103 protein-coding genes and 1 pseudogene (2 of these 104 cut by a window edge) are annotated in these 115,343 nt (G+C 59.9%); 46 read left to right on the top strand and 58 right to left on the bottom strand.

The annotated features are described in order from the left end of the window. Positions 1 to 153 carry the start of an FAD binding domain-containing protein gene (locus tag ACZ25R_RS01880; RefSeq protein ID WP_472459847.1) on the bottom strand. It extends 831 nt beyond the left edge of the window, so only the first 153 of its 984 coding nucleotides appear in the window; its start codon is at positions 151 to 153; its stop codon lies beyond the left edge, outside the window. Further along, complete coding sequence (locus ACZ25R_RS01885) at positions 150 to 626, bottom strand: (2Fe-2S)-binding protein (protein ID WP_346305374.1); 477 nt, start codon at positions 624 to 626, stop codon at positions 150 to 152. Before ACZ25R_RS01885 ends, ACZ25R_RS01880 begins: the two co-directional genes overlap by 4 nt. 212 nt (positions 627 to 838) lie before the next feature. On the opposite strand from ACZ25R_RS01885, the gene ACZ25R_RS01890 reads away from it, so the two are divergent. From ACZ25R_RS01890 to ACZ25R_RS01910, 5 genes are all read left to right on the top strand, one after another. Further along, positions 839 to 1,471, top strand: a complete 633-nt coding sequence (locus ACZ25R_RS01890; protein WP_472460136.1) for a TetR/AcrR family transcriptional regulator — start codon at positions 839 to 841, stop codon at positions 1,469 to 1,471. A gap of 261 nt (positions 1,472 to 1,732) precedes the next feature. Beyond that, a complete protein-coding gene (locus ACZ25R_RS01895; protein ID WP_472459848.1) occupies positions 1,733 to 3,139 on the top strand; it encodes an efflux transporter outer membrane subunit in 1,407 nt (468 codons plus the stop codon). Positions 3,140 to 3,143: 4 nt separating this feature from the next. Further along, positions 3,144 to 4,277, top strand: coding sequence for an ABC transporter permease (locus tag ACZ25R_RS01900; protein WP_472459849.1), 1,134 nt, complete (start codon positions 3,144 to 3,146; stop codon positions 4,275 to 4,277). A 5-nt stretch (positions 4,278 to 4,282) separates the two neighbouring features. Continuing rightward, positions 4,283 to 5,014 carry an ABC transporter ATP-binding protein gene (locus ACZ25R_RS01905; protein WP_472459850.1) on the top strand — a complete coding sequence of 244 codons (732 nt, stop codon included), beginning with the start codon at positions 4,283 to 4,285 and terminating at the stop codon, positions 5,012 to 5,014. Then, on the top strand, positions 5,001 to 5,921 hold the full coding sequence (locus ACZ25R_RS01910; RefSeq protein ID WP_288194353.1) for an HlyD family secretion protein: 921 nt from the start codon (positions 5,001 to 5,003) through the stop codon (positions 5,919 to 5,921). Before ACZ25R_RS01905 ends, ACZ25R_RS01910 begins: the two co-directional genes overlap by 14 nt. 50 nt (positions 5,922 to 5,971) lie before the next feature. Here the strand turns inward: ACZ25R_RS01910 and ACZ25R_RS01915 are convergent, their stop codons facing one another. Beyond that, the gene (locus ACZ25R_RS01915) at positions 5,972 to 6,835 is read right to left on the bottom strand and encodes an AraC family transcriptional regulator (RefSeq protein ID WP_403182507.1); all 864 of its coding nucleotides are present in this window, start codon (positions 6,833 to 6,835) and stop codon (positions 5,972 to 5,974) included. A 245-nt stretch (positions 6,836 to 7,080) separates the two neighbouring features. On the opposite strand from ACZ25R_RS01915, the gene melA (ACZ25R_RS01920) reads away from it, so the two are divergent. From melA (ACZ25R_RS01920) to pepT, 7 genes are all read left to right on the top strand, one after another. Next, positions 7,081 to 8,553: an alpha-galactosidase gene (melA, locus tag ACZ25R_RS01920; protein WP_472459851.1), complete on the top strand. Its 1,473-nt coding sequence runs from the start codon at positions 7,081 to 7,083 to the stop codon at positions 8,551 to 8,553. Between the two features lie 77 nt (positions 8,554 to 8,630). Continuing rightward, positions 8,631 to 10,706, top strand: a complete 2,076-nt coding sequence (locus ACZ25R_RS01925) for an ABC transporter substrate-binding protein (RefSeq protein WP_472459852.1) — start codon at positions 8,631 to 8,633, stop codon at positions 10,704 to 10,706. A gap of 126 nt (positions 10,707 to 10,832) precedes the next feature. Beyond that, a complete protein-coding gene (locus tag ACZ25R_RS01930; protein ID WP_472459853.1) occupies positions 10,833 to 11,843 on the top strand; it encodes an ABC transporter permease in 1,011 nt (336 codons plus the stop codon). Next, entirely contained in the window at positions 11,843 to 12,970 is a 1,128-nt protein-coding gene (locus ACZ25R_RS01935; RefSeq protein ID WP_472459854.1) for an ABC transporter permease, read from the top strand. Before ACZ25R_RS01930 ends, ACZ25R_RS01935 begins: the two co-directional genes overlap by 1 nt. Positions 12,971 to 13,005: 35 nt before the next feature. After that, positions 13,006 to 14,652 (top strand): ABC transporter ATP-binding protein, encoded by a 1,647-nt coding sequence (locus ACZ25R_RS01940; protein WP_472459855.1) that lies wholly within the window; start codon positions 13,006 to 13,008, stop codon positions 14,650 to 14,652. Between the two features lie 17 nt (positions 14,653 to 14,669). Continuing rightward, a complete protein-coding gene (melA, locus tag ACZ25R_RS01945; RefSeq protein WP_472459856.1) occupies positions 14,670 to 16,043 on the top strand; it encodes an alpha-galactosidase in 1,374 nt (457 codons plus the stop codon). A 177-nt stretch (positions 16,044 to 16,220) separates the two neighbouring features. Beyond that, positions 16,221 to 17,453 carry a peptidase T gene (gene pepT, locus ACZ25R_RS01950; protein WP_472459857.1) on the top strand — a complete coding sequence of 411 codons (1,233 nt, stop codon included), beginning with the start codon at positions 16,221 to 16,223 and terminating at the stop codon, positions 17,451 to 17,453. A 12-nt stretch (positions 17,454 to 17,465) separates the two neighbouring features. Here the strand turns inward: pepT and ACZ25R_RS01955 are convergent, their stop codons facing one another. From ACZ25R_RS01955 to ACZ25R_RS01970, 4 genes are all read right to left on the bottom strand, one after another. After that, positions 17,466 to 18,143: a Pr6Pr family membrane protein gene (locus ACZ25R_RS01955; protein ID WP_472459858.1), complete on the bottom strand. Its 678-nt coding sequence runs from the start codon at positions 18,141 to 18,143 to the stop codon at positions 17,466 to 17,468. A 99-nt stretch (positions 18,144 to 18,242) separates the two neighbouring features. Beyond that, complete coding sequence (locus ACZ25R_RS01960; RefSeq protein WP_472459859.1) at positions 18,243 to 19,862, bottom strand: ABC transporter substrate-binding protein; 1,620 nt, start codon at positions 19,860 to 19,862, stop codon at positions 18,243 to 18,245. Positions 19,863 to 19,939: 77 nt separating this feature from the next. Further along, positions 19,940 to 20,731, bottom strand: a complete 792-nt coding sequence (locus ACZ25R_RS01965; protein ID WP_472459860.1) for a creatininase family protein — start codon at positions 20,729 to 20,731, stop codon at positions 19,940 to 19,942. Between the two features lie 54 nt (positions 20,732 to 20,785). Beyond that, positions 20,786 to 21,610 (bottom strand): M55 family metallopeptidase, encoded by an 825-nt coding sequence (locus tag ACZ25R_RS01970; RefSeq protein ID WP_472459861.1) that lies wholly within the window; start codon positions 21,608 to 21,610, stop codon positions 20,786 to 20,788. A 109-nt stretch (positions 21,611 to 21,719) separates the two neighbouring features. On the opposite strand from ACZ25R_RS01970, the gene ACZ25R_RS01975 reads away from it, so the two are divergent. Continuing rightward, a complete protein-coding gene (locus ACZ25R_RS01975) occupies positions 21,720 to 23,186 on the top strand; it encodes a M81 family metallopeptidase (RefSeq protein ID WP_472459862.1) in 1,467 nt (488 codons plus the stop codon). 47 nt (positions 23,187 to 23,233) lie between these two features. Here ACZ25R_RS01975 and ACZ25R_RS01980 read toward each other — a convergent pair whose 3' ends face one another. The 6 genes from ACZ25R_RS01980 to ACZ25R_RS02005 all read right to left on the bottom strand — a co-directional run bounded on the left by ACZ25R_RS01980 (position 23,234) and on the right by ACZ25R_RS02005 (position 29,645). Further along, on the bottom strand, positions 23,234 to 24,229 hold the full coding sequence (locus ACZ25R_RS01980; RefSeq protein WP_472459863.1) for an oligopeptide/dipeptide ABC transporter ATP-binding protein: 996 nt from the start codon (positions 24,227 to 24,229) through the stop codon (positions 23,234 to 23,236). Continuing rightward, the gene (locus ACZ25R_RS01985) at positions 24,226 to 25,245 is read right to left on the bottom strand and encodes an ABC transporter ATP-binding protein (protein ID WP_472459864.1); all 1,020 of its coding nucleotides are present in this window, start codon (positions 25,243 to 25,245) and stop codon (positions 24,226 to 24,228) included. The genes ACZ25R_RS01980 and ACZ25R_RS01985 overlap by 4 nt, the downstream gene beginning before the upstream one ends. Continuing rightward, positions 25,245 to 26,138 carry a D,D-dipeptide ABC transporter permease gene (gene ddpC, locus ACZ25R_RS01990; RefSeq protein ID WP_472459865.1) on the bottom strand — a complete coding sequence of 298 codons (894 nt, stop codon included), beginning with the start codon at positions 26,136 to 26,138 and terminating at the stop codon, positions 25,245 to 25,247. Before ddpC ends, ACZ25R_RS01985 begins: the two co-directional genes overlap by 1 nt. Further along, complete coding sequence (locus tag ACZ25R_RS01995; protein WP_223615839.1) at positions 26,138 to 27,154, bottom strand: ABC transporter permease; 1,017 nt, start codon at positions 27,152 to 27,154, stop codon at positions 26,138 to 26,140. The genes ddpC and ACZ25R_RS01995 overlap by 1 nt, the downstream gene beginning before the upstream one ends. 178 nt (positions 27,155 to 27,332) lie before the next feature. Further along, positions 27,333 to 28,874, bottom strand: coding sequence for an ABC transporter substrate-binding protein (locus ACZ25R_RS02000; protein ID WP_426137270.1), 1,542 nt, complete (start codon positions 28,872 to 28,874; stop codon positions 27,333 to 27,335). Positions 28,875 to 28,970: 96 nt separating this feature from the next. Beyond that, a complete protein-coding gene (locus tag ACZ25R_RS02005) occupies positions 28,971 to 29,645 on the bottom strand; it encodes a helix-turn-helix domain-containing protein (protein ID WP_472459866.1) in 675 nt (224 codons plus the stop codon). 128 nt (positions 29,646 to 29,773) lie between these two features. Here ACZ25R_RS02005 and ACZ25R_RS02010 point away from each other — a divergent pair, with 128 nt between their 5' ends. Then, entirely contained in the window at positions 29,774 to 30,919 is a 1,146-nt protein-coding gene (locus ACZ25R_RS02010; protein WP_472459867.1) for an NAD(P)/FAD-dependent oxidoreductase, read from the top strand. Positions 30,920 to 30,947: 28 nt separating this feature from the next. Further along, positions 30,948 to 32,210, top strand: coding sequence for an amino acid deaminase (locus ACZ25R_RS02015; protein WP_472459868.1), 1,263 nt, complete (start codon positions 30,948 to 30,950; stop codon positions 32,208 to 32,210). Between the two features lie 20 nt (positions 32,211 to 32,230). On the opposite strand, the gene ACZ25R_RS02020 is transcribed toward ACZ25R_RS02015, so the two are convergent. Then, positions 32,231 to 33,592, bottom strand: coding sequence for a sensor histidine kinase (locus tag ACZ25R_RS02020; protein ID WP_472459869.1), 1,362 nt, complete (start codon positions 33,590 to 33,592; stop codon positions 32,231 to 32,233). Beyond that, positions 33,589 to 34,263, bottom strand: a complete 675-nt coding sequence (locus ACZ25R_RS02025; RefSeq protein ID WP_223615845.1) for a response regulator transcription factor — start codon at positions 34,261 to 34,263, stop codon at positions 33,589 to 33,591. The genes ACZ25R_RS02020 and ACZ25R_RS02025 overlap by 4 nt, the downstream gene beginning before the upstream one ends. Positions 34,264 to 34,530: 267 nt before the next feature. On the opposite strand from ACZ25R_RS02025, the gene ACZ25R_RS02030 reads away from it, so the two are divergent. Together ACZ25R_RS02030 and ACZ25R_RS02035 are read left to right on the top strand one after the other, a co-directional pair. Further along, positions 34,531 to 35,130 (top strand): class I SAM-dependent methyltransferase, encoded by a 600-nt coding sequence (locus tag ACZ25R_RS02030; RefSeq protein ID WP_463012844.1) that lies wholly within the window; start codon positions 34,531 to 34,533, stop codon positions 35,128 to 35,130. Further along, complete coding sequence (locus tag ACZ25R_RS02035; RefSeq protein ID WP_472459870.1) at positions 35,123 to 35,761, top strand: DedA family protein; 639 nt, start codon at positions 35,123 to 35,125, stop codon at positions 35,759 to 35,761. The genes ACZ25R_RS02030 and ACZ25R_RS02035 overlap by 8 nt, the downstream gene beginning before the upstream one ends. A 47-nt stretch (positions 35,762 to 35,808) precedes the next feature. On the opposite strand, the gene ACZ25R_RS02040 is transcribed toward ACZ25R_RS02035, so the two are convergent. Next, positions 35,809 to 36,597 (bottom strand): COG4705 family protein, encoded by a 789-nt coding sequence (locus tag ACZ25R_RS02040; RefSeq protein WP_288194375.1) that lies wholly within the window; start codon positions 36,595 to 36,597, stop codon positions 35,809 to 35,811. Between the two features lie 33 nt (positions 36,598 to 36,630). Beyond that, positions 36,631 to 36,891, bottom strand: coding sequence for a hypothetical protein (locus ACZ25R_RS02045; protein ID WP_223615849.1), 261 nt, complete (start codon positions 36,889 to 36,891; stop codon positions 36,631 to 36,633). Positions 36,892 to 37,348: 457 nt separating this feature from the next. On the opposite strand from ACZ25R_RS02045, the gene ACZ25R_RS02050 reads away from it, so the two are divergent. From ACZ25R_RS02050 to ACZ25R_RS02065, 4 genes are read left to right on the top strand one after another with little or no spacing between them, the layout of a single operon-like run. Continuing rightward, positions 37,349 to 38,026, top strand: a complete 678-nt coding sequence (locus tag ACZ25R_RS02050) for a winged helix-turn-helix domain-containing protein (protein WP_223615850.1) — start codon at positions 37,349 to 37,351, stop codon at positions 38,024 to 38,026. Then, on the top strand, positions 38,013 to 39,461 hold the full coding sequence (locus ACZ25R_RS02055) for a HAMP domain-containing sensor histidine kinase (RefSeq protein ID WP_472459871.1): 1,449 nt from the start codon (positions 38,013 to 38,015) through the stop codon (positions 39,459 to 39,461). Before ACZ25R_RS02050 ends, ACZ25R_RS02055 begins: the two co-directional genes overlap by 14 nt. Beyond that, positions 39,458 to 40,057, top strand: coding sequence for a tyrosine-protein phosphatase (locus ACZ25R_RS02060; protein WP_472459872.1), 600 nt, complete (start codon positions 39,458 to 39,460; stop codon positions 40,055 to 40,057). The genes ACZ25R_RS02055 and ACZ25R_RS02060 overlap by 4 nt, the downstream gene beginning before the upstream one ends. Before the next feature lie 24 nt (positions 40,058 to 40,081). Next, a complete protein-coding gene (locus ACZ25R_RS02065) occupies positions 40,082 to 40,867 on the top strand; it encodes an undecaprenyl-diphosphate phosphatase (protein ID WP_464664602.1) in 786 nt (261 codons plus the stop codon). Here ACZ25R_RS02065 and ACZ25R_RS02070 read toward each other — a convergent pair. Further along, the gene (locus tag ACZ25R_RS02070) at positions 40,853 to 41,761 is read right to left on the bottom strand and encodes a MurR/RpiR family transcriptional regulator (RefSeq protein WP_472459873.1); all 909 of its coding nucleotides are present in this window, start codon (positions 41,759 to 41,761) and stop codon (positions 40,853 to 40,855) included. The genes ACZ25R_RS02065 and ACZ25R_RS02070 overlap by 15 nt on opposite strands. A 79-nt stretch (positions 41,762 to 41,840) precedes the next feature. On the opposite strand from ACZ25R_RS02070, the gene ACZ25R_RS02075 reads away from it, so the two are divergent. Both ACZ25R_RS02075 and ACZ25R_RS02080 read left to right on the top strand, forming a co-directional pair. Then, the gene (locus ACZ25R_RS02075; protein WP_464664600.1) at positions 41,841 to 42,596 is read left to right on the top strand and encodes a COG4280 domain-containing protein; all 756 of its coding nucleotides are present in this window, start codon (positions 41,841 to 41,843) and stop codon (positions 42,594 to 42,596) included. After that, on the top strand, positions 42,593 to 42,814 hold the full coding sequence (locus ACZ25R_RS02080; protein ID WP_346305888.1) for a hypothetical protein: 222 nt from the start codon (positions 42,593 to 42,595) through the stop codon (positions 42,812 to 42,814). Before ACZ25R_RS02075 ends, ACZ25R_RS02080 begins: the two co-directional genes overlap by 4 nt. Positions 42,815 to 42,861: 47 nt before the next feature. Here ACZ25R_RS02080 and ACZ25R_RS02085 read toward each other — a convergent pair whose 3' ends face one another. From ACZ25R_RS02085 to ACZ25R_RS02095, 3 genes are all read right to left on the bottom strand, one after another. Continuing rightward, positions 42,862 to 43,701: a bifunctional allantoicase/(S)-ureidoglycine aminohydrolase gene (locus ACZ25R_RS02085; protein WP_464664599.1), complete on the bottom strand. Its 840-nt coding sequence runs from the start codon at positions 43,699 to 43,701 to the stop codon at positions 42,862 to 42,864. A gap of 237 nt (positions 43,702 to 43,938) precedes the next feature. Beyond that, positions 43,939 to 44,745, bottom strand: a complete 807-nt coding sequence (locus tag ACZ25R_RS02090; RefSeq protein WP_472459874.1) for an inositol monophosphatase family protein — start codon at positions 44,743 to 44,745, stop codon at positions 43,939 to 43,941. Between the two features lie 8 nt (positions 44,746 to 44,753). Then, on the bottom strand, positions 44,754 to 45,581 hold the full coding sequence (locus tag ACZ25R_RS02095; RefSeq protein WP_472459875.1) for an IclR family transcriptional regulator: 828 nt from the start codon (positions 45,579 to 45,581) through the stop codon (positions 44,754 to 44,756). A gap of 129 nt (positions 45,582 to 45,710) precedes the next feature. Here ACZ25R_RS02095 and ACZ25R_RS02100 point away from each other — a divergent pair, with 129 nt between their 5' ends. The 5 genes from ACZ25R_RS02100 (at position 45,711) to ACZ25R_RS02120 (ending at position 51,181) form a co-directional block, all read left to right on the top strand. Further along, the gene (locus tag ACZ25R_RS02100) at positions 45,711 to 46,463 is read left to right on the top strand and encodes an MBL fold metallo-hydrolase (protein WP_472459876.1); all 753 of its coding nucleotides are present in this window, start codon (positions 45,711 to 45,713) and stop codon (positions 46,461 to 46,463) included. A gap of 11 nt (positions 46,464 to 46,474) precedes the next feature. Then, the gene (locus ACZ25R_RS02105) at positions 46,475 to 47,308 is read left to right on the top strand and encodes an ABC transporter permease (RefSeq protein WP_472459877.1); all 834 of its coding nucleotides are present in this window, start codon (positions 46,475 to 46,477) and stop codon (positions 47,306 to 47,308) included. Next, complete coding sequence (locus tag ACZ25R_RS02110) at positions 47,305 to 48,117, top strand: ABC transporter permease (protein WP_472459878.1); 813 nt, start codon at positions 47,305 to 47,307, stop codon at positions 48,115 to 48,117. The genes ACZ25R_RS02105 and ACZ25R_RS02110 overlap by 4 nt, the downstream gene beginning before the upstream one ends. 71 nt (positions 48,118 to 48,188) lie before the next feature. Then, a complete protein-coding gene (locus ACZ25R_RS02115; protein ID WP_472459879.1) occupies positions 48,189 to 49,226 on the top strand; it encodes an ABC transporter substrate-binding protein in 1,038 nt (345 codons plus the stop codon). 476 nt (positions 49,227 to 49,702) lie between these two features. Beyond that, positions 49,703 to 51,181 carry an MDR family MFS transporter gene (locus ACZ25R_RS02120; RefSeq protein WP_472459880.1) on the top strand — a complete coding sequence of 493 codons (1,479 nt, stop codon included), beginning with the start codon at positions 49,703 to 49,705 and terminating at the stop codon, positions 51,179 to 51,181. Between the two features lie 5 nt (positions 51,182 to 51,186). Here ACZ25R_RS02120 and ptsP read toward each other — a convergent pair whose 3' ends face one another. The 15 genes and pseudogenes from ptsP to ACZ25R_RS02195 form a co-directional block, all read right to left on the bottom strand. After that, a complete protein-coding gene (gene ptsP / locus ACZ25R_RS02125; protein ID WP_472459881.1) occupies positions 51,187 to 53,661 on the bottom strand; it encodes a phosphoenolpyruvate--protein phosphotransferase in 2,475 nt (824 codons plus the stop codon). Beyond that, a complete protein-coding gene (dhaL, locus tag ACZ25R_RS02130) occupies positions 53,658 to 54,287 on the bottom strand; it encodes a dihydroxyacetone kinase subunit DhaL (protein WP_472459882.1) in 630 nt (209 codons plus the stop codon). Before dhaL ends, ptsP begins: the two co-directional genes overlap by 4 nt. Positions 54,288 to 54,398: 111 nt before the next feature. Beyond that, the gene (gene dhaK / locus ACZ25R_RS02135; protein WP_223615867.1) at positions 54,399 to 55,400 is read right to left on the bottom strand and encodes a dihydroxyacetone kinase subunit DhaK; all 1,002 of its coding nucleotides are present in this window, start codon (positions 55,398 to 55,400) and stop codon (positions 54,399 to 54,401) included. Between the two features lie 15 nt (positions 55,401 to 55,415). Then, entirely contained in the window at positions 55,416 to 56,141 is a 726-nt protein-coding gene (locus ACZ25R_RS02140) for an MIP/aquaporin family protein (protein WP_223615868.1), read from the bottom strand. 79 nt (positions 56,142 to 56,220) lie between these two features. Beyond that, positions 56,221 to 57,720 (bottom strand): glycerol kinase GlpK, encoded by a 1,500-nt coding sequence (glpK, locus tag ACZ25R_RS02145; protein ID WP_346305877.1) that lies wholly within the window; start codon positions 57,718 to 57,720, stop codon positions 56,221 to 56,223. A gap of 542 nt (positions 57,721 to 58,262) precedes the next feature. After that, on the bottom strand, positions 58,263 to 59,780 hold the full coding sequence (glpD, locus tag ACZ25R_RS02150) for a glycerol-3-phosphate dehydrogenase (RefSeq protein WP_472459883.1): 1,518 nt from the start codon (positions 59,778 to 59,780) through the stop codon (positions 58,263 to 58,265). Positions 59,781 to 59,926: 146 nt separating this feature from the next. Beyond that, positions 59,927 to 61,543: a GMC family oxidoreductase gene (locus ACZ25R_RS02155; protein WP_472459884.1), complete on the bottom strand. Its 1,617-nt coding sequence runs from the start codon at positions 61,541 to 61,543 to the stop codon at positions 59,927 to 59,929. Next, complete coding sequence (locus tag ACZ25R_RS02160; RefSeq protein WP_472459885.1) at positions 61,540 to 63,069, bottom strand: FGGY-family carbohydrate kinase; 1,530 nt, start codon at positions 63,067 to 63,069, stop codon at positions 61,540 to 61,542. Before ACZ25R_RS02160 ends, ACZ25R_RS02155 begins: the two co-directional genes overlap by 4 nt. Positions 63,070 to 63,102: 33 nt before the next feature. After that, positions 63,103 to 63,945, bottom strand: a complete 843-nt coding sequence (locus ACZ25R_RS02165) for a class I fructose-bisphosphate aldolase (RefSeq protein ID WP_223614916.1) — start codon at positions 63,943 to 63,945, stop codon at positions 63,103 to 63,105. Next, a pseudogene (locus ACZ25R_RS02170) lies at positions 63,918 to 65,662 on the bottom strand (glycerol-3-phosphate dehydrogenase/oxidase). Before ACZ25R_RS02170 ends, ACZ25R_RS02165 begins: the two are co-directional and overlap by 28 nt. An 11-nt stretch (positions 65,663 to 65,673) precedes the next feature. Next, positions 65,674 to 66,666: an aldo/keto reductase gene (locus ACZ25R_RS02175; protein ID WP_472459886.1), complete on the bottom strand. Its 993-nt coding sequence runs from the start codon at positions 66,664 to 66,666 to the stop codon at positions 65,674 to 65,676. Beyond that, a complete protein-coding gene (locus ACZ25R_RS02180; RefSeq protein WP_472459887.1) occupies positions 66,663 to 67,667 on the bottom strand; it encodes a sugar-binding transcriptional regulator in 1,005 nt (334 codons plus the stop codon). Before ACZ25R_RS02180 ends, ACZ25R_RS02175 begins: the two co-directional genes overlap by 4 nt. A gap of 2 nt (positions 67,668 to 67,669) precedes the next feature. Continuing rightward, entirely contained in the window at positions 67,670 to 68,659 is a 990-nt protein-coding gene (locus ACZ25R_RS02185) for an ABC transporter permease (RefSeq protein WP_472459888.1), read from the bottom strand. A gap of 22 nt (positions 68,660 to 68,681) precedes the next feature. Continuing rightward, complete coding sequence (locus ACZ25R_RS02190; protein WP_472459889.1) at positions 68,682 to 70,217, bottom strand: sugar ABC transporter ATP-binding protein; 1,536 nt, start codon at positions 70,215 to 70,217, stop codon at positions 68,682 to 68,684. Positions 70,218 to 70,286: 69 nt separating this feature from the next. Then, complete coding sequence (locus ACZ25R_RS02195) at positions 70,287 to 71,315, bottom strand: substrate-binding domain-containing protein (protein ID WP_223614911.1); 1,029 nt, start codon at positions 71,313 to 71,315, stop codon at positions 70,287 to 70,289. 456 nt (positions 71,316 to 71,771) lie between these two features. Between ACZ25R_RS02195 and ACZ25R_RS02200 the strand changes: the two genes are divergently transcribed. Both ACZ25R_RS02200 and cfa read left to right on the top strand, forming a co-directional pair. Beyond that, the gene (locus ACZ25R_RS02200; protein ID WP_288192259.1) at positions 71,772 to 72,857 is read left to right on the top strand and encodes a GGDEF domain-containing protein; all 1,086 of its coding nucleotides are present in this window, start codon (positions 71,772 to 71,774) and stop codon (positions 72,855 to 72,857) included. Between the two features lie 96 nt (positions 72,858 to 72,953). Further along, positions 72,954 to 74,144, top strand: a complete 1,191-nt coding sequence (gene cfa, locus ACZ25R_RS02205; protein ID WP_472459890.1) for a cyclopropane fatty acyl phospholipid synthase — start codon at positions 72,954 to 72,956, stop codon at positions 74,142 to 74,144. A gap of 53 nt (positions 74,145 to 74,197) precedes the next feature. On the opposite strand, the gene ACZ25R_RS02210 is transcribed toward cfa, so the two are convergent. The 5 genes from ACZ25R_RS02210 to ACZ25R_RS02230 all read right to left on the bottom strand — a co-directional run bounded on the left by ACZ25R_RS02210 (position 74,198) and on the right by ACZ25R_RS02230 (position 80,016). Then, positions 74,198 to 74,704: a Csu type fimbrial protein gene (locus ACZ25R_RS02210; protein ID WP_472459891.1), complete on the bottom strand. Its 507-nt coding sequence runs from the start codon at positions 74,702 to 74,704 to the stop codon at positions 74,198 to 74,200. A 344-nt stretch (positions 74,705 to 75,048) separates the two neighbouring features. Beyond that, on the bottom strand, positions 75,049 to 77,826 hold the full coding sequence (locus tag ACZ25R_RS02215; RefSeq protein WP_472459892.1) for an autotransporter family protein: 2,778 nt from the start codon (positions 77,824 to 77,826) through the stop codon (positions 75,049 to 75,051). Between the two features lie 316 nt (positions 77,827 to 78,142). Then, a complete protein-coding gene (gene dmeF / locus ACZ25R_RS02220; protein WP_472459893.1) occupies positions 78,143 to 79,081 on the bottom strand; it encodes a CDF family Co(II)/Ni(II) efflux transporter DmeF in 939 nt (312 codons plus the stop codon). Next, positions 79,078 to 79,356, bottom strand: a complete 279-nt coding sequence (locus ACZ25R_RS02225; RefSeq protein ID WP_472459894.1) for a metal/formaldehyde-sensitive transcriptional repressor — start codon at positions 79,354 to 79,356, stop codon at positions 79,078 to 79,080. Before ACZ25R_RS02225 ends, dmeF begins: the two co-directional genes overlap by 4 nt. A gap of 93 nt (positions 79,357 to 79,449) precedes the next feature. Further along, positions 79,450 to 80,016 (bottom strand): DUF4337 family protein, encoded by a 567-nt coding sequence (locus ACZ25R_RS02230; RefSeq protein WP_472459895.1) that lies wholly within the window; start codon positions 80,014 to 80,016, stop codon positions 79,450 to 79,452. A 258-nt stretch (positions 80,017 to 80,274) separates the two neighbouring features. Here ACZ25R_RS02230 and ACZ25R_RS02235 point away from each other — a divergent pair, with 258 nt between their 5' ends. Next, positions 80,275 to 80,988: a transglutaminase-like cysteine peptidase gene (locus ACZ25R_RS02235; protein WP_472459896.1), complete on the top strand. Its 714-nt coding sequence runs from the start codon at positions 80,275 to 80,277 to the stop codon at positions 80,986 to 80,988. An 11-nt stretch (positions 80,989 to 80,999) separates the two neighbouring features. Here the strand turns inward: ACZ25R_RS02235 and ACZ25R_RS02240 are convergent, their stop codons facing one another. Beyond that, positions 81,000 to 81,986, bottom strand: coding sequence for a DUF1402 family protein (locus ACZ25R_RS02240; protein ID WP_472459897.1), 987 nt, complete (start codon positions 81,984 to 81,986; stop codon positions 81,000 to 81,002). A 236-nt stretch (positions 81,987 to 82,222) separates the two neighbouring features. On the opposite strand from ACZ25R_RS02240, the gene ACZ25R_RS02245 reads away from it, so the two are divergent. Continuing rightward, on the top strand, positions 82,223 to 82,891 hold the full coding sequence (locus tag ACZ25R_RS02245; RefSeq protein ID WP_105733521.1) for a response regulator: 669 nt from the start codon (positions 82,223 to 82,225) through the stop codon (positions 82,889 to 82,891). Further along, positions 82,881 to 84,323, top strand: coding sequence for a sensor histidine kinase (locus ACZ25R_RS02250; RefSeq protein ID WP_223614901.1), 1,443 nt, complete (start codon positions 82,881 to 82,883; stop codon positions 84,321 to 84,323). The genes ACZ25R_RS02245 and ACZ25R_RS02250 overlap by 11 nt, the downstream gene beginning before the upstream one ends. 16 nt (positions 84,324 to 84,339) lie before the next feature. On the opposite strand, the gene ACZ25R_RS02255 is transcribed toward ACZ25R_RS02250, so the two are convergent. From ACZ25R_RS02255 to ACZ25R_RS02270, 4 genes are all read right to left on the bottom strand, one after another. Then, a complete protein-coding gene (locus ACZ25R_RS02255) occupies positions 84,340 to 85,218 on the bottom strand; it encodes an ABC transporter permease (RefSeq protein ID WP_346305088.1) in 879 nt (292 codons plus the stop codon). 17 nt (positions 85,219 to 85,235) lie between these two features. Next, a complete protein-coding gene (locus ACZ25R_RS02260) occupies positions 85,236 to 86,054 on the bottom strand; it encodes an ABC transporter ATP-binding protein (RefSeq protein WP_223614899.1) in 819 nt (272 codons plus the stop codon). A 103-nt stretch (positions 86,055 to 86,157) separates the two neighbouring features. After that, complete coding sequence (locus ACZ25R_RS02265; protein WP_223614898.1) at positions 86,158 to 87,174, bottom strand: ABC transporter substrate-binding protein; 1,017 nt, start codon at positions 87,172 to 87,174, stop codon at positions 86,158 to 86,160. Between the two features lie 163 nt (positions 87,175 to 87,337). After that, the gene (locus ACZ25R_RS02270; protein WP_472459898.1) at positions 87,338 to 89,428 is read right to left on the bottom strand and encodes a putative bifunctional diguanylate cyclase/phosphodiesterase; all 2,091 of its coding nucleotides are present in this window, start codon (positions 89,426 to 89,428) and stop codon (positions 87,338 to 87,340) included. 275 nt (positions 89,429 to 89,703) lie between these two features. Here ACZ25R_RS02270 and ACZ25R_RS02275 point away from each other — a divergent pair, with 275 nt between their 5' ends. From ACZ25R_RS02275 to ACZ25R_RS02290, 4 genes are all read left to right on the top strand, one after another. After that, positions 89,704 to 90,462: a transporter substrate-binding domain-containing protein gene (locus ACZ25R_RS02275; protein WP_223614896.1), complete on the top strand. Its 759-nt coding sequence runs from the start codon at positions 89,704 to 89,706 to the stop codon at positions 90,460 to 90,462. A 46-nt stretch (positions 90,463 to 90,508) separates the two neighbouring features. Then, positions 90,509 to 91,834, top strand: a complete 1,326-nt coding sequence (locus tag ACZ25R_RS02280; protein ID WP_472459899.1) for a GGDEF domain-containing protein — start codon at positions 90,509 to 90,511, stop codon at positions 91,832 to 91,834. Between the two features lie 329 nt (positions 91,835 to 92,163). Further along, a complete protein-coding gene (locus ACZ25R_RS02285) occupies positions 92,164 to 92,835 on the top strand; it encodes a hypothetical protein (RefSeq protein ID WP_472459900.1) in 672 nt (223 codons plus the stop codon). Positions 92,836 to 92,876: 41 nt separating this feature from the next. Continuing rightward, positions 92,877 to 93,197: a DUF982 domain-containing protein gene (locus tag ACZ25R_RS02290; protein ID WP_472459901.1), complete on the top strand. Its 321-nt coding sequence runs from the start codon at positions 92,877 to 92,879 to the stop codon at positions 93,195 to 93,197. A gap of 112 nt (positions 93,198 to 93,309) precedes the next feature. Here ACZ25R_RS02290 and ACZ25R_RS02295 read toward each other — a convergent pair whose 3' ends face one another. After that, positions 93,310 to 94,203: a LysR family transcriptional regulator gene (locus ACZ25R_RS02295; protein ID WP_472459902.1), complete on the bottom strand. Its 894-nt coding sequence runs from the start codon at positions 94,201 to 94,203 to the stop codon at positions 93,310 to 93,312. Positions 94,204 to 94,306: 103 nt separating this feature from the next. Between ACZ25R_RS02295 and ACZ25R_RS02300 the strand changes: the two genes are divergently transcribed. The 3 genes from ACZ25R_RS02300 (at position 94,307) to ACZ25R_RS02310 (ending at position 97,639) form a co-directional block, all read left to right on the top strand. Then, a complete protein-coding gene (locus ACZ25R_RS02300) occupies positions 94,307 to 95,542 on the top strand; it encodes an MFS transporter (RefSeq protein ID WP_472459904.1) in 1,236 nt (411 codons plus the stop codon). A 116-nt stretch (positions 95,543 to 95,658) separates the two neighbouring features. Then, on the top strand, positions 95,659 to 96,729 hold the full coding sequence (locus ACZ25R_RS02305) for a DmpA family aminopeptidase (RefSeq protein ID WP_472459905.1): 1,071 nt from the start codon (positions 95,659 to 95,661) through the stop codon (positions 96,727 to 96,729). A 40-nt stretch (positions 96,730 to 96,769) separates the two neighbouring features. Next, positions 96,770 to 97,639 carry a D-amino-acid transaminase gene (locus tag ACZ25R_RS02310; protein WP_464664570.1) on the top strand — a complete coding sequence of 290 codons (870 nt, stop codon included), beginning with the start codon at positions 96,770 to 96,772 and terminating at the stop codon, positions 97,637 to 97,639. A gap of 53 nt (positions 97,640 to 97,692) precedes the next feature. Here ACZ25R_RS02310 and ACZ25R_RS02315 read toward each other — a convergent pair whose 3' ends face one another. The 8 genes from ACZ25R_RS02315 to ACZ25R_RS02350 form a co-directional block, all read right to left on the bottom strand. Next, positions 97,693 to 98,601, bottom strand: coding sequence for a LysR family transcriptional regulator (locus ACZ25R_RS02315; RefSeq protein WP_464664569.1), 909 nt, complete (start codon positions 98,599 to 98,601; stop codon positions 97,693 to 97,695). Between the two features lie 90 nt (positions 98,602 to 98,691). Beyond that, the gene (locus ACZ25R_RS02320) at positions 98,692 to 100,206 is read right to left on the bottom strand and encodes a serine hydrolase domain-containing protein (RefSeq protein WP_472459906.1); all 1,515 of its coding nucleotides are present in this window, start codon (positions 100,204 to 100,206) and stop codon (positions 98,692 to 98,694) included. 11 nt (positions 100,207 to 100,217) lie between these two features. Further along, the gene (locus ACZ25R_RS02325; RefSeq protein ID WP_464664567.1) at positions 100,218 to 100,958 is read right to left on the bottom strand and encodes an ABC transporter ATP-binding protein; all 741 of its coding nucleotides are present in this window, start codon (positions 100,956 to 100,958) and stop codon (positions 100,218 to 100,220) included. Continuing rightward, positions 100,955 to 101,785 carry an ABC transporter ATP-binding protein gene (locus ACZ25R_RS02330; RefSeq protein WP_223614889.1) on the bottom strand — a complete coding sequence of 277 codons (831 nt, stop codon included), beginning with the start codon at positions 101,783 to 101,785 and terminating at the stop codon, positions 100,955 to 100,957. The genes ACZ25R_RS02325 and ACZ25R_RS02330 overlap by 4 nt, the downstream gene beginning before the upstream one ends. 8 nt (positions 101,786 to 101,793) lie before the next feature. Then, positions 101,794 to 102,696 carry an ABC transporter permease gene (locus ACZ25R_RS02335; protein ID WP_223614888.1) on the bottom strand — a complete coding sequence of 301 codons (903 nt, stop codon included), beginning with the start codon at positions 102,694 to 102,696 and terminating at the stop codon, positions 101,794 to 101,796. After that, the gene (locus ACZ25R_RS02340) at positions 102,693 to 103,706 is read right to left on the bottom strand and encodes an ABC transporter permease (protein ID WP_346308497.1); all 1,014 of its coding nucleotides are present in this window, start codon (positions 103,704 to 103,706) and stop codon (positions 102,693 to 102,695) included. Before ACZ25R_RS02340 ends, ACZ25R_RS02335 begins: the two co-directional genes overlap by 4 nt. Then, a complete protein-coding gene (locus ACZ25R_RS02345) occupies positions 103,703 to 105,301 on the bottom strand; it encodes an ABC transporter substrate-binding protein (protein ID WP_472460137.1) in 1,599 nt (532 codons plus the stop codon). The genes ACZ25R_RS02340 and ACZ25R_RS02345 overlap by 4 nt, the downstream gene beginning before the upstream one ends. 94 nt (positions 105,302 to 105,395) lie before the next feature. Then, positions 105,396 to 105,638: a hypothetical protein gene (locus ACZ25R_RS02350; RefSeq protein ID WP_472459907.1), complete on the bottom strand. Its 243-nt coding sequence runs from the start codon at positions 105,636 to 105,638 to the stop codon at positions 105,396 to 105,398. On the opposite strand from ACZ25R_RS02350, the gene ACZ25R_RS02355 reads away from it, so the two are divergent. Continuing rightward, positions 105,637 to 106,677 carry a dipeptidase gene (locus ACZ25R_RS02355; protein WP_472459908.1) on the top strand — a complete coding sequence of 347 codons (1,041 nt, stop codon included), beginning with the start codon at positions 105,637 to 105,639 and terminating at the stop codon, positions 106,675 to 106,677. The two genes, ACZ25R_RS02350 and ACZ25R_RS02355, sit on opposite strands and share 2 nt — an antisense overlap. 33 nt (positions 106,678 to 106,710) lie before the next feature. Here the strand turns inward: ACZ25R_RS02355 and ACZ25R_RS02360 are convergent, their stop codons facing one another. Both ACZ25R_RS02360 and ACZ25R_RS02365 read right to left on the bottom strand, forming a co-directional pair. Continuing rightward, complete coding sequence (locus ACZ25R_RS02360) at positions 106,711 to 107,100, bottom strand: nuclear transport factor 2 family protein (protein ID WP_472459909.1); 390 nt, start codon at positions 107,098 to 107,100, stop codon at positions 106,711 to 106,713. A 166-nt stretch (positions 107,101 to 107,266) separates the two neighbouring features. Then, a complete protein-coding gene (locus tag ACZ25R_RS02365; RefSeq protein WP_472459910.1) occupies positions 107,267 to 108,649 on the bottom strand; it encodes an FAD-containing oxidoreductase in 1,383 nt (460 codons plus the stop codon). A 191-nt stretch (positions 108,650 to 108,840) separates the two neighbouring features. Here ACZ25R_RS02365 and ACZ25R_RS02370 point away from each other — a divergent pair, with 191 nt between their 5' ends. The 4 genes from ACZ25R_RS02370 (at position 108,841) to ACZ25R_RS02385 (ending at position 113,627) form a co-directional block, all read left to right on the top strand. Further along, positions 108,841 to 109,929, top strand: a complete 1,089-nt coding sequence (locus ACZ25R_RS02370; RefSeq protein ID WP_472459911.1) for an FUSC family protein — start codon at positions 108,841 to 108,843, stop codon at positions 109,927 to 109,929. 226 nt (positions 109,930 to 110,155) lie between these two features. Beyond that, on the top strand, positions 110,156 to 111,055 hold the full coding sequence (locus ACZ25R_RS02375; RefSeq protein WP_403182400.1) for a substrate-binding domain-containing protein: 900 nt from the start codon (positions 110,156 to 110,158) through the stop codon (positions 111,053 to 111,055). Between the two features lie 92 nt (positions 111,056 to 111,147). Next, positions 111,148 to 112,662, top strand: coding sequence for a sugar ABC transporter ATP-binding protein (locus ACZ25R_RS02380; protein ID WP_472459912.1), 1,515 nt, complete (start codon positions 111,148 to 111,150; stop codon positions 112,660 to 112,662). Beyond that, positions 112,659 to 113,627: an ABC transporter permease gene (locus ACZ25R_RS02385; RefSeq protein ID WP_223614879.1), complete on the top strand. Its 969-nt coding sequence runs from the start codon at positions 112,659 to 112,661 to the stop codon at positions 113,625 to 113,627. The genes ACZ25R_RS02380 and ACZ25R_RS02385 overlap by 4 nt, the downstream gene beginning before the upstream one ends. Here ACZ25R_RS02385 and ACZ25R_RS02390 read toward each other — a convergent pair. Then, entirely contained in the window at positions 113,624 to 114,403 is a 780-nt protein-coding gene (locus ACZ25R_RS02390) for a helix-turn-helix domain-containing protein (protein WP_472459913.1), read from the bottom strand. The two genes, ACZ25R_RS02385 and ACZ25R_RS02390, sit on opposite strands and share 4 nt — an antisense overlap. Positions 114,404 to 114,624: 221 nt before the next feature. Between ACZ25R_RS02390 and ACZ25R_RS02395 the strand changes: the two genes are divergently transcribed. Further along, positions 114,625 to 115,343 carry the start of a marine proteobacterial sortase target protein gene (locus tag ACZ25R_RS02395; protein ID WP_472460138.1) on the top strand. 1,504 nt of this gene lie beyond the right edge of the window, so only the first 719 of its 2,223 coding nucleotides appear in the window; it begins with the start codon at positions 114,625 to 114,627; the stop codon falls past the right edge of the window.

Consider the following 115,343-nt stretch of genomic DNA (forward strand, 5'->3'; position numbering starts at 1 on the left):
CGTGATATCGATGACGGTTTCCGGTTCGGCAACCCCGCATTTGGCAAGATCAAGCAATGTGGTGCCGCCGGCCAGGATCATGCTCCCGGCAAGCGCGGCGGCCGTGCGCGCCTCGTCCGCCGAACCTGCACGCAGATAGGTGAAATTCTTCATGATGCGGCCTCCGCAGCTTCACGGACAGCAGCCACGATATGGGAATAGGCCCCGCACCGGCAGAGGTTGCCCGACATATATTCACGAATCTCGTTGTCTGATCCCGCATGTCCTTCGCGAATGCAGGCAACCGCCGACATGATCTGTCCCGGCGTGCAATAACCGCACTGAAAGGCATCATGCTCGAGAAAGGCTGCCTGGACAGGATGCAATTCGCCATCTTCTGCCGCGATGCCTTCAATTGTGGTGATCGCGCGGCCCTCGGCCTGGGCGGCAAGTGTCAGGCAGGCGAGCACGCGTTTGCCATCGATATGAACGGTGCAGGCGCCGCACTGTCCCTGATCGCAGCCCTTCTTGGTTCCGGTCAGACCAATATGCTCGCGCAGGGCGTCCAGCAGCGTCACACGCGGCTCGACGGCAAGCGTCTGCTCCCTGCCATTGATGTTCAGCTTCAAGTCGATTGTTCCGGTCATTCTATTGCTCCTGCTGTAGCGGATGCAGATTCAGTCGGCGGCCCGGGATGCGGACACCTGCCGCCTGCCAGAAAGTTCAAAACCAGCCTATGCGTATAAGAGACATGACACCGGCACCGATTCTGCGATAAGAAGGCAAACGGACTCCACTTAAACGGAGGGGCCTCCGCTTATCTTAAGACCTTGTTGCTCGTGGTCAAGCCCCCATGAGCATGGAGCAGATTTTGGTTGCCAAGCCGCCAGAAAATTCCGAGCCAACCCCGTCGGCAGCCAAGGGCATGCGCGCCGATGCGCGACGCAACCGGGAAAAGCTGCTTGAAGTCGCGGCAGCGGTTTTCTCGGAACGTGGCATTGAAGGCTCCCTCGAAGACATCGCGCGGCGCGCCGGTGTTGGCATCGGTACACTCTACCGTCATTTCCCGACGCGCGAACATCTCGTCGAAGTGGTTTACCGCCGCGAAGTCGAGAGTCTCTGTGCGGCAGCGGGCGAATTGTCCCTGAGCCATGCGCCGGATGTGGCTCTCGAGGAGTGGATGCAGCGGTTTGTCGGCTATATCGCCGCGAAAAGAGGCATGGCAAACAGCCTGCGCATGCTGGTCAACACGAACTCCGAACTTTTTGCCGAGAGTTCCGGCATGGTCTCCGTCGCCCTGCGCAATCTCGTGGAAGCGGCCGCACATCAGAATCTCATCCGGCGGGACATCGACAGCACCGACCTGCTGCATGCCCTCTTCACCATCTATTCTATTCCCGATGCTCCCGACTGGCATGAGCGTTCCCGCCGTTTGGTGAAACTGCTGATGGATGGCCTGCGGTGGGGTGCCGGGGCGAAACACGCCCCCTGAAACGGCAGTTTTTCAAGCCTTAATCCGCGCCTCGACAACCGCTCCATCATGTTCCCGCAATCCTCGCATGCAACGATGCGCGGACAATTGGATGTGAGAAGCAATGCCTGCAGTTACAACACCGAGCGCGATTGGGAAAAACGTTCGTTCCCGCGGCTTCCACGACCATGGCTGTGCCCGAAATACCGGGTGCCCGGTCCAAGGTCGCGTGCGTGAGATTTGACATTGCCCCTTGCCCCATTGCTCTGTCGCCATGCGTGCGTGAAGACGATCTGCGTCCTTGCCGGTGCGGCGATGCTGACCGCTTGCCAGAATGATGCATCAGGCTTGGCTCTTTCGGCGCCAAGCCTGCCGGCGCGCTATGCGACCGCCGCGAAGATGCCTGCTGGCCGACAGCGCGACCTGCGCGACTGGTGGCAGACGTTCAGCGATCCGGTTCTGAGCGGGCTCGTCGTGCGTTCGCTTGGACAGAACCTCACCATCGTCCAGGCGAAACAGCAGCTTGTCGCCGCACGAACGATGGCGCGGACATCAAGAACGCTTTTCATGCCCACCGCCGATGTCTCGGGTACAGCCAATGCCGGAACGGGTTCGACCAAATCGCAGGAATTGCTGCGCCGTCCGGTTCAGCTCAACCTTGAAGTGGGCTGGGAGCTTGGCCTGTTTGGCTTGAACGAGAACACACAGCGGGCAGCCAAGGCATCCGCCGACATGGTCGCCGAGGACGTCGAAGCGGCACGCATCGCTGTTGCCGCCGAAATTGCCAGCGCTTACGTGCGCCTGCGCGCGCTGCAGGAGCGCGAGGCGATCGCCCGCGCCTCCGTTGCCCTGATCGAGCGCGACGGCAAGCTTGCCGCGGTCAAATACCGTTCCGGCCTCGCCGCCGCATCGGACGCCGAGGAATCCCGGATAAGCCTTGGCGATGCGAAGGCGGAGCAGGCCCGGTTCCAGATGCAGATCGACATCACCCTGCAGCAGATTGCCACCCTTCTCGGGACCACGCAGATCGACACCTCCCTGCAGCACACAAAACCTCAACCCGTCGCACGGCTCGACCCCGTCACAGGCCGTCCGGCGGACCTCCTGCGCGCCCGTCCGGATGTCCGGCGGGCCGAACTTGCAACCGTGCGTGCCGCCGCCGATATCGGCATCGCCCAGGCCGACCTCTACCCAAAACTCCGCCTGAGCGGCATTGTCGGTGTTGGCGGTCCGTCCAACGGTTCGCCGTTCGGCATCATGGGCGGACCGTCGGTTCAAATTCCGGTTTTCGATCAGGGACGGCGGCGCGACGTCGTTGCGGCACGGCAGGCTCAGTTCGACGAAGCTGTTGCGGCCTACCGGCAGAGTGTTCTCGTTGCCTATGAGGAAGCATCATCCGCGCTGCGGGCATGGTCGGCCGTTCATGCCACGACCCGGCAACTGAACGCGAATCTGGCGTCCGCGCAAAAAATGCGCTCCGCAACCACGGTCCTCGAACGCGAAGGCCTGAGCGACGGATCCAAGTCGATTGGCTCGGCGATGCGCGTCCTGGCGCAGCGCAAGCAACTGGCCGAGGCGCAGGAAGCCGAAGCGCTTGCCCTGATCACATTCTACAAGGCCATCGGCGGCGCTTCGCCCCTGACGACCAGCACGCAAGACGCCGCCCCCACCCGGCAACGGAAGGGGTAACCGGATGTCCGTTTCGATAGCACGCAAGACATTGGTCCATGAATGGCGGCGGTTTCTTCCGGCGATTGTCGCGGTGGGTTTTTCCGGCGTTCTCATGATCGTCCAGGGCGCCCTGCTTTTCGGCATCATCGGGTCCAATGCGCTTTACGTCACACAGTCCAGCGCGCAATACTGGGTGGGTTTTCCCGGCACGCAAAGCGTGGATCTCGGGCGGCCGATCAGCGCCGGCATCGCAACCAGCCTGTACATGGAACCGAACATTTCCCATGTGGAACGCTTCCTGCTCGGCTCCGGCGACTGGCGCGGCGCACGCGGCGGCGGCACCAGCATCAATATTGTCGGCATTGACGCGCGCCCTCGCAGCATCGGCCTCTCCACGGTTGTTCCGCCGGCGATGCGCAACCTGCTGCAGCAACCCGGAACAGCGCTGGTGGATGCCACCGACAGGCACAAGCTGGCCGTCGATGTCGGCGATACCGCCGAGGTCAATGGCCGCCGCATTCACATTGTCGGTTTGATCGAGGGCCTGCGAGGGCTGGGCGGCGTGAACGTCGTCACGTCGATAGAAACTGCCCGGACTCTGGACAATGCGCTTGGGGCAACGGACGACGTGACCTATTTCCTTTACACCGTGACAAAGTTCGGCCCAGCGGAAGCCATTCGCGAGCGTTTGAACAATCCAGCGGGAATCCCGCGCTTTCACGTGTGGTCCGCCCCGGAACTGGCGGGAATGTCGATACGGTACTGGCTTCTCGAATCCGGTGCCGGTATCGCCTTCATCTTCGCAACCATCATCGCTATGCTCGTCGGCGCTCTCGTCACCAGCCAGACACTGATGGCCGCCGTGGCCGGATCCATTCCGCAATATGCAACGTTGCGGGCCCTTGGCGTATCATTCAAGGGACTGCGGGCCATCGTCATCGAACAGGCCGCCTGGGTCGGGGTTCTCGGCTTGCTTGTCGGCGCCGTCTTCAGCACCGCCGCCGCTCTTATAGCCCGCATCTACAGCGTGCCCTTTGAACTGCGGACCAGCATCGTTCTGGCAGCATCCACCGTTGTGCTCACCGTGGCGTTCGCTGCCGGCCTTTTCGCCCTGCGGCGTCTGCAGTACGCCGATCCAGCAACATTGCTCCGGTGACCGCCATGCAGCCAACGATTTCCGCGACCGGCATCAGCAAGGCATTTGTCGTCAAGCAAATCCGCACGATTGCATTGCAGGACGTATCCATCGATATCTTCCAGGGCGAACTGACCCTGATCATCGGGCCGTCCGGATGCGGCAAGAGCACGTTGCTGGCGACGTTGAGCGGTCTGACCATTCCCGATTCAGGCGCGATCAGAACGCTTGGAACCGATCTTGTGGCGGCAAGCGATGCCGAGCGCGATTCCTTTCGCCTGCATCATTGCGGTTTCGTCTTCCAGGGCTTCAACCTGTTCCCGGCCCTGACCGCTGTCGAACAGGTGCAGGTGCCGTTGGACTATCTCGGCGTTGCCGCTGAAGAGACGGCGGAGCGGGCGGAACGGGCGCTGGAACAGGTTGGTCTCGCTGCCCGGCGCCACCTGCACCCCGCCGAACTGTCCGGCGGCGAAAAGCAGCGGGTGGCCATCGCCCGCGCCATTGTGAAAAACCCCGCCATCCTCTTTGCCGATGAGCCGACCAGCGCGCTCGACAGCGTCAACGGCCAGATCGTCATCGAAATTCTTCACACGATTGCAAGACGAACCCGGGCCACGGTTCTGTGCGTGTCGCATGACCCGCGTCTTATTGCCCATGCGGACCGTGTCCTGCAGATGGAAGATGGCCGCATTCTTCGTGACTGGCGTCCCGCCGCCGGTGCAAAAGCGTCAGGAAATACCAGTCATGACTATGTTTAGCCGCACCTCTCTGCAGTATGCGATCGTTCTGGCAGCGCTGGGCGGTGCCGGTCTCGCGCTCTGGGCCATGTCGAGTGCGACGGAGGCCAATCAGGCGGAAATTGCCCAGGCCAGGCCAGGCATTATTGCGGCGGCGCGCGGTGTCGTGGATGTCGAGGGCGGCCTGCTGCGGCTCTCCACCCAGCGCGACGGGGTGATTCAGGATGTGCCGGTGAAGGAAGGACAGCGGGTCAAAGCCGGCGATATCCTGGCCGCGCTCGACAATCGCCGCGAACTGATCGCTGTTCGCACCGCCGAAGCTGAAGCGCGCCAGACCAAGGGCCAGCTGGACGCATTGCAGACAAAGCTGGGTGCCCAGACCCGTCAGGCCGCACGGCTTCGCCGGGCAGCAGCAGGAAACGCCGTTTCGGCCCAGGCGCTCGATGAAGCCGAGGCGCAGTTGTCGGCAACCAAAGCCGAAGTGGTCATCGCCGAAGCCGCCCTGGCGGCTGCGGAAAGCCGTGCGGACAACAGCCGTCTCGAAGTCGAGATGCGGCTTGTCCGCGCCCCCATCGCAGCACGCATCATCCGCCAGTCCGCCCGCGTTGGCGAAGTCGTATCGACGCAGGCCGTTACCCAACTTTTCACGCTTCTGCCGGAGGCGCCGCGCATCGTCCGTGCCGAAATTCAGGAGCAGTTTGTCAAACTGGTCAAACCGGGCATGGATGTCGACATCATCGCGGAAAACGATGACACCGTCTCCATCCAGGGACGCGTCATCAGCATCCAGCATGTGCTCGAACAGCCCAAATCGCGGGATGCGCCCGGTGATCGCGTCGACATCCGCACGGCTGAGTGCATCATCAGTATTCAGCCCAAGTCACCATTCCTCATCGGGCAGCGCGTGATTGTCCGTTTCAAAACCTGACCGGATGATCGCAGCAGGGGGCGGCTTCGGTTCGCCGCCCGTCTGTCCCATCAGCTTTCACCCGATCCCGATGCGCGTGTTGAAAGACTGGCATACATGCCCGTGGTGCGGAATTCCGTTGGACTGGCGCCGTAGATGCGGCGGAACACCTTTGAAAAGTAATTGGCATCGTCGAAACCGGTCATGATCGCCACTTCCTTGACCGGAAGGAATGCGGCGTTGGTCAGAAGCTTTGTCGCCCGCTGCATCCGCTTCTGCAGCACGAACTCCGCAGGGGGCAGCCCCTCGCACTCGGCAAAGACCCGGGAGAAATGCGCCCGGCTCAACCCGGATACCCGTGCCAGTTCGTCAACGGGGAGCGGTTTGTCCAGATTGGCGCTGATGTGATCGATGACGGGCTGCATGACGGTCTTCTCGTGCTGATCGACGGGGTGTGAGCCGAACACGCCGTCATAGAGCGCCATGGCGGCCTCGTAGGCGATGGCCGAGGCACGGCCGGCGGTCTCCGCATCCGCGATCAGGCGCAGGCTGCAATCGGCCAGATGCTCTATCGTCTCGCCCGGCAAGCGCAAAACCGGCCCCTGGGCGGCGAGCACCGAGCGGTGAATGCGCAGCGCTTCCTCGCCATTCATGGAAATCCAGAAATACTCCCAGTGATCGCCTTTCTCGAGCCAGTAGCGATGGTTATGCGGCACGAGGACCAGCAGAGTTTCACCCTCGCGCACCTTGTAGTTGCGATTCTCGTAGCGGAGCATGCCCGTTCCGCTGATCGTGTGCTGCAGGACGGTGAAGGGGGTCTGGCCGCGTTTTCGGCCGTCCCAATCATAGATTTCATCGCGCCGCACCTCATAACCTGTGCTGGTGGGCATGGTGTGCAGCGTATGGCGGCCCCGCGGCAGGGAAACCGTCTTCATGGTGTGCCCGGTATCGATCAGTTTCTGCAGCACAAAATTACCCTCAAAAGCATAATCCCTCTCTATTCGCTCCCACGAATATACGCATAATGCCAATCAAGAACAGCGGATGAACTGCGGGTAAGGAATAGAACAAGGGGAAAGACAGGAAAATCCTGGTCTTTGCAAAGCCCGGTGTTTTTCCACCGGAGCTACCCTGCCCTGTTGCTTCCACCCGCATTGATGATGGGCAAGGTGAGGTCAGCATGAGCAGTTTCAAAATTGCCATTATCGGCGCGGGCAGCGTGGGTTTCACAAAGAAACTGTTTACGGACATTCTGTGCGTACCGGAATTCAGGGACATCGAATTTGCCCTGACCGACATCAGCGAACACAACCTTGGAATGATCAGGTCCATTCTCGACCGCATTGTCGAGGCCAACCATCTGCCAACCCGGGTAACCGCCACGACCGACCGGCGCAAGGCCATCGAAGGTGCCCGCTACATCATCAGCTGCGTGCGGGTCGGCGGGCTCGAAGCCTATGCCGACGACATCCGCATTCCCCTGAAATATGGCATCGATCAATGCGTCGGCGATACGATCTGCGCCGGCGGCATCCTCTACGGACAGCGCAACATCCCCGTCATTCTCGACTTCTGCAAGGACATCCGCGAGGTTGCAGAACCCGGCGCAAAATTCCTCAACTACGCCAATCCGATGGCGATGAACACATGGGCGGCCATTGAATATGGCAAGGTCGACACGGTCGGCCTGTGCCACGGGGTTCAGCATGGGGCGGAGCAGATCGCGGAAGTTCTGGGTGCCCGGTCCAAGGGCGAGCTCGACTATATCTGCTCGGGCATCAATCATCAGACCTGGTTTGTCGATATCCGCCTGCGCGGACGCAGGATCGGCAAGGAGGAACTCATTGCCGCATTCGAGGCGCATCCCGTCTTTTCCCAGCAGGAAAAGCTGCGCATCGATGTGCTGAAGCGCTTCGGCGTCTATTCCACCGAAAGCAACGGCCATCTCTCGGAATATCTGCCGTGGTACCGCAAGCGTCCCGATGAAATCGCCAGATGGATCGACATGTCCAACTGGATCCATGGCGAGACCGGCGGCTATCTCCGGCATTCGACCGAAACCAGAAACTGGTTCGAGACCGAATTTCCGCAATTTCTCGAAGCGGCCGCCAAGCCGATCGATCCGGCACGCCGTTCCAACGAACATGCGAGCCATATTCTGGAAGCGCTAGAAACCGGACGGGTCTACCGCGGCCATTTCAACACCCGCAACACCGGGATCATCACCAACCTTCCCGCCGATGCAATCATTGAATCGCCCGGCTTCGTCGACCGGTTCGGCATCAACATGATCTCCGGCATCACATTGCCGGAAGCCTGTGCCGCAACCTGCGTGGCATCGATCAATGTGCAGCGCATGGCCGTCCACGCCGCCATCAGCGGCGACATCGATCTTCTGAAGCTTGCCGTCCTGCACGATCCGCTGGTTGGCGCCGTGTGCACGCCGGAAGAAGTCTGGCAGATGGTCGATGAGATGATCGTCGCGCAAGCACCCTGGCTGCCGCAATATGCCCATGCGATTGATGCGGCAAAGGAACGCCTGCGCCACAAGACCGTGGCAACGCGTGAATGGAAAGGGTCTGCCAGCCGTTCCGTGCGCTCGATCGAAGAATTGCGGGCAGAGAAAGCATTGATGACGCAGGCCGTGAATTAGCTTTCCAGCGGCTTTTCCCGGCTTGGAGGAGACGGGAATGGCCATACCGGCTGGATCACAATCGAGAGGGAGAGACGATGAGCCATCTGCGCTATTGGAGTACACTCGCCTTGGGTGTTTCGATGCTGGCCGTTCCGGCGGCGGCATCGGAGCCGACAGTTCCGCCTGAACCGCCATCCTTCAAAGCGCAAGCCAAAATCACCTATGTCCCGCGCGATGCGATCCTCGAATTCAAGACCCTGCCCGCCTATCATGAACCGGATTGGATGACCGAGAAATTCGTCAAGACCGGCAAGCTTCCGCCGGTTCAGGACCGGCTGCCCAAGCAGCCGCTTGTCTACCGGACGGCCAATATGCCCGATGGCATCGGTGTCTACGGCGATACCTTGCGGCACGTCATCGGCGGCCGGCCGGAGGGCTGGAACTACAGCGGCGGCCAGTCGCAGGGTTATGGAGGCATCGACATCGGCCTGTCCGAATGCCTGACACGAACGGCACCACTGTTCCAGGTCGAAGCGAGCGACGTCGAACCGCTGCCCAACCTCGCCAAGGGGTGGGACTGGTCACCGGATGGCCACACGCTGACCATGCATCTGATCGAAGGCGCAAAATGGTCCGATGGTGCGCCATTCGATGCCGATGACGTCATGTTCTATTGGGAAGACAATGTCCTCGATCCCAATGTTTCACCGCTGAATGGCGCAACACAGGAAACCTTCGGCGTTGGCACAACGCTGAAGAAAGTTGATGCCTACACGGTCCAGTGGACTTTCAAGGATGCGTTCCCGCGCCAGTATCTCTATGCCATGGCCTATGGCACGTTCTGCCCTGGCCCGGCGCATATCCTGAAGACGAAACATCCCAAATATGCCGGGACAACCTACGATCAGTACAAGAATGCTTTCCCGCCCGAATATATGAACATGCCGGTCATGGGTGCCTGGGTACCGGTCGAATACCGCCCCGACGACATCATCGTGATGCGCCGCAACCCCTACTACTGGAAAGTCGACGAAGCCGGCAACCAGCTGCCCTATGTCAACGAGATGCACTACAAGCTTTCGACATGGGCCGACCGCGACGTGCAGACCGTGGCAGGGGCCGCCGACTTCTCCAATCTCGAACAGCCGGAAAACTTCGTGGAGTCGCTGAAACGCGCCGCGCAGGACAATGCACCCGCCCGGCTTGCCTTCGGGCCCCGCCTGATCGGCTATAATCTCGACATGAACTTTTCCGCCAATGGCTGGGGCGCACCCGATGCACGCGGTCAGGCCGTGCGCGAACTCAATCGCAACGAGCATTTCCGCAAAGCCGTGACCATGGCTATCGATCGCAAGAAGCTCGGCGAAGCGCTTGTCAAAGGACCGTTCACGGCGATCTATCCCGGCGGGCTGTCGTCGGCAACGAGCTTCTACGACCGGCAGTCCACGGTCTATTACCCCTTCGATCTGGAGGGGGCGAAGGCTGAACTGGCCAAGGCCGGCCTGAAGGACACCGACGGCAATGGTATCGTCAATTTCCCGCCGGACAAGGCTGGCGGGAAGGACGTCGAGATCACCCTTCTCGTGAACAATGCCTACAGCACCGACAAGAACCTTGCCGAGGGTGTCATCGCGCAGCTGGAAAAACTCGGACTGCGTGTCATTCTCAACGCCCTTGACGGCAACCAGCGGGACGCAGCCAACTACGGCGGGCGCTTTGACTGGATGATCCTGCGCAACAGGTCGGAACTCGCCTCCGTCGTGCAGAACACGGAACAGTTGGCGCCTGTCGGGCCACGCACAAGCTGGTACCACCGTGCCCCGGAAAACGGTGCGGTCGACCTGATGCCCTACGAGGAAGAGCTGGTGAAAATCGTCAACGCATTCATCGCGAGCCAGGACAATGCCGAGCGGGCAGAACTGATGAAACGCTATCAGAAGGTTTACACCGCCAACGTCAACACGGTCGGGCTGACTGAATTTGCCGGTGCACTGGTCATCAACAAGCGTTTCTCCAACATCCCGTCCGGGGCGCCGATTTTCATGTTCAACTGGGCTGAAGACGCCGTCATCCGCGAGCGCATCTTCGTCAAGGCGGACAAGCAGGGCGACTATGAACTGTTCCCGCAGCAATTGCCGGGAAAACCCGGCGGACCCGGACCGATGAACTGAGCCTCCCAGGGCCTCTGATCCGGCCGGTCGCACCGCGTTGCGACCGGCTGGATGGACTGAAAAATCCAACGGCATGAATGTGTTCACGCCAGTTTTGAAACCAACACAAGAAAAGCGAACCGGCCCATGCTACGATTCCTGCTTGTGCGTATCGCATCCGCCATTCCGGTGCTGTTTGTGCTGAGCGTGGTGACCTTTGCCATCATTCAGGCACCGCCCGGCGATTACTCCGACTACATTCGCTCACAGCTGATGAACCAGGGCGGCGCATCCTTCGAGGCAGCCGATGCACAGGCGCAGGCGTACCGGGTTGCCAATGGCCTCGACAAGCCACTTCCCGTGCAATACGTCAACTGGATCGTCGGCATGGTGACCCGCGGGGATTTCGGTCACAGCATGTTCTACAACAAGCCGGTTGCCGATGTGGTTGGCGAGCGGTTGCCGCGCACGCTTCTCCTCGCCCTCACCTGCCATATCCTCGCGTCGATCATCGGGATCAGCTTCGGGATACTGGCCGCTACGCGGCAATATTCATGGGTGGACAGCCTGCTCTCCGGCATATCGTTCCTGGGCATGACCGTGCCGCGCTTCCTGATGGCGCTGATCATTGTCTACATCATGGTGTTTCACTTCAACGTCTCGGAGATCGGCAGCTTTTATTCCCCGCGCTATGGCGGCGCGCAGTGGTCGTGGGGCAAGTTCGTCGATCTGGTCCAGCATGTCTGGCCGGTCGTTGCCATCGCCACCTTTGGCGGGCTTGCCTACAATATGCGCGTGATGCGCGGCAATCTGCTCGACACGCTCAATGCCCAGTATGTCGAGACGGCACGGGCCAAGGGTTTGAGCGAGGGCGCTGTCATCATGCGCCATGCGGTGCCGAATGCGCTGCATCCCCTCATCATGTATCAGGGCGTCGTCCTGCCCTACATGCTGACCGGCGAGATAGAAACCGCCATCATCTTCGCGCTGCCGACGGTCGGGCCCGCCATCGTCGGGTCCATGTGGATCGGAGACGTCTATGTCACGGCGACCTTCATGCTGGTGCTATCGGCAACATTGATTGTCGGCAACATCATTGCAGACGTTCTGCTGGCGCTGATGGACCCGCGCGTTCGCCAGTATGGGGAGGCGCGGTGATGCAAATCCAGATAAGACCACCCGTCGCCGCCGTGGAAATCCGCAAAACCAACCGCGGCAATGAAAGCTATTCGGCTCTCGTGTGGCGGCGCCTCAAACGCTCCTGGACCGGCATGACCGGACTTGTCCTCGTCTGCCTGCTGCTTGTTATGGCCGCCTTCGCCGGTTTCTTTGCCCCTGTCGATCCTTCCCAGACGGAGATCGGCTTCGCACCGCCGGAAGCCGTGCGCTTCTTCGACAAGGACGGGCATTTCAATCTGCGCCCGCGCACCTATCCGGTCGCCGAGACCGAGGAACTCGATCCGGTGACATTCCAGCCGGTGGTCGGGCTGGACTATGGCAATCCCCGCCTGCTGGGGTTCTTCGTCAAGGGCTTTGAATACAAGCTGCTTGGCATCATTCCGGCGGACCGGCATTTCTTCGGCACCCTTGACGGCAAGCCCGTGCATTTCCTTGGAACCGACAAGTTCGGCCGTGATGTTCTCTCCAGAGCCATTTACGGCTCCCGCGTCTCGCTGATGATTGCGTTGATTGTCGTCTCCATCGTGACGGTTGTCGGCACGACCGTCGGGCTGGTCTCCGGCTATTTCGGCGGACGGTTCGATGCCTGGACACAGCGTTTCGTTGAACTGGTCCTGGCATTTCCGCAGCTTCCACTGTATCTCGCCCTCAGTTCGCTCATACCCGTCACGGCTCCGACGAGCATTTTTCTCGGTTTCGTCATCATCATCATGTCGGCGCTTGGCTGGGCGCAGATGTCGCGCGAAGTGCGCGGCAAGACACTGGCACTTGCGCGCATCGAATATGTGCGTGCGGCGTTGGCGGTGGGCGCTTCGGACCGGCGCATCATTTTCCAGCACATTTTTCCCAATGTCATGAGCCACGTGATCGTTGCCGTCACCATCGCGATCCCGCACATTGTCCTTCTGGAATCCTTTCTGGGCTTCCTGGGGTTTGCGGTGAAGCCTCCCCTGATTTCCTGGGGGCTGATGCTGCAGGACACCGCCACCTATTCCGTCATCGGGTCCTACCCGTGGATTCTCACCCCCGTCGCCTTCGTGCTTGTCACCGTCTTTGCCTTCAATGCCCTGGGCGATGGTTTGCGCGATGCTGTCGATCCCTATTGAGGCTGGAAACCATGCACACGCAGGAACCAAGCACCATGGCACCCGAACAGCGGCTGGACAGTTCAGCCCATCGGGACAATCCGATCATCGATGTCCGCAATGTCGCCGTCCGCTTCACGGTGGAAGAGGGAGTCGTGGAGGCCGTCAAGGATATCTCCTTCCAACTCTATCGCGGCGAGACGATTGCCATTGTCGGCGAATCCGGATCGGGGAAATCGGTGACCGCCCGCACCATCATGGGGCTCCTGACAAAGCGCGCCGTGGTGTCCCGGGAATCGAAGATTGCCTATGACGGCAAGGATATCCTCAAGTTCTCAAGCCGGGCCCGGCGCGCGCTGCGCGGCAATCGCATGTCCATGATCTTTCAGGAGCCCATGAGCTCGCTCAACCCGATCTATACGATCGGCAGCCAGATCGTCGAAGCCATCCGCGTGCACCAGCGCATCAGCCGGCGCGACGCCCGGCAACGCGCGCTGGACCTGTTGATACAGGTGCAAATTCCCGATCCGGAATCCCGGCTCAACCAATATCCGCACCAGCTCTCCGGCGGTCAGCGCCAGCGCGTGATGATTGCCATGGCGCTCGCCAACAATCCCGACGTGTTGATCGCCGACGAGCCGACCACCGCACTCGACGTGACGGTGCAGGCTCAGATCCTCAACCTCATCCGCGATCTGCAGAAGCGGCGCGGAATGGCGGTCATTCTCATCACCCATGACCTTACCGTCGTCCGGCAGTTTTCCGATTATGTCTATGTCATGCAGCATGGCGAGGTGAAGGAGCACAACACGACCGCAGCGCTCTTTGCCGCCCCCCGCCACCCCTATACATGCCATCTCCTCGGGTCCGAACCCAGAGGACAGGCCAATCCGATGCCGGCGGACTGCGAAGCCATTCTGGAGGGCAAGTCGGTGCGGGTGACCTACATGCTGAAACGCGGCGGCTTCTTCAAGCCGCAATTGCACGAGCTTGTGGCTGTCGACAGTCTCAGCCTGAAACTCCACAGACACGAGACGCTCGGTATCGTCGGTGAATCCGGCTCCGGCAAGACCACCTTCGGACAGGCGCTCGTCCGGCTGGTGCATACGGACAGCGGCGAGATTTACTTCGACCGGCAGCCGATCCACGACAAGTCGCGGGCTGAAATGCGGCCGCTGCGCTCGCGCATGCAGATCGTGTTCCAGGACCCGTTTTCCTCGCTCAACCCGCGCATGTCGATCGGGCAGATCATCGAGGAAGGACTGGTCATCAACGGGATCGGCGTCAACCGGGCCGACCGTCTCGACCGTGTCCAGCAAGCCCTGACGAGTGCCGGGATGCCGCACAATATCCTGTCCCGCTTCCCGCACGAGTTCTCCGGCGGCCAGCGCCAGCGCATCGCCATTGCACGCGCCATTGCGCTCGAACCGGAATTCATCCTTCTCGACGAACCGACGTCGGCACTCGACCTGTCTGTCCAGGCGCAGATCATCGATCTCTTGCGCAAGCTGCAGGATGAGCGCGGCCTCAGTTACCTCTTCATTTCCCACGACCTGAAAGTGGTTCGTGCGCTTTGCCATCGTGTCATGGTCATGCAGCACGGCAAGGTCGTCGAGGAAGGTCCCGTCAACGACGTTCTCTTTCATCCCAAGACCGCCTACACTGAACGGCTTGTCAAAGCCGCCTTCGAGGTAGCCGCATAATCCTCCCGGAGATTGCCATGTCAAAACAGCCCAAAGTCACCTTTATCGGAGCCGGATCGACCGTCTTCATGAAAAACATCATCGGCGATATTCTGCAGCGCCCGGCCCTGTCGGGCGCAAAAATCGCGCTGATGGACATCAATCCGCAGCGCCTCGCCGAGAGCGCCATCGTCGCCGGCAAGCTGGCAAAAACACTCGATGCCAAGGCCGTCATCGAAACGCATACGGACCGCCGGCGTGCACTCGAGAAGGCGGACTTCGTCGTGGTTGCGTTCCAGATCGGTGGATACGAGCCATGCACCGTCACGGATTTCGAGGTTCCGAAGAAATACGGCCTGCGCCAGACCATTGCCGACACCCTTGGCGTCGGCGGCATCATGCGTGGCCTGCGGACCGTGCCGCATCTCTGGGCAATCTGCGAGGACATGCTGGCGGTCTGCCCGCAGGCCATCCTGCTGCAGTATGTGAATCCCATGGCCATCAACACCTGGGCGATCGCTGAAAAATATCCGGCGATCCGTCAGGTGGGTCTCTGCCATTCCGTGCAGGGAACGGCGGGCGAACTGGCGCGCGACCTCGACATTCCAATCGGAGAAATCCGCTATCGCGCTGCGGGCATCAACCATATGGCCTTCTACCTGCAGTTCGAACACCAGCAGCCCGATGGCAGTTACCGCGACCTCTATCCGGATCTTGTCCGGGGCTATCGCGAAGGACGGTTGCCCAAGCCCAGCCACTGGAATCCGCGCTGCCCGAACAAGGTCCGCTACGAGATGCTGACGCGGCTCGGCTATTTCGTCACCGAAAGCTCCGAGCATTTTGCCGAGTACACGCCCTATTTCATCAAGGAAGGCCGCGAGGATCTGATCGAAAAGTTCGGCATTCCGCTGGATGAATACCCCAAGCGCTGCATCGAGCAGATCGAGCGCTGGAAGGGACAGGCGGAAACCTATGCCAAGGCCGATAGGATCGAAGTGAGCGAAAGCCGCGAATATGCCTCGTCCATCATGAATTCCGTATGGACCGGCGAACCATCGGTCATCTACGGCAACGTGCGCAACAATGGTTGCATCACGTCCCTGCCCGCCAATTGTGCGGCGGAAGTGCCATGCCTTGTCGATGCGTCCGGCATTCAGCCAACCCATGTCGGCGCGCTGCCGCCGCAACTCACTGCCCTCATCCGCACCAATATCAATGTACAGGAACTGACCGTGCAGGCGCTGATGACCGAAAACCGGGATCACATCTACCATGCGGCGATGATGGATCCGCACACCGCTGCTGAGCTGGATCTCGATCAGATATGGTCGCTCGTCGATGATCTTCTTGCCGCGCATGGCGATTGGCTTCCCGCCTGGGCGCGCGGGTCCCGGAAAGTGCAGGCCGCTTAGGCAGAGCGATGTATCGTATCAATTGCAGGGCAGTCACCCTGCAATTGAACACCGGCAGCATGCTTGCGATGGACGCGAACGGGAAAAAGCGGGGAGCAAGGCAAAAATCTGTTCACGATGCTGGCGGCAGAGGCTACAGCAGTGCATCACTGGCATGCAAAGGTTGGAGCTGAGCCCATGACCGATACCGTTACCGATCGCTTTCTTCGCTACGTCGTCATCGACACCCAATCGGATCCCAAATCGTCCGCACAACCGTCCACCGAGAAGCAGAAGAATCTGGGCCACGTGCTGGTTGGGGAATTGCTCGCCATCGGCCTGTCCGATGCGCATATGGACGAGCACGGCTATGTCCATGCAACCATCCCGTCCAATGTCGACAAGCCGGTGCCGGTCATCTGTTTCTGCTCGCACATGGATACGGCGCCCGATTTTACCGGCACAAACGTCAAGCCGCGCATCCTGCATAATTATGGCGGCGGCGACATACAACTTCCAGGCGATCCGCAGCAGGTCATCCGGGTCAGTGACCATCCCGTCCTGCTTGACCAGATCGGCAATGACATCATCACGACAGACGGAACCACCCTTCTCGGTGCCGATGACAAGGCCGGGCTGGCGGAAATCATCACGGCGGCACAGTTTCTCGTCGACAACCCGGATATCCGCCACGGCACCATCAAGCTGCTGCTCACCGTGGACGAGGAAATCGGGCGCGGCGTCGACAAGGTGGACGTGGCCAAGCTCGGCGCACAGTTCGCCTATACCGTCGACGGCGAAACCGCAGGCTATATCGAGGACGAGAGTTTCTCGGCCGACGGGGTCGACATCACCATTTCAGGCGTCGCAATTCATCCGGGCTTCGCCAAGGACAAGATGGAAAACGCCATCAAGATCGCCGGCGCCATCATCGACCGGTTGCCCCGGGACATTGCGCCCGAGACAACGGAAGGCAAAGACGGTTTCATTCATCCGACAGGCGTCACCGGTTCGATGGAGAAGGCAGCGGTCAGCTTCATCATCCGTGATTTTACCGATGACGGCCTTGCCACCAAGGAAGCCATGCTCGAAGCGCTGGTGAAGGAAGTCATGGCCGGTTATCCCGGTTCGTCCTACACGTTCACCGTCAGGCAGCAGTACCGCAACATGAAATCCGTCCTCGACCGCCACCCGGAAATCGTCGACAACGCGGTTGAAGCGGTCCGCCGGGCCGGCATGGTGCCGGTGCGCGGCAGCATCCGTGGCGGCACCGACGGTTCGCGGCTGTCCTTCATGGGCTTGCCGTGCGCCAATATTTTTGCCGGCGGCCACGCCTTCCACTCACCACTCGAATGGGTCAGCCGCCAGGACATGGAAAGAGCCGTCAAGACGCTGGTCGAGCTTGCAAAGATCTGGGAAGAACGGGCCTAGCGCAAATTTGCTCTAGAGTGCCCGCGCGTTGCGGGCACCATATCTGCAGGCCAGGCGATCGATAGTGACGACCAGCGTTCCCAGCCCCAGAAAACCGGCAGTCATCCAGGCCATGTTCACCGCCGTTTCGTCGAGACCGATCTCCGGGACATCGATGAAGGGATAGGGATAGAACCCGGAGAAATAGGCGTGGATCAGGGTGTAGACCGCATAAACCGCCGGAAAAAGCAGCCACCACAAGGCATGGCGCCACAAGAGCGCGCCGCGCCTGACCCAGAACAGCCAGTCAATGAAGTAAAGTACCGGCACGGCGTAATGGAGAATCTGGTCGCCGCGCGCCTGCCATCCCGTTGGCCGCCACGCGGTCTGCAGGACCAGGGCATAAATGACGCTGGTCATGACCACGTATGACAACAGCGCCGACCTGACCGGAGGACATTGCGCCCATTGCCCCGGCCGGGACCGTGGTACCGCCAGGGAAAACACCAGGCCGAGAAAAACAAGCGTATTGGTCTGGATGGTGAAATAACTGAAAAAGTTGGCCGTCAACCGGAGCCGGCTGACATGGGCGGCGGGTATGATGGCAAAATACGCGATGCCAATACCCGCCAGCACGACCATTGCGAGCATGGAGCGGTAGATTCGAACGGCCGTGATATCCGATGTTTGAACGATTTGTGGTGATTTCACCGCCCCAGTTTCCTCCGATGGCCGGAGAATGCTCTAGCCATATCCGTCCGGAAACTGAAGCGGTTTTTGCCTAAATCGTCACTGCGCCGGAGCTTTCAGCTATTCCGCCAGATCGACACCGTCGAAACGATGCGAACCCAGCGGATCCAGCACATATCCGGACACTTTTTTCGACATCGGCATGACGACAGTCGAATGATCGAGGGCTGCGATCGGCGCCTCCTTCTTGATGATGAGCTGCGCTTCCTCATAAAGCTTGGTGCGTTCGGCCTGATCCGAAACCTGGCGTGCCTTTTGCAGAAGCGTATCGAGCGGCTGGAAACACCAGTTCGAGTAGTTGCTGGAACCCACACCGGCACAGCCGAAGAAGAAGCTCAAAAGGTTATCCGGATCGCCATTGTCGCTGGTCCCGCCGAGAATGACGGCTCCGTCCCGGTTCTTGTCGCGCGCCTTCTTGAGGTATTCACCCCATTCATAGGAAACGATCTCAACCGACACGCCAACCCTGGCGAAATCGGCCTGGATCAATTCGGCGGCCCGGCGGGCATTGGGCATATAGGGGCGGCTGACCGGCATTGCCCAGACCTTCATCGCCAGATTGCTGACACCGGCAGCCTGAAGCATCGATTTTGCCTTTTCCGGATCGTAGGGATCGTCCTTGACGGCATCGTTGTAGCCCCAGACTGCCGGCGGCAAGGGGTTCTTCGCGACCTGTCCCATGCCCTGAAACACGGCGTCCACGATGGCCTGCTTGTTGATCGCCATGTTCAACGCCTTGCGCACCTCCGGTTTGTCGAAGGGCGGAACAAGCGTGTTGTAGGCGAGGTAGGCGACATTCAGGCCCGGTTGTTCCAGCACCTTCAATTCGCTGTCGGCTTTCAGCACGGCGACATCGGCGGGCGACGGATAGGAGGCAACCTGGCACTCGCCAGCCCGCAGCTTCTGCATCCGCGTCGTCTGGTCGAGGGTAATGGAGAAAATCAGGTCATCGATCTTCTGCCTGCCGTCCCAGTAATCCGGATTGGCGGTGAAACGGACCACGGAATCCTGCTGGTAATTGACGAACTGATACGGCCCGGTCCCCACCGGCAGTTCGTTGAGCTGCGTCATCTTTCCATCCGCCTGCAGATGATCGGCATATTCCTTGGAAAGGATCGATGCAAAGTCCATGGCAAGGTTGGCAAGCACCGAAGCGCTCGGGGCCGCCAGAACGATCTTGACGGTCTTGTCGTCGACCTTGCTGATTTCCTTGACAAGGTCGGGAAGGCCCATCGCCGTTGTCATTTCCCAGGTAACGCCCGTGATGTAGCTGTGCCAGGGACTGGTCTTGTCGAGCTGGCGCTGCAGCGAGAAAATAACATCGTCAGCGTTGAGATCGCGGCTGGGCGTAAAATATTCTGTCGTATGGAATTTCACGTTGTTTCGAAGTTTGAACGTATAGGTGAGCTTGTCATCGGAAATCGTCCAGCTCTCGGCAAGACCGGGAATGACCGTCGTTGTTCCGTTCTGAAACTCCACAAGACGATTGTACACCGGCTTCGAGGAAGCATCCCATGTGCTGTTGGCGGAATAAAGCGCCGGGTCAAACCCTTCTGGCGAAGCCTCTGAACAGTAAACCAGTGTCTTGGCGCTGGCCGGTGATGGCAGGACCGGGAAAAGCGCGAGGGATAAAGCGGTGCAGGCAAGAGCTGCGGATTGCCGGGCAATACCGAAATTCATCAGATGTTCTCCTCTTTTGTTTTTATCGGCGGGGCCAGGACAACGCCCCGCCAGTCTTCCTTGCAAACCAAACCGGATTACGAAGCGGCCCAGACCGCCTGCGGCTTGGACCAGAGTTGTTCCGACCGGATCAGCGACACAAGCTCGTCCGCCTGAATCTGGAGGAAGCGCTCGCCCTTTTCTGCCGATGCCGATCGCGGGTCTCCCATGGTGCCGGTGACCGGGGCTCGTTCCGGGAAGGCATAGAAGCGGGAAATCCCGGATGGAACCGATATGGCGCCGTCATGCTTTTCCGCAGCTTCGGAGAACTTCTCCGTCTTCACCATATCCCCGGCGATGGCCAGCATCAGCGAGGATTCGCCTTCACACGCATGGGTCGGGCCGGCATCCACCTCGAACACCGCGGCCAGCTTTTCCGGCGCGAGCATCCACGGTGTCGTGGCGACGATGGGCATGGCGTATTCCACCGCCAGCTCACGCACCGAAACCGCCAGCGGATCGATGTTGCCGCCATGGCCGTTGACGATGAGCAGCCTCTGGAAGCCGAGAACCTTGAGCGAGCGGACGATGCTCGTCAGCACGGCGCGATAGGCCGCATAGTCGAGGCTGATCGTGCCGCCGAAGGGAAAGTGATGTTCGCTCATGCCAAGCCAGAGGCCGGGCAGAACCGTCACCGGCATCTCGTCTGCAATCTGCCTGGCCGCCTGCAGCGATACGGCAACGGCACTGGCGGTATCGGTGATAACCGGAAGATGGGGACCGTGCTGTTCAAGCGAGCCAACCGGCAGGATCACCAGCGCATTTGGACGCCCTGCCCGCTCCTTCAGTTCCGGGGCCGTCAAGCGGGCCCATTCTACTTCCCTTGTCATAGTTCCAATACTCCCGAAAATGCTCTGTCATCGCGGGTGACAGGCTCTGCGTGGCTAGAAGGTCAACTGCGAATTGAAGCCGAGAACGAACATGATGAACTTCGACACATCAACCATATCGTCTCCCTGATAGCGGATCGTATAGCCGTCGGTTCGCTCGACGAACTTCAGATAGGACAGGAATTCGGCGGGAAGCCGGTTGCGGAAGGTAATCTCCAGAACGGGTTTCTCAATCACCAGCGGCTGCGTCGAACCAATCCGCGACAGGGCCGTCTTCACGCCCGCCCGCAGTTTTTCATGGGCTGCATTGGGGGTGAGCGAGCGCGCCGAACGGGTGCCATAGGCCCACTTCACGGGAACGGTCACGATGTCCCCAAGATGTTCGCTGATCTCCTGCATCGCCACATCGTCTCCGGACGCCAGGATGACCGGAACGCCGAAATCGCCGGCGGTCGCGGCATTGATACCGGCCTCGGGGACAACCTTGCCGTTGATACGGATTTCGTGAAATGCCGTTCCGCCGATGGTATGGGAGAGCACCCCGCCCATATGGCTGGCCCCTGCATGGTAGCCGATCAGCATGGCTCCGGCGAATGTTCCGGCCTCGATCCCCTGCATCATCATCAGCGGCCGCGGCCAGCTGCGGACGATCTGAACATAATCGGGCAAGCGCTCGATCTTGATGCTCTGGCCATTGCCGTGCGAGTCGCTCAGCACGATTTCCTCGACGCCGTTTTCGTGCGCCTCCTCGCAGGCGGCGACAACCGTGTCCGTCATCCAATCGCGGGCACGTTCATACTCGAATCCCTCGGGCGTCAGATGATCGCGGCTGACCACACCAACGATCCCCTCAATATCGGCAGAAATGTAAAGGCGCATGTTTTCCTCCCAGCTCCAGACCATATGGCTTAATACGAGATTGACTTTCCGACAAGAAACATAATTTATCTATAGGAAAATTAATTTTCAAAAGTTTCGGAGGATCACCGTGAAGCTGTTCATTGCAGGCCTGGATACGGAGACAAATACCTTTTCTCCCATACCAACGGGCTACGAGGCATTCCGTGAAAATCTCATTGCCCATGGCGATGCCACGTCCAGGCCATTGAACTGCTGCTCGTCGCAGATGCATGTCTGGTCGAATGCGGCAGCCGCACGCGGCTGGAGCGTCGTCGAAAGCCTCTGCGCGGTGGCAGAGCCGGGCGGCACCACCACCCGGACGACCTATGAAGCGTTTCGTGCGGAAATTCTGGCCGACCTTCGAGCGGCGATGCCCGTTGATGGCGTACTGCTGGCGCTGCACGGCGCCTGCGTTGCCGAGGGTTATGACGATGTCGAAGGTGATCTTCTGTCCCATGTCCGCATGATCGTGGGCCCGGATATACCGGTGGGTGCAGAATTGGACCTGCACTGCCATCTGACAAAGACCATGACCGACAATGCCACCATGCTGGTCGCCTACAAGGAATATCCGCATACGGACATAGAAGAGCGCGCGGAACATCTTTTCCAGCTGCTGGTCAAGGTGCTCGAGGACGGCTGCCGTCCGGTGATGGCCGATTTCGACTGCCGCATGATCGGCATGTTCCGCGTGCATCAGCAGCCGCTGCGCGGGCTGGTTGACCGGATGAAAGCGCTCGAGGGACAGGACGGCATCTTGTCTGTCTCCTTCTGCCACGGTTTCCCGTGGGGCGATGTTGCGGATGTCGGCGCAAAGATGCTGGTGGTGGCGGATCGCGACGTCGGCAAGGCGCAGGCGCTGGCAACGGCGTTTGGCCAGGAAATATTCGCGCTGCGAAAAGAGCTCAAACCGGAACACAGCAGCATTGACGAAGCGCTCGACCAGGCACTGGAGGTGCCGCACGGCACGGTTGTGCTTGCCGACGTATCGGACAATGCGGGCGGCGGCGCGCCCGGAGATTCGACATTCGTGCTCAGGCGCGTCATCGAACGGGGCATCAAGGACGTTGCCAGCTGCCTCTATTGGGATCCCATCGCCGTCCGGCTTTGCCACGAAGCCGGGGAAGGCGCGGTGCTTCCCCTGCGGATCGGCGGCAAGATCGGCGAGGCATCGGGCCAGCCGCTTGACCTGACGGTGACCGTACGGCGTCTTGCCTCCGGCATCACCCAGCGTTTCGGCATTGTGCCGCTGTCCATCGGCGATGCCGCCTGGGTCAGTTGCGATGGGGTCGACATCATCCTCAACAGCCTGCGCACCCAGACGTTTCATCCGGAATGCATGACAGCGCTCGGGCTTGATCCCTCCACCCGGAAGATCGTCATCGTCAAATCAAGCAATCATTTCCGTGCCGGATTTGAGCCGATCGCCAGCAAAATTCTTTACATCGCCGCACCGGGCGCATTGCAGCCGCACTTTGAAGACCTGCCCTATACAAAACTGAAGAACAGCTATTGGCCAAGGGTGGAAAACCCCTTTGCCACCGCCTTGGCGTAGAGCGCCTGGACACGCCGCAGATCAAAGCGAACTGCGGCGTTTCCAATCTATGCCGGAATGTGCAGGTGGCAGCGCGCCTGATGAGGGGACGCCTTTTCCATACCGGCCTTGCGCACAGTCAAAAGCGCTTGCGGCAATTCGCATCCCGGCACGGCGGACCGGCACCGTTCGCGATAGTAGCACCCGGCGGGCAGACGGCGGTTGTTCGGAAGCTCCCCGGTAAGGCTGGCATCCACGTCAAGAAGAGAGTTTTTCAAACTGGGAACGCTGGCGAGCAAGGTCCGGGTATAGGGGTGCGCGGGATCGTCAAACACCGCTTCCGCCGTCCCCGTTTCGACGATCTGACCAAGATACATCACAGCAACCCGGTCGCAGAAGTGACGGACCAGCGACACGTCATGCGAGATGAACAGATAGGAAAGCCCAAGCTCGCGCTGCAGCTTCAAGAGCAGATTGATGATCTGCGCCTGCACCGACACGTCCAGTGCCGATGTCGGCTCGTCGAGGATCAGAAGCTCGGGGTCCGTGCTCAGAGCCCGGGCAATGGCGATGCGCTGGCGCTGCCCCCCGGAAAACTCGTGCGGCAGACGGTCAAGCTGGTCGCTTCTCAACCCGACGGAGATGGCGAGTTCTTCCGCCCGCGCCCGCAAGGCAGCCGCCGGCATGCCTCCCCTGATATGCAGCGGTTCCGTGATCAGGCGCCAGACCGGCAACCGCGGATCAAGCGACGATTGCGGGTCCTGAAAGACGATCTGCATCTTCTGCCGGAGATCGCGCTTGAGCGTGCCGTTTGCACCGGCAAAATCATGCCCGTCCACCAGTACTCTGCCGCTCGTCAGCCCCACCAGGCCGATCACCGCCTGAACGAGCGTGCTCTTGCCGCAGCCCGATTCCCCGACGATGCCAAGGCTTTCGCCCGGCAGCACGCAGAGATCGACATTGTTGACGGCATGGACCTGCGAGGTCACCCGCCCGTACCAGTTTGTTGCTCCGGGAAACCGGACGGTGAGATTTTCAACGCTGAGGAGAGGTGCTGCTTTCACGACGGAACCTCGCTCGACGGCAGGGATGGATGGCCGGCCCGTTGCCAGCAGGAGACGGCCTGCCCACCCGGCAAGGCGGTTTCATGCGGTTTCTCCATACATCTCGTATCGGCCTCCGGGCATCGCGGCCGGTAAAAACATCCGGGCGGCGGATCGAGGAGATTGGGTACCGTGCCGGGAATGGACTCCAGCGGCTCCTTTGGCCGGACACGTTCGGGCAGGCAGCGCAGAAGCGCCCGGGTATAGGGATGCTGTGGCCGGTCGAGGACCGCGCGGGTCGGCCCTGACTCCACGATGCGCCCGGCATACATGATGTAAAGCCGGTCGCAGATTTGCGATACCACGGCGATATTGTGGGATATGAACACCACCGATGTTCCGGTTCGCCTTGCCCGCCCCTGAATAAGCCGCAGGATCGCCGCCTGGACCGTGACGTCCAGAGCCGTTGTCGGTTCGTCGGCGATGATCAGGCCCGGATTGCACGAGAATGCCATGGCGATGAGCACGCGCTGGCGCATGCCGCCCGACAGTTCAAAGGGATAGGCCTGCATGACGCGGGCGGGCTCGGGGATGAGCATATCGGCCAGAATATTGACCGCCACCGCTTCGGCCGCCTTTCTGCCAAGCGCTTCGTGACGCCGAATGACGCTCACCAGCTGCTGGCCGATCCGGATCGTCGGGTTGAGCGCATTCATGGGCTCCTGGAAAATGGTCGAAACCAGTTTGCCGCGAACCTGCTGAAGCTCCTCTTCGTCCATCGCCATCGGATCGCGCCCAAAGAGACGAATGCTCCCTTGCGTGATCTTATACCGGCCTTCCGGCAACAGGCGTGTTGCGGCCATGGTGCTGACGGACTTGCCGCAGCCAGACTCGCCCACCAGACCAACGATTTCGGCATTTCCCACCTTGATCGTCACGCCATCCAGCGCCTTGATGGCGCCGGCATAGGTCGGAAATTCGAGCGAAAGGTTTTCAATGCTCAACGCGTGCGGACGCTGTACGCTGTGTGCCGTCATTATCTCGTCCCCAATCGCGGATCCAGCATATCGCGGATGCCGTCACCCAGAAGATTGCAGCCCATGGCCGTCACAAGAATTGCCAGCCCCGGAAACGTGCCGTACCACCACTGATCAAGGATGAAACTCCGGCCGCTGCTGACAAGCGCGCCCCATTCTGCCGTTGGCGGCTGTGCGCCAAGGCCAATGAAACTGAGCGCCGCCGCGATGAGTACGATGCCGCCGAGATCCAGCGTTGCCTGCACGATCAGCGGCGAAAGTGCATTCGGCAGCATATGCCAGCGCAGGATGTAGAGATTGGAGGCTCCGAACGTTCGGGATGCCTTGACGAAAACCCGCTCGCGCAGCGAGAGCGTCTGGCCGCGCGCCAGCCTGACATAGGCTGGTATGCGCACGATCGCCACCGCCAGCATCGAATTGAAAAGGCTTGGGCCGAGCGCGGCCGCCAACGCCATGGCAAGCACCAGTGCGGGCAAGGCCAGGACGACATCCATGATGCGCATCATGGCGCTGTCGAAAATTCCGCCTGCAATTCCCGACAGGCAACCCAGAAACACGCCGATGCTCATGGAAATGAGCACGATCATGAAGGCCGCACCGCAGGACGCGCGCGAGCCGTAGACAACCCGGGAGAACAGGTCCCTGCCGACTTCATCCGTGCCGAACCAATGGGCTGCGCTCGGCGGCATCAGCCGCGCCGACAGCATGACCTTGTTGGGGTCATACGGCGCGATGAAGGGTGCGCCGATGATCATGATGACAAGCAGCGTAATGATCAGCAGCCCGACCAGTGTCAGCGGGCTGCGCCGCGTCAGATACCAGAGAAAATGCAGTCGCGAGCGCTTCGACACGCGGCCTGCCGCGGTTTGATCTTCGGGATTGACAGCAACCATTATCCCACCTCCCGGATTTGCGGATCAGCAAGCATGTAAGCCAGGTCGATCACCAGATTGATGAGGACGTAGCCGATGGAGGCAACCACGGTGAATCCCATGATGGCCGGGAAATCCAGGGTCTGGATCGACGTCACCACGTAGGTGCCCATGCCCGGCCAGGCGAAGATGGTTTCGGTGAGCACGGCCCCGTAGAGCAGATCGCCCAAGGCGAGACCGAGCAGCGTGATCGAGGGTATCAACGCATTGCGCAAGGCATGGTTGAAAATGACGACCCTGCGCCGCAGGCCGCTTGCCCGGGCGGTGCGGATATAGTCTTCCTGCAGCACGTCCAGCATCGACGCCCGGATCTGCCGCGTAATGACGCCGAGATTGGCGAAGGCCAGCACGAAGGTCGGTAGAATGAGATGCCGCACGGCACTGAGAAACGCGTCAAACCGGCCCTCAAGCAAGGTATCAATCAGGAAGAAGCCGGTGACACGCTGCGGTACGGCAAAGGCCATGGCCAGCCTGCCGCTCCCCGGCAGAATCTGCAATTTGGCATAGAACAGGAGGATAACCACCATGCCGAACCAGAAGACCGGCATCGAAATACCGCACACCGAGATTGTGCGGGCAATCTGGTCGATCGGGCCATCCTTGTAGATCGCCGAGAAAACCCCGAGCGGCACGCCGATCAGGACCGCCAGCACGAGCGAGAGAATGCCAAGCTCCAGCGTGGCGGGCAGGAAGGTCGCGATGTCGGCGGCCACCGGCCGCCGCGTTCGCAGCGACGTTCCAAGATCGCCGTGCAGCAGGCTGCGCACATAGATGACGAACTGATCGGTGACCGGCCGGTCGAGCCCCAGGTCGCGCCGCACATTCTCCAGCGTTTCCGCACTCGCCCGGTCTCCGGCGATCAGGCGCGCGGGATCGCCGGGTATCAGATGCGAAATGGCGAAGGTAATGATGGCAACGCCGAAGACGACGAAGAACAACAGGATGAGGCGCGGAACGATAATTCGAGTGATTGTCATGAACATCAATCCTCATTTCGTGCAGGTTATGCTGAGTCACATCATGGACATGCGCGCATCCCTTCCGTCCTGTTCGGACGGAACCCGATGGTCCTCCCGTCCCTCGCGTTGCGTGAGCGCTCAGGACAGGAGTTTCAACTGACGAAATGTCAGGCCGGGTGGTCACGCCAGCGCCCGGCTATTCCTTCTTGGACATTGTCGCGAAGTTGTAGACCTGGATCAGCATCGGGTTATAGACATAACCCTGAACTGCGGCCCTCCGCGCAAAAATATCATTCTTCTGAATGAGATAGAGATAAGGCGCATCCTGCGTGGAAAGCGTTTGGGCTTCCAGATAGAGCTTTTCGCGCTTGGCCTGGTCAACCGTACTGGCGGCCTCCTGCACGAGGCTTGTTACCTTGGCATTATTATAGAATGCGCGATTGCCCGGCCCGCCCATTTTCGCCGGGTCGAACCAATAGTTCATGAACATGTAGGGATCGGCAAAATCCGGTGTCCAGGCACCCGGGGCAAGGTCGTAATTGCCCTTGGCCGCCATTTCGCGCTTTGTCGTATCAGCCACCGCCTGCAGATCCAGCTTGATGCCGATTTCGGCAAGACTGGCCTGAAGCGCAAGGCCGACCGGCTCCCACGAGGTATCGGCCTGGGAGAACGTATAGGTCAGATGAACATTGGACTGGCCCGCTTCCTTCATCAGTGCCTGGGCTTTTTCAATGTTGTAGCTGTACTGGAAACCTGCGGGATCATGGCCCCACATTCCATCGGGTACGGCCCCGCGCATTTGCACGGCCTGCCCCTGCATGATGCCATCCACGATGCCCTTATAGTCAACGGCATAGGAAATCGCCTGGCGGACGCGGACGTCATCCAGCGGCGGACGCTTGTTGTTGAGATAGACGTAGCTGACATAGAGGCTCGGATTGCTCTCGACAACAATCGAGGGATCCTTCTTCAGGGCTTCCGCCTGATCGACGGGCACCTGCTCGATGATATCCGCGTCACCATTGACGAGTTGAAGGCGGCGGGCGGAAACTTCTCCCATGACCCGGATGACGACCTGCTTCAAGGCAGGTGCCGGCCCGGAAAAATGCGGATTGCGGTCAAGCACGATGCTCTGATTGCGCTCCCAGCTCGAAATCCGGTAAGCGCCGCTCCCTGCAGAGTGCTCGACAAGCCAGGCCTTGGCCATGTCGCCGTTGACTTCGTGCTCCATCACCTTCGGATTGACAATCGCCGCACCCGAAACCGCAAGGGTCGACAGGAACGGAGCGAACGGCGACGACAACACGAATTTCAACGTCATCGGATCGACGACCTGCACTTCCTTCAGCACGGGAAATGAATCGGACGGTCCGGCCTTGAGCTTCATCAGGCGATCGAAACTGAACTTTACCGCCGCCGCATCAACGGCGGTGCCATCGTCGAATTTATGGCCGGCGGCGAGCTTGATCGTCCACACCAGATTGGCGTCATCGACGGACCAGCTCTCGGCAAGTTCGGGAACAACCTCGGTGGTCGCTCCCTTATACGCAACCAGATGTTCGTAGGCTGCGTAGATCAGCGTATAGCCGCTGTTGCTGATTTCCACGCCCGGGTCCGCAGTCGGCGGATCCTCGGCGCGCGCAAGAACCAGGACATCTGCGGCGGCCATGGCGCTGCTGCTGACCGACGTGGCAAGCAGCAGGGCAAGCCCAATTTTTTTCCAATGTGAGAAAACCATTTTAGACCCTCTGAGGTTCGGCGGACTCGAACGGCGCCTTGTATCCGGCAATTTATCCGCACAATCAGAATAGGTAATGATTTTCCTAAGCGCAACTTATTTTCTTATCGTACTAGTCTTCCGCTGGTTCTTGGATTTCTTTTTCAAATTCGAAACCTCGCCATCGGCGCCGATCAGTGAGTTGATCAGATCCTTTTCAGAGGTCGAGCAAACACAGAGAATCCGTGCCGGAGTCTCGCTGACGGAGAGATAGGCATGCCCCATGGAAGCATCGAAATAGACTGAATCACCGGCTTTCAACGTCGCGGGCTCATAGTGTTCCGTATGCAGTTCCAGCGCGCCTTCAACGACATAGGTATATTCCTGACCGTCATGGCGGACGAATTCACCAAATTCCTCCATTGTCCTTGCATGCAGGACGGCAAGGATCGGCACCATGGATTTCTTGGATATTTCCGTGCAAAGGTAGAGATAGTCATAGTTGCCGGTCTGGATCAGCCGCCCTTCCCCTTGCCGGCTTATGGCGCGGCGCCCCAAAAGATTGGGGGTGGAATCCACAGGCCTTGTGCCGAAAAGCTCAACAATATCGACGCCCAACCCCGCTGCGAGTTGAACCAGACGATCATAGGTCAAGGACATCTGATTGTTCTCGACCTTGGAAAGCGTCGACACCGCAAGCCCGGTCATTTCGCTCACTTCCAACAAAGTCCAATGCTTGCGAACGCGAATGTCCCGAAGAAAGTCACCCAAGCCAGTTTTCTGATCGGTCATTATAATTCTATCATCCTACAATTTATCGCGATTTACGCTACTACAGCCCGCCTACCGACGCGATAAGGAAAATTTACTTGATCATTAGGAAAATTAAGTTTCTTATGCGCTAAATTCGGGAGCGATACATGTTCGATTTCATTATCATTGGCGGTGGCATTGCCGGCGCCTCGGCAGCCTACGAACTGGCCGCCAAGTCATCCGTGCTTCTTGTCGAGCGCGAGTCCCATTGTGGATATCACACCACGGGACGATCCGCAGCGCTCTTTTCCGAAACCTACGGCAATGCCGCCATCCGCGCGCTCACCCGGGCAAGCCGCAGCATGTATGAAGTGCCGCCGGAGGGTTTTGCCCAGAATGAACTGCTCAGCCCCCGCTCCGTCCTTTATATCGCCCGGGACGATCAGCGCGACGGTATCGCGGCCATGTCCGATATCCTCGGTTCCAGCGGAAAAACCTCTCCGGTCATGACACCTGCCGATATATGCAGGCGCGTATCGATCATCCGTCCCGACTATGTCGCCTGCGGGCTGCTGGACGAGACCTCCCGGGATATCGACGTCCACGCCCTGCATCAGGGATATTTGAAAGGTGCGCGGGCCCGTGGCGCCAGCATCGCAACGTCGGCGGACGTGCTTGCACTGAAGCGAACCTCGACAGGCTGGGACGTTGCGACATCGAATGGTGCATTCCATGGCACAACGGTCATCAATGCTGCGGGGGCCTGGGCCGATGAGGTGGCGGCGGCGGCCGGTGCGGCCCGGATCGGCCTGACGCCGCTGCGCCGGACGGCGATGATTTTGGATGCGCCGGACGGTGTCGATGTCTCCTCCTGGCCGCTCGTTCTCGATGTTGATGAGGAATTCTACTTCAAACCGGAAGCGGGCAAGCTGCTGGCATCTCCGGCGGATGAGACGCCGAGCGAGCCCTGCGACGCGCAAGCCGACGAAATGGATGTGGCCATCGCCGTCGACCGCATCCAGCAGGCGGCCGATCTGCCGGTCCGTTCCATATCGCGGCGCTGGGCCGGCCTGCGGACCTTCGCCGCCGACAGAAGCCCGGTCGTTGGCTACGATCCCACGCTCGCCAACTTTTTCTGGCTTGCCGGCCAAGGTGGTTATGGCATACAGACCGCTCCGGCGCTGGCAAAGGTGGCCGCGGCGCTTGCCTGTCACGAGGCCGTGCCGGACGCGATCCTTGAAGCCGGTTTCGACGCGGGGTCCGTTTCCCCCGCGCGAAAGGAACTCCAATCACTCCAACGGCTGCAAGCCTGATATCTCGCGGCATCAAAGGGACCGGCTGATGACTTTCAACGTGGATTCGCTGGCATCGCTGATGCTGGACGATAGCTTCAAGAGTTTTCCATTCGGAAAGCGCATGCCGCTCAGCGATGTCGGCAAACAGCATTGGAACGTGCTCGCCGGCGATGTCCCGCTTCCGGCAGCGGTGATCCGTGCCGATGCGCTGGCGCACAATTCACGCTGGATGCAGCGGTTTGTCTCCGATCGCGGTGCGCTGATCGCGCCCCATGTCAAGACGACCATGTGCCCGCAGATCATGGCCCGCCAGATTGCGGATGGAGCCTGGGGATTGACGGTTGCCACGGTTCACCAGATGCGCGTTTGCCGCCAGTTCGGGGCGCAGAGGATCATCCTCGCCAACCAGGCCGTGGGTGCAGCCGAGCTCAATGCCATCGCCGAAATGCTGAAGGCGCCGGACCTCGACTTCATGATGATCGTCGACAGCATCGAAGGCGTCACCGCCGTCGCCGAAGCCGCACGGCGCAACCGCCTTGCCCGGCCGGTCAAATTGCTTGTCGAGCGCGGATACAGCGGCGGGCGCACCGGCTGCCGAACCAACGACATCGCCACCGAACTTGCGCATCACATCCGCGCCACGCCGGACGTCTGCCTGGCTGGCATTGAAGCGTTCGAGGGCTTGATCAAGGCAAAATCCGGCGCACAGGAGCGGGCCGTGACCGCTTTTGTCGCCGACATCGCCGCCCTTGCGCAATCGTTCCGGGAATTGGACCTGTTCGGAACAGAGGATCCCATCGTCACCGCCGGCGGCTCATCCTATTATCACATTGTCATCGAACAGCTGGCGAAGGCGGGAATGCGCGTGGTCACGCGCAGCGGCTGCTACGTGACCCACGATTCCGGCCTGTATCACAATCACCACAACCAGCTGAAATCCGTCATCGGAGAAGAAGATGGATTGAGGCGGGCGCTGGAGATCTGGGCCTATGTGCAATCCGTCCCCGAACCCGGGCTTGCCCTGCTCACGGCGGGCCGCCGCGATTGCGGCACCGACGCCGGATTGCCGATACCGCTGCTCATGGCAAATGCGGAGACCGGCGTTCGGGACCTTCCCGAGGGATGTCAAATCGTCGATATCAACGACCAGCATTGTTTCATGCGCTTTGATCCCGGCTTGCAGCTCGGCTATGGAGACCGTATCGGCCTGGGGATTTCGCATCCGTGCACGACGTTCGACAAATGGGACATCATGTATCTCGTCGACGAGGATTATAACGTCCAGGACGTGTTCAAGACCTTTTTCTAGCGGTCATTGACCTTCCGGGATCAAGCCGCCGTGCTGGCAAAGCGCATCGTGAAGCAGGCGCCCTTGAGGGGGCCATTGCCGATCTCGATGGCTCCGTTGTGAAGCTGCATGATCTCCTTGACCAGGTTCAGGCCCAGGCCCGTTCCGGAACTCTGCGGCTGCAGGCGGTTGAAAGGCTCGAAAACCTCTTCACGCTTCTCCCGCGAAATCCCTGCGCCTTCGTCCGCCACGACAATGGCTTTCGTTTGCAGCACCTTGACCAGAATGGTGCCTGATCCGCCACCGTGATCGATCGCGTTCTGAACCAGATTGGTAAGAGCCCGCTCGATCGACATCGGATCGCCATCCACGACGACTTCACCGGCGTCGGGTTCGAACGACATTTCATACCCCGCTGCAAAAGCCAGTGGCGCCAGATCGAGCACGACGCGTCCGGCAACACCCACCAGATCGACCGGCGCGAAAGCCACGGGTGCATGATTGAGCCGCTGCAGGTCGAGGAGTTGCCCGCTCAGGATGGCCAGCCTTGATATGTCCTGCAGCAGCTGGGTCTTCTCGGCACTTGCGGGCAATGCCGCAACGCGCGTGTTGAGGATCGCAATGGGCGTTCGAAGTTCATGCGCCGCCTGCGCCAGAAAGCGTTCATGCAGGGCATACCCCTTGTCCAGCCGGCTCAAGGCATCATTGACCGCATTGACGAGAGGACCGAGCTCCTCGGGCACTTCAGCCGTCGACAAACGCATGCCGCGCTTGTCGTAGGCGATTTGAGCGGCTTCATCGGCAGCCCTTTTGACCCCCTTCAATGCAAACCGCACGACCAGCGGGGTTATGGCGAGGCTGGCCACTGCCATTGCCAGGAAGAGAGGGATGATGACCGTCATCATCCCACCGGAGACGCCGGCGATCATGCGCTTGAATGACATGCGCCCCTGCGTTCCCGTGAATATCTGCACGTTGCCGGCGGCGGTGTCCTGCCATTTGACGACGGCATCGGGCCGTTTTGGACGCCCCGGTTCATCGGCCAGACGCGCATCCGCCAGATGATCGAGCATGGCGCCTGTCGGTGCGAATTCAGGAGGAATCTTTCCCTGCGACAGTTCATTTCCCGATTTGTCGCGGATGATGAACCAGAGATCGGTGACATCCCCGCGCAATTGCACCATATCGGGCGTATCCAGCAGAACCAGTTGACCCGCTTCATTCCGGGACAGGGCATCTTTCAGGACATCGAGATTGCCGCCCTCATAGTCCTCGATCAGATAGCCGGAACTCCACAGGCCGCCGACAATGGCAACCAGCAGCGACAGGATGATCGCAGCTTCGAAAAGCAGCAGGCGACTGACGAGCCGCCATTTCAGCGACCGCGAACTCCACAATTTCATGCGGTCTCCCGCAGGAGATAGCCAAGACCGCGGACACCGTTGATGGTAACGCCTGCACCGGCATCGGTGAGTTTGCGGCGGACCCGCGAAATATGCGTATCGAGCGCGTTCGAATCGATCTCGTCATTCATGCCGAAGACTGCCTCCATCAGCGTGGCGCGCTGCACCATGCGCCCCATGCGCCGCATCAAGGCTTCAAGCACAAGCACCTCCCGCCTTGGCATGTCGATGCGTTCGCCCTTGACCCAGGCCTCGCGGTGCCCGAAATCAAACGCCAGCTGGCCGATCTTCGCCACCTCCGGCACGAGGCTCGACGGCCGGCGCAGCAAGGCGCGGACCCGTGCCAGAAGCTCTTCATAGGCAAACGGCTTGCCAAGGTAGTCATCGGCGCCGCTCTGCAACCCGGCAACACGGTCGTTGAGATCGCCGCGCGCCGTCAGGACCAGAACCGGAATGTTCTGCCCGTTTGCCCGCAGGCGCGGGACCAGCGACAGTCCGTCACCATCGGGCAACTGACGGTCGAGAACGAGTACGTCGTGCACATTGTCTCTCAGCATGAATTCCGCGGCAGCAATGGTGGAGACACTATCGACGATCATATTCTGACGGGTCAGGACGTTGCACAGGGCGGCAACCATCTCCTTCTCGTCCTCAACCAGCAACACCCGCATTCCAGTCCCCCATAAGCCTGTCCGCCAACAAGATGACACAAGATAGCGTGCGTACATTGAGGCTGGCTTGCATCGGAAGTCGCTTTTTCCGGAGCAACGCCAAATGTGTTCACAAGCCCGGACATGACACGCTGCCTCAATGTAGAAGCTGCAACCGTTTCCCCGTCAACGACAATTCACGCGAGGAAACAATGAAATCAATTCGACGTCGCCGGTCATCGTACCGTCTGGCATGCCGCAACACCCTTTGCGCAAAAGGATCGCATCATGCCGATTGCTGATCTTCTCCCGTTTTTTCGCTCCTGGATACGCAATCCGCTGCGCACCGCCGCCATACTCCCGTCGGGAAACAGGATCTCCGCCCTGATGACCAAAGAAATCGATGCGGATATGGGTCCAGTTCTTGAGCTGGGCCCGGGAACCGGGCCGTTCACCCGTTCGCTGCTCCAAAGAGGCATACCGGAGGCAAGACTGACGCTGGTGGAGTACAGCACCGAATTCGCCCGGTTTCTAGGAAAAAGGTTTCCGCATGCGCGTATTCTGCGCATGGATGCCGCCAGGATCGGCGATTTCAACCTGTTCGAGCCCGGCACGGTCGGTGCGGTTGTCAGCGGGCTGGGTGTTCTGACGATGCCGCCGCGCCAGGTGAAGGGAATTCTCAGCGGCGCCTTCCGCTATCTTCGCCCGGATGGCGCATTTTACCAGATCACCTATGGTCCGCGCTGTCCTGTCCCGCAATACATTCTGGATCATCTGCAGCTGGAGGAAAGCTTTGTCGGCAAGACGATGCGCAATATTCCCCCGGCATCGGTTTACCGGATCAAACGCCGCGCCGCAGCCGTGGAACCGGACAGCGCCAATGGATGAGCTCGGCGCCGTTTCGTGGCTTCTGGGCTACGGATTCATCGGCCTCACAGGTCTGGCCGTCGTGGAAAAATTCATTCCGCTGTTTCCGTCCTATGTCCTGCTCATGCTGCTGGGGATGACGGTCGCGGATCCGCAGAACCTGATTGCCACGATCGCAGCAACCACGTTGGGATCGACCATCGGTGCCTGCTGCTGGTTTGGTATCGGCCGGACATTGGGGGGTGAACGCGTGGCCCGCAAGGTCAGCCAGTATGGCAGGTTCGTGTTTCTGTCCCCCCAACTCTATGACCGCCTGACCAATGCCTACCGGCGCAATCATTTCTGGGTCACTGTGACGGGGCAAACCATCCCGACAGCGCGTGTCTATCTCGCGCTTCCCGCCGGTATACTGGGATTGGATTTCAAGATCTTTGGCGCCGCAACATTGCTTGGGAGCATGCTTTGGAACGCGCCTTTCCTCTGTCTGGGATATGCCTTGCGAACGTCCGACTATGACCCGTTTCAAGCCGCGTTCTGGGCAGCCGTTGGTCTTGTCGGGGTGGAGATGTCAATCCTTGCCATCGTTACGATCTGCAAACGCCGCATGTCCGGCAGTCCTTCCCGGCAGAGGCTTCCAGTGAAGCAGGAATAGCGATCCACTGGAAGCCTTGGTCAGGTCTGCGGGTGCGGAATGGGGCGCTAGGCGGCCTGGCTGGCGGCCTTGCGGTTTCCGCTGCGGAACATCACGGTCATGTAGACAACGATGGCGATGATGCACCCCAGGAAGATCAGGCTCGTGATGATCGTTCCAAAACCCAGGCCGCCATATTCCATGGGCTGCGAGAGAAAATCACCGAACGATGCGCCCAGCGGACGGGTGAAGATGTAGGCCAGCCAAAACGCCACCACCGCATTGAGGTGAAAGACAAAGTAGCCAACAGCAACGAGTGCAATGATTGCCCCGAATATCAGCCCGGTGGCGGCAAACCCCAAGCCGAATTTTTCCGCGACCAGATCGCCCGCCGCAGTCCCCAGAGCGAACGTAAACAGGATCGCGAGCCAATAGAACGCTTCCCGCCGCGTTGTGAAAATCGAATGGATCGAGAGCGTCTTTTCATAGGCATACCAGACCGCAAACGTGGCGATCAGCGCCAGCGTGAAAACAATCGTGGTCACCTCCAGCGGAACATGGAAATTATCGACGAGATTGTCCGTAACGAGCGTGCCGACAATGCTGATGAGAACCACGGCCGTCCAATAGACCCAGGGAACATATTGACGCTGGCGGAACTGGAGGGCCAGCGCCAGGATCAGGACGGTGCTCATGATCAGGGAAGTGGCGGACAGGCCAAGACCCAGATTCACCGCCAGATAGTCGGCCGCGGTTTCTCCCATGGTTACAGCCATCAGTTTGATCAGCCAAAAATCGACTTTGACCTCGGGAACGCGGTTGAGCGCCCCATACGTTTCTTGCCTGGTGACATCCATTGTCAGGGTTCCTTCCGGTCGGTGAAAATCGGTTTATTTGCCTAGCAATTTCAAAGCTTGAGCAAAGAATTCGTCAGCACGCTTGTCGTCGTCCGCGTTGCATCGTTCGACGCCCTTGGCTTCAAGCTGGTCCACCTGCGCCTTGTCGGCTTCGTTCAGCTTCGCCGTGGCCTTGGCAGCACGGACATCCTTCAACATGTCTTCGCAAGGCGCGGGCCCGGCGGCAAAGCTTTGCGAGGTGACAAGATTGGTCGAGAGCACAAGCAGGCACAAAGGGAGGGCATATTTCTTCATCGTGAAAACTCCATTGAATGATCGGCGGGGAAAAGGGCTGGCAAACCGAACGCAACACATGCCGGTTTGCTGCGCGTAATTGGGTTGGTAAGTGGCGATGCGGCGGTTCCCTCAGGAGGGAACGGTCAGGAACGAGAGCAGCAGGGCCGCCAACAGCACGGCCCCGATAAACAGGGTGGGGTATTTCGCGAGATATCGATCCATTGGGGTCTCTCCAGCATGGTTTGGTCGTTGCCGGAGAGTTTGAACGGCCATTCTTACGGGCACTTCGCCCCGTCCTTACCATTTCGTAAGCGCAGGCATGCGCCGGTTTCTTACCAAACTGTAAGGTGCCGGAAAGGTGGGCGTGACGAGAAACCTGTACGCCCCATGGCAGAGGGCACGAATCCAGATCAAGGCATCATGTGCATTTGGTTTATGCTACAGTCGATCAACACGGACGAATTCGGGACGGGACATGCGCATACTGATCATCGAGGATGACCGGCAGACTTCGGACTACATTGCCAAAGGTTTTACCGAAGCCGGACACATCGCCGAGGTGATTTCAGATGGCAGAAGCGCGCTTTCCCATGCAGCCGGCACGGAATACGATATTCTCATTGTCGACAGGATGCTTCCGGGTCTTGATGGCCTCTCCATCGTCAAGGCGCTGCGCGTGGCCGGCGTGAAGACGCCGGTTCTGTTTCTCACATCGGTCGGCGGACTGGATGACCGCGTCGAGGGATTGGAAGCGGGCGGCGACGATTATCTGGTCAAGCCATTCGCCTTTTCGGAACTGTCCGCCCGCGTCAACGCACTGCACCGGCGACCGCCTTTTCAAAGCGAGAGCAACACCGTCGCGGTCGCGGATCTGGAAGTTGATCTCATGCGCCGAACCGTGAAGCGCGGCGGCACGATCATCGATTTGCAGCCGCGGGAATTCAGACTGCTGGAAGTCCTCATCCGCAATGAAGGCCGGGTCTTGACCCGCACCATGCTGCTCGAGCGCGTCTGGGATTTCCACTTTGACCCGAAGACCAGCGTTGTCGAGACGCATATCAGCCGTCTCAGGGCAAAGATCGACAAGCCGTTTTCGTTTCCTCTGCTGCACACCATCCGAAACACCGGCTACAGCCTGCATGCGCCGCATTGACCTTCTCAAAAGCACGCCGTTCCGGCTGGCCATCATCTTTGCCACGCTCTTCATCATGTCGTTTGTCGTGGCGGGCTTCATCACGTTTCAACTGCTCAAACGGGAGCTTGCCGACCATCTGGACCAGACCATCCAGGATACCTATGCGATACTGACCGCCTCCTATGGAGAGGGCGATGCCTCTGAACTGTCCGAGACGGTTACCAGCCATGTCCTGTCTTCTTCGGGCCTCGGCCGCGTTTTCCTGTTGTCTTCAAGAGACGGGCACCGCCTGGCAGGCAACATAGAGAAGGCGGATGTGCCTTCCGGCTGGTCGACGGTCGAGGGTGGGCAACTGGGCTTGCCCAATGATGAACCCTATCGCGTCTATTCCGGCCAGGTGGACAAGCAGCCGCTGACTGTCGGAATGAGCTTTCGGGAAAACGAAGAATTTCTGCGGATTGTCTTCATCAGTTTTGCCTGGGCCAGCGTCATGGTTTTGATCCTTGCCGCTGCGGGCGGTGTTTTTCTGGCGTCGCGTGTGCAGAAGCGCCTGGAAACGGTTGCATCGACCATGCGCAAGGTCGGCTCCGGCAAGCTCGACGTGCGCATTCCGCTGGTCGGGAACGGCGACGATATCGACCGCCTTTCGGAGCAGGTCAACCAGGCCCTTGGCCGGGTAAGTTCGCTGGTGGAAGGCATGCGCCAGGTCAGCACCGACATCGCCCACGATCTCAAGACACCCCTCAACAGACTGTCCCTGACCATCAGCCAGGCCATCGACAGGGCGGGCCGGGGATCGTCGATTGTCGCCGATCTCAAGCGGGCGCAGGACGAAAGCCATCACATCAACGCGACATTTGATGCCCTCCTGCGCATCGCGCAGATCGAGGCCGGATCGCGGCGGTCACGGTTTTCCAAGATCGACCTGCGGGAATGCCTTGAAACGATCATGGAGGTCTACGCCGATGTTGCCGATGATCGAAAACAGCAATTGCGGCTATCGCTCGAACCGGATGTTGCATTTACGATGACGGGCGACCGCGAGCTGCTTATTCAGCTCTTCGCCAATCTGGTTGAGAATTCGATACGCCACAGCCCGGAGGGGGCGAAAATCTGGATCAACGCAACCCGTTCGAACGCCGCGATCAATGTCGACGTTGCCGATAATGGCCCGGGAATCCCTGTTGAAGAACGCGACAAGGTCTTCCAACGGCTTTACCGTCTCGATAAAAGCCGGACGACACCCGGCACGGGGCTGGGTTTGAGTCTGGTCAAGGCTATTCTCGACCTCCACCAGGCGAGTATTGCTTTGCAAGACAATGCTCCGGGGCTGCGAGTAAAATTGTCATTCCCGGTTGTTCCGCCTTACAACCGCCCTGATCTGGCTGCGACTACGGCCCGCGCGAAACAATCATTCATGTCAAACCCATCTGCGGAGAACAACGGCCAATGAAGCAGCACACGCATTCGGCTCGTCGCGGCAGTTGGCGAAAACTTCTCAAGGGCAGCGGCGCGGTGCTGCTTGTCGCAGTGCTGAGCGCCGGCGGCTATTACGGCACCATGCGGTGGCAGGGCAATTTCCATACAACCATCCCCGGCGAACTTTACAGGTCGGCCCAGCCGACACCGTCACAGATCGCGTTCTACAAGAAGACCTATGGCATCAAGACGATCATCAATCTGCGCGGCGAAAATACCGGCACGGGCTGGTATGACAAGGAAGTGCTCGCCGCCAGGGATCTTGGGGTCAAGCATGTCGACTTCCGCATGTCGTCGCGGGAAATCCTCTCGCAGGATGACGCCGCAGCTTTGCTCGCCGTGATGAAGCAGGCCGAAAAGCCGGTGCTGATCCATTGCGAAGGCGGGGCCGACCGGACCGGGCTGGCCGCGGCCCTTTACATCGCGGCAATCTCGCACGGTGGCGAAGAACATGCGGAATCGCAGTTTTCTCCGCTGTTCGGTCATTTCTCGGTTTGGGGCAACCCTGCCTATGCGATGGACATCACGTTCGAAAAACTCGAACCTTGGCTTGGCTTCCCCGATTCGTAACCCTCTCATCTCTAGGCACGCACAATGGATATTCTCAATTCGGTCATCCTGGGAATTATTGAAGGCATCACGGAGTTCCTCCCGATTTCCAGCACCGGCCATCTTCTGATCGCCGAGCATTGGCTGGGACAAAGATCGGATCTGTTCAATATCGTCATTCAGGCCGGTGCCATACTGGCAGTGACCATCGTGTACTGGCGGCGGATATGGTCCCTCGCATTCGGGCTCCATCTGCCGGAAAACCGCACCTATGTCGGCAAGCTGCTTCTGGCATTTCTGATAACCGCCGCTTTGGGGCTCATCGCCAAGAAGCTGGGCTTCCGATTGCCGGACACCCTGCAGCCGGTCGCGTGGGCGCTGATCATTGGCGGCCTGTGGATGCTGGTGGCCGAATGGCTTGCGGCAAAACAGCCGGACCGGACCGAAGTGACCTGGCTGGTGGCCATTCTCGTCGGTATCGCACAGATCGTGGCCGGCATATTCCCCGGCACCTCCCGGTCAGCCGCCACCATTTTCATTGCCATGCTGGCCGGAACCAGTAACCGCGCAGCGGCAACCGAGTTTGCATTTCTCGTGGGCATCCCGACGATGTATGCAGCCAGCGCCTATGAATTGTACGGCCAGTGGAAAACCGGTGGCGGCAATGAGGACTGGGGCGCCTTGGGCATAGCGTTCGTCGTATCGACCATCACCGCATTCATCGCGGTCAAATGGCTGCTCAACTATATACGTTCAAACCGCTTCACGGCTTTCGCGATCTACCGCATTCTCTTCGGGCTTGTCCTGCTCGGTGTCTCAGTGCTTGCCTGATCTGCCGCCTTTGTGGAGACGATGCATAAGCCTGACATCGTCTCCGGCCAGCTCCGAACGCAACAGATTGAGAAGTTCAAGCTTTTCAATCACCGCCTTGGGCTGGAAGGTGGCAAGGCCGACGATGATCGCCTCGATGAATGCCAGCGTCGCCGTGTGCATGCTGAAGGCATCGGTCTTTCCGCGGGGGATCGTGAGCGTCATATCAACTCTTGGGCCCAGCTGGCTTTCCAGCGTATCCGTCACCAGTATTTTTCCGGCATTCACGCGGTCCGCATGATCGACGAGCACGTCGAGTTCCGAATAGACCCGCCCATAGGCCATGATGAAAAGCAAATCGCCCTTCTCCATCGGCAGGAGCTGATCCGCCAGCAGAAGACCGGTCGCCGTCACTGGCCGCGCCCTCAAGCCAAACCGCGTCAGCTGGGTCGCGAAGTAAACGGCAAGCGCGCTGGTGGGGCCGATGCCGAAAATGACGATCTCGCGCGCCCCGGCCAGCCTTGTCACTAGCGCAACGTAGTCATCCACCGGCACATTCTCGCTGATTGCTTCGATAGCCTGGATGTGAGCCCTTTGCGTGTCTTCAAACGCCTTCTTCAGATCTCCCCCGGTTTCCCTGATGGTCTGGGTGATCCGCTCTGCCGGGTTGTCCTGTGTCTTCAAATCATCGGCAATGGCGCGGCGCAGGGCATCAAGCCCGTCGAAACCGAGAGCCTTGGCCGTGCGGATGACGGTCGCGTCACTGGTACCCAGAGTCCTGGCAAGTTCCATCGCGGACATGACCAGCACCTGATGCCTGTTCGCGGCGAAATAGGTTGCGACCCGCCGCTCCGTCTGACTCAGCGGAAGAGAGCCGTCATGGACCGGCAGAAAGATGGAACGTGCTCCGGACAACGTGTTCTCCATTGACATTTGTCGTATTTACTACATTATCACGTGCAATGTAGTAAATACAACCAAGCGACTCATCATCATGGACAGTATCTCGTGGAGCATAGCGGGACCAGCAATCGGCGCGGCCTTCCTGGCCTCCGTTGTCGAGGTCGTCGAGGCGTTCACCATCGTTTTGGCGGTCGGTGTCCTCCGGGGCTGGCGCCCCGCCATCGCGGGCACCCTTGCGGGCCTGGCGGTCCTTGCAATCATCGTCGCCGGACTGGGACCGCTGCTCGATCAGGTTCCGCTGCACGGCCTGCAACTGGTCATCGGCGTTCTGCTCCTGCTGTTCGGCATGGGCTGGCTGCGCAAGGCCATCCTCCGGTCGGCGGGCATTGTTCCCCTGCACGACGAGCTTGCCGCATTTCAGGCGGAAAAAGCCAATCTCGACAAGGAGGCACAGACGCATGGCACCTCCCTTGATTGGATCGCCGGTATAACGGCATTCAAGGCCATTCTCCTCGAGGGGCTTGAAGTCGTGTTCATCGTGATCGCCGTTGGCTCCGGTCGCGGCCTCGTCGGCCCGGCTGCGCTTGGGGCACTGGCCGCGTGCGTGCTCGTGTTGCTGGTGGGCGCCGTTGTCCACAAGCCCCTATCGCGCGTTCCGGAAAACACAATGAAGTTCGGCGTCGGGATCATGCTGTCCTCCTTCGGCGTGTTCTGGACCGGAGAAGGCCTGGGTATCGCCTGGCCGGGACAGGACCTGACATTGCTGCTTTTCGCCGCCCTCTTCCTGCTGACGGGAATCGCGATGTCCTATATCCTAAGCGCAAAACGGCAGGAGATTTCCCGATGAATATTCTGAAGGAAGTGTTTGCGGAACTCTACAAGATGTTCCTCGGCGATGCCAAGCTGACGGCGGCCACCTGTGCCGTGGTGGCGGCGACCGCGGCCATCATCAGATGGGTGCCTGCCGTGAATACGGCCATCGTCGGATATCTGTTTCTGGCGGGATGCCTGGCGACGCTGATTATCGTCACGACCGCAGCCGCGGTCCGTTCACGCCGGCCATAACCGGACACGCCTGCGGGTGTCCGGCTGCTGCTCCATTCGCCTGTGCGTCAGCGCTGCCTGGGATGCAGCGTTAGTTTCATGTGGCGGTTGACATCCTTGTAGAGCAGGTAGCGGAAAGGCTGCGGGCCACCGGCATAGCAGGCCTGCGGGCAGAATGCGCGCAGCCACATGAAGTCGCCGGCTTCGACCTCGACCCAATCCTGATTGAGACGATAGACGGCCTTGCCTTCCAGCACATAGAGGCCATGTTCCATGACGTGCGTCTCGGCAAACGGGATAACGGCGCCCGGCAGCAGCGTGACAATGGTCACGTGCATGTCGTGCCGCACATCGGCCGGATCGACGAAACGCGTGGTCGCCCATCTGCCATCCGTGTCCGGCATGACCGATGGCGCAATGTCGTTTTCATTGAGCACAAGCGGCGTGGGCAGGTCGATGCCATCGACGGCCTCGTAGGATTTGCGTATCCAGTGAAAACGCACGAACGCATCTGTTGTATTCACAACGGACCAATCGGTTGCCGGCGGGATAAACGCATATCCGCCCGGCTGCATGGTGTGGGTCTTGCCGGCAAGCGTCAGCTGCAGTTCGCCCTCGACGATGAACAGCACCCCTTCCGCGTCCGGGTCCAGCTCCGGGCGTGCGCTGCCGCCGCCGGGTGCGACTTCCATGATGTATTGCGAGAACGTTTCCGCAAAGCCGGACAATGGTCGTGCCAGAACCCAGCACCGGGTCTTGTCCCAGAACGGCAGAACACTGGTGACGATATCCTGCATCACCCCCTTCGGCAGGACGGCATAGGCCTCGGTGAATACGGCACGGCCCGTCAGCAGCTGGCTTTGCGAGGGATGTCCGCCTTGGGGTGCATAATAGGTGTTTCGGGACATAGGAGACTCCTCAGCTTGTCCAATAATGTTTGAGCGCCAGATGCGCAATTCCGCGGGCCAGTGTTACCCGCTCCTATGAACCATCTTGCAAATGAAGCAAACTCCCAATCCCTAGCAGAATCCCATTGAAATCACATGGGTTGATCAGCGCCGCTCACGCGGCGATTCCTCCCATAGTAAATCAACCGGATGCGCAGCATTTTCAAAATGATATTGAAGATGTTTTGACGATTTCGTCTACGACATTTTGTCCAAGCGGCCGCTGGCGCCATTCATGGCTTCCCCCAACGGCCCAACGAGCCCGTATGTACAGGCACGGACCGGCAGCCCCTTCTGCCCATTGCCTTCAAGGGGAAACGGATCGGCGTACCCGCCGGCTTCTTCGACAAGCAGCAAACCGGCAAGCACATCCCAGGCAAAGAGATGCGCCTCGACATAGCCGTCAATGCGCCCTGCGGCGACCTGAGCCAGGCCGCGCGCCGCTGAACCGAATTGCACGCACTCGCAACCCGCATCGAGCAGACGCGCCATCAAGGCCAGATATTCGCTCGACGGTGTCCTTCTGGAATAGCCCGCTTCAACCGCCGCCCGCCCCATCGTCGCGGTTGTGCTCACCCGCATGCGCTCACCATTGCAGAACGCCCCATGCCCGCGGCGCGCAACAAACAATTCCTCAGCCACGGGATCAAACACCACGCCGATCCGCGTATCGCCATTGAGGCTGAAAGCAATTGAGATGGCAAAGCCGGCGATACCACGGGCAAAATTTCCCGTGCCGTCGATGGGATCGACAACCCACACCTGCGCGCTGATGTCTCCTCCGGACTCCTCGGTCAGAATGCCGTCATCCGGAAATCGGCTTTGGATCGCATTGCGGATGAGAGCATCGACCGCGTGATCCGCTGCGGTGACCAGGTCCTGCGGCCCCTTCTCGATGATGCCGAGACCGTCAGACCTGCGGAAGTGGCGCATGGCGACCGCACCCGCCTGCTGCGCCAGTGAAACCGCGAAATCGTAACGCGCGGAAAGCGCGGCATCGCTCATGGAAACATTCATGGTTTTGCTGTGCCTGCCCTTGATTTCATGCGCCAGGCCGTGGCGGACGGCAGGCCGCCCAGTGCCGCGGCAATGCGGTCGGCATGTTCGATCAGCGATCGCGCCATCGCCGGTACCGCAGCATCCGGCAGCAGCTGTTTCAAAGTCGTCACGCTGATCGCCCCCACGGCAGTGCCATCATGTCCGAAGACACCGGCAGCGACACAGACCACACCTTCGTGATCTTCCTCGTCATCGATCGCATAATGCCGCTCGGTCACGAGATCGAGCGCAGCGCTCAATGCCGGTATCGAGCTGAGCGTCTTGGCGGTGCGCGCGGGGTATCCGACACGCTCCAGAATGGTTACCGCATCTTCGCGCGCCATGGCCGCCAGAAAGATTTTGCCGACTGCCGAACAATGCGGCCGTTCGCGCCGGCCAAGCGCCGCTTCGAATCGAATGGCATCGGGGGCGTCGGCCCTGCCGATCACCACGGCTGCGTCCTCGTCCCAGATGGCAACGCGCGAGGTGATGCCTATCGACTGCGTCAACTGGCGCAGCACCGGCATTGCAACGTCGGCGATCCCCGTTCCGCTGATAGCGAGATCCCCCAGGCGCACCAGGGCAAGGCCGAGCAGGTAGCGCCGCGTCATTCCCTCACCCACATCCGTCACGATGCCGCGTGCCTTCAGCGTCAGCAGAATGGCATAGGCCGCCGCTTTCGTGATGCCGACATCCCGCGCAAGGTCAGTCAGACGCGCCCCCTCCCGCCCCGAACCCGCGATCTTGTCGACGATATCGAGCGCTCGTCCCACGCTCTGTACCCGGTAGAGATCTTCAGCCATTGCGCACAATTCCTCCTACCTGTCATTAAACAGACACGTGTTAATAGTAAACACTGTTTCGTAATAAAAAACAAATCCTATCCAAGCAATCTCTTCGTGCCAAGGACAGGATGCTACCAGGAATGAATCATGCACGTGACAGTACTCGGAGCAGGCACCGTCCTTCCCTGCGCCAACCGCAGCCCATCCGGCTACCTCGTTGATATCGCCGAAGAGCGGCTGTTGTTTGATATGGGTGCGGGAACGCTGGCGCGCCTGCATTCGGCAGGGTTCAGCTACCGCGACCTCGACAAGGTTTTTATCTCCCACCTGCATTCCGACCATGTGCTCGATCTCATCGCCTTGCTGCAGGCTTTCAATGCCACACCCGGATGGACCCGCACGACACCCCTCACCCTCATGGGCTGCAAGGGTTTGAGCGATTTCGTTGCCGGCGTCATGAACCTGTTCGACGGTACGGTGCCGGAAAACTACGAACTGAATATCGTCGAATTGACTGCCGGCCGGCATGATTTTCCCGGCTTCGTCATCGAAACAGCACTGACCGGCCATACGGACAACAGCCTGGCATTCCGGCTTGAAGCCAATGGCCGGGTCTTTGTTTATTCCGGCGATGCAATCGAAAGCGCCGCTCTTGCCGGACTGGCCCGCAAGGCAGACCTTTTCGCCTGCGAGTGCTCCTTCCCCACAGGTTTTGTCACGGCGGATCATCTCACGGCCGATGGCGTTGGCCGCCTCGCAGCGTCTGCCGGGGTAAAACGCGTACTGCTGACGCATCTCTATCCGGATACGGATGACGACGAGGTGGCGCGGCAGGTCTGTTCCCTGTTTGACGGCGACGTCATCGTGGCGTGTGACGGCACGGTGGTGGTGCTTCCGTGAAGAGGATTGGGTTGGGAAAGCTCAACCGCACCTGGTTGGGCCTTCTGCCACTGCTGGCATTCGTCAGCGCCTTCGAAATCCTGCCGGTCCTCATGCTGGTGAAGTCGAGTTTGAGCGGGCCGGACGGCTTGCTGCTGGGCAATTTTGCGCGGGCATTGACGCCATCCATCGCCACAGCCTTCGCCAACAGCCTGCAATTGTCTTTCGCAACGGCCCTGGGCGGGACTCTTTTGGGGACGATCGTCGCCTATGCCATTGCCACATCCTCCAACGCCACCGTCCGGCTGTCGCTGACCGCCCTTGCCAATGTCACGGCAAATTTCGGCGGTGCCCCGCTTGCCTTTGCCTTTGTCATCACGCTTGGCTCAACCGGCTTCATCACGATCCTCCTGGGCTATGCCGGTATCGACCTCTATCCCGGTTTCCGGATTTATTCGATCGGCGGCCTGGGTATCGCATACCTCTATTTCCAGCTGCCGCTGGCCATTTTGCTCGTCATCCCCGCGCTGAAGGGGCTGCGGCGGGAGTGGCGGGAAGCAGCGGAATGCCTCGGCGCTTCCGGCCTGCAATATTGGACCGGCATCGGACTGCCCGTTCTCGCGCCGGCAATGCTGGCAAGTTTTTTCCTGTTGTTCGCCAATGCCTTCGGCGCCTATGCGACCGCGTGGACCCTCACCGGTTCCGACGTCAATATCATCCCTGTGCAGATCGCCGCCCTCGTGCGCGGCGAGGTGAAGCTTGACCCGGCACTGGCTGATGCGCTTGCGGTTCTTTCGCTGCTTGTCATGGGAAGCTGCCTCGTTGCCTATCAGCATTTCATGCGCCGCATGAGGCATACCGCATGACCATGAAATCACTCACATGGCGGGCGCCGGTCATCGGTTCCTTCATCGCGTTCATGATCGTCCCGGTCATCGCAACGGCGCTGTTTTCCGTCGCAACCCGCTGGGACCGGACCCTGTGGCCGGAAGGACTGACGCTGAACTGGTGGATCAAGGTTTCATCGCGCTCGGCGTTCCTCGATACGCTGATGAATTCGCTCTGGCTATCCGCATTGTCAGTCTTCGTTTCGCTAATCCTTGTGGTGCCAGCGGCCTATCTGGTCCATGCGCGCATGCCGCGGGCCAAGCCATGGCTGGAATTCCTGTCGCTCGTGCCCTTTTCCCTATCGGGGGTGGTGCTGGCGCTTGCTCTCATCCGCCTCTATTCAAAGCTGCCGCTCCCCCTCATCAACACGCCCAATCTTCTGATCGCGGCCTATGTCATCATCACGCTGCCGTTCATGTACCGCGCGGTGATGAATGCCCTTGAAAGCGTGGATACGAACAGGCTTTCAGAGGCGGCCCAAAGCCTTGGTGCCAACCCCGCACAGGTTTTGCTGCGGGTTATCGTGCCCAACATCGCACCTGGCATTGTCAACGGCAGCCTGCTGGTCTTTTCCACGGCCTTCGCCGAGTTCGTCCTTGCCAATCTGCTGACCGGCACGCGCTTCAAGACCTTTCCGATCTATCTCGTCGAGTTCACGCGTTCCGATGCCCGGCAGGCAAGCGCCCTTGCCTTCATGAGCTTTGCATTCGCCTGGCTCATTTCACTTGCCATCCTGTGGAGTGCAACGCTGGTTCGCCAGAACGCGAGAGCCGATACCCCGCACTGAACGCAAACACCGATATGCACGCCGCAAGCGGGAGCGGTGTGTATCGAACAAACCCGCCTCTGGAGAAAACCATGACCAAGAAACTCGTTACCATGATCATCGGCGCTGCCGTCTTCAGCGCCCAGCTTCTGCCGGCGATGGCCGACGACAAGCTCGCCGCCGCCAGGAAGGAAGGCCAATATGTCAGCTATGGCATGTCGGACGACTGGGTCAATCTCGGTACCATCTTCGCCAATATTGAAAGCAAATACGCGCTCAAACATGTCGATACCGACATGACATCGGCGGAACAGATAACGCACCTTCTCGCCGAGAAGGATGCACCGGTCATGGATATTGCCGATATCGGCTACGATTTCACCGCGCGTCTGCTGGAGAACGGCCTGGCTGCCAGCTACAAGAATACCTCGTGGGACAGCATAAAGCCGCAATACAAGGACCCTGAAGGCCGTTGGGCCGCATCCTATTGGGGCGCCATCGCTTTCCTCGTCAACACGGACAAGGTGAAGGAGCTGCCGCAGACCTGGAATGACCTGCTCAAGCCGCAATACAAGGACATGGTCTGCAGCCGCGATCCGCGCATCTCGACCTACGCAACAGCCTCCGTCCTTGCCGCAGCCTATGCCAATGGCGGCAGCGAGGCCAATGTGCAGCCCGGCCTCGACTGGTTCAAAACACTGCGCGACAGTGGCAACCTGCGCAACGGCGTTGTCCTGAATGTCGGCTCCGTGCAAAAGGGCGAATGCCCGATTTCCCTGGTCTATGATTTTGACGGCTTTGCCAAGCGCGATGCGACCGGCTTGCCGCTCAAGGTCATCATTCCCACCGACGGTACCGTTGGAATGCTGTTCGCCCAGTACATCAGTTCGGTCGCACCGCACCCGAACGCGGCAAAGGTTGCCGTCGACTATCTGTTCTCCGATGAAGGACAGCTGCTCCTCGCCCAGGGCTATGCCCATCCGACCCGGGACATCGCGCTGCCAGACGACGTGAAGACGAAAATGCTGCCGGCCAGCGCCTATGAGAAAGTGCGTTTTCCAACCAATTTGACCAGCTTCTCCGGCGCGATCAAGGCGGTTGCCGATGGTTGGGATAAACTCGCAAAATAGTTGCTTCCAGCACAGAAGCGAACCGTGCGCTTACATTGGTAAGCGCACGAATTCATTATTTAATTTATCATGAAAATACGGCATCTATTTAATATATCGCTATAATTTTCATTTCATTGACGACATTAAATTCCTAAAGCCGTACTTGAAGACATACATATCCGCCGGAGGCGCGAAGCGGTCGGCTCCGGAATGTGATATCAAATATTTATGTCTGTCAGAATTCGTTCTATTGCATTATGGGCAATCAAATGAGAATGCTTGTTCCCATGAGTCGCGTTTGAGTCCGCAAGGAATTTGTTCCGATGCCTCGTTCAATGCTGAGCCTCGCTTTGCCGATGTACATTTCAAAATAATCCATCGCACCCGTCGAAATCTCCCGTGGTGGTTCGTCATCACCGATGAGACGCATCAAGCGCTTCTGTTGCCGGACAAACCGGGCCTACCCAGATTCCATATCAAATCAAGGCAGCTCCATGACCCATGATACACCGACCTATGCCGATGGGACGTCGTCTGCGTCTCCCGTGCAAGACCATAGCGCCCGCAACAGGCTTGTCATTGCCCTGCTCCTGGTGTCGGCATTTGTCGTCATTCTCAATGAAACCATCATGGGCGTGGCGCTGCCGCACTTGATGGCGGATCTGAAAATCACGGCAAGTGCTGCCCAGTGGCTGACCACGGCGTTCATGCTGACCATGGCCGTGGTGATTCCGATCACCGGCTTTCTGCTGCAGCGGCTGCATACGCGGCAGGTGTTCATTCTGGCCATGTCGCTGTTCAGCACCGGCACATTGGTATGCGCGCTGGCACCGGGTTTCCCGGAGCTGGTCGTCGGACGGATCGTCCAGGCGTCCGGCACCGCGGTGATGATGCCATTGCTCATGACCACGATCATGAATCTCGTGCCGCCGGAAACGCGCGGCAAGACCATGGGCAACATCTCCATTGTCATTTCCGTGGCCCCGGCCATCGGACCGACCATTTCCGGGCTGATCCTTTCCGCGCTCGACTGGCGCTGGCTGTTTCTGCTGGTCCTGCCGATCTCGCTGCTGGCGCTGGCTCTCGGCACCCTGCGCATGCGCAATGTAACGGTTCCGATCAAGGCGCCGATCGATATCCTCTCCATCATTCTCTCGGCCATCGGTTTCGGCAGTTTCGTTTACGGCCTCAGCGGTTTGGGTGAAGCCGCCATCCATACCCCGGCCGTATCGCCCTGGTTCCCGCTTGTGCTGGGAGCGGTGGTGATCGCGGTTTTCGTCCTGCGCCAGCTGCAGTTGCAAAAGCAGGAGCGGGCCCTGCTCGACCTGCGCACATTGACGATACGGACATTCGCGATATCGACCGCGATGATGGCGATCCTGATGATGTCGATGTTCGGCGTTTTCATCCTGCTGCCGCTTTATCTGCAGAACGTCCTCGGGCTTTCCACGCTGGAGACGGGATTGCTGATGTTGCCGGGCGGCCTGATCATGGGTCTTTGCGCGCCCACTGTCGGCAGCCTCTTCGACAAGTACGGACCGAAGCCGCTGATCATCCCCGGCGCCATCGTCTTGAGCCTGGTGCTGTGGGGTCTCGTCTTCGTGCAGCAGGACACGCCCTTCTGGGTCCTTTTGATCGCGCATATTGTGCTGAGCATCGGCCTCGCGCTCATGTTCACGCCCCTGTTCACGGTCAGCCTCGGTTCATTGCCGCCACAGCTTTATTCTCACGGCAGCGCCATGATCGGCACCACCCAGCAGGTGGCCGGCGCGGCGGGAACGGCGCTGTTTGTCGCCATCATGACCTTGCGTTCGGCGAGCCTCGCTGCGGGCGGGGCCGATATTCTGACCGCCACCACCGGCGGCATCAAAATCGCTTTTCTCTGCGGGGCGATTATCTCGCTGGGTGCCGTTGTCGCAGCGTTCTTCATCCGGAAACCTGAAACGAGCCAGGCTTCAGGCGGGCATCACTGAACGGTTCAAGCCCGTTTCGTCGAACGCTGATCGCCGGGTGCACCGTCCGAAAGGGTTTTCCGCACATCAGCCGCTGAAGCAGCATCCTGCCAGCGGTCCCGCAGATCCCGCAGGTTTACCTCTGTTCCGAGCAATCGCTTTGCCACACGCGGCAGGGATGCCGCCCCCATGCTGAGCTTGGTCACGCCGGACGCGACAAGAAGAAGGGCTGCATCGGGATCGCCTGCGGCTTCACCACAGACGGAAGCCGGAATATTGGTCACTCCCGCCGCGTCGACAACATCGCGGATGAGGGAAAGCACGGCCGGATGGGCGGCGTCGGCAAAGGTGCCAAGCCGTGGATTGCCCCGCTCCGCCGCAAGGGTGTACTGGGTCAGATCGTTGGTGCCGATGGAAAAGAAATCCGCCGCATGCGCAAACTGTTTCGCCGTCAGCGCGGCAGCCGGCACCTCAACCATGATGCCGAGATCAATCGGCCAGCGATGATCGATTTTTGCAGCATCGAGTGCCGCGTGTGCCTCGTCCAGGGCCCGGCGCGCCGCGTGCAGTTCATCGACCTGCGTCACCATGGGCAGCATGATCCGCACATCGTGCCCGGCGGCAGCGCGCAGGATCGCACGCAGCTGCGTCTGGAAGATTGCCGGTTCCGCGAGGGAAAGACGCAGGCCACGCACACCAAGGAACGGGTTGGCTTCTTCAGGCATGTTCATATAGGGAACAGGCTTGTCCCCTCCGGCGTCCAGCGTGCGCACGACAATCGGCTTGCCCGCGAATACATCGAAGATCGCTTTGAGTTCGCGCATCTGCTCGATTTCACCGGGGGCCTCCTGCCGGTCGAGGAACATCATTTCGGTGCGCAGCAGGCCGATGCCCAAGGCACCAGCTTTCACTGCAGCCTTGGCATCGCCAACGCCGACAACATTGGCCCACAGCTCAATTCGGCGCCCGTCCCGCATTTCGATGCTGCCGTCAATCAGGGGGGAGCCGGAAGCATCCAGCTTTTCTTCATCACGCGCTTTGAGGAAAGGCGCGCTCTGCTCCGGCGTCGGATCGAACAGAACAGCACCAGTGGCGCCATCGAATGCAACGGTTGCCGCATCCGCCGGAACAAGTCCTCCGGCATTGGCGATGGCTGGAATACCGGCCCCGCGCAACAGGATTGCCGCATGCGATGTCGCGCCGCCGCGCCGCTCGATCACGCCGAGGACCTGAGCGGGATCGAGAACAAGGGCTACGGACGGCGGCAACTCGTCTGCAAGCAGGATGGCTGGCGGCCCGGCCGGCAGTTCAAACGCCGCACGGCCGAGCAACGCCGCGATGATTGTATCGCGCAGATCGAGCAGATCGGCTTCGCGCGCACGCAGATAGGCATCCTCAAGGCTGCGATATGCCAGTGCCGCCTTGTCAAAAACCGCTGAAACCGCCGCGGTTGCATTCAATTTTTCATCGGTGATTTTGGTCCGGGCAGCGGGAATGAGTCCCGGCTCAGCCAGAAGTCCGATTTGAACGGCCGCAATATCTCCCGCCATGCCATGCGTCTTGCCCAGGGTTTCGCCGACGGAGGCAATGACGGCATCCAGACGAGCAATTTCGGCCAGCGGATCGGCAATGGATGCGTTCGACACCTCGAGCACGGGGCGCTTGAGAACAGTCAGCGGTCCAACGGCGATTCCCGGAGAAACGGGGGTCGCATTGCCTTTCGCAACGACCTGTGCCGGTGCTGCTGCAGGGTCGGCCTTGCCGGCCAGGCTCCGGATCAGGTCGCGCATGGCGGATACGGCCTCTTGTGCATCCGCACCGCTCGCCGTGATGATGAGGCGATCGCCTTGCCGCACGCCAAGCGTCATGAGGTCGATCATGCTGACCGCCGAAGCGGCTGATTTGTTGCCTTCCGCCCGGGCAATGCCGATCTGCGATTTGAATTTTGCAGCCAGTGCCGCAACCTGCGCGGCGGGGCGCGCATGCAGACCATGCGGATCCGGAATGACCGCCTCCGCCGTGGCATCGGGCGCGCCGGTATCTGCCGGTGCGGCCTCCGGCGCGGACGACACCTCACCGCCCAGCTGCTCGATCTTGGGCCGCAGCGCCTGCACCGCCTGACGTTCAACCTCCGCGCGCGGCAGGCCCTGCCCCGCCGCCACCGCAGCCGCGATGGCACCTTCGACAAACGGCGCCGCCGATAAAATCACACGCGTGCGCTGGTCGCCCTCGGTCAGGTCCAGCGCCATCTCCGCCGACAGAAGTGCGCTGCCGAGATCCATGAGCACGAGACAGCCCGCCGGATGGTCCGCCTCGGTCAGGGCTTCGAGAATACGCATGGCGTCGGTGCCGATCTCGTCACCATTGTCCCCCATCCCGGCGGCGCAGATGATCGTGACCGTATCCCCGGTCATCTGCCGCGCCAGCGCGGCGACCCCCTCGGCAAGCATGCGGGAATGCGAAACGAGGATGAGCGCGACGTGATCAGACGCGCCGCTCATGCTGCGGCAACATCAGCGAGTGTCTTGAGCAGGTAATGGGTGGACGTCGCGCCGGGATCCTGATGCCCCACGCTGCGGTCTCCGAGATAACTCGCTCGGCCCTTGTGTGCCACGAGCGGAATGGTTGCCTTCATGCCGGTTTCGGCCGCCGCCGCGCTCAGGGCCAGCGCTTCGGCGAGCGGCTTGCCGGCGGCCTGCTTCAGCGCATCGGCGGCAGGAGACAGCGCATCGATCATGGTCTTGTCGCCCAGCGCCGCCTTGCCGCGCTGCACGATGCCAGCAAGGGCGGCTTCCAGGCAGGCCGTCCAGTCGGCAAGGGTGAGATCAGCCTTGCCCGTCGCCTTCACCGCAGCGCTGAGAAAAAATGTCGAATAGAGCGGACCGCTGGCGCCGCCCACGGTCGAGAGCAATGTCATCGCCGCCGTCTTGAAGACAGCAGCGGCATCCGGGAATGACTGATCCGCCAGTTTGGCTTTGACCGCGAGGAAGCCGCGGGCCATGTTCTCGCCGTGATCGCTATCGCCAATCGGCGCATCGAGTTCCGTCAGATAGGCCTTTTCACGCTCGTAGACATCGGCAGCACGGTTGATCCACGTGACAAGCGTTGCGACGGACAGCACATCCATTTGAGTATCTCCCGGATAGATTTTGACAGCAATGGTCCCACCCCGCGAACGGGATGGGACTTGATTTCGCAGCTTGGCCGAAGCCCGGGCAGAGGGCTTCAGCCGATCATGTCAGGCGCCCCAACGCAGCGATGGCGTGACCACCGGAGCGTCCCAGAACTTCACCATTTCATCGTCCAGCTTCAGCAGGGTGATCGAGCATCCCGCCATTTCCAGACTGGTGACATAGGACCCGACAAGATTGCGGACGACTTTCAGCCCGTGTTTCGCCGCGATCTCATATGCCTTGCGATAGACGATATACAGTTCGATCTGCGGCGTTCCCCCCATGCCATTGACGAAGAGAAGCACATTGTCGCCGCTCTTGAAAGGCAGGTCCTCGAGAATGGGCTCGAGCAGCATTTCCGCCACGCGATCCGCACTCTCCAGCTTCACCCGGTGCCGGCCCGGCTCGCCATGAATGCCGATACCGATTTCCATCTCATCCTCCTGCAGGATGAAGGATGGCTTGCCCGCATGCGGCACGGTGCAGGCCGACAATGCCATGCCCATGGAGCGGCCGTTGGCATTGACCCTGCGGCAAAGATCCGCCACCGGTGCGAGCGGCATCCGGGCTTCTGCGGCTCCGCCGCATATCTTCTCCGCCAAAACCGTCGTGGCGACGCCGCGCCGGCCGGCGGTCCACGTCGAGTCCTTCACCGCCACGTCATCGTCGATGACAACACTTTCGACATCGATGCCCTCTGCCCGGGCAAGATCGGCGGCCATTTCGAAATTCATCACATCGCCGGTGTAGTTCTTGACGATGTGAAGAATGCCTGCGCCGCCGTTGACCGCCTTTGATGCTTCCAGCATCTGGTCCGGGGTCGGGCTGGTGAAGACCGCTCCCGGACAGGCTGCATCGAGCATGCCCCGGCCGACAAAGCCGCCATGCATGGGTTCATGACCGCTGCCGCCCCCCGAAAGGAGGGCGGTTTTTCCCCGAACGGGCGCATCGGCCCGCGTGATGAAATTGGGGTTGCGGTGGACTCGGATCAGATCGCCATGGGCGGCAGTCATGCCGTCCAGAGCTTCCTCCACGACAGCGTCGGGAGCGTTGATCAGCTTTTTCATGCCAGCCTCCTTGGGTTAAATCAGGGCCTTGATGAAGAACGCAGCAATGATAGCACCAACGATAGGACCGACCACCGGAATCCACGAATAGCCCCAATCGGAGCCGCCCTTGCCGGAGATCGGCAGCACGGCGTGAGCAATGCGCGGTCCAAGATCGCGGGCCGGATTGATGGCGTAACCGGTGGTTCCGCCGAGCGACAGGCCGATGGCCCAGACCAGCATGGCAACCATGTAAGGTCCGATGGCCGGGGTGATGCCGGCGCCTGCAACCGCTTTCGAGAAGATGGCGGCAATGACGAAGACCAGCACGAAGGTGCCGATGATTTCACTGATAAGGTTCGCCCCCGTATTCCGAATGGCCGGTCCCGTGCAGAAAACTGCAAGTTTCAGGCCGGCGTCCGATGTTTTCGCCCAATGCGGCAGATATTGCAGCCAGACGATGACCCCGCCGAGGAAGGCGCCAATCAGCTGAGCCGGAATATAGGACGCGATCTTCGAATAATCGCCCGATACAACTGCAAAACCGATTGTCACTGCCGGATTGATGTGCGCGTCGGGACTGCCTGTCGATGTGGCGACAAACACGCCCGCGAGCACCGCAAATGCCCAGCCGGCGGTGATTGCCACCCAGCCCGCATTCTGCGCCTTCGAACCCTGCAGCAAAACACCGGCAACGACGCCGTCGCCGAGAATGATGAGCATCATCGTCCCCAATAGTTCACCGATAAATGGTGTATGCATAGTCTCCTCCTCCTAAAAATGATGATGAACGGAACAAAGGGAGCTGCAACGAGCGCAGCTCCCTCCAATTGACGATGTATTAATCCACCCAGTCAAGCGAACGGGTTACAGCCTTGTTCCAGGCGGCAAAGAGCTTGGTACGCTCGGCCTTTGACATGGCCGGATGCCAACGCTTGTCGACGCCCCAGTTTTCCACGATGTCATTGGTGGATTTCCAGTAACCGACGGCGAGACCGGCCGCGTAGGCCGCACCGAGGGCCGTGGTCTCGATGACCTTCGGGCGCACGACCGGCACGTCGAGAATGTCCGACTGGAACTGCATCAGCAATTCATTGACGGTCATGCCGCCATCCGTGCGCAGTTCCTTGATCTCGACCTTGGAGTCCTTGACCATGGCGTCGAGCACTTCGCGCACCTGGTAGGCGCTGGCCTCGAGCGCCGCACGGGCGATGTGTCCCTTGTTGGCAAAACGTGTCAGGCCGGCAATGACGCCGCGGGCGCTGTCCTTCCAATGCGGCGCATAAAGACCGGAAAACGCCGGGACAAAATATACGTCGCCATTGTCTTCCACCGTCCGGGCCAAAGCTTCGACGTCGGGGCTTGTCTGAATGATGCCGAGGTTGTCACGCAGCCATTGCACGAGGGCGCCGGTGATGGCGATGGAACCTTCGAGCGCATAAACCGCCTTCTTGTCCCCGAGCTTGTAGCCGACCGTCGTCAGCAGGCCGAAGGTCGATGGAACGAGCTTTTCACCCGTATTCATCAGCATGAAGCAGCCGGTACCATAGGTATTCTTGGCTTCACCCGGATTGAGACATGCCTGGCCGAACAATGCCGCCTGCTGATCGCCGAGAATGCCGGCAACGGGCACGCCCTGAAGCGGCGCAGCCTTGATCTCGCCATAGACTTCACTCGACGAGCGGATGGTCGGCAGGCAGGCGCGCGGAATGTTGAAGAGCTTGAGGATCTCGTCATCCCAATCCAGGGTCTTGAGGTTCATCAGCTGCGTGCGGGAGGCATTCGTCACATCCGTGATGTGAATGCCGCCATCGGCGCCGCCGGTGAGGTTCCAGACCAGCCAGGTATCGATATTGCCGAAAAGCACCTCTCCTGCCTCAGCCTTGGCACGCGCGCCGGGCACGTTGTCGAGAAGCCAATGCAGCTTCAATCCGGAAAAATAGGTCGCAAGCGGCAGACCTGTCTTTTCGCGCAGCCGATCCTTGCCACCGTCCTTCGCGTAGCGGCCGACGAGCTGGTCCGTACGGGTATCCATCCAGACCACGGCATTGTGCAGCGGCGCGCCCGTCTTCTTGTCCCAGAGAACGCTTGTTTCGCGCTGGTTGGTGATACCGACCGAGACCAGATCCGATGCGGAAAGCTTGGCTTTCTTGAGCGCACCGGCAACGACGCTCATCGTGTTGCGCCAGATCTCGATCGCGTTGTGTTCAACCCAGCCGGGTTTGGGAAATATCTGCTCGTGTTCCTTTTGATCGACGGCAATGACAGTACCCTTTCGATCAAAGATGATGAAGCGGGAACTGGTTGTGCCCTGATCAATGGATCCAACATATTTCGTCATACTTTCCTCCTGTTTCTTCTCTTGCGTTCGGTGTGGTGTTTCGGCTCGGCCAGAGATCGCAACCGCAAGCCTCCCGGCTCCCCAGACGGATTGCGATCCCCTTGGTTTGGATGTCGGATGGTGAATTGAAAACAAGGTTCTGAGCAGCCATTGCGCCGCGGCAAGCGGCGCGTTTTGGACTGGCGGCCATGCTCAAAAGAAGTGACGGCATACACGCTGGTCCGGCAGGCTCATGATCGGAGAAGCGCCAGACCCTGCTATCGGATACCCCGCAAAACGCCGTGTCCGCGGCGGGCTGGGCAACGCCGCAGCCGTCGAGATCAACTCCGAAAACAATGAGCCCGTAAGGACGTGCTTGCACGTGCCACCCCAACTCTAGCGTTCCACCGGATACAGCCGCTGTCTAAGCGATCATTTGTCGTTGATGAAACGATAACCGAAACCAAACGCGAAGGCAAGGAATGTAAAGTGAAAATAAAACGCGCATTCACAACCGCTTACACGTCACTGAATGGGCTGGCCTCGCGGCCAGCCGCCACCTGCTATTGCGCTCGGCGCAGGACGGTTTTGGCCATGAAGGTTTCGAGGGCGGCGGTTTCTGCGCCGGTGACATGCAGGCCGACCTTGGTGCGCCGCCACAGGACATCCTGCGCGGTCATCGCCCATTCCTGCGCGATGAGGTAGCGCACCTCCGCCGCGTAGAGATCCCAGCCGAAATGCTCGCCGAGATCGGCTAGGGATGCCGCCGTGCCCAACAGCACCCAGGCCCGCGTGCCGTAGAGCCGTACGAGCCGGTAGGCATGGCGCGTTTCGAGGAAGGGGTAATCGGCTTGCAGCCGCTGCAGCTGCGCCGCAAAACCGTCCGCCGGGAAATCGCCGCCCGGCAGCGTGCCGGCCGCCGTCCATGGCTTGCCCCTGGCCCCGAGCTTCTCCTCGATCTTCTCCAGCATGTGCTCCGCCAGCCGCCGGTAGGTGGTGATCTTGCCGCCGAATATGTTCATCAGCGGCGCCAGCCCCGCCGGCGCATCGCTTTTCAGCACATAGTCGCGCGTCGCCTCCTGCGCCTTCGAGGCCCCGTCATCATAGAGCGGGCGCACCCCCGAATAGCTCCACACCACATCGGCGCGCTGCACCGGTGCGGCAAAATATTCGCTGGCCGCCGCGCAGAGATAATCGGTCTCCGCAGCGGTGATCGTCACCTCGGCCGGATTGCCGTGATAATCCTGGTCCGTCGTGCCGATCAGCGTGAATTCCTGCTCATAGGGAATGGCGAAGATGATGCGTCCGTCGGTGTTCTGGAAGAAATAGGCGCGCGGATCGTCGAACTTTTTGCGCACCACGATGTGGCTGCCCTGCACCAGGCGCACATTGTGCGCCGCCTTGAGCCCGGCCACGCCGGTCAGGACCTCGTCCACCCAGGGACCGGCCGCATTGACCACGAGCCGCGCCCGCACCGTCTCCACCGCGCCCGACAGGGCGTCCTGCACGTCCAGCGTCCAGCCATCGGCCGCGCGCCGCGCCGCCGTCACCTTGCTGCGGGTGCGGATCACCGCGCCGCGGTCGGCCGCATCGCGCGCATTGAGCGCCACCAGCCGCGCATCATTGACCCAGCAGTCGGAATATTCGAACGCCCGCGTATAGAGCGACTTCAGCGGCCTGGCCGCCGCATCGCGCGTCATGTCGAGCGTGCGCGTCGCGGGCAGCTTCCTGCGCCCGCCAATGTGATCGTAGAGGAACAGGCCCAGCCGCAGCAGCCAGGCCGGGCGCAGCCCCGCATGGTGCGGCAGCACGAAGCGCAGCGGCCAGATGATGTGCGGCGCCGCCGCCCACAGCACCTCGCGCTCCATCAGCGCCTCGCGCACCAGGCGGAACTCGTAATATTCCAGATAGCGCAGCCCGCCATGGATCAGCTTGGTGGAGGCCGACGAGGTGCCGCTGGCCAGGTCGTTCATCTCGGCCAGACACACGCTGTAGCCGCGCCCCACCGCATCGCGGGCAATGCCGCAGCCATTGATGCCACCGCCAATCACGAAAATGTCGTAGATCCCGTCCTGTGCCACCGCTCATCTCCCTGTTCGCAACCGTCCTGCCCGCCAGCGCCAGCCAATATAGCACCACTGCGAAACAAATACGAAACCAAAAGAAAATATAACGCGCATCAACTCACCCGGCAAGATATATTGCGGACGGGGATGTTCTCCGGCAGCTATTGCACCCCGCGAAGAATGAGATCGGCAGCCTTTTCTGCAATCATGATGACAGGCGAATTGGTATTGCCGGAAACGATGCTTGGCATGATGGACGCATCGACAACGCGCAGGCCCGCGACACCGTGCACCCGCAGGGCATGGTCGACAACGGACCGGTCGTCGCTGCCCATCCTGCAGGTCCCCACGGGATGAAAAATCGTGGTCGCGATATCCCCGGCGCGCTTGATCAATTCGTCGTCGCTCTGGTACTGCGTGCCGGGCAGCATCTCGGACGGACGATACTTTTTCAAGGTTTGCGTTGCCATGAGATTACGCGCGTGGCGGATCGACCGGGCCGCCAGCAGCCTGTCGCCCGGCGTGGAGAGGTAGTTCGGCCGGATCTCCGGCTGCCGGCTGGCATCGGGTCCGGTGACGTGGACGCTGCCACGGCTTTCCGGGCGCAGATTGCAGACGGACACGGTCACGGCGGGATAGCGGTGCAGCGGTTCGCCGAGACGATCCGTGCTGAGCGGCTGGACGTGGTATTCCAGATCGGGTGTCAGCAGCGCGGGGTCGCTTTTGGCAAAAATGCCAAGCTGGCTCGGCGCCATCGACAATGGCCCTGAACGGCGCAACGCGTATTCCAGTCCCATCCCGGCGCGCGACAAGAGGTTGTGGTAGAGCTGGTTCAGCGTTTTCGCCCCTTCGATGCGGAAAACCGTACGGATCTGCAGATGATCCTGCAGGTTCTCGCCGACGCCGCGCAGGTCATGAAACGATTCAATACCCGCCTGCTTCAGGAGATGAGAGTCTCCAATACCCGATAGTTCAAGGATTTTCGGCGAGTTGATCGCGCCCGCCGACAGGATGATTTCGCGAGCGGCAGCCTTGCAAAGCTGGCCGTTTCGTTCAAAGCGGATGGCTGTTGCGCGCTTGCCATCAAACTCCAGCCTTTGCACCTCCGCGCCGGTCAATACCCGGAGATTGGACCGCTTCAAGACTGGACGAAGGAACGCCTTGGTGGTGTTCCAGCGAACGCCGCCGCGCTGATTGACCTCGAAATAGCCGGAACCCTCATTGTCACCGCCATTGAAGTCATCGGTCTTGCCAATGCCAAGCTCTTCGGCCGCATCGCGGAATGCATCGAGGATGGGCCAGGACAGGCGTTGCCGTTCCACGCGCCATTCACCCCCTGCCCCATGCAGCGGCGAACGTCCACGGTAATTGTCTTCGGATTTGAGGAAATAGGGCAGGACATCGTCCCAGCCCCAGCCGGCGTTCCCGGCCTGCCGCCAGCCATCATAATCGGCGGCCTGCCCCCGCATGTAGATCATGCCGTTGATCGACGAACAGCCGCCCAGCACCTTGCCGCGCGGATAGGGAAGCGAGCGGCCGTTCAGCCCTGCCTCCGCCGCGGTTTTCATCATCCAGTCCGTGTGCGGATTGCCCATGCAATAGAGATAGCCGATGGGCACGTGAATCCAGTGATAGCGGTCGCTGCCGCCCGCCTCGAGCAGGAGCACGCGGTTTTTCGGGTCGGCTGACAGGCGGTTGGCCAGCACGCAGCCGGCCGATCCGGCCCCCACGATGATAAAATCATAGGCGCCTTCATCAATTGGCGCTGCATTGCTCACGCTGCAGCCTCCGCCATCACGGTGTCACGCGCGGCCATGCGCTTCCAGACCGGCGCCATGGCATCGGCGATATCCCGGTAGAGCTGATAGCGCCTGGCATAATGGCCGGCCCTTGCAGCATCCGGCCGGTAGGATCGCTCCGTCACCACCATGGCCGCGGCACCGGCATCGAAATCGGGGAAAATGCCGACCGCTGTACCCGCGGCGATTGCTGCGCCAAGCGCCCCGGTCTGGCTCGACCGCGCTACTGTCACCGGAACCCCCAGGACATCGGCAAAAATCTGCGGCCAGATCAGGCTGCGCGAACCGCCGCCGGACAGCACCGCCTCGTCGAAATTGGCGCCTGCGTCCCGCAGTGTTTCGATGTGCTGGCGATGGCCAAAAGCGACGCCTTCGAGCAAGGCCCGGATCAGGTGGCCTTTCGTATGCCAGCCCGCGACGCCATAAAAACCTGCCCGGGCATTGCCGTCCTGCTGCGCGCCGTAGAGAAACGGGTGATAGATCGGATCGTCGGCGGCCGGTTCCACCGCCGCCGCCAGTTCACAGCAGCGATCGAATGGCGAGCCTCCATCCGGCTGTTCGCCGTGGAAGAATTCACGCACCAGCCATTCAAGGTTGGCGGCCGACGTCGCGCTCGATTCAATCGCCATGTAACGCTCGCGATCGAAGGTCGATGACATGAAGAACGGTTTTTTGAGGCGGGGCGCGTCAACGACCACCTGATTGATGCTCCAGGTACCGGCGATGATCGACGCTGCACCCGTGCGGGTTACGCCCGAGCCGATTGCCGAGGCAATCACGTCGAAAAGCCCGCCAATGACGGGCGTGCCAACGGCAAGTCCGGTCTGGTCGGCGGCGGCCTGCGTGACCGTTCCGGCGATATCGGCACTTTCTATGAGCGGCGGCAGCAGATCCATGCAATCGCCGAGCCCGAAGGCGGCCATCAGCTCGCGGTCATACCGCCGCTGTGCGACGTCGAGCAGGCCGCAACCTGCCATGTCGGACACCTCGCTCACACGCTTTCCCGTCAGGCGGTTGACGATGAAATCCTTGCACAGGAACACCGTGCCGATCCGCGCGAATGTTTCCGGCCGATGGCGTTTGATCCAAGCAAGCAGCGTCGGGGTCTGTGACGGCCAGGGCCGCTGCAGGCCGATCGGATAGGTGCGGTCGCCGACGCCTTCCGCCTGCCATTCTTCCACGAGATCCGCCGCCCGTGTGTCCAGGGACTGGATTGCCAGCAAAGGATTGCCCTGACGGTCAAGGGTATAAAGACCGTTGCCATGCCCGGCGCAGCCGATGGCAGCAATCTGCTCGGGGCCTATTCCGGCGTCGGCGATGCAGCGTTGAATGACCCGGCGCGCATTGGTCCAAAGCTCGTCCAGCCCGCGCTCCACGTGCCCCGGATGCGGCATGCTGCTATGCCCCTCCTCGGCAGCCGCCGCAATCTCGTTGCCTTGCCGGTCGAAGATGATGGCCTTGATGATGGTGTTGCCGGCATCAAGACCCAAAAGATACTCTCCCATACGGAACCCCTCCTCAGGTTCTTGTTTTCATTCTCAGCCCTGCTGGTAGAGCGCGTAGGCATCCTCGCCGCTGGCATTGTCATGAATAATGGCCATCAGCCCGCGCACCACTGCGCTCGGATTGGCATGCTGATAGATGTTCCGGCCATAGACCATGCCCACGGCCCCCTGCCGCATCAGGGCCGCCGATTTCTCGAAGACGATCCGCAGATCCTCCTTGCCGCCGCCCCGCACAAGAACAGGACACCGCGCCGCCTCCACCACGCGATGAAAATCCTCCGCCGCCGTCGTCGGGTCCGCCTTGATGATATCAGCGCCCATTTCGCGGGCAAGGCGGGTGAGCGTGACGATCTTGTCGGCATCGCCATCCACCATATAGCCGCCGCGTTCCGTGACGGGCTGCATGACGAGCGGCTCGATCATCAGGGGCATGCCGTATTTGTCGCAGTCGGCGCGGACCCGCGCGATGTTCTGCACGCATTGGCGGAACAAGTCCGGCTCGTCGGGCAACATGAAAAGATTGACGACAACGCAGGCCGCATCCATCTGGATTGCGCCGATCAGCGGCTCGGCCTCGTTCTGCAGCACCGCCCACATGTCGCGATGGCGGATGGCATTGTACGGATTGCCCATGTCGATGCGCATGACCAGCGCCGGCTTGTCCTTGCCGGCGACATCCTGCAAAAGGTCGGCCTGGCCGTAATTCATCTGGATGGCATCCGGACCTGCCGCCACCAGTGCACGGACGACACCCGCCATGTCCTCAAGACCATTCAGGAATGACGGCTCATTGCATACGCCGTGATCGATCGCCACGTCGAGGCAGCGCCCGGCGCCGAACAGCCGGTTCATCCGGACCTTAAGATTGTTGCGCATATCGTACTCCTTGTTCATTGCGTGCGATGAGTGTGCCGAGGCCAACGCCGTGGCGCCCGGCAAGAAGGGTGAGGAAGCGGTCAAGCTCTGCTTTCCGGCGGGCGGGCGACCAGCCCTTTTCGCGTGCGAGCACGTCGAGCACCGCTTCCGTCATGTCGAGGGATAGCTGGCCGCTGATGGCGAGCGTGGTGCGCCGCAACAGCAGGTCATCAAGATGTTCCGCCGCTTCGTTGCGAATGAGGAACGCGATTTCCCGGCTCGAATATCCGGCATTTGCCATTGCCGTGTCCGGGCCGGCCGCGATAAAATGTGCAATCGCTTCGGCATCGGTACCATATCGCTCAAAGAGCTCCGCAATCCGTTTTGGCGGAACGTTTGTTTCGCCGTAAATCCGCGAAATCCATTGGCCGATATCCTCCGGAAATGCCCGTCCGCCGCCTATAGGACGGGTTGCCGTTGTTACGTCCCGTGCCCGGTGCAGGCGTTCCAGCGTCATGTCGGCGGCAAGCTCACCGAAGGAGCGGAATGTCGTCCATTTGCCGCCGATCATGCACAGCACCGGCGGCGCGCCATCGGATGGTTCGATGATCGTGCAGTAGTGATCGCGCGGGATGCGGCCGGTAAAATCATCCTTGCTGGCCGGGAGGGGACGCACACCGGAGAACTGGAAGACAATGTCTTCCGGCCGGATGCGGATGCCAGGCAGGACAAAGGCCAGCGACTGCAGGATATAATCCCGCTCGTCCGGTTCGCACCGAACGCTCTCGGGATCGTCAACGCGGATATCGGTCGAGCCGACCAGAACCTTGCCGAGATAGGGAAAGAGGATGCAGATGCGCCCGTCCTCGTTCTCGTAATAGATCATGTGATCGTCGAGAGCTCCGGCGAGGTCCGCATTGTCGATGATGAGATGCGATCCTTTCGTGCCGCCCATCAGCGGCACGGGCCGCTTTTCCTGCGAAAACAGACCGGCATTGGCGATATCGATCCACCCGCCTGTCGCATTGATGATGAAGGCGGGCTCGACTGGCGTTGCTGCGCCGGTGATGTGATCGTGGACGACGAAGCCGTGAGCAGACCGCCGCAGTTCGGCGTAATTCAGAGCGCAGGCGTGATCGCCTGCCGCAAGGCCATCTCTCAGCACCTCCATGCCGATGCGTTCGGGATGCTTGACCCAGGCATCGTGATAGGTCGCGGAACTTTTGACGGCAGGGTTGAGCGCCGGCCATTTGGCCAGTGTCGCCTGCCGCCCGCGGAAGCGGTGACGCGGCATCAGAGCCCGCTTGCGGGTCAGGAAGTCATAAATGCTCAAGCCCGCCTTGACTGCAATCGCACCGCGCCGGCTTGGCCTGCGGCTCAGCCCGAGAAACCGCACGATGCCATTGGCAAGACCGGAGAAAATATCGAAGACCGGGACGGTCGTCGGCAGCGGCGCAACAAGATGCGGCGCGTTTTTCAACAGGCGGTCGCGTTCGGCCAGCGATTCCCGCACCAGGCTGAATTCACCGTTCTCAAGATAACGCAGGCCGCCATGCACCATGCGCGACAGGGCAGCGCTGGCACCGGAACAGTAGTCATGCTTCTCGACGAGCAGTACATTGACGCCCTGCAGCGCCAGCTCGCGGAAGACGCTGATGCCGTTGATACCGCCGCCGACGACGCACACGTCCACCTTCGGACTTCGACGAAGTCCGTCAAATATCTCTTCACGGTTCATGATGCAGCCTGTTACCTCATGTCTGCCAGTTGCACTGCGATGGCCGCGTCAATGGCCGAGAGGTCGTCTGTGCCGAGCCGGATTGTTCCCGCCCGCGCATTGTCGAGCGCCTGATCGGGGTTGCGCGCCCCGCACAGCGCAAAGGTGATGCCCGGCTGCGCCAGCGTCCACGCGATGACGATCTGGGCGATGCTGGCTGCGTGTTTGTCCGCGACAGGCCGAATGGCATCGGCGAACTGCTTTGCCTTCAATCGGTTATCGACTGAGAAGCGCGGATTGTCCTTGCGCTGGTCGTCGCCGGAGAACACGCGCCCGGGATCAACAGTCCCGGACAGCAGACCCAGCGCCAGCGACGAATAACTCAGCAATGAAACGTTATCTTTGCGCGTTACCGGCAGCAATTCGGTCTCAAGCTCGCGGTCGATCATGCTGAACCGTTCCTGGATCGCGTCCAACGCGCCGGTGGCGATATAGGCATTGAGTTCAGTGAGATTGACATTGCTCGCACCGATGGCACGGATCTTCCCAGCCCCGCGCAAATCCTCCATGGCCCGCACCGTCTCCTCAATCGGCGTCGTCGGGTCCTGCCAATGGGTGATGTAGAGATCGATGTAATCGGTGCCGAGACGCCGCAAGCTTTCCTCAACTTCGTGAACAATGGCATCGCGCCCGAGATAGCGGTGCACCGGCTTGCCATCCTGATCGAAAAAGTGCGTGCCTTTGGTTGTGTGCCAGACGAGACCGCATTTGGTGGCAATGACGGCCTTGTCACGGCGCCCCTTGAGAGCCTTGCCGACGATTTCCTCCGAACGCCCAAGCCCGTAGGCGGGAGCCGTATCGATGAGACTGACACCGGCGTCCAGCGATGCCTGGATGGCGGCAATCGATTCCTGCTCGTCGGTGCCGCCCCACATCCAGCCGCCGATGGCCCAGGTTCCCAGCCCCACGGCCGACGCCTGCACGCCGGATTTGCCGATTGCCCGCGTCAATTGCTCGTTGCTCATGCCTGTTCTCCTTCAACGGCAATGTCCAGAATGCGCTGTCCCGTCGCCTCGTCCGTCACCAGCGTGTCCAGATGATTGCCGCGCATGATGCTGAGGATCGGCCGCGCCTTGTTCGGTCCGCTGGCAACCCCGATCTTGGTCGGAATGGAGGCGAACTCCTGCAGCGTCAGCGAGACCAGCGAACCGTTCAGGCTGTAATCGCAGACCTGTCCGCGCTCATCGAGCAAATGGGCCAGCAGTTCGCAGCGCGCGCCGGAACGCTCGATCGCCTCGAGATCCGTGCTCGATGACGGATGCAGGTCGTAATAACTCGAGTCATCCGTGAGGATCGAGCCGATACCGACGACGGCGATTTTGGCCTCGCGCGCCCGTTTGAAGACATCGGCGACCGAGCGCATGTTGATCAGCATCGCGCGCTCGGAAGGGCTGTCGGCAAACAGTGGCGCGTGAATCTGGTATGCACGCCCGCCGAGCCTGTCGGCCATCAGGGTCGAGACATGGTTGACATCGGTATAGTGCTTGCCCTGGACGCAGCCGGTGGCCGGGATCACCTCGACATCGAAACGGCGCGGTGCCTGCAATCCGGCAACCACGGCGCTGACACCCTTGCCGCCGGTAATACAGATAGTATCGCCATCGGTGATCTCCTCGATCAGCAATCGCGCCGCAGCCTCGCCGACCGCCTGAAGCGCCGTCTGCGGATTGTCGGACACCGTCGGCACGACAATGGCACGGCTGATGCCGCCCAGCGCCAGCAGCTGTTCCTCCATGTCGACCAGCGGCTCGACCGGCGATTTGATCTTGATCTCGACGAGGCCGAGCTGGCGGCCGCGCTTGATGAGGCGGTTGACCGTCGGCTGCGAAAGCCCGAGCTGGTCGGCAATCTGCGCCTGGGTCAGCCCCTCAAGAAAGTGCAGGACCAGTGCCTGGTGCATCTGCCGCGCGATGACGATTTCCTCGCGCGGAGCCGCGTGTTTCGGATTGAGTTTGATAATCGCCATGGTCAGGAGGCCTTCCGCTTGTGCAGGAAATGGTCGATGGAGACGGCCGTCAGAAGAATGCACCCCTTTATCATGTCCTGCCAGTAGACGGAGACATCGAGCAGTACCAGCGAGCTGGTGACGAGCGACAGCAGCGCTATGCCAAGGATGGCGCCAAGGATCGTGCCGGACCCGCCATTGAGCGAGGCACCGCCGATAACCGCAGCTGCAATGATGTTGAGCTCCATGCCGACGCCGAAGGTCGGTGTCGCCGCGCCGAAGCGCGACATGTAGATCACCCCGGCGAACCCCGCGAGCGTCGAGCAGAGAACCGTTACCCAGAATTTGACCTGCTTCGTGCGGATGCCTGAATAAAGCGCCGCCTTTTCATTGCTGCCGGTATAGAAAACCTTGCGCAGGGCGGTAGCGCGCCGCAGCAGGAAGTCGAACAGCATGACCACCGCGAAGAAGATGAGGATGACGTAGGGCACCCCGTAAAACGAGCCCTGCCCGACCGCCTTGAATGCGGGCGGCAGGGTGAAGAGCGAAAGCGGCGTTCCCTTGGTGATGATCAGGCACAAGCCGCGCACGATCACCATGCCGGCCAGCGAGGTGATGAAATGGTTGAGCCCCACCACCGTGACGAAGAACCCCGTGACACAACCGATCAGCCCGCTGGCCAGAATGCCGATGAGCGAGGCCGTCCACGGGTCGAGCCCGGCCAGGAACAGCGTGCCGGAAAGCACCATGGCAAAGCAGACAACCGAACCGACGGCGAGATCGATGCCGCCGACGATCAAAAGGATCGTCATGCCGACAACGACAATGCCTTCCACGGAAAAGCTCATCAGCATGGCGCGGAAGTTGCCAAGCGTCAGAAAATGCGGCGAGACGAAACTCATCGCGATGCAGAGCGCGAGAATGATGGCGATGAGACCGGCTTCGCGCATCGAGCCCAATTTCTTCCAGGATGAAACCCGCACCGTTTTTGCCGTCATCGTCTCGACCGCCATTCGTGTATCTCCCAATCGCTCTTCAGGCTGCATGTTCTGGTGCATGCGTCGTTGTATGTTTCAGTCCGGATGCGAGCCGGATGATCGCTTCTTCGCTCATTTCATCGCTGCCGAGTTCACCGGCCACCGTTCCCTCGCGGATGACAAGCACCCGGTCACACAGGCCCAACAGCTCCGGAAGCTCGGAGGAAATGACAACAATACCGATCCCGGAGCGGGCAAGTTCGCGCAGAAGCTGGTGAATTTCGGATTTCGCGCCGACATCGATGCCGCGCGTCGGCTCGTCCATCAGGATAACCTTGGGTTGGACCGCCAGTTGCTTGGCGATGGCCACCTTCTGCTGGTTGCCGCCGCTGAGCGATGACACCGGCATGTCGACATGGTTCATCCGCACGCCGAGCCTGCGCGCAAAGTCGCGGGCGAGCTGGCCTTCGGCCTTGGCATCGATCAAACCCAGATGACCTGTCACCGCTTTCAGGTTAAGAACCGAAATGTTCTGCGCAATCGACAGGTCCAGGAAAACGCCCGAGCCCTTGCGGTCTTCGGAGAGATAGACAATTCCTGCTTTGACCGCATCGGCATAGGTTCGAATGGCCTGCGGCTTGCCGTGCAGGGAAACCTCACCCTCGACAGCCGCACGCAAACCGCAGATGCCCTCGGCAATCTCGGTGCGCCCGGACCCGATAAGCCCGCCAATCCCGAGGATTTCGCCGCGCTTCAGATCAAACGACACGCGGCTGAAACGGTCCCCGTCGCCAAGCGCGCGAACCGACAAGATTGTCTCGCCCGAGCGCTCGGTCTCGATCTGCTTGGGTGGATAGAGCTGCGTGATCTCGCGTCCCACCATGCGCCGCACCACGTCATCGGGGGTGACATCGGCAATATCTTCGGTGGAGACATAGCGGCCATCGCGCAGCACGGTGACCCGGTCGCACAGGCTGAAGATCTCCGCCATCCGGTGGCTGATATAAATAATGGAAAGGCCATGCGCCTTCAGTTCCCGGATGATGCCGAAGAGTATCCGCGTTTCCGCTTCCGTCAGCGCCGCCGTCGGTTCGTCGAAAATCAGCACCCGGCAGTCGAGCGTGAGCGCCTTGGCAATCTCCACCAGCTGCTGGCTGGAAATCGCCAGGTCGCCGACCCTTTGCCGGACGTCGATGGGTGCCAGCCGGTCCATGACCGTCTGCGCGTCGCGTTCCAGCCTGCGGTAATTCATCAGAAACGACCGGCGTCGGCTTGTGGTCGCCATGAAAATGTTCTCGGCGACGCTGGCATCGGGACAGAGCGCGATTTCCTGATGCACCAGTCCGATGCCCAGTGACTGCGCAACCGAAGGCGATCCAATCTTCTGCGGTTTGCCGTCGAGCAGTATCTCGCCTTCGTCGGGCTGAAGGACGCCGGCAAGAATGTTCATGAGCGTGGATTTTCCGGCACCGTTCTCACCGCAAAGCGCATGGACCTCGCCGCGCGCCAGCGTGAAGTCGACGCCCGTCAGCGCTTTCACCGCACCGAAATGCTTGGTGATTCCGCGGATACTCAAGACCGGTTCCGATGCCATCGCGCCTTCCTCCCTCCCGTTCGCCGAGGCTATCCGGACCTTGCGGGCCCGGATAGCCGTCTGCGAAGCCTACTCGTCGATGCCTTTGGTGCCGCGACGCTTGAGGTACTTGTCCCAGAAGAAGTCATCCGCATTGTCGGCTGTTACAATGGACAGGCCATTGTCAACGAACGGGATGCTCATCGGGTTGGACCCGGCGCGCTTGGCATCGTTCATGGGATCGATCAGTTCCGGATGCTTGGCGAACCAGAGCAGCATGAAACCCATATAGCCCTGCATGCCCTGATTGGGATTGATCGAGCCGAAGACCTGACCGGCCTTGATCATATCAAGGATATTGGCATTGACGTCGGCACACATGACGAGAATCTTGCCGCCGCTTTCCTTGTTGGCCTGCGCGGCGCCAATCGCCGAGTTGGCTTCCGGCATGAAGACGGCTGCCAGATTGGGATTGGCCTGCGCGATGCTCATCAGGCCCTGATAGGCCTTTGTCGGGTCCTGATTCGACGCCGCCCTGCCGACCAGCTTCATATCCGGCCACTTTTCCTTCATCCGGTCGATAAAGGCCGTGACGCGGCGGTCATGATTGTCCTGGCCCGGATTTTCCAGAACGGCATATTCGCCCTTGCCGCCGAGCTTCGTGGCGATGGCGTCGGCTGCATAAATGCCTTCACGCTTGTTATCCGAGGTGATGAATGAAATCCGCTTGGACAGCGGCGAGTCAGCCGCGAAAGTGACGACCGCGGTGCCCTGGTCGACCGCCCGGTTGATCGGTTCGATGAAGGGATCGGAATTCATCGGATGCACCAGAATACCGGCAGGGTTCTGCGCCAGCGCCTGATCGAAACTCGCTATCTGCTTGTTGACGTCATATTCCGGCGTGCCCGTATAGGCTGTCTCGCAGCCCAGCTGCTTGCCCGCCTGCTTGAACATTTCATAGACGGGAAACCAGTATTCAACGCCCGAAACCATGACGTTCATGACGTATTTTTCACCCGGCTTGCAGCGGAACGGATTTTCCGTTTCCGCGTTCGCCGATGATGCAAAGAGTGTGGTCGCAAGGACCGCCATGGCGGTCGTGCCCAGAAAAGTGCGCAAGTGTCCTCCTCGAGGCCGAAGCCCCTCCCATTGGTGTGTGGCGCCTTGTATGGCGGCCGCTGTTCCTTATGAAGACCAGCAATCCTCCTCGAGTGCTGGCAGGGATAACTAAGCCTATGATAAAGCGACTGTCAATATAATTCATAACGTGAATTATAATTCATACAATCCAGTATTTGCCCGGTCAGACGCGGATATGCCCGCACCTGATAGCCCGCTGGAATGGCGCCTCCGGTTGGTGACGATTGCCACCCGGCCGCGCTGGCGAAAACAGCACCCGCCATGAAACGTTTCATCCATCTCGCGCCGAATTGATCTTTTCTCAACCTATACACGGCAAGTGAAGGCAGTGATAAAATGTGACCGGCAAGCGCTTGCCACATTCTGTCGTCGCTGATCTGATATGCTCATCATCTGCTGCGGCCAGGTTTGATGCACAAACACCAAGAGGGCCACATGGACTACAGCATATTGTTGACCGGTGTTGTTCGTATCCTTGGTCTGACGGCGCTTGTCATCCTCAGCTATTCCATTGTCATCCGCACCTTTTCCAAAGGGTGGAAAAAAGGCGCGGCTGTCGGCCTTCTTCTGGCGCTCGGCGGAATCTTGTCGATGAACGATCCGGTTGTTATCGCACCGGGGGTCATCTTTGATGGACGGACAGCATTGCTTGCCATCGCATATCCCTATGGCGGGCCTGTCGGCACAATCGTTGCCGCCCTGCTCATGGCGGGATACCGAATCTGGCTCGGCGGCGTCGGGGTGGTACCGGGACTGATTTCGATTGTCCTGATTTGCGCCATAGGGTGCGGGGTCGCGCTTATCCCCGTGCGCAAGCTTCCGATCGGGTTTATCCGTTCGGTTGTGACAGGCATGCTCGCCTCATTGTCGCTCGTCTCGATCAGCCTGTTGCCGCACGACATCATTGCAACAATCGTCGGGTTTCCCCTCTTTGCCGTCGTCATCGCCAACATTGTGAATGTCGTGATTCTCTCGGATTTTCTCGAGCGGGAAAAGTCCCGCCTGCGGATCATGCGGGCTCTGGAGCACGAAGCCTGGGTGGACCCGCTGACAAAGCTGCAGAACCGGCGCGCTTTCGATCGCGCGGCGCTTCGGGCCATGAACGACAACAAGTCCAAGGCAGCCCATTGTTCCCTGGTCATGATCGACATCGATCATTTCAAGGCCATCAATGACCGGTGGGGTCACGATACGGGTGACATGGTGCTGGCGGATGTCGCCGCCATCATCCGCAGGAATGTTCGCATCACCGACGTTGTTGTCCGTTACGGCGGCGAGGAAATCGTCCTGCTGCTGACGAATACGCCGCAGAATGTAGCCAATGAACTCGCCGAGCGGGTGCGCAGCGAAATCGAGCTTGCGCGCTTTTCCACGGACCTTGAGAACGTAACCGTCACGGTCAGTGCGGGTGTTGCCAGTCTCAACGGGCAGCACACCAGCATGGAAGCATTGCTGAAAGCGGCAGACAGGGCGCTCTATCGCGCGAAAACCAGCGGACGCAACCGGGTGGAAGTCGCCTGAACAATTTTTGACATTGCGTCGTCCTTTCTGCTCATATGGCTGCAAATCAGGTTTCGATCCCAACGGCACACTTGAAGCACCAGCGCTGGAGCAAACATGGACGTGGATTTCGACGACGCATCAAAGAGAGAAGCCAAACCACAGCTGGCACCGGCCAACGGCAGCAAGTCTTCAGCACTCGGTACATTGAGCAATCTTCTGGGCCGTGCCGGCATTCGCGTCAACGGCGACGCCCCCTGGGACATCCAGATCAAGGATCCGAGAGCCGCAACCCGCATCCTTGGGCAAGGCAGTCTGGGCCTCGGCGAAAGCTACATGGACGGATGGTGGGACTGTGCGGCGCTGGATCAGTTCTTTGACCGCATATTTCGCGCCAATTTGACCGAACATGTGACGGCCAAGGACGTGTTGCAAACACTGCGGGCGCGATTGCTCAACTTGCAGAACAGCAGGCGCTCCTGGCAGGTTGGAAAGGAACATTACGATGTTGGTAATGACCTGTTTTCCGCGATGCTTGACCGCCGCATGACCTATTCCTGCGGATACTGGAAAGACGTCGGCAATCTCGACGACGCCCAGAATGCAAAGCTCGATCTCGTTTGCCGCAAGCTCGGTCTACAACCGGGCATGCGCCTTCTGGATGTCGGCTGCGGCTGGGGCAGCCTGATGCAGTTTGCCGCCGAGAACTATGGCGTCTCCTGTGTCGGCTTGACCATTTCCAGGGAACAGGCGGAATTCGCACAACGAACATTGCAGGGTCTGCCCGTCGAATTTCGCCTCGCGGATTACCGATCGTTCAATGTCGAGGGACTTGAGAAATTCGACCGGATTGCCTCGATCGGCATGTTTGAGCATGTCGGGCACAAGAACTACGCCGCTTTCTTTGACGCCTGTAGGCGCAGCCTGTCGGATGACGGATTGTTCCTGCTGCATACGATCGGGCGGAAACGCACCCGGAATATGATCGATCCGTGGTTTGACCGGTATATCTTCCCCAATGGCGAACTGCCGTCCCTGGCCGAGATTTCCACCAGCGTGGATGGCCGCTTCGTCATCGAGGACGTGCACAATTTCGGTGCCGACTACGACAGGACACTTTTGGCATGGCATACGCGGTTCGAGGCCGCATGGCCGCAATTTGCTTCCAAATATGGCGAGCGTTTCTATCGCATGTGGCGCTATTATCTGCTGTGCATGGCCGGATGCTTTCGGGCACGCCAGATCCAGCTTTGGCAGACGGTCCTCTCGCCCCAGGGTGTTGCCGGAGGATATCAGCGGCATTCCTGAACGAGAGCAAGAAGGCCTGTGCGGCAGATCAGCCGCCCGTATTCGGCTTATCCTCAATAGGTGACTGTCACCGTGATCGTATCGGTGTAGGTGCCGGGCGCCGGCGTTGTCTGGATGGGAACCCGCCCGTACACGGTGTAGGGCTGCGCCGCGCCGCTACCCGACGCTGAAACCGTATCGGTACCGACGGTCTGCCCCCACACTGTGGTTCTGTTGGTGTCGGAATAGAGGGTATAGTTCACCAGCGCGCCGCCGGGCGCGGTCATCTTGCGCGAAGCGACCGTGGCACCCACGCCGATCCCCGCATCGAGGCCGATATTGTACGGCGTCGTGTTGGTGCACTGCACGGAAAGCGTGGTGGATGCATCGTCATTTGCCGCGATCACACCCACCGAGGTGAAGGTCAGCGTCGCGGTACTCACCAGGACACAGGATGCCTGAATAGCGATCTGGACTGTAAAGGTACCGGTTGTCGTGACGGCCAATGCCGGACTGGAAAGGCCAAGCAAAGCGGCCAGACCGACTGTCGAGAAATTGCGCACCGAATAGCCGAGACTCATTCATCCTCCTCAAGGGTTGCTTGCCGCTGGCAAGCACCTCCGATTCTCTATAAAGGACTCAGTAGTTATTCACTGCATAATACTTAATTCTTATACATTTAAAAGAACTTATCGAATGGCAAATATTTACCCTCAACGAGGCAAGATTTAATCACGTATCATTGGTAAGTGAATTTACATTAAGTATCTGGCCGCGGAATATTTAACGCATCCGCCCTGTCATTCATCTGTCCGATACATGGCTTTCCATGCAACATGCCGGCGTGATTGAAGGTGAACACGTGGAACACTTCAAATGAGCGCTCCACGCGCCACAATGCCAGGGCGGCTTGCAAGACTGGCTGCTACCACTTCACGGTCAGGCCAATATTCCCCTCGAAGGCCCGCTTCCGCTCGCCGCTCACGTCAAAGGTGTAGTCGGCGGTGGCGAAAGCACTCACATTCTTGGTGAAGTTATGGACGATACCGCCGCCCAATTCGAGTGACGTGCTTTCCACCTGGGTCGTGATCGGATCGGTGCCGAACAGCACCGTATCGGTGGCCTTGAAATTATGCCAGAGATTGGCCTTGAGGTAGGGCTGGAACAATCCACGCGCGGTCTGGTAATTGCCTTGCAGCCGCGCACCGATACGGCCTGTGACGGCATCGTTGCTGTCGAACGAAACACCAGAGAACGCATCCTGCCGATCGTCGAACCAGGCCCGCTGCCAGATGAGCTGCGCCTGCGGTTCAAGCAGCCAGTTGTCGGTCAGTGCGAAGGGATAGCCGCCTTCGAGCGACACTGTAATGCCGCTGCCGTCATTGTCTATGCCAGCTCCGCTCACCGAGCGCGCATTGCCGCCATACCAGGTCCCCATCACGATACCATCCAGGTACCAGCCGGAGGGGCCAATATGCGTCCAGTAACCGCCGACACTTGTCGCGTCGACCTTGATCTTGCCTGTACTCAAATTGTTCCAGCCAAGGGCCTGACCTTTGACATCGGAATTCATGCCGGCATACCCGAAGAAGATACCCGCAATATCCCGATGGCCGCCTTCACTCTGCCGGCGCAGGATATCGATACCCGTCTGGAATCCCCAGATTGATCCGTCAATCGAGGGTGATGCCGTGCCTGCCCAGCCCTGCTCGATGCTTTGACCGAAAACGCGGCCCCAGGCCGCCGACAGGTCGCTGCCCGGCGTGAGAACGCTCTGCTCGCCGCGGCGCTCGTGGAACGTGCCGAGCGTTGCCAGCGTTGCCAGCCTGGCGGCCGGCGGAACTGCGGAATAGGTCGCGACTTCCGGACGAAGCAGCGGCACGACGCTGACGAGCACCCCGCCCCGCTCCTCAACGACCGGGGTAACCGGCGTTGCACCGGGTTCCGGCGGTTGTCCGCCTGGAACGGGCGGCTGTACAACGTTTGGCGTTGCTGGATCGGTTGGCGCAATGACAGGTCCGGTCGGCGTCGGATTGTCCGGCGTCGGCGTGGGCGTGACATAGTCCGAGCGCAAATACCAGTTCTGGGTCGTGTTTGCGCTGACGCCACCCTTGAACAGAAAATACTCGTATGCCCCGGCCGCGGCGCGGCCACTCAGAAAAAATGCACTCCCGGCCGTCGTCGCACCATTCACGGCATCGACCACTTTGATGCCGTCAATCACCGTCGCAGCGCCAGTCCCTCCGACATTGGTAACGGCAATGCCGGTTGTACCGGTCGCCGTTCCACCGGATAGAACGAGCCTATCCGATGCGGAGGAGTCATCGCCAAGAACGGTGTTCAGGAGAAGTGAGCCATTGTTGCCGACATAGTTGCCCACGATGGTCAGCCGGTCTCCCGCAGCACCCGAACCATTGGTCAAATCGATGACACCCGCATTGGTGACAGTGATCGCCGGTCCGCCGGCATAAGGCGTGATCGAGGGATTGAAGCCACCTCCGGCGAGCAGTTTCGCCCCCGGTGATACGGTTACATTGCCGGTCAGGTCCTTTTGCAGGGTGAAGTTGCCGGTCTGGATGAAACTGTCGTGAAAATCTCCGGTTCCCGCCCATGTCCAGTCCGTACCCTTCATGTACATCGTCTGGAAATTGGTAAAGGCGTTGTCGATCAGCCCGGAACCCTGAAGGGTCAGCTGATTGTTGCCGCCCCCACCATTGGCGGTTCCGATGATTTTTGAGCCGGTCTGCAGCGTAAAGTCGATACTGCCGTTGCCGCCGCTCAGGGCGAAACCATTGCCGCCGCTCAGCAATCCGGCATTCGTGATCTTGGTCGGGCCGTTGAGCGTGCGGATCGCGGGCCCCTGATCGCTGATGATTTGACCGCCAGCCAAATTCTCGATTGTCGCGTTGAAGCTCGATCCCAGCGTGTTGGAAAACACACCATCCGAGGGCAAGCCACCGGATGCCGCGCCACCCTGCGCGTGAATCACGCCGCTGTTGGTGAGACGGGCATTGGTGCCCTGCATGTAAACCGTTGGGGCACTGTTGCCCGTTGTCATCAAAGTACCGGTATTGATGACGGTTCCGTTCTGCCCGAGAATGGAGGCCGCACGCGCATTGCTTCCGTTGGTTGTAACCGTTCCATTGTTGATAAGGGTATTGTTCGGCGATCCGCCGCCGCTCTGCCCCCAACTTGCCGTCATGCCGTAAGCGTTGGGTCCCGTTGTCGTGATCGTGCCATTGTTTGTGAGCGTATTGCCCGAGCCGTCTGCGGCCATGCCATCATTGTATTGGTTGGTCGTGCTGATCGAACCGTTGTTGGTCAGGCTGTTGTTGCTTCCGGTGCCGACCAGACCCGCACCGCGATTGAGCCCCGTGCTGCCCGCTCCCGTCAGCGATATCGCGCCACCGTTCACGACAGTGCTGCCATCGACGACACTGACACCGGAGTTCTCGGTGGGGCTGCGGACAATATTCAACTGGGCACCACTGCCAATGTTGACCTTGACGCCGGAGCTTCCCGCTACCGCATGCACGCCCGCCGTCGCGGGATTGGGTGCCGAGGTATCGCACGTGACCGTCTGGCCCGATACCGGCGCAAGGCTGCTGCATGCAGCCCAACCTATGGATGGACTGGCAATTGAGATGAGTGCTGTTGTGGTAAAAAGAGACAGAAATCGCGTGTGCAACACGGAAAAACGCATGGTGGCTCCCCCAGCATTCCGGTGCGAACACGCACCCAGGCAGCACAAAATGCATATTTTGTCGAAATGAGGCTAGTCAGTTCAGAGTATTTCTCGGCTTAATCCACACGGAATAAACATCGAGTGGCAAAAATAACACAATTAAGCACGGCTACTTTCAAAGAGTGTGGAATAAACGCGCAATGCCTTCTATTGCGCGTTTATTCACTACAAGCAGGCACCCAGAAAAGGTTAACGCCAACCTCGGAAATACACGCTTTCCAAAGGCAACCCCATGAGAATCATTGGTGCATGGGAATCAATTCTGTCGCAGTTGTCAGGCTGCCTTATGCTCAACCTCGACCGTCACGTGCGACAGATCATGAATGTGGGACAGCTTTGCCCGATAGGAAGACGGCGCTTTCGGATGATCGCTCACCAGCGAAACAATGGCGCCGTGATGACCCGGGCCCAGCTGCCAGACATGCAGATCCGTGATCACATCCCCTTCCCGTTCGATGGCCGAACGGATTTCCTCCGGCAGATCCTCGCTTGACGGCACATAGTCCAGCAACACGCCCCCGGCACGCCGGATGAGCCCGAACGACCAATTGGCAATGACCAGCGCACCAATGATGCCGATGGCCGGATCGAGCCAAAGCCATCCATAGAGACTTGCCGTTACAAGAGCGCCGATGGCCAGCACCGAAGTCAGCGCGTCAGCGAGCACGTGGATATAGGCCGCTTGAAGGTTATTGTCGTGCGCATGAGCATGATCGTGATGATGATCATGGTCGCCATGATGCGAATGATCATCGCGCAGGAGCCAGGCGGAAAGCAGATTGACCGCAAGACCAACGACGGCAATCGATATTGCCTGGGGAAAATTGATCGGAACGGGATTCGCCAGCCTGACAAAGCTTTCCCAGGCAATCAGCAGTGCAATCAGAGCCAGAACTACCGCACTGGCAAAGGCCGCCAGATCGCCGAATTTTCCGGTTCCGAACGTGAACCGCGAATTGTGCGCGTGCTTTCGCGCATAGAGATAGGCCAAGGCCGCTATCAGCATCGCCGCCGCGTGGGTTGACATGTGCCAGCCGTCCGCCACCAGCGCCATTGAACCGTAGACGGTTCCGGCAGCAATTTCAGCAATCATCATGACCGTGGTCAAGGCGATAACCATCCATGTGCGCCGTTCGTTGCGCTCGTGGTTCTGGCCAAGGAATATATGGTCGTGCGAGCCGGCATTTGACTGTGCCGCGTGGTGATTTTTCATTTGAGATACTTCCTTACGACATCAATGAGTTCCGCAGCGCCTTGGGCCCGTTCCACATCGGGGTCCTTGTCCGGATCGACCACATGCATGCGAATGTGATCTTCGATCAGCTCGACAACCAGGCCGTTTACAGCGCCACGGACGGATGCGACGAGATTGAGAATTTCACCGCAGGCAACTTCCGCCTCCAGCGCGCGCTCCACTGCCTCCATCTGCCCTTTCAGGCGGCGGATGCGGGCGAGGAGCTTGGCTTTATCTTTGGTTGTGTGTGACATAATATACCCCCCTACCCTATATTATGGAAGGATGCAACATATTCTGCCCGCGCCTTGACGGGAGGCGCTGGCGATCAAACGCGGGAAAACAGCTCAGACCGCGTAGGTCGCGCCGGCGATGATTGTACCGATGACTCCGAGAAGAATGGACGCATACCAGGGCCAGCGGCGGCCGCCGGTGATGATGGCAATGGTCGCGACCGCGATCGCTATATGCAGGAACGTCGCTGCGATTGTCAGGTGATGGTGCCGTCCTTCGTGGACGAGGCCTTCCTGCAAAGCATCCTCCGATTTGACCTCGAAATCCCGCGCCGTTTTCTGGATCTCCTGGCTTTCCGCTTCATTGCGCTGTGACTGGGATGCGAAATCAGCCGCCTTTGGTCCACCTTGCGCTGCGGCAATATCGTACATGTTTTTCTTGAGGCTCTTGGCCTGGAAGAAATTCCAGTTATCCGTTGCCTTGTTCTGGAAGAGCACGGCCTGGGTCTTGGCCGCGGTGGCCCCGCCGCTCTCGATTGTTTCCAGACTGCCGACGCCCGCAGCGACGACTGCAAGCACCGCGATCGTTACCGCAACAATGGCGAGAAAGGCATTCTCGCTGTGCAGGGCGTGCTGGGCATGTTCCGTATGTTCAAATGCTTCAGACGAGATTTCTTCCATCGAGTTTCTCCCATTCTCCTGGCGCTATGGGATCGCTCGCAATTTGGTCGAATTGTGATGAAGGCGAACCTACGCATCCATCCCCCTTGTCCAGCAATCCACACCGCTGAGAACCTACACCTCATTGCCGATCGATACGAGCGGAGAAACCCGGCGGCCGACGCGCCTCGTGCCGTTAACCATTTGTTTAACATTTGATTGATTGACGCAGCCGTTTTGGCGTTAACTCCTTGTTAAGAGTTTGTTGGGGTAGCGGCAATGTTGCGTGTGTTGAGCGTTGCGATCTGTGTGTTTCTGGGTCTTTCATCGCTGACGCATGCGGGTTCCTCGAATCCGTCCACGGCGGCCACGGCACGCTCCGTGTCCTTCGAGCGCCGCGCGGCCCTGTTCGGCGCGATCCCCGGCAGCACGAAGCCCTCGGCCGCAAGCGCTGCATCCACCGGCGGCAAGACAAGCATTCCTTATGGCTGGGTGGATTTTTGCGGCCGGCGTCCCGAAGAGTGCAATGTCTCGCCCCTGCCGGCGGCCGATGTCAAACTCACAGCCGAGACATGGAATTATCTTGAACGCATCAACCGCGAGGTGAATGCATCCATCGAACCGATGAGCAATCTTGAGCATTGGGGCACGATGATGGATCACTGGGATTACCCAGTCGACGGCAAGGGTGACTGCAAGATTTATGCACTCTACAAGCGCAAGCTGCTGCTTGAGGCCGGATTTCCGCGGCAGGCGCTGCTCATGACCATCGTGCGCGACTTGAACGACGAAGGTCACGCCATTCTTACCGTAAAGACGGACCGTGGTGATTTCGTCCTCGATAATCTGGCTGACCATGTCAGGCCATGGGACGCCACCGGCTATAATTTCCTCAAGCGCCAGTCGCAGCAAAATCCCAACATCTGGGTATCCATCAATCTGCGCGGCGACGCATCAAGAGCCTCCACGGCAAACCTTCAGGCAAGAAACTGATCTGACGCCGGTCATTGCCCGTTCGATTGAAGAATGCCTTCGAGGTCATCGAGCTTTTCATTGATCAGCCAGCCATAATAGTTTTCGACCGGATATTTGCGGTTGCTGCCGCTTGCGATCGCCTGCCGCAACTCGGCGGCCCGGCGCCGTGGCTGCCCGACATTGTACAGGGTCGCCGTGATGCCGGGATTCTTCGAAATGTCGAAGCCCTGCGCCGCATAGGCGTCGATGGCATCGCGCACGATTGCCGCGATGTAGACGACGCTGCGGTCGGGATCCATGACATCGCGATAAACCGCCTGAGGCTGATCGGGAGAAAGCTTCGGAAGCTTGCTGACCTGCGAGACAAGGTCCGTCACCTGCAGGGCTGCCAGCGGGCTTATCTGACCGAGGCCAAACGTCTGACCGCCGTAGAACGGCTGGAAAAACGCCCGCTGCAGTGAAATGGGTTCATAGGCCACGTCATCGACGGTCTTGCCCCTAAATCGGTCATCCCAGACCTGATCGCGGCAATTCCACAGCTCGGCGCTGGCTGTCAGCGCGGCGCAGGCGGCAAATTCCGGCCTTTTGACAAAAGCCTGGATCGTGACGCCCTTGTATCGGAAGGAGAAGTCCGCATTGGCATAGGCCAGCGCCTTGACATAATAGGTCTGCACCTTGCCGACGGCACTGACGTTGTACGTATGCTCCCCGACCAGCGCACCGACGATGTGAATGGGATCGATGTGATAGGCGCGGGCGGCATCCTTGATCTGCGCAACCAGCTTTGTCTCGCGCGTGAGCAGCGCAATGATCTGCTTGTATTTTTCGTCATATGTCGTGTTGAAGGCCTTCGCCCGGTCCGCCGATGTCTTGGGGATCGGTGGCTGCGTCTCGGAACGGTTGCCCGGCGGCACCAGCACCTCATTGGCAGCATCGGCCGGTTGCCCAAGGAAACTGCCGATGCCAATGCCGATGACCAGCATTGCGGCCAAGCGAGATACCGCGGGAAAGCTCATAAAGTACGTCTCCATTCTTGACCGAAAGCATAGGGGAAGCATGCGCTCGAAATATACAGGTAGGAATGTCACGCAGGTATGATTGTGGTAAAGATTGGGTCGGCACCTGCGGCTCTTTTCCACACCTGGCGCTCTTATCATGAATCCCTGCGCTGGCGAGATGCAAGAATCATGTTTGTCGGTAAAAAATCCACGCGCATTGGTAAATTCCTGCACCCGTAGTATATCCTACGCGCATGCGCATACTCCTCGTTGAAGACAATCGTGATTTGGCATCCTGGCTCGATAAAGCGCTGCGGCAGGCCCATTATGCCGTCGATACCGTCTATAATGGCGAGGACGCCGACCATGCCCTGCGGGTCGCCGACTATGCCCTTGTCATTCTCGATCTATCCCTGCCCAAAATGGACGGAATGACCGTGCTGCGACGCCTGCGCAAGAGCGGCAGTACCGTTCCGGTCATCATACTGACCGCGAATGCAAGCCTTGGCGGCCGGGTTGCAGGGCTCGACGAAGGCGCCGACGACTATCTGGCCAAACCATTCGAGATCGCCGAACTGGAGGCACGGATCCGGGCGCAGCTCCGCCGTGGGCATAACCGGGCCAATCCCGAGATCGAGTTGGGTGAATTGCTGTTCGACGGCAGGACGCGGCAGTTCTTTCTGTCGGGCAAGCTCATGTCGCTGACACCGCGCGAGCATGCGGTGCTGGAGCACCTGATTTTCAAGGCGGGGACGACGGTCAGCAAAACCGTCCTGTGCGAAAGTGTCTTCGGTTTCAATGATTTGGCCGATGCAAATGCCATAGAGATTTATGTTCACAGGGTACGCAAGAAGCTGGAAGGCAGTTCGGTGAAAATCGCGACATTGCGCGGCATGGGTTATCTTTTGCGCCATGGCGAGTGACGGCAAGCCCCAGACGCAGTCGAAATTCCGCCGCTTGTGGAAACGGCTGAGCGAGAGCCTGCGGGTCCAGCTTCTGCTCTGGATCGTTCTTCCGCTGATCGGTGTGATCTGCGTCAATCTCGTCATCAGCTTTCAATCCGCCGAGGCCACCGCCGATCTGGTCAGCGATCAGCTGCTGCTGGCGTCCGCCCGGGTGATTGCCGAAGCCGTGACGGTGGACACCAACGGGACGGTTGCCGTGGATATTCCGCCCGCTGCGCTCGAGATGTTCGATATCGGCCATGGCGACAGGGTTTTTTACCGGGTGCTGACGGCATGGGGAACCCTGGTCTCCGGCTTCGACAACCTGCCCGAACCCAAGAAGGAACAGGTGGGCGAGGATGCGGTTTTCAGAGACTCTCCGGTACGCGTGCTGACATTGAACCACCCGGTGATCGGACTGGCGCGGGATGCCGAAGTGTCCGTGTCCGTCGCGGTGACGCTGAATGGCGAACGGGCAATGCGGCAAAGGCTCTGGTTGTCGGATTTCACCAAACAGGTGCTGCTGGTTCTCGTCGCCGGTTTTGTCGCCATTGTCGGGCTGCAGCGCGGGCTCACCCCGGTCCTGCGCCTGCGCGATGCGGTGCGCGAACAGGGACGGGAGCGGCTTGATCCGTTTTCTCCCGAAACCGTGCAGACCGAACTGCGTCCCCTGGTGCACGCCCTCAACGATTATATGGAGCGCGTACAAAGCCAGATGGCGGCACAGAGGCGGTTCGTCTCCAACGCGGCGCACCAGTTGCGCACCCCCCTGACCCTGGTCGCGACCCAGGCAAGCTTTGCCGCCCGGGAACAGGACAACGACCGCCGCAACGAGGCCTTGCAGGCTCTGCGGTCCAGCACGAAGCAGCTCGCCCGCCTCGCCAGTCAGCTGCTGACATTGTCGCGCGCCGAACCGGGCAGCCGCAGGCCGCGGCGCGACAGGGTCGATATGACCGCGGCAACACGGCAGGTCCTCGACACCTATGCCGAAACGGCCTTGCGCCGCCAGATCGATCTCGGTTTCGAGGCCAGCGAACCGGCTTTCGTCGAAGGCGACGGCCCGATGCTGTCCGAGATGATTGTCAATCTCATCGACAATGCCCTGCGCTACACGCCGGTTGGCGGCACCGTCACGGTTTCCGTTTCCAAAGGTGATGAATGGGTGCAGCTTCGTGTCGAAGACAACGGGCCGGGTATACCCGACGATGAAAGGGCGAAGGTTTTCGAGCGGTTCTACCGTATCATGGACGTGCAGCCCGAGGGCAGCGGGCTGGGCCTTGCCATCGTCAAGGAAGTCGTCGACGGCGCTGACGGTACGGTGAGTTTGGGCACATCCCCGAGCGGAGGATTGACCGTGGACATCAAGCTGCCAACAATAAAACAGGACCGGAGCGAGCCGGTCCTGTCTTGATCGCTGGCATGCTGGATTACTGCATGTCGGTGTGCTGTTGCGGGCGCCACTTTGCCAGCCGGGTTTCGATCATGGTCATGATCATTTCCGCCAGCAGCGTAACAAGCATCACCAGGATGATTGCGGCATACATGCCGGCCGCATCGAATGTGCCTTTGGCAATCGAGATCAACTGACCGATGCCAAAGCGCGCGCCGACAAATTCACCAACGATCGCGCCGATGATGGCAAAGCCGAAGCTGACGTGCAGGCTGGCGAAAATCCAGCTCATCGCCGATGGTACGATTACCGTGCGCGTCACCTGCCAATTGGACGCCCCGAGAATACGGGCATTGGCAATCATGTTGCGGTCGGCTTCGCGCACGCCCTGAAATGCATTGGCGAACACCACGAAGAACACCATGATGAAGGCCAGCGCCACTTTGGATGCCAGTCCCAGCCCCATGATCATGATGAAGATCGGGGCAAGAACGACGCGCGGGATCGAGTTGATCGCCTTGATATAAACCGAGAAAATGTCGGAGAGGAACTGGTTGCGGCCAAGGCCGATGCCAACCAGAACGCCGGCAATGGAGCCTGCAAAAAAGCCGATCAATGCTTCTTCCATGGTGACCCACAGATTGAACCAGAGCGACCCTTCGGCGGTACCCTCCGTGATCCATTCATACAGGCGCATGACAATGCCGCTTGGGCTGGAATAGAAAAACGGATCGATCCAAAGCCTGTTGGCTGCAAGTTCCCAGATGCCGAGAATGCCGACCAGGATGACAAGCCGCCAGAACAAGACAGCGTGTTTGCGGCGTTGCATTGCCTTGAGAGCGGCAGCCTCTATTTCTGCGTCCGAGGTTCCGGCGCGGAAAATCGGAGCAATGTTTTCCAATGGGGTATCGGTCATGATGAAATTCCTCCGGTTCAGGCTGCCTGACTGGCGCGGCGATAGCTCATTTCCACTTCATCGCGCAGATCTTCCCAGATCGTGCGGCAATATTCGATGAAACGGGGCTCGTAGCGAATGTCAGCAACCACGCGCGGACGCGGGAGATTGATGGGATAGACGGATTTCACCGTTGCGGGTCCGGCGGTCAGCACATAGACCTTGTCCGCAAGCGCAACCGCCTCCTCAAGGTCGTGCGTCACAAAGATGACCGAGGCCTTGCGTTCCGCCCACAGGCGCAACAGCTCTTCATGCATCACGGTCCGGGTCTGCACGTCCAGCGCCGAAAACGGCTCGTCCATCAACAGAATTTCAGGTTCATTGATGAAAGTCTGGGCCAGGGACACGCGCTTGCGCATGCCGCCCGAAAGCTGGTGCGGATAATGCTGCTCGAAGCGGGACAGCCCGACACGGGCGAGCCAGTCTCTGGCGCTGCGGGTGGCTTCCGCATGGGATTTTCCCCGGAAGAGCGGGCCGGCCATGACATTGTCAATGACATTGCGCCACGGGAACAAGGCGTCGGTCTGAAACACGAAGCCGACTCTCGGATCGATGCCATTGACCGGGCCGCCCATGAGGCGCACTTCGCCGGCGCTTGGCCGGGCAAGTCCGGTGACGAGATTGAGCGTTGTGGACTTGCCGCAACCTGTCGGTCCGACAACGGCGACGAACTCGCCGGGTTCGACCACCATGTTGAAATCGCGCAAGGCAGTCAGCGACTTGCCGGTCGGTGAAACGAAGCGGCGGCTGACATTGATCAATTCAATGGCAGGGGTCTGGGATGCATTGTCTTTCATGGCAAATACCTGGGGCGTGCTGAATAACGGGCGTGCACGCAATGCCCGATACCAAGGGATCGCTTCCAGCCGCTGGCGGCCGGAAGCGATAGGCTCGGAAAGGTTATTTGGCAGCTTTCACGAATTCAGACGTGAAGGTCTTGGAAAGATCGATCTGCTTGCCTTTGACGTTCTTGGAAAAGCTCGACAGAACGTTCAGTACGGTCTGCGGACCGTCCGCCGGCATCACGCCGTCTGCGGTGAACATGCCCTTGCCGTCGGCAAGCGCCTTTACATAACCTTCCTTGTCGCCGACGTAGAAATCCTTCGGCATCTTGTCGGCAATGTCATCCGCACTGTGGGTGTTGATGTACTTCAAGGTCTTGACGAAGGCATTGGCCAGCTTCTGCGTCGTTTCCTTGTGTGCATCGACCCACGATGTTTCCATATAGAGCGATGCGGCGGGATAGGTTCCGCCGAGAGCGGCCCGCGTGCTTTCAATCGTGCGCATGTCGATCAGGACGCTTGCTTCCTTGGTCTTGAGCATGCGCGAGATGGTCGGCTCGGTTGTCATGCCGGCCTGGATCTTGTCCTGCTGCATGGCGGCAATGAATGTCGCTCCGGCACCGACAGGCACGGATGTAAACTCTCCGGGCTGCAAGCCACTCTTGAAAGCCAGATACTGCGTGAGGAAATTGGTGGAGGAGCCAAGCCCGGTGACGCCGAGGCTCATGCCCTTGAAGTCAGCCGCAGACTTGATCTCGGGGTGTTTCGTCGAAACCAGTTCGACTTCGCCCGGCGCCTGGCTGAACTGAACGATCGATTCAACAAGCTTGCCCTTGGCCTGCAGGTCAATGCAGTGATCGTAGAAACCGACAACGCCCTGGACGGCGCCTGCCAGCAGCTGGTTTTCGGCATCGACACCGGCCGGTTCGTTGAGCAATTCAACATCCAGGCCTTCGTCCTTGAAATAGCCGAGCGCTTCGGCAAGCTTTGCAGGCAAGTAAATGTGCTTTTCATAGCCGCCCACCATGATGGTGATCTTGTCATCGGCATGAGCGGCGGATCCGGCACCGAATGTGCTGGCGGCCATCAAAACGGCAAAAGAAGCCGTGTGAAAAAAAGAGCGTGAAAGTGCCATTGTTCCGTCCTCGATTTGTTTCCCGCACCCTCAATTCTTTGTCACACCGTGGGTGTGTTCTTATGGATGCAGGGGTACTATAGATGACGCAACCTTTCAGTTAGCTTTCAGCGGCGAAAAGCCGTTTTTCTGTTCTGCGATACCCCTGTGGAACGGCGGAATTCTAGGCCGACAATGCCAGAATGGTGGTTGGTTGCGGCAGCGGCATTTCCGCTGCAATACCGTCTTCAATCCTGCTGATCCGGCCGCTGATCATGATCTGGTCCAGCGGGGCGGGCCTGCCCAGATAAAAGCCTTGCGCCGCATCGCACCCCTCCGCATCCAGAAGCGACAGCTGGCTCTGCGTTTCGATGCCCTCGGCCAGAACCGGGATGCTGAGGCTCTTGCCCAGCGCGAGAACCGCGCGAATAATGGCTTTTGCCTGCGGGCTCGTCTCGACTTCGCTCATGAAGGAACGGTCCAGCTTGATCGTATCGAAGGGAAACGACCGCAGGGTTTCAAGCGACGAATATCCCGTTCCGAAATCATCGAGGGCGATGGTGACACCCAGCTGTTTGATCTGGCGCAGGATATGCAGCGTCCGGACCTTATCGGCGATGATCGTCGATTCCGTCAGTTCGAGCTCGAGGCGGCTGGCGGGCAGTTGGGTTTCCAGCAGGATTTCATGGATCAGCTTCGGCAGGTCCGCATGGGAAAGCTGAACGGGCGACAGATTGACCGCAATCTTGTAGGCAGGCGTCCAGGATGTGGCGGCGGCACAGGCCGTGCGCAGAACCCATTCGCCCAGTTGCAGGATCAGCCCGGTTTCCTCCGCAAGCGGGATGAATTCTGACGGCGGGATGAAACCGTGCTTCGGATGCTTCCAGCGCAGCAGGACTTCATAGCCGCGAACTTCGCCGGTCGAAACCGCGGTCTGCACCTGATAGTGCAGGTCGAGTTCATTGTTGTCGAGCGCCTCGCGCAGCTCTCCCGCCAATGTCCGGCGGGCCCGGACCGTTTCGTCCATTCCCTGTTCGTAGAAGCAGACTGCCGTGGTCCGATCGGCCTTGGCACGATACATGGCAAGGTCGGCATTGTTGATCAGCATTTCCTTGGTATCGGCATCATCGGGATAGAGTGCGACGCCGATGCTCGCTCCAGGGTTCACGTCAAAATCGCCAATGCGGATGGGCTTGAACATCGCTGTTTCAATGCGGGCGAGAAACCCGTTCAGCGCTTCTCCGCTGTGCGCGTGATGAATGGCGGCAAATTCATCTCCGCCCAGCCGCGCAACGAATTCGCCGTCGTGCAACAGATCGCTCATGCGCAGCGCCAGAGTGCGCAGAACCTCGTCGCCGGAACTATGCCCACGGACATCGTTGATTTCCTTGAAGCGGTCGAGATCGATGCAGATCAGCGCAATCCGGTTTCCGGTATTGCCGGCGGCGCGGATTTCCCTGTCGAGGCGGTCATTGAAGCTGGCGCGGTTGGGAAGGCCCGTCAGACTGTCGTTCATCGCCATCTGGCGCAGCCGCTGATACGAATCCGCCCGTGTGCGGTCATCGATGAGGTAACTGACGAGCCCCGTACCCACGACAATCATGCCCACCAGCGCGATTGCCAGGGCCATGGCCTGCAGGGCCGCGTGATCGGTGAACGCACCCGCCGTCGACAACGGGGTAATTTTGAACGCCGTCATGCCGGTAAAATGCAGGCTGACAATGGCAAGCGCCAGCACGCCGGACGCGGCGGCCAATCGCCTGTTGAATTTGCCATTGACGGCAAGGTGCAGTGAAACAGCTGAAAGGACGACCGACAGAACAATCGAGGCCATCAAATAGGTCATGTCCCAATCGACAATACCCTGGACGCGATAGGCGAACATGCCGGTATAATGCATGGCCGCGATGGATACACCCAACAGCGAACCGCCGACGATGGAAGGCAGCCGGCCCGATCCGCTCGTGGCTATGACGAAGCTTACCAGCGCTCCGCCGATTGCGACCAGAAGTGAAACGATGGTCAGGACGGCATCGAAGGCGACGGGCGCTCCCGGATCATAGGCCAACATGGCGATGAAGTGGGTACACCAGATCGCCGATCCCGCCGCCGTTGCCGTCAGGAAGTGCCATCCGATTTTTTCCGGGCCCGTTGTATTCGCCGCCCGCTGAAACAGGCGGAAGATCGCCCATGAACCCGATACGCAAACGAAAGCCGCAAGGAGAACAAGCCAAATGTTGTGTTTTCCGCCGATACACGCCATCACCAACATCATGATTACGGTTCTCTCTGTCCCTGTTTGCATCCTCCCGTGGTCTTCCACTACGGACAAACACTTGATGTTGAATTAACGGATCAGGTTATTATTGGGTTGATTTCCAGCTCGCCCAATGGGCGGCACCCGAACGTCCCGCCGAAGCCGGTTTTTCTAAATTTGAACTTGAGCTGTTCAATCAAAATAAATCATGTCGCGACATCGCGGGGCGCCGGTTACACTTTATTCATTTCGAGGCAACCAAATGGTTCAAAATGCTATTTGGGGCACACAAGATGAAATCGGTATTGGCTCTTGCAATTGCAGCTTTGGTTTCGCTCGGCGGCATGGCTTCGGCGGAAAAGCAGACATTGAGAATAGCGACCGAGGGCGCCTACCCTCCCTTCAATTTCATCGATGCCTCCGGCAAGCTGACCGGTTTCGACGTCGAAATCGCCCACGCCCTCTGCAAGGAGATGGACGCAAACTGCTCAATCGTCACGGTGCCGTGGGTGGAGATCATCACGCGGCTTGAACAGCACGAATACGATCTCGTGGTTGCCAGCATGTCGCTGACCGATGAACGCGCGAAGCGCATGGAATTTTCCACGCCCTATTACCGTTCCCATTCGGCTTTTGCCGGCGATCCGCAGAAATTCCACGACATTTCCCCCGCTGCCTTGAAGGGCATTAAAATCGGCGCGGGCAAGGATACGATGCAGGCTGAATATCTCAAGAAAGTCTACCCCGAAAGCACGATCATTCTGGCCGCGGATCAGCCCTCCGCTCAGAAACTGCTGACCTCCGGCAGTGTCGAGCTGATGCTGGCGGACTCGATAGAACTGCTTGCCTTTCTGCAGTCACCCGAAAACTCCAGGTTCGACTATGTCGGTGATCCGCTCACCAGCGATCTCCTGCGCAGCACGTCGCATGTGACGGCCTCCAAGGGCAATACCGAGCTTATCCAGCAGGTCAACGAGGCGTTGAGCCAGATCAGGCTCAACGGAACCTATGACCGGATCAACAACAACTACTTTCCCTTCAGCATCTATTAGGCCGTTACCCGACATGCGTAATCCTTTTCAGGGAATGCAAATTTCGATGCGGGCTGCAGGCCAGCTCCTGATTGCGCTTGTCCTCGTCTATGCCGTTGCGGCGGCCGGCTATTCATTCTTCCTGCTGCAAAAGATCGAAAGCAACGCCGATTACGCGCAGGAAAACCAGCTGCCGCTCGTCCTGGCCCAGAACCGCAATGCCCTGAAGATCGAACGGCTGGCGTCGCTTGTCCGCTCAGCCTATCTCGCCCGGGATCGTGAACTTGAACGGCAGGTGCAGCTGCAGACCCATGTCCTCGCCCGAAGCTTCACCCTGGATAACAATGCGCAACTGGCCGACAAGGTGCTGGAAGTCGCCGAACAGGTAAAACGCATCATTGCCAAGCGGGAACAGATCAGGCGAAGCGAGGCACTGGCCCAAACGAAAACCGAAGGGATCTCCGCCGCACAGCTGGATAAGCAGGCGCTCGAGGCCTATCAATCGGCCATGCATCTGACGGACAGCCTGACACAGGACCTGACGACGGACGCTGCGGCGCTCGCCTATGCGATGTCGGGCGACATTCAGAAGACCGCCAGGATGATCCAGCTGGCATGGATCGTCATCCTGATACTCCCGGTGGCAATCGCCATCGGCGCGCTGTTGGTTGTGGCCCGCCACATCATTGCCCCCATCCATACGGCGATCAACTATCTCGGGTCGATTGACCGGCAGGAAGCGGGCGACGTCAAATTCCGCCATCCCCTGTTTCGGGAGCTTTCAACCATTTTCGATGCCATTCAGGCCTATGGCCGGGTGTCGCGCGACCTGTTGGAGACCAACACCATTCTGCACACCCTGTCCGAGGAGGATGGCCTGACCCGGCTCGCCAACAGGCGCAGTTTTGAGCGAAAGCTGGTTGAGGCGTTCAATACATCCGTCGATCGGGGCGATGATCTGGCCATCGTCATGGTCGATCTCGATCACTTCAAGTCCATCAATGACCGCTACGGCCATCAGGCCGGTGATACGTGTCTCAAAGCCGCCGCCAGCGTCCTCAGCGGCGTCTGCTCGGACCGGACATGCCATATCGCGCGGTACGGCGGCGAAGAATTTGCCCTTGTTCTTCCCGCCTGCAGCCTGGAAGACGGTGTCGCCGTGGCAGAGGCCATCAGGACCGCCATCAGCAGCCTGCGCATCAAGGCCCCGCAGGACGACATCATAAGAATGACCGCCAGCCTTGGCGTCGCGTCGATGCGAAGTGGCGTTTTCGACAGTTCGGAACAGATTCTGGAAAATGCCGACAAGGCGCTGTACCGGGCAAAACACAGCGGCCGGAACAATGTCAAGGCAATCGCCGGACACGACATTGCCGTGCCGATCGTCGCTTGAGCCGGTAACCGGGCAGCCAACGCGCCATTCTGACGCTGTGTGGATCAATCGGGAAGAATCCGGACAAATTGCGTCACTAGAAAGAAGGCGCGGAAACGTATAGGTTGTCGTTGCAACTTAAGGTTTTATTCATCCGAGGACAATGCGATGAGTCGGCCCTCAAAGTGACAAAGGCCAGCACCACTTGCCTGGCAAATGCCGACCTATCACCCGAGCGGCTGACTGCCGTCGACCTCGGTTCCCCATATCCGATTGCATCGAACGATACTGATATAGGCAAGGCGCTTGATCGCCCGATCGAATTCTCTGTCAAATAGGAGAGAACGGCAATGACCTATCTACTTTCGACGTACTGGCCTTGGATGTTGATTGCGCTTCTTCTGGGCATCGCAGTGGGTTTCATGACCTTCCAGCGATCGGTCCAGGCATGGCGGCCGGTTTCCTGGCCGGGCTCGCTTAAACTGCTTTGTCTGCTCTTTGTCGTCGGCCTCGTCGTCGCGGTGCTGAAATGGTTGCCGGGTCTTGCCGGGCAGTATCTGGAGGCGGCTCTGCTGCTTGTCGCCAGCTACATCGTCGGTTATTTCGCCGGCAGCTGGCTGGCAAGTCTGCGCGCCGCCGAACCGGCTGTCCAACAGCAACCCGCCATGGCCCCGGCGGCGGCACCGGTTGCCGCCGCGCCGGCCGCAACGGCTCTGGCCAGCGACGGTCATCCCGGACAGCGCCCGCCGTCAATCGACAGGGTTGCAACCCCCGACAATCTGAAACGGATAGCGGGCGTCGGCCACACCAACGAGATCAAACTCAACGAACTCGGCATCTGGACATTCAGTCAGATCGCGGCGTGGACCCATCAGAATGCGGAGTGGGTCGGCAGCTACCTCGCCTTTCCCGGACGCATTGAACGGGAAGACTGGATCGGTCAGGCGGCACGGCTTGCACAGGGCCTGGAAACGGAATTCTCACGCAGGGTGGATCATGGCGATGTCCCCACATCGCTCTGATCCAAGCATGCCGGAATGCCGGTGGCGGCAGGGATGACTCATTGCTGCCCCAAAATCCTGCGATCATCGAGATGTTGGAATCATGCGATGGAAAAGAGGAAGAGATGAGTGAAAAACGTTTTTCTGTCCCCGTTGCAGTACGATTGGGCATTGCGGGACAGAGGATGATCTACAGCACATGGGAAGCCGTAGAATGTCTCAAAATCCACTGGCCGCGCAATCACGGCCCCAAATACCGGAAGGCACTCCAATCCTGTATGGATGCCCTTGATGGGTGGAAACCAGCCTATAAGGCCCGGCGTGCATTTGTCGATGCGGCACGCGAGGCCGGCATTTTCCTTGAGGTCAAACCTCAGCATTAAACCGTCTCACCCCGGCCGGTATGGCCGTGAGCTGTCCGCGCGGCGGTGACAGAGATCGAGTGAGGTATCAGCTGCAAGCTATTCTTGCAGCTGCATGTTTTCCTTCGAACCGCTAAACTGGATTAAGTGCTTCGGACAAAGCTTGACCAAATCGTGCGATCGGGTCCGCCAGCCGTCCAGCGGGCGGGCGATGCAGCAGCCAGACTTCCACCTTGGGGTGGAAGTCGACGGTCTCGATGACCGCAACGGCATCACGCCACTGGCTTTCGATCAGCGCCGACGGCGTGATAATGCCAATGCCCATTCCGCGTGCCACCAGTGACAGGCGCAAATCGGAACTGATTGTTTCCACCGCTATATCGAATGGCAGGCGGGCAGCATCAAACGTTTCCCGCATGAAGGTGCGATAACCGCAGCCGCTTTCGTTCATGACCCAGGGATGGCGGGACAGATCGAGCAATGTCGCGGGAGACCGGATACCCAGGCTGGGCGCTGCCACAAGAAGCACATTCTGCAAACCGAAACTCTGGCTGACAAGATCGTCCGGCGGCTTGATGCCTTCAGCCAGACAGATGGCGGCAGCGTCGATCTCATTGCGCTGCACCTGTTCGATCAGACGCGGCGACCAGCCCGAACCGACCTTCAATGACAGCCTCGGAAACTCCGCGCGAAGCCGGTCAATCGGCAGACTGAGCGCTGCATTGGACAGATAGGGCATGACGCCGAGGCGAAACTCCCCCGACAACTCACCTTCGGGTGAAACCTCGGCTTTCATGTTCTCGATGGAATGCAGGACCCGCCGGCCGTGTTCATAGGCGGATCGCCCGGCCGTTGTGGGCTTAAGCGGCTTGGAGTGCCGGTCAAGCAGTGTCTTGCCGACGGCACTTTCCAGGTTCTGCACCCGCCGTGTGACGGCAGGCTGCGTCAGGTTCAGCCGTGTCGAGGCGGCGACGATAGACCCTGTTTCAACCACCGCAACAAAGGCCTGAATATCTGGGATGTTCATACGAATCTCGCATAATCATTATACTTTGTATTCAATTGTATCATAACAAGAACAGTCCATAAAGTCTGGTCGAACACCATCGACACCCATTCATGGAGCTGGAATGTCCCACCCGATCCAAGCTGCGCACTGCGCGCCAGACAGTGCAGAATCGTCCCTGCCGGCCTCTCTTACCATCCTCTTCGGTTCCGCGGTCGGCGTCATCGTCACCAACCTGTTTGCGTCGCAGACACTGGTCGGCATCATCGGGTCCGAATTGCATCTGACGCCGTCGATGAATGGTTTCATTTCAACGGCAACGCTCATCGGCTATTCAGCCGGGCTCTTCCTGCTCGTTCCCCTCGCCGACATGCTGGAAAATCGCCGGCTGGTTCTGCGGATGCTCGCCATCGCCGTTGCGGCCGCCGTCTGCACCGCACTTGCGCCCGGCGCGGTCTCCCTCATTATCGCGCTGCTTGTGCTCGGCGCGGCCTGTTCGGCGATCCAGATACTGGTTCCGGTCGCCGCGGCCATGGTATCCCCGGAACACAGGGGGAAGGCGATCGGCGACGTCATGAGCGGGTTGATGATCGGCATCCTGCTGTCGAGACCGATAGCAAGCGCCCTCGCCGATGTGCTTGGCTGGCGTACCTTCTACTGGTCGAGCGCCTTGGCCATGTTCATCCTGGGGAGCGTGCTCGCCTATCGCCTTCCCACGCGCAAACCGCAATCGCAACAGACCTATCCGCAGTTGATCGGATCGCTCTGGAGCCTCTTTCGCGAGGAGCCCGTTTTGCGCCGCCGCGCACTGTCCGCCAGCCTTGCGATGGCGGTATTCAGCCTGTTCTGGACGGCAATCGCGCTGCGGCTGGCAATGCCTCCCTTTGCTCTTGGGCAAGCCGGCATCGCGCTCTTTGCTCTCGCCGGTGCCGGAGGCGCCGTGGTTACCCCGATCTTTGGCCGGATGGGCGACCGCGGCTGGACGATGACGGCGACGCTCGCCAGCCACATCCTCATCGTTCTGGCATTCGGTCTGGCTGCCATAGCTGGCTGTTCCGATGCGGCGTCTCCCATCACCTTGCTCACGCTGCTCGGCCTCAGCGCCGTCCTATTGGATGTGGGTGTGACCGGCGACCAGACGCTTGGGCGGCGGGAAATCAACCTGTTGCGGCCGGAGGCAGGCAGCCGGTTGAACGGTCTTTTCGTCGGCCAGTTTTTCATCGGCGGCGCGATGGGATCGGCACTTGCCGGCATTGCGTGGATTTCGGGCGGCTGGGGTCTCATCTGCGCGATCGGTGCGGTCCTCGGCATCTGTGCCTTGATCCTGGACATCAGCCACGTCCGAACCGGAAGACCATAGGCCAAAATGCCGGCCACTACCGTGCCTATTGCGCATTCGACATAGAACTATTCCACATTTGCGATGCCATCCCATGCGGAAGAGCGCTATGAAAACGCCATAAGGGAGCGCACGGGATGGCACAGGCCAACGGCAATACACAACGATCGAGAGCGCGGGATATCGGCATTGCTCCAGGCCACTATCCGCCCGGTCCGCTCAACGCGATCACCGATGTGGCTGGCGTGCGTGTGGGGCACGTGACGATTGTCGAAGGCGAAACCATCCGCACCGGCGCCACCGCGGTCCTGCCGCATGGCGGCAACCTGTTCCAGGACAAGGTACCGGCCGCGATAGCCGTGCTCAACGGTTACGGAAAGTTCGCCGGCTCGACCCAGATCGAAGAGCTGGGCGAGATGGAAACGCCCATCCTTCTGACAAACACATTGGCAACCGGCAGGGCCATTGAAGCCATCAACCGCTGGACCCTGTCGCAGCCGGACAATGGCCAGCTGGTCTCCATCAACGCCGTGGTCGGCGAAACCAATGATTCCCGTCTCAATGACATCCGCAGCGGGCGCCCCAGCATTGAGGAGATGGGCGAGGCGCTTGCAGCGGCGACCGACGGCCCTGTCGCGGAAGGCAGCGTCGGCGCAGGCGCGGGAACGGTGGCCTTCGGCCTGAAAGGCGGCATCGGCACAAGTTCCAGACGCGTCAGCACAGGCGGCAAGGATTATACCGTCGGCATTCTCGTCCAGTCCAACTATGGCGGGCATCTGCGCATCGATGGCCAACCCTATGCCAGTTCGGCAAGCGAAGACCGGGACGGCTCCATCGTCATCATCGTGGCCACCGACGCGCCTTTGTCGGACCGCAATCTGAAGCGTCTGGCCACGCGCGCTTTTGGCGGCCTCGCCCGAACCGGTGCAGCGCTAAGCAATGGTTCGGGCGACTACGCCCTGGCCTTTTCCACCGCAACGGAGGTTCGCCGCACGAAAAAGCAGCGCAAGAAAGTGACGGCAATCCCGGATCTGCCGAATGAGCTTGTATCGCCGCTGTTCGAGGCAGCCATCGAAGCAACGGAAGAAAGTATCCTCAATTCCCTGTGCATGGCGCAAACCACCGAAGGCTTCAACGCCGGCACATCGAGCCCCAACCGGATCGAGGCCATCTCGCTCGCGACATTGAAGCGCCTCGCCCGCCGGTGATTTCCCGGCCGGCGCACCCATTTCATACCAAGGAGTTCCCATGAAACACACGGCCGACAGCCGCATCGCCTACGTCAACGGCGCGTTCGTTCCCGCCGCGGAAGCACGCATTTCCATCTTTGACCGCGGCTTTCTTTTCGGCGACGGGATTTATGAAGTCACTGCCGTTCTTGGCGGCAAACTGGTCGACAGCAAGCCGCACACCACGCGGCTGCAACGGTCAACGAATGAGATCGGCATCCGGATGGCAGTCTCCCCCGAGGAGATCGAGCAGATTCAAAAGACCCTGATCGAGCGGAATGCGCTCGTCGAGGGACTGATCTATCTGCAGATGACGCGCGGTGCCGAGGAACGGGACTTCCTGTTTTCCGATGACCTCGAACCGACCCTCATCATGTTCACCCAGGTCAAGAAGCTGATCGATTTGCCTGCCGTGAATACGGGGCTCGCCATCAAATCCGTCGACGACATGCGCTGGGCGCGCCGGGATATCAAGAGCACCTGCCTGTTGCCGCAGGTTCTGGCCAAGCGTATCGCCAGGGAAGCGGGCTGCCAGGAAGCATGGATGATCGAAGATGGCCTGGTCACCGAAGGCGCATCCTCGACGGCCTATATCGTGACACCGGAAGGCTCGATCGTCACCCGCGCCAACAGCAGCAAGACGCTGCCCGGATGCACGCGTCTCGCTCTTCTGCAGCTGGCACAGGAAACCGGCATGCGTATCGAGGAGCGCCCGTTCAGCCTCGCCGAGGCTCTTGCCGCCACCGAGGCGGGCATGAGCAGCGCATCCAACTTTGTCCTGCCGGTCACGACGATCGACGGACTGCCCGTTGGCAACGGTACACCCGGCCCCGTCATGCGGCGGTTGCGTGAATTGTATATCGAGCACGCGCACAAGACGGCGGTCTGACCCTCGGCACCGCGGATCTGCCTTTCCTATGCGGCAAGGCAGATCGGACGGCGTCAGTGCGATGACGTCATTTCGGCGATGGCTTGCCAGACGCGGCGAACCACGGGCCGCCGGTTTTGCCGGGACCGGTAAAGCCGGATGTCGACGCTGATATCCCAGCTTGGATCGGCAGCCCGGACCAGCGCGCCCTGCGCGAGATCGGCTCGCGTCAGGCTCTCCGGTGCCCAGGCGACACCCCAGCCGGCCAGCGCCATGCCCGTCAGTCCGACAGCCATGCTGCCCTCATGCACAAGCGTATAGTCCGGCTGCCGCCTGGCAAAGAGGTCGGCCATCAGCTGACCGAAGAACGAAGCCTTTTCATAACTGATATAGGCGACCGGTTTCCCCTCGCGGCCGAGCGCGTGCAACGGTTCTCCATCGACGCCGGGTGCCGACACCGGAATGATATTTTCCGAACCGAGCAGCTGATACTCGAATTCCAGGGGATCGAGCAGCAACGGCACCGACGCGTGGGCATAGGTCAAAAGGAAATCACATTCGCCATCCACCAGGGAATTGGCGTTCTGTTCCATGATGCCGGAGTCCGGGCGCAACCGGGATAGGACCGGTCCGGTTTTCGTGTTCAGCGCCTTCAGCCATTCCGGGAAAAGGGTGAATGACAGGGTGTGCAGCGCCGTGAAGGTAATCGTGTGCGCATCGATCCCCTCGTCCACCTTGAATTTGCGCCGGGCCTGATGAAGCGTCTTCAACGCCTCCTGCGCGACGGGCACAAACTTGTCCCCCGCATCGGTCAGGCGGGACGGATAGGTCGCCCGGTCTATAAGGGTTGTTCCGAGCCAGGCCTCCAACTGCTTGATGCGCCGGCTGAAAGCGGACTGCGTGACATGTCTCTCATCGGCAGCTTTCGAAAAATTCAGCGTATTCGCAAGCGCGAGAAAGTCTTCGAGCCACTTGATTTCCAATGGACGGTTCCTGCTTCACAACAAAAAGGCACCCGCGGTGGGCGGGCGCCTTCCCGTATTACGGAAAGCGATGCGGATTTCAAATCAAAATCAGCGTACCAGCGTATATTCCATCATGCGGCTGCGGCTGAGAACCAGCTCGACTTTTCCGTCGGCGAGGCAATGCAGGCAGATGCGCTTGCGCCAGGGTCCGTCGATGAGCGTGAAGAGGAAACGGCCATTGCCCAGGGGAACCAATGGCATGGCATGGCGCGTCGGGCCGATGCCCATGTTTACCATGCCATCGCATATATCGAAACGCGCCCCATATTCGGCGGCGACCCAATGGCCGTTGAGATCTGCGGATGCCAGTCCCGGCTTTACTGGCAGGAATCGCCGGTTGATATAACCCGCCTCGCCTTCCAGGGCCGTGCCGGTCCAGCGCAGCCGCATCGGCGAGGAAGCGGATCGCGATGAAAACCAGCCGTCGCCATCGTCATAGAGCGTGTCCTCGGCGTCGAGATAGGTGGCAATGCCGCCCGCCATTTCAATCCAGTAAGGGCCGGTTTCCGTGACGTAGAGACCGTCGGGAATGGTGCAGTTCGTCTGCGGCAGCGGCAGTCCCGTGAGGGCACCCATCACGGCCAGGGCAATCTTGTAGCCGTTGGTATCGTCGCGATTGGACACGACGACAAACCCGGTTCCCGCTTCCGGATCAAGGAGGAAATAGGATTTGTAGCCGGGGTGAGAACCGCCATGGCCGACGAAGCGGCGCCCGGCCAGCTCCGACCAGCGCAGACCAAGTCCGTAGCTGGATGGGCGGCCATCGCCCATGCAGCGGGTGGCGGAAAGTGCCGCGAGCAGGCCCGCATGACGATCACTGCCTGCAAGCAAATGCTGCAGCCATACGGCAAGGCTGTTGCCGCTCCCCGTCAGACTGCCGGACGCGGAAATATGCAGGCCAGCAGCGCTGAGCTGCCACGTTTCACCGTCCTTGAAGTAGCCCGGCACGAGACCGGAAACCGGATCGTTCCATACCTCCGGCGCCTTGAGGAAGATACCCAGCGGACCGGCAATCTCATCCTGAACAAAAGCGTCGAAGGTCTTCCCCTGGCGTTCGAGAGCCGCTTCGACCAGACGATAGCCGGTGTTGGAGTACGAAACGTCGGTGCCGGCATCGAAGTTCAGCCGCGTCAACGAGCCGAGAAAATCCAGGAGCGGCTGTTTCTGTGTTTCCGTATAAACGGACAGCCCGAGAAGCGTCAGGCATTCGCGCACATCCGGCAGTCCGCCGCTCATGTCGAGGGCACGGCCAACGGTTACGTCGGCGAGCGGCGGCTGCAGCTCCGCAAGATGGTCACCGAGGCGATCATCCAGCGCGATAAGACCAGCGTTTTGCAGCACCATCGCCGAAAAAACATGCTTGGTCACCGAGGCGTAGCGCACCACGCTGTCAGCTGCAAACGCCGTGCCTGTCGCAAGGCTTTCCAAACCTCCGGCGTAGGCGAAGCGGATGCCTTGCCTATCGAAACCGATGATGGCCCCGCCCGGCTCGTTGGCCGGCCATTGACTTGCAAAGTTTTCGGCACAGGCCGCAGCGGCCACCCAATTCAAACTGACGGACATCCTGTCCTCCGTTATGCCGGTTCTTCGAGATTGATACTCAACGTGCGAAGCGCCGATGTATGCGCGTGTTTCGCTCGTCCTGCTCGCAGATCGTCGGCGCTCAATTGCTCGACCATCTCGCCGTTCAGCATGACGCCAAGCTGCGGACACAGATGCGCGATGACCGCCAGATTGTGACTGACGAGGACATAGGTCAAATTCCGTGCCTGCCTGAGATCGGCCAAGAGGTTGAGAATCTCCGCCTGCACCGACACGTCAAGCGCGCTGGTCGGCTCGTCCAGCAGCAGGACCTGCGGTTCGGCAATCAGCGCGCGGGCAATGGCAACACGCTGGCGCTGGCCGCCGGAAAGCTGGTGCGGATAGCGAAAGCGCACGGTCTGCGGCAGGGCGACGTCCGAAAGTGCCTGCTTGATGCGTTTTTCGACGTCCGGCAGCTTGTGCACCAGGAGGAGTTCACTGAGAATCCGGTCGATGGTCTGGCGCGGGTGCAGCGAACCGAACGGATCCTGGAACACCATCTGCACCTGACGGAAAAAAGCCGGCGGACGCCTCAGCGGCGCATCGGTGCCGTCGAAGGCGATGCGCCCGCTCCAGTCTTCATTGAGACCGGCCATCGCGCGCAAAACCGTTGATTTGCCCGATCCGCTTTCCCCAACGATGCCGAAGCTGCCGCCCTTGGCAACATCAAAGGAAACGCCCCGGACAACTTCATGCGTGCCGAATGAGATTCTGAGTTGATCGACCTTGATCATGGGTTGAGCCACGCTGCATCGCGAGTGAGAACGGGAAGTCTTTCCTTGGGGTGCATCAGCGACGGCATGCAATTCAGCAGGCCCTTCGTGTAGGGATGCTGTGCCTTGGCGAGCTCGGAAGCCTTGAGCTCTTCCACAACCCGGCCGGAATACATGACGGCAACCCTGTCGCAGAAATGCGAGACCAGCGGCAGGTCATGGCTGATCAGGATGAGGCCCATGCCGCGGCGCGACACCAGATCGTCGATGAGACGCAGGATTTCCGCCTGCACCGTTGCATCGAGTGCGCTGGTCGGTTCATCGGCGATCAGCAGTTCCGGATCGGGCGCCAGCATCATGGCGATCATGACGCGCTGTCCCATGCCGCCCGAAATCTCGTTGGGGTAAGCACCGGCCACCTTGCGGGGGTCGCGGATCATCACCTGATCCAGCAGTTCAATGGCAGCTTCCGCCGCTTCTTTGCGGCTGCCCTTCTTGTGGGTGCGCCATGATTCGGCAATCTGGCTGCCAACCGTCTTCACCGGGTTGAGCGAATATTTCGGGTCCTGCAGAATGAACCCGGCGCGCTTTCCGCGGATCTGGCGCATGCCGCGCTCCGAAGCACCGAGAATATCGATGCCATCGAATGCAAGCCTGTCGGCTTCAATCTTGGCATTGCTTGGCAGAAGCTTCATCAGGGCGCGCGCCGTCAGGGACTTGCCCGAACCGCTTTCCCCGACGATGCCGAGTTTTTCGGTACCCAGCTGCATGGATACGCCGCGCACCGCCTCGAACCGGCTTGTTCGCGTTTCAAAGGCAATACGAAGGTTCTTGATATCGACCAGCATCCTGTTTCCTAATTCTGCTTCGGGTCGAGGACGTCACGCAGGCCATCACCCAGGAAGTTGAAGGCGAGCGATACCATGAAGATCGCTATTCCCGGGATTGTCGCAACCCACCACTGTTCGAAGATGAAGCGTTTGGCCGTGGCAATCATCGCGCCCCATTCCGGGGACGGCGCCTGCGCGCCCATGCCGAGAAAACCGAGACTGGCCGCAGTGATGATGATCGAACTCATGTCGAGCGTGGTGCGCACGATCAGGCTCGGCACGCACAGCGGCGCAATATGGCGCAGCATGATGCGCCAGCGCGAGGCGCCGGTCAGGCGGTACGCGGCGACATAATCGGTGTTGCGGATCGTCATGGTTTCCGCCCGGGCCAGCCGGGCATAGGGCGGCCATGCGGTCAAGGCAATCGCAAGGATTGCACTCTCCACGCCGGGCTTCAGCGCAGCGACGAAGGCGAGAGCAAGAATGAGACGCGGAAACGCCAGAAACACGTCGGTGATCCGCATGAGAGCGGAATCGACCACCCCGCCCATATATCCGGCAACACAACCCACAGCCAGACCAATCGGCGCGACGACAGCTACCACCGACACCACCATTCCAAGGGTGACGCGGCCGCCGAACAGGATGCGCGACAGAATATCCCGCCCCAGTTCATCCGTTCCGAACCAATGCACAGCCGAGGGACGCGCCAATCTGTTGCCGAGATTTTGCAAGCTCGGATCATAGGGCGCGATCAAGGGTGCCAGCAGTGACAGCAGGGCAAACAGAAGGATGATGCCGAGGCCGATCATCGCCAGAGGATTGGACTTCAGGCTCAGCCAGATACGGTACCGGCGTCCCCAATTGGCTTGCGAGCGCGAGGCGGGGGTTTCATCCAGCGCCCAGTTACGAAAAGATGTCTGTATCATCGGACGCGTGGATCCAGCAGTTTGTATAAGATATCGGCGAGCAGGTTGAGAACGACATAGATCAGGCCGATCAGCAGCGTTGCGCCCACAACCGGGTTCATGTCCGCATTCATCAGCGAGATGGTCAGATATTGTCCAAGACCCGGCCAGCTGAACACCGTTTCCGTCACGACCGCCCCTTCCAGCAAACCGGCATAGGTGAGCGCGAGAACCGTGACGAGCTGAACCGCGACGGTCGGAAAGGCATGTTTCCAGACAACGGCGGCGGCAGACAGCCCCTTGGCGCGCGCGGTAATGACGAACTCGCCCTTGAGCGCATCCAGCATGAAGGCGCGGGTCATGCGCGTGATGTAGGCCATGCTGAAATAGGCGAGGATGCAGACGGGCTGGATCATGTGGATGAGCGCGTCATAAAGCGCATCCCAATCCCCGGCAATGATGGAGTCGATTGTCAGGATGCCGGTGACGTGCGGCACCATATCCTGAAAAATGATGTCCTGACGCCCCGGCCCCGGCGCAATGCCGAGCACGGCGTAAAACACCAGCAGCGAAATCATCGCCAGCACGAAAACCGGAACGGAATGGCCGGCGAGACAGATGACGCGGATGGTCTGGTCGACATAGCTTCCCTGCCGGACCGCGGCCCAGACGCCAAGCGGAATGCCGATCACGGCGGCAAGAATGAGCGCCGCGGTTGCCAGTTCCAGCGTGGCCGGGAAATAACGCGCGATATCGGTCGCCACGGGATTGCGGGTCAGAATGGATTTGCCGAGATCACCCTGAACGATCTGTGCGAGATAATGGAGGAACTGGACCACCACCGGCTGATCCAGTCCCATTTCGATCCGCGCCCGGGCGATGACGGCCTCGGGCGCATTGTCGCCAACGGCGGCGATCACGGGATCGACCGGCATGACGCGGCCGATCATGAACGTGATCACCGTCAGCCCGAGCAGTGTCAGGAAGACACTGCCGAGAAGGCTGGACAGATTTTTTATCCGCGCGTTCAAGCCTTTGCGATCCCTGCGTAGGAGTGGGAGTCAGACAATGTGCCAAGGCGCATGCCCGAAACAGCCTTGCGGCAGGCAGCCGTGGTTTTTGTCTGCAGCATCAGGGCAAAGGGGCTGTGCTCCATATGCACCTTCTGCAAGGCTTCGTAGAGCTCGATGCGCTTCTGCGGATCCTTCTCGTCGCGGGCTTCCTCGGCCTTTTTGGTCATTTCGGCATCCTGCCAGGACGAGCGCCAGAGGAACGGCTTGGTCTTTGCATTGTCCGAGTTGTCGAGATTGATGTTGAACACATCGGCATTGGCATGCGGATCGAAATAGTCCGAACCCCAGGCGGACAGCGCCATCTGATGTTCACGGGCACGCATTTTCGTCAGGACCTGACGGTTTTCGGCCGCCTGCAGCTGAACGCGGATGCCGATTTCGGCAAGGTTCGCCTGAAGAGCCTGCGCAATATCCGGATAGGGCTGGGCCGAATAATGGTCCATGACGATATCGAAACCGCCGGCAAGGCCTGCCTCGGCCATGAGTGCCTTGGCCTTTTCGACGTCCTTCTGGAAAGGCGTGTCGTTCACGGCGCCGGGAAAGCCCTCAGGCAGGAAGCTCTGATGGATTTTGTGCGTGAGCGGCACGATGTTCTGCTGGATGCCGTTGTAGTCGATCGCCCACTTGACCGCCTGCCAGACCTGCGGCTTGGCCAGATTCGGGTTCTTCTGGTTGAGCGAGATGAGAACCAGCGAAGCCACGCCCTTCTGCACAAGCGTATAGTTCTCGTCGCCCTGAAGCGTGCGCAGCTGCTCGGTCGTCAGGTTGCGCGCGATGTCGGCATCGCCCTTCTGCAGCATCAGCAGCTGGGATGACGGATCAACCACATGGCGCAGGATGATGCGCTTGATATTGCCCTTATAGGCACCCTCGGGGTTGACCTTGAGCGTGACGCTTTCGCTGGGCTTCCAGGCCATGAGCACCCACTCGCCGGAACCAGCGCTGTTCTTCTGCAGCCAGCCATTGCCGAAATCGTCGCCCGCCACGTTTTCCAGGACAATCTTCTTCTCGACGATGCTGCCGACATTGGCGGACAGGCAATAGAGCAGGAAAGACAGGGAAACCGGCTTTTCAACGGTGATCTTCAATGTCTTGTCGTCAACAGCCTTGATCTGCTGCTCGACATTCTCGGCGGTAAAGCCGAACTGCGTGATGATGAACGCGGGTCCCTTGTTCATCTTGACGGCGCGCTGCAGGGAAAATGCCGCGTCTTCGGCTGTCACCGGCGCGCCGCTGGCAAACTTTGCACCTGCGCGCATCTTGAACGTGAACACCTTGCCGTCGGCATCGGCTTCCCATGATTCGGCCAGGCCGCCATCAACCTGATCGGCATTTTCAAGATTGGGATGCACCAGCTTGTGATAGATATTGCCGGCAATCTCACTGCCGACCGCCTCAAAGCTTTCATGCGGATCGAGGCTTGTCATGTTGTCGATCTGCTGCGCGACAACGAGGATGTCCTTCGGCGTATCGGCAAATGCCTGGGTCAGATTGACATAGGATAGAAACGGTATCGCTGCGCCGCCAATCAACAGATTGCGTCTTGAGATCATGGTGCGTGCCCCTTTGCTCATGGTTCTTTTGTTCCCGGACGCCGCCCCGCCGCAGACATCGTCTGACTGGCTCGCCGCCCAAATTTCTTGCGTGTCAATTTTTTAAGCAGGCTCTATCATGCAGGTCGAACGGGCGGCCAATGCCGATTTTGGCAGTACCTATGCACACTGTGCATGCGGCAGGAACAGAGGTACGGAACAGGCGTGCCGATGCGTTGCGCGCATGGGCAGCGACCGAAAACGCATTTGCCATTTGCCGGTATTCGCGCCAAAGCTGGTGACAGCTTCGGGACTCGGCTCCCGCCACCGCAAAACGCACCAAGGTTTCCTGACCCATGACCAGCTATTCAATCGTCCCGGTTTTCGACGGGCACAACGATGTCCTGCTCCGCCTCTGGATGTCGACCGAACCGTCGCCGGAGAAGCGCTTCATCGAGGGGGAAAATGTGGGTCATATCGACCTGCCGCGCGCGAAAAAGGGCGGACTGGCGGGTGGACTGTGCGCGATTTACGTTCCGACGCCATCGCCGCAGAAAAATGCCAATGGCGATTACAACACGCCGGACATGGAAAGTGCGCTCAACACCACCCTGGCCATGGCCGCGCTTCTGACACGGATCGAACGGCAGGCGGAAGGCCGCCTGCGCATCTGCCAGACGGCGGATGACATCCGCAATGCAATGAAGGACGGGGCGTTTGCCTCGGTGCTCCATATCGAAGGCGCGGAAGCCATCGGGCCCGACCTCGATGCACTCTACGTCCTGCATCGGGCGGGGTTGCGCACGCTCGGACCCGTGTGGAGCCGCAGCAATATCTTTGCCCACGGCGTACCCTTCCGCTTTCCCAGTTCCCCGGATATCGGGCCGGGCCTGACCGATCACGGCAAACAGTTGATCCGCACCTGCAATGAGCTGCGGATCATGGTTGATCTCTCCCACATGAACGAACAGGGCTTCTGGGATATTGCGGCCATATCGGACGCGCCGCTCGTGGCCTCGCATTCCAATGCGCATGCGCTGTGCACGCACAGCCGCAATCTGACGGACCGCCAGCTTGACGCGATCCGCGATACAGGCGGACTGGTCGGCCTGAACTTCGGCGTCCTGTTCCTGCGTCAGGACGGCGTGAGAAATCCCGACACGGATTTGAGTGAGCTGGTGCGGCACGTCGATTACATCGTCGATCGCATCGGGATCGATCACGTTGCGCTTGGATCGGACTTCGATGGCACAACCATTCCAGCCGCCATGCGCGATGCCGGCGACCTGCAATTGCTGGTCGATGCCCTGCGCCAGGCGGGCTATGATGGGGAGGCGCTCGACAAGATCTGCTACGGCAACTGGATAAGCGTTCTCGAACGCACGTGGACGAACTGACCGGAGTTCCGCCGGTCGGTTCTTTGCTTTTGTTTACATGGTGATTCTGGAGCAATGGGCCAGGGTAACGGCCCAGTCATTCGCCGTGCGGCTCCAGACACGGGTAAAGGCCAGTTTTTCAGAAAACTTTTCGCCGTAATAGGTTCCGGTAAACCTGACCCGCAACGAAACCAGGACTGCATTGCCGAGCGGCCGGATGATGCTGTCGAGGACGTCGATCTGCTCGAGCGCCAGGACACCGCTGCGATGTGCTTCAAGGTCCTGCGCCTTTTCAATCCGGCGTCCCTGATGATCGATGAAAATGAGGTCGTTGGCCAGCAACACATCGAGCGCTTCAACGTCGCTGCGCAGCATCGCAGACCTCAGGCGTTCTTCGCACTGCTGAATGGCGGCTTCATCGGCTGTATCGAATGCAGTGGTCATCTCATCATCTCCTCCCCTTTTATTCCGTATCGGCCGAAACCACCGGAGGGCGTGGGCATCGACCGCAAACACGCATAAAGGCTATCCGTCATATCTGAACAAGGCAATAACCTCTAATTTTCTCCGGAACAAGTTGCGCCGTCGCTCCACTTTGACGCGGGCCTTGTCAGAGCGCCGGGGCGGACAAATCGCCGAGAACGGTCGGGATCAGTTCCGAAACGGTGGGGTGGACAGGCACCGCCCATTTGAGCGTGGGATAGCCCACCTTGGCGCTCATCGCGTCGATTATCCCGTGGATCGCCTCATCGCCGCTGGTACCCAGAATCGCCGCGCCTAAAATCTGCTGTGTCTGCGCATCGGCGATGATCTTCATGAAGCCCTGCGTTTCGTCCTTCTCGACAGCCCGGCCAACCCGGGTCATGGGTCGCTTCGACACCAGAATGGGGCGGCCCGTTGTCCGGGCCTGGGTTTCGCTCATTCCGGCCCGGCCGAGCGGCGGGTCGATATAGAGCGCATAACCGGGAACCCGATCGCTGACCTTGCGGCTCTCGCCATCCAAGAGGTTGGCCGCCACGATCTCATAATCATTATAGGCCGTGTGGGTGAATGCGCCCTGCCCGTTGCAGTCTCCAAGCGCCCAGACACCGTCGGCACTCGTCGCCAGAAAATCATCGACCTTGATGTAACCACGCTCGTCGATCTCGATGCCTGCCTTGTTCAGACCGAGATCGTCGGTGTTTGGGCGGCGGCCAATCGCCAGCAGCACATGCGAGCCGACCACGCTGCGCGCACCGGAATCGCAATCGAGATGAACTTCCGTGCCGTCGGCATGCGGTTTGAAAGCGATGCAATTGGCATCGAGACGGCAGGCAACGCCTTCATTGTCCAGGATGGACCTGATCGCCTCGGACACATCGGCGTCTTCGCGTCCAACCAGCCGGGGACCTTTCTCAACGACAGTGACCTGCGATCCGAAGCGCCGGTACATCTGCGCAAATTCGAGGCCGATATAGCTGCCGCCAACCACCACCAGATGCCGGGGCAAGGTATCGAGCTGCATCATGGTCGTATTGGTGAGACAATCGACATCCCGAATACCCGGCATATCCGGAATGTTGGCGCGCCCGCCCACATTGATGAAAATGCGCGGCGCCTGAAAAAGCACTTCGTTGACAGCAATCGTATGAGCGTCGACGAACCGGGCATGCCCCTCGACAACCCTGCAATTGCGCATGCCGCGCAGCCAGGTCTCAACACCCGTGCGGGCATTGAACGAAACTGTATCGGCACGCTGCCGCACACGCTTCATGTCGACGCGAATAGGCTGTTCTATCACAACGCCATAATCGGCCCCGCGCCGGGCAAGGTGCGCCGCGTAGGCGCTGGCAACCATCGTCTTCGTCGGCATGCAGCCGGTGTTGACGCAGGTGCCGCCAAACAGTTTTCGCTCGACAATCAGCACGCTCATGCCTGCCGCGGTCAGCCGGCTTGCGAGCGATGGGCCCGCTTGCCCCGCCCCTATGATGATCGCGTCGAATGCGTGGCCCATGGCAGTGCTCCAGCGTTAAGGGTGTGCGAGAGTAACAAGAGCCGCATTGGTTCGGAAGCCACGTCTTGCCCGGCAATCGAAACATCGACAGCTGGCTGCAAGACCGGTAGAAGCAAACAATGAACTATCTGCGGCAAGCCACAGCCAGCCTTACTGTTTTCGCAACCGCAAGCGTGCGGGAGCTCCGGTCGTTGGCAAGGCCCGGACCGCGGATGGTCGACGAGTTCGAGTGCGTCATATCCGTGCTGCTCGCCATCATCTTCGCGCACGTCCTTGGGGCGAAAAACGTCGGTTGGGCGGCGTTCAGCGGCTACATGGTGATGCGCTCGCATGTATCGGAAAGTCTCACCCGCGGCATTCTGCGCATCATCGGCACATCGGCGGGTGCGGGCGCCGCTTTGGCCCTGGCCCCGCTTGTCATCGGCAAGCCGTTCCTTCTCAGCCTGTCGCTTGTCATTATCGGCAGCGTCACCCTTTACTTCGCCCTCGTCGGAAAACGCAGCTATGCCTGGCTGTTCACCGGGCTGACATTCTGCATGGTGCTGATCGACGGCATGAAACATCCATCGGAATCGGTGCTGCCGTTCGCCCAGTCGCGCCTCGTCGAAATCCTTGCCGGCACCCTCGCCTGCATTCTCGTCAGCGCGGTATCGACCTTTACCATAAGACGCCGGCTGCCGCGGCAATCCCGGGAATCGCCAGCGCAGACCGCGATAAGACACTCCGTGGTCTGGCACCGGGGCGCCGCGAAGCATGCGCTGCAGGCCGCAATCGCTCTGGGTCTGATTCCATGGATATGGCTGTGGACGGGCATCACCTCTCTCAGCCAGTCGAGCATTACCATCATGGCCGTGATGATGATTCCGGTGAGCAGTCTGGCCGCAAGCGTGCTGAACCCGATCACATCGCGGCTGGTGCTGCGTTTTGTCGGCTGCAGCGTCGGCGGCCTGATCGCCACGATCATCCTGCTCGGCAGTCATCATTCGCCCATCCTCATGACGCTCGGCGTGTGTATAGGCGTCCTTGTCGGGCGGCATATCGAAAACAGCAACTCCTCCATCAGCTATATCGGAACGCAGTTCGTCCTTGCCTTTCTTGTCGTCCTCGTGCCCGACACCTATAGCAGTGCTGCGCTGGAACCCGGTATCGAACGGCTTGCGGGCATCCTGTTCGGCGTGGTCATCCTGGAGCCGGTCCTCCTTGCCTCCCACTATCTCTTCCGCGATCACACGCCGCGAAATGACGGCCCTGACATCAAGCAGCCATCATCAAACGAATAAATGCAGTGGCGAATGCGGATCATCTTTCTGCAATAAACTTTACGCGCGCAAATTTTTATATTGACACAGCAACATAAATTGAACATCCATGCGGCGGACGAAGGTGGGAGGAGCATCGGCCATCGCCAACGGACGAAGCACGGCAGAACGGCCATGCAGTATCCGGTTGTGTATCGCCAATGCCCATCTGCCGGCTTTCGAGAAAACAACTGTTCTGGAGGGAACAATGATCCGTACCCATTTTACCAAACTGCTGCTTGCTGGCGCCGCCGCACTGATGGCCACCGGCGCTTTTGCCGAAGGTATCGGCGCTTCGCTGCTCACCCAGCAGCATCCGTTCTATATCTCGCTTGCTTCGGCAATGACCGCGGAAGCCAAGGCGGAAAACCTGCCGCTTGAAATCGCGATTGCCAATCAGGACCTGAACAAGCAGCTCGCCGATGTGGAAGATTTCATCACCAAGGGCGTCAGCGTCATCATCATTTCGCCTGTGGACAGCACAGGTGTGAAATCCGCCATCGCCAAGGCGCAGAAGGCTGGCATCAAGGTGATCACCGTTGACGTTCCCGCCAAGGGCGTTGAAGTCACCTCGCATGTCGGCACCGACAACTATACCGGCGGCGTCAAGGCTGGCGAGCTGATGGCCAAGCAGATCGGCGACAAGGGCAATGTGGCCGTCATCGACTACCCGACGGTGCAGTCGGTGGTCGATCGCGTCGAAGGCTTCAAGAAGGCGATTGCCGCGCATCCCGATATCAAGATCGTCTCCATCCAGACCGGCATCACCCGTCCCGAGGCGCTTGCCGCCGCCCAGAACATCCTGCAGGCGAACCCCGATGTCGTCGGCATCTTCGGCTTCGGCGACGATGCGGCGCTTGCTGCAGCCTCGGCCGTCAAGTCGGCAAAGCTGCAGGATCAGGTCAAGGTCATCGGCTTCGACGGCATGGAAGAAGCCCGCAATGCGGTCAAAAACGATCCTGTTATGGTCGGCGTGATCGCGCAGTATCCGGACCAGATGGGCAAGGTTGCGGTTGCGACCGCAGGCAAGGTCATCAAGGGCGAGACCGTTGACGCCAAGCAGCCGATCGTTCCTGGCGTTGTCACCAAAACAGGCGAAGAAAAGTAACCCCCGCCAACGTCAACATTCAACAGTGCCACCCGCGCAGGACCGCCTCGCGGGTGGCAGTTCAGGAAGACCTCCGGTAAGGACTGTCATTCATGGCCGTTTCATCCAACGCACCTGTGCTTGAAATCAAGGACGTCGCCAAAACCTTCGGTCCGGTGACGGCACTCAAGCGCATGAACCTTTCCGTGCGGCCCGGGCGCGTGCATACGCTGCTGGGCGAGAACGGTGCCGGCAAATCCACGCTCATGAAAATTCTCGTCGGTCTATTCCAGCCGACATCGGGCTCGATCACGCTGCGCGGCGAGCCATACGCTCCAAAGAACCCTATCGAGGCAAAGGCGCTGGGTTTGAGCATCGTGTTCCAGGAGCTCAGCCTCTGCCGCAACCTGTCGGTTGCCGAAAACATTCTGGCAACGCACGAACCCAACCGGTTCGGCTTGATCAATGAACGCGATCTCAACACACAGGCCGCGCAGATCGTTCAGGACCTCGGCCTGCCCGTCAATGTGCGCACCAAGGTCGGCGATCTGTCCATCGCCCAGCGCCAGCTGGTGGAAATCGCCAAGGGGCTCAGCCGTCCCGCCGACGTGGTTATCCTGGACGAGCCGACATCCTCACTGTCCGACAGCGAAGCGGAAATCCTCTTCACCATCATCGAACGCCTGAAGGCCAAGGGAACGGCCATCATCTATATCTCGCACCGCATGGAGGAAATCATGCGGATTTCCGATGATATCACGGTGATCCGCGACGGTTCCTTTGTCGCGACGACGGAAAAGCAGAACACGAGCATCGAAGGCCTGATCGCCCTGATGGTCGGGCGGGAAATGAAGGACATCTACCCGCCGCGCCTTGTCGAACGCCCCCCATCTGCGGTGCCTCCGGTTCTTGCGGTTGAAAATCTCTCCGAAGCCGGAAAATTCGAAAATGTCTCGCTGGACGTGCGGCCGGGCGAAGTTGTCGGCCTGTTCGGCCTTATCGGGTCCGGCCGCTCCGATGTGATGAAGGCCTTGTTCGGTTTCGGGCAACCGGCCGGGACAATCCGCCTCAACGGCAATCCCGTGCATCTGCGCTCACCGGCCGATGCGATCCGACACGGCATCGCCTTCGTGACGGAAAACCGCAAGGAAGAAGGGCTGGTACTGCAGCACAGCGTCGAGCGCAACATCAACATGGTCGCTCTGGGCCAGCTGTCCGGACAGTTCGGCTTTACCCGCCCGGCCCGCGAACGGGCGGCGGCCAAGACGGAAGTGCTGCGCCTTGCCATCAAGACGGCCTCCATCGATACCCCTGCCGGCTCGCTCAGCGGCGGCAACCAGCAAAAGATCGTCATCGCCAAATGGCTGCAGACGCAGCCCAAAATACTCATTCTTGACGAACCGACACGCGGCGTCGACGTCGGTGCAAAATTCGAGATTTACCGCATCATCCGCGAGCTTGCCGCCGCCGGGACCGCGATCCTGATGGTGTCGTCGGAATTGCCCGAAGTGCTCGGCCTCAGCGACCGGCTCGTCATCATGCACGACAAGCGCGTGGCAAAAACATTGGATGCGCAGGGCCTCAGCCCCGAAACCGTTATGACCTATGCAGCAGGAATACACCAATGAGCAATTCGACCGAGACGAAGCAGGCGCTTCTGGCTTCCCCCCTCATCCGGCAATATGGTGGCATCGTCATCTCGTTGATCATCCTGTGCCTGGTCTTTTCCTCGATCAGCCCGCGGTTTCTCGCCTTCAACAATTTCATGAACATCATGCAGCAAGTGGCTGTGATCGCAGTTGCTGCCTATGGCATGACCTATGTGATCCTGCTCGGTGATATCGATCTTTCGGTCGGTTCGATCATAGCGGTGGCGGGTATGGTCGCGGCGCAGGCCTTTTCCATGGGCTTCGGCTTTGCGCCGACTGTACTGATCACGCTGGCGGCGGGCGCCATCATGGGCGGGCTCAACGGCGTCCTGTCGGCAAAGCTCATGCTGCCATCCTTCATCGTCACGGTTGCGACCATGGGCATCTATCGCGGCGCCGTCAGCCTGCCGACCAACGGCGCCCCCGCCTCCATCGAGAATGAAACATGGCTGGCCATCGGCAGCGAAAGCTGGCTTGGCCTTCCCATCATCATCTGGATCGTCATTGCGCTCTTTGCCATCAACCACATCGTTCTTTCCCGCACGATCTTCGGCCGCCGCGCCTATCTGGCCGGCGGCAACCGCGAGGCGGCGATCTATTCCGGCATCCGCGTCGACCGGCTGAAGATCATCATCTTCATGATCTCAGGCGTCATGGCGGCGATCAGCGGCATCCTGCTGTCCTCGCGTCTTTCCTCGGCCCAGACCAATGCCGGCATGGGCTATGAGCTCGACGCGATTGCCGCGGTCGTGCTCGGCGGCACCAGCCTTGCCGGCGGCGTCGGCACCATGGTCGGCACCATTCTCGGTGCACTCATCATCGGCGTCATCAACAACGGCATGAACATGCTGGCCGTCCCCTATTTCTACCAGCTCATCTTCAAGGGCATCGTCATTCTCTTCGCCGTCTGGCTCGACGTGCGCAGCAAGTCAATGCGGGCCTAACCGGAGACAGCAGGCCCGGGGAGGAACACGGCGAACGGTTCCTCCACCGTGCGTTTGAGATAGGCGAGATAGGACGCGTAGCTGCCATGATCGGGCGCGATGCGCCCGAACTGTGCGTCCGGCATGGATGCCATCGGAATGAGAACGATAGGTGCTGATATCGGCGTCAATTGCGCGCCGCGTCCCGCCTGCAATGTCGTCAGAATACCGTACATCTCGCCCGTAATGGACGGGCGCGAAACGATGATCAGGCGCTGCTGGCCCGACGTATTGGTCGCGAGATAGATGTGGCCGGAGAGATTCGGGATCGCCACCGTCCCCTGCTGGGTAAAGGCCGCGTCGAGCCGTTCCTTTTCAATGAACCGCAGATTGGATGCGGCATCGTTCCAGCCGATCTCGGTGCAATAGGCAAAGATTGCCTTCGGATCACCGAAGGAAGGGCGCAACGTCAGATACCGGCCTTCAATCCACCCGGCTCCTGCGCGGGAATAGGCGCCGAATTCCTCGCTGGCATGTCCATTGTTCACCGCAACCGGGTTATCGAGCAGGTCCGCCGCGCGCAGACGCATGCCCAGCGCTTCTTCAAGCCGGATCGTGGTGGCCAGTGTAAACGGCCGGTGGCCGGAAAGCGCCTTTTCCAGGGTGGACAGGCTGATCTTCGCCTGGTCGGCCAGATACTGCCGCGAAACCCGCCGCCGCGCCATCTCCTCGCGGATCTTCGTGGCGACGGCCTGGTTCTGCCGCTCCGATAGCTGACTGTCGATATCCCCGGCCATAGGCCTCGCTCCCGTCAAATCACGTACATTCCTTCACATATCCACACAAGGCCGTCGGGGGCAAGACATCTCGTGACGGGGCCGTGCGGAACATTCCCGAAGCTTACGCTGGCGGCAAAAAGGCCCATGTATGAAATGGGGAAAGCTTCCCGATGGGAGCACCAACAGGAGCTTTCCCGATGAAACCCGCAACCTTCCACACCCAGCAATCTCCCCGAGCGATGCCCCATTGGCTGCGCCGTACCTGCCAGGCACTCTGGTTGATCAACGTCGTTGGTCTGCCATTTGTTGCGCTCGCCGTATTCTTTTTCAGCCTGGCGACGGCGCATGCCGAAACCGCCCGGTCGCCCCTTGTCACCCTCGATGACGTCAAATCCGGCACGCTTCTGGTGAAGAGCTCGGAAGCCGGCCGCTACGTCGAAGCGCCGCGTGTCGCCACGGATGTCGACATCGTCGTCAGCGGTCCGACGGCTCGCGCCCGCATCACCCAGATATTCACCAACCCGTCCAATGGCTGGGTCGAGGCGGTCTACGCCTATCCGCTGCCGGAAGACAGCGCCGTGCACGCCTTGAAGATGGTTGTCGGCAAGCGCGTGATCATCGGTGACATCAAGGAGAAAAAGGAAGCCAAAGCCATCTATGAAACGGCGAAGGCATCCGGCCAGAAAGCCAGCCTGGTTGAACAGCAGCGGCCGAACCTTTTCACCAATTCCGTTGCCAATATCGGCCCGCACGAGCAGGTTGTTGTCCAGATCGATTATCAGGAGCCCGTGCGCCTGTCCGGCGATGAATTTTCCTTGCGCGTGCCGCTGGTTGTCGCCCCGCGCTACAATCCTGCACCGATCACGCAGACCGCAGACCTTGCGGCCGACGGTTCCGGCTGGGGCACCACAGCCGATCCTGTCGCCGATCGCAGCAAGATCACGCCGCCCGTGCTTGA

It is taken from the genome of Phyllobacterium sp. RCAM01083 (assembly GCF_055685835.1).

Excerpts from the sequence above, each read along its gene's own strand:
- ddpC (WP_472459865.1), bottom strand. The coding sequence starts at position 26,138 with ATGGTTGCTGTCAATCCCGAAGATCAAACCGCGGCAGGCCGCGTGTCG.
- ACZ25R_RS02085 (WP_464664599.1), bottom strand. The coding sequence starts at position 43,701 with ATGTCCCGAAACACCTATTATGCACCCCAAGGCGGACATCCCTCGCAA.
- ACZ25R_RS02075 (WP_464664600.1), top strand. The coding sequence starts at position 41,841 with ATGGACAGTATCTCGTGGAGCATAGCGGGACCAGCAATCGGCGCGGCC.
- ACZ25R_RS01900 (WP_472459849.1), top strand. The coding sequence starts at position 3,144 with ATGTCCGTTTCGATAGCACGCAAGACATTGGTCCATGAATGGCGGCGG.
- ACZ25R_RS02285 (WP_472459900.1), top strand. The coding sequence starts at position 92,164 with ATGACCTATCTACTTTCGACGTACTGGCCTTGGATGTTGATTGCGCTT.
- ACZ25R_RS01995 (WP_223615839.1), bottom strand. The coding sequence starts at position 27,154 with ATGACAATCACTCGAATTATCGTTCCGCGCCTCATCCTGTTGTTCTTC.
- ACZ25R_RS01935 (WP_472459854.1), top strand. The coding sequence starts at position 11,843 with ATGCAAATCCAGATAAGACCACCCGTCGCCGCCGTGGAAATCCGCAAA.
- melA (WP_472459851.1), top strand. The coding sequence starts at position 7,081 with ATGAGCAGTTTCAAAATTGCCATTATCGGCGCGGGCAGCGTGGGTTTC.
- ACZ25R_RS02265 (WP_223614898.1), bottom strand. The coding sequence starts at position 87,174 with ATGGCACTTTCACGCTCTTTTTTTCACACGGCTTCTTTTGCCGTTTTG.
- ACZ25R_RS02140 (WP_223615868.1), bottom strand. The coding sequence starts at position 56,141 with ATGCATACACCATTTATCGGTGAACTATTGGGGACGATGATGCTCATC.
- ACZ25R_RS02230 (WP_472459895.1), bottom strand. The coding sequence starts at position 80,016 with ATGGAAGAAATCTCGTCTGAAGCATTTGAACATACGGAACATGCCCAG.
- ACZ25R_RS02390 (WP_472459913.1), bottom strand. The coding sequence starts at position 114,403 with ATGGCCGGGGATATCGACAGTCAGCTATCGGAGCGGCAGAACCAGGCC.
- ACZ25R_RS02250 (WP_223614901.1), top strand. The coding sequence starts at position 82,881 with ATGGCGAGTGACGGCAAGCCCCAGACGCAGTCGAAATTCCGCCGCTTG.
- ACZ25R_RS02055 (WP_472459871.1), top strand. The coding sequence starts at position 38,013 with ATGCGCCGCATTGACCTTCTCAAAAGCACGCCGTTCCGGCTGGCCATC.
- ACZ25R_RS02305 (WP_472459905.1), top strand. The coding sequence starts at position 95,659 with ATGGCACAGGCCAACGGCAATACACAACGATCGAGAGCGCGGGATATC.
- ACZ25R_RS02345 (WP_472460137.1), bottom strand. The coding sequence starts at position 105,301 with ATGATCTCAAGACGCAATCTGTTGATTGGCGGCGCAGCGATACCGTTT.
- ACZ25R_RS01905 (WP_472459850.1), top strand. The coding sequence starts at position 4,283 with ATGCAGCCAACGATTTCCGCGACCGGCATCAGCAAGGCATTTGTCGTC.
- ACZ25R_RS01965 (WP_472459860.1), bottom strand. The coding sequence starts at position 20,731 with ATGACAAGGGAAGTAGAATGGGCCCGCTTGACGGCCCCGGAACTGAAG.
- ACZ25R_RS02320 (WP_472459906.1), bottom strand. The coding sequence starts at position 100,206 with ATGTCCGTCAGTTTGAATTGGGTGGCCGCTGCGGCCTGTGCCGAAAAC.
- ACZ25R_RS01885 (WP_346305374.1), bottom strand. The coding sequence starts at position 626 with ATGACCGGAACAATCGACTTGAAGCTGAACATCAATGGCAGGGAGCAG.
- ACZ25R_RS02240 (WP_472459897.1), bottom strand. The coding sequence starts at position 81,986 with ATGAGCTTTCCCGCGGTATCTCGCTTGGCCGCAATGCTGGTCATCGGC.
- ACZ25R_RS02215 (WP_472459892.1), bottom strand. The coding sequence starts at position 77,826 with ATGCGTTTTTCCGTGTTGCACACGCGATTTCTGTCTCTTTTTACCACA.
- ACZ25R_RS02015 (WP_472459868.1), top strand. The coding sequence starts at position 30,948 with ATGACTTTCAACGTGGATTCGCTGGCATCGCTGATGCTGGACGATAGC.
- ACZ25R_RS02375 (WP_403182400.1), top strand. The coding sequence starts at position 110,156 with ATGATCCGTACCCATTTTACCAAACTGCTGCTTGCTGGCGCCGCCGCA.
- ACZ25R_RS01940 (WP_472459855.1), top strand. The coding sequence starts at position 13,006 with ATGGCACCCGAACAGCGGCTGGACAGTTCAGCCCATCGGGACAATCCG.
- ACZ25R_RS02090 (WP_472459874.1), bottom strand. The coding sequence starts at position 44,745 with ATGAGCGATGCCGCGCTTTCCGCGCGTTACGATTTCGCGGTTTCACTG.
- ACZ25R_RS02335 (WP_223614888.1), bottom strand. The coding sequence starts at position 102,696 with ATGATACAGACATCTTTTCGTAACTGGGCGCTGGATGAAACCCCCGCC.
- ACZ25R_RS02160 (WP_472459885.1), bottom strand. The coding sequence starts at position 63,069 with ATGGGAGAGTATCTTTTGGGTCTTGATGCCGGCAACACCATCATCAAG.
- ACZ25R_RS02295 (WP_472459902.1), bottom strand. The coding sequence starts at position 94,203 with ATGAACATCCCAGATATTCAGGCCTTTGTTGCGGTGGTTGAAACAGGG.
- ACZ25R_RS02385 (WP_223614879.1), top strand. The coding sequence starts at position 112,659 with ATGAGCAATTCGACCGAGACGAAGCAGGCGCTTCTGGCTTCCCCCCTC.
- ACZ25R_RS01890 (WP_472460136.1), top strand. The coding sequence starts at position 839 with ATGGAGCAGATTTTGGTTGCCAAGCCGCCAGAAAATTCCGAGCCAACC.
- ACZ25R_RS01970 (WP_472459861.1), bottom strand. The coding sequence starts at position 21,610 with ATGCGCCTTTACATTTCTGCCGATATTGAGGGGATCGTTGGTGTGGTC.
- ACZ25R_RS02210 (WP_472459891.1), bottom strand. The coding sequence starts at position 74,704 with ATGAGTCTCGGCTATTCGGTGCGCAATTTCTCGACAGTCGGTCTGGCC.
- ptsP (WP_472459881.1), bottom strand. The coding sequence starts at position 53,661 with ATGAGCGGCGCGTCTGATCACGTCGCGCTCATCCTCGTTTCGCATTCC.
- ACZ25R_RS02245 (WP_105733521.1), top strand. The coding sequence starts at position 82,223 with ATGCGCATACTCCTCGTTGAAGACAATCGTGATTTGGCATCCTGGCTC.
- ACZ25R_RS02060 (WP_472459872.1), top strand. The coding sequence starts at position 39,458 with ATGAAGCAGCACACGCATTCGGCTCGTCGCGGCAGTTGGCGAAAACTT.
- ACZ25R_RS02360 (WP_472459909.1), bottom strand. The coding sequence starts at position 107,100 with ATGACCACTGCATTCGATACAGCCGATGAAGCCGCCATTCAGCAGTGC.
- ACZ25R_RS02350 (WP_472459907.1), bottom strand. The coding sequence starts at position 105,638 with ATGGGTCAGGAAACCTTGGTGCGTTTTGCGGTGGCGGGAGCCGAGTCC.
- ACZ25R_RS02300 (WP_472459904.1), top strand. The coding sequence starts at position 94,307 with ATGTCCCACCCGATCCAAGCTGCGCACTGCGCGCCAGACAGTGCAGAA.
- ACZ25R_RS02280 (WP_472459899.1), top strand. The coding sequence starts at position 90,509 with ATGCGGGCTGCAGGCCAGCTCCTGATTGCGCTTGTCCTCGTCTATGCC.
- dmeF (WP_472459893.1), bottom strand. The coding sequence starts at position 79,081 with ATGAAAAATCACCACGCGGCACAGTCAAATGCCGGCTCGCACGACCAT.
- ACZ25R_RS02100 (WP_472459876.1), top strand. The coding sequence starts at position 45,711 with ATGCACGTGACAGTACTCGGAGCAGGCACCGTCCTTCCCTGCGCCAAC.
- ACZ25R_RS02270 (WP_472459898.1), bottom strand. The coding sequence starts at position 89,428 with ATGATGTTGGTGATGGCGTGTATCGGCGGAAAACACAACATTTGGCTT.
- ACZ25R_RS02095 (WP_472459875.1), bottom strand. The coding sequence starts at position 45,581 with ATGGCTGAAGATCTCTACCGGGTACAGAGCGTGGGACGAGCGCTCGAT.
- ACZ25R_RS01960 (WP_472459859.1), bottom strand. The coding sequence starts at position 19,862 with ATGAATTTCGGTATTGCCCGGCAATCCGCAGCTCTTGCCTGCACCGCT.
- ACZ25R_RS02175 (WP_472459886.1), bottom strand. The coding sequence starts at position 66,666 with ATGAGCAACGAGCAATTGACGCGGGCAATCGGCAAATCCGGCGTGCAG.
- ACZ25R_RS01910 (WP_288194353.1), top strand. The coding sequence starts at position 5,001 with ATGACTATGTTTAGCCGCACCTCTCTGCAGTATGCGATCGTTCTGGCA.
- ACZ25R_RS02200 (WP_288192259.1), top strand. The coding sequence starts at position 71,772 with ATGGACTACAGCATATTGTTGACCGGTGTTGTTCGTATCCTTGGTCTG.
- glpK (WP_346305877.1), bottom strand. The coding sequence starts at position 57,720 with ATGACGAAATATGTTGGATCCATTGATCAGGGCACAACCAGTTCCCGC.
- ACZ25R_RS02235 (WP_472459896.1), top strand. The coding sequence starts at position 80,275 with ATGTTGCGTGTGTTGAGCGTTGCGATCTGTGTGTTTCTGGGTCTTTCA.
- ACZ25R_RS02065 (WP_464664602.1), top strand. The coding sequence starts at position 40,082 with ATGGATATTCTCAATTCGGTCATCCTGGGAATTATTGAAGGCATCACG.
- ACZ25R_RS02380 (WP_472459912.1), top strand. The coding sequence starts at position 111,148 with ATGGCCGTTTCATCCAACGCACCTGTGCTTGAAATCAAGGACGTCGCC.
- ACZ25R_RS01915 (WP_403182507.1), bottom strand. The coding sequence starts at position 6,835 with ATGAAGACGGTTTCCCTGCCGCGGGGCCGCCATACGCTGCACACCATG.
- ACZ25R_RS02260 (WP_223614899.1), bottom strand. The coding sequence starts at position 86,054 with ATGAAAGACAATGCATCCCAGACCCCTGCCATTGAATTGATCAATGTC.
- ACZ25R_RS01985 (WP_472459864.1), bottom strand. The coding sequence starts at position 25,245 with ATGACGGCACACAGCGTACAGCGTCCGCACGCGTTGAGCATTGAAAAC.
- ACZ25R_RS02035 (WP_472459870.1), top strand. The coding sequence starts at position 35,123 with ATGGATGAGCTCGGCGCCGTTTCGTGGCTTCTGGGCTACGGATTCATC.
- dhaL (WP_472459882.1), bottom strand. The coding sequence starts at position 54,287 with ATGGATGTGCTGTCCGTCGCAACGCTTGTCACGTGGATCAACCGTGCT.
- ACZ25R_RS02325 (WP_464664567.1), bottom strand. The coding sequence starts at position 100,958 with ATGATCAAGGTCGATCAACTCAGAATCTCATTCGGCACGCATGAAGTT.
- ACZ25R_RS02025 (WP_223615845.1), bottom strand. The coding sequence starts at position 34,263 with ATGCGGGTGTTGCTGGTTGAGGACGAGAAGGAGATGGTTGCCGCCCTG.
- ACZ25R_RS02165 (WP_223614916.1), bottom strand. The coding sequence starts at position 63,945 with ATGCGCAACAATCTTAAGGTCCGGATGAACCGGCTGTTCGGCGCCGGG.
- ACZ25R_RS02005 (WP_472459866.1), bottom strand. The coding sequence starts at position 29,645 with ATGACCGATCAGAAAACTGGCTTGGGTGACTTTCTTCGGGACATTCGC.
- melA (WP_472459856.1), top strand. The coding sequence starts at position 14,670 with ATGTCAAAACAGCCCAAAGTCACCTTTATCGGAGCCGGATCGACCGTC.
- ACZ25R_RS02030 (WP_463012844.1), top strand. The coding sequence starts at position 34,531 with ATGCCGATTGCTGATCTTCTCCCGTTTTTTCGCTCCTGGATACGCAAT.
- cfa (WP_472459890.1), top strand. The coding sequence starts at position 72,954 with ATGGACGTGGATTTCGACGACGCATCAAAGAGAGAAGCCAAACCACAG.
- ACZ25R_RS02225 (WP_472459894.1), bottom strand. The coding sequence starts at position 79,356 with ATGTCACACACAACCAAAGATAAAGCCAAGCTCCTCGCCCGCATCCGC.
- ACZ25R_RS02355 (WP_472459908.1), top strand. The coding sequence starts at position 105,637 with ATGACCAGCTATTCAATCGTCCCGGTTTTCGACGGGCACAACGATGTC.
- ACZ25R_RS02080 (WP_346305888.1), top strand. The coding sequence starts at position 42,593 with ATGAATATTCTGAAGGAAGTGTTTGCGGAACTCTACAAGATGTTCCTC.
- ACZ25R_RS02275 (WP_223614896.1), top strand. The coding sequence starts at position 89,704 with ATGAAATCGGTATTGGCTCTTGCAATTGCAGCTTTGGTTTCGCTCGGC.
- ACZ25R_RS02045 (WP_223615849.1), bottom strand. The coding sequence starts at position 36,891 with ATGAAGAAATATGCCCTCCCTTTGTGCCTGCTTGTGCTCTCGACCAAT.
- ACZ25R_RS01930 (WP_472459853.1), top strand. The coding sequence starts at position 10,833 with ATGCTACGATTCCTGCTTGTGCGTATCGCATCCGCCATTCCGGTGCTG.
- ACZ25R_RS02010 (WP_472459867.1), top strand. The coding sequence starts at position 29,774 with ATGTTCGATTTCATTATCATTGGCGGTGGCATTGCCGGCGCCTCGGCA.
- ACZ25R_RS02040 (WP_288194375.1), bottom strand. The coding sequence starts at position 36,597 with ATGGATGTCACCAGGCAAGAAACGTATGGGGCGCTCAACCGCGTTCCC.
- ACZ25R_RS02185 (WP_472459888.1), bottom strand. The coding sequence starts at position 68,659 with ATGGCGGTCGAGACGATGACGGCAAAAACGGTGCGGGTTTCATCCTGG.
- pepT (WP_472459857.1), top strand. The coding sequence starts at position 16,221 with ATGACCGATACCGTTACCGATCGCTTTCTTCGCTACGTCGTCATCGAC.
- ACZ25R_RS01925 (WP_472459852.1), top strand. The coding sequence starts at position 8,631 with ATGAGCCATCTGCGCTATTGGAGTACACTCGCCTTGGGTGTTTCGATG.
- ACZ25R_RS02330 (WP_223614889.1), bottom strand. The coding sequence starts at position 101,785 with ATGCTGGTCGATATCAAGAACCTTCGTATTGCCTTTGAAACGCGAACA.
- ACZ25R_RS02310 (WP_464664570.1), top strand. The coding sequence starts at position 96,770 with ATGAAACACACGGCCGACAGCCGCATCGCCTACGTCAACGGCGCGTTC.
- ACZ25R_RS02115 (WP_472459879.1), top strand. The coding sequence starts at position 48,189 with ATGACCAAGAAACTCGTTACCATGATCATCGGCGCTGCCGTCTTCAGC.
- ACZ25R_RS02000 (WP_426137270.1), bottom strand. The coding sequence starts at position 28,874 with ATGGTTTTCTCACATTGGAAAAAAATTGGGCTTGCCCTGCTGCTTGCC.
- ACZ25R_RS02050 (WP_223615850.1), top strand. The coding sequence starts at position 37,349 with ATGCGCATACTGATCATCGAGGATGACCGGCAGACTTCGGACTACATT.
- ACZ25R_RS02020 (WP_472459869.1), bottom strand. The coding sequence starts at position 33,592 with ATGAAATTGTGGAGTTCGCGGTCGCTGAAATGGCGGCTCGTCAGTCGC.
- ACZ25R_RS02120 (WP_472459880.1), top strand. The coding sequence starts at position 49,703 with ATGACCCATGATACACCGACCTATGCCGATGGGACGTCGTCTGCGTCT.
- ACZ25R_RS02180 (WP_472459887.1), bottom strand. The coding sequence starts at position 67,667 with ATGGCGATTATCAAACTCAATCCGAAACACGCGGCTCCGCGCGAGGAA.
- ACZ25R_RS02190 (WP_472459889.1), bottom strand. The coding sequence starts at position 70,217 with ATGGCATCGGAACCGGTCTTGAGTATCCGCGGAATCACCAAGCATTTC.
- dhaK (WP_223615867.1), bottom strand. The coding sequence starts at position 55,400 with ATGAAAAAGCTGATCAACGCTCCCGACGCTGTCGTGGAGGAAGCTCTG.
- ACZ25R_RS02255 (WP_346305088.1), bottom strand. The coding sequence starts at position 85,218 with ATGACCGATACCCCATTGGAAAACATTGCTCCGATTTTCCGCGCCGGA.
- ACZ25R_RS02110 (WP_472459878.1), top strand. The coding sequence starts at position 47,305 with ATGACCATGAAATCACTCACATGGCGGGCGCCGGTCATCGGTTCCTTC.
- ACZ25R_RS02365 (WP_472459910.1), bottom strand. The coding sequence starts at position 108,649 with ATGGGCCACGCATTCGACGCGATCATCATAGGGGCGGGGCAAGCGGGC.